Annotated in this window: 125 protein-coding genes, 1 pseudogene, 2 riboswitches and 1 other annotated feature (1 of these 129 running past the window's edge); of the genes and pseudogenes, 109 read left to right on the forward strand and 17 right to left on the reverse strand. The window is 32.2% G+C overall.

All coding sequences use genetic code 11. From position 1 onward, the window contains the following. The first annotated feature begins 182 nt into the window (after positions 1-182). The 7 genes from map to COI44_RS21370 all read left to right on the forward strand — a co-directional run bounded on the left by map (position 183) and on the right by COI44_RS21370 (position 8,890). A complete protein-coding gene (gene map, locus COI44_RS21340) occupies positions 183-929 on the forward strand; it encodes a type I methionyl aminopeptidase (RefSeq protein ID WP_098429701.1) in 747 nt (248 codons plus the stop codon). 353 nt (positions 930-1,282) lie between these two features. After that, the gene (locus COI44_RS21345) at positions 1,283-1,984 is read left to right on the forward strand and encodes a TerC family protein (protein WP_098429702.1); all 702 of its coding nucleotides are present in this window, start codon (positions 1,283-1,285) and stop codon (positions 1,982-1,984) included. Between the two features lie 285 nt (positions 1,985-2,269). Further along, positions 2,270-3,451: a phosphopentomutase gene (gene deoB, locus COI44_RS21350; protein WP_098429703.1), complete on the forward strand. Its 1,182-nt coding sequence runs from the start codon at positions 2,270-2,272 to the stop codon at positions 3,449-3,451. Positions 3,452-3,464: 13 nt separating this feature from the next. Continuing rightward, a complete protein-coding gene (locus COI44_RS21355; RefSeq protein ID WP_098429704.1) occupies positions 3,465-4,283 on the forward strand; it encodes a purine-nucleoside phosphorylase in 819 nt (272 codons plus the stop codon). A gap of 96 nt (positions 4,284-4,379) precedes the next feature. Further along, on the forward strand, positions 4,380-5,687 hold the full coding sequence (locus tag COI44_RS21360) for a pyrimidine-nucleoside phosphorylase (protein WP_098429705.1): 1,308 nt from the start codon (positions 4,380-4,382) through the stop codon (positions 5,685-5,687). 197 nt (positions 5,688-5,884) lie between these two features. Next, positions 5,885-6,829 carry a nucleoside hydrolase gene (locus COI44_RS21365; RefSeq protein ID WP_098429706.1) on the forward strand — a complete coding sequence of 315 codons (945 nt, stop codon included), beginning with the start codon at positions 5,885-5,887 and terminating at the stop codon, positions 6,827-6,829. Positions 6,830-7,591: 762 nt separating this feature from the next. Further along, the gene (locus tag COI44_RS21370) at positions 7,592-8,890 is read left to right on the forward strand and encodes an NCS2 family permease (RefSeq protein ID WP_098429707.1); all 1,299 of its coding nucleotides are present in this window, start codon (positions 7,592-7,594) and stop codon (positions 8,888-8,890) included. Between the two features lie 76 nt (positions 8,891-8,966). Here COI44_RS21370 and COI44_RS21375 read toward each other — a convergent pair whose 3' ends face one another. The 3 genes from COI44_RS21375 to COI44_RS21385 are packed head-to-tail and all read right to left on the reverse strand — an operon-like array spanning position 8,967 to position 11,224. Further along, positions 8,967-9,968: an ABC transporter permease subunit gene (locus COI44_RS21375; RefSeq protein ID WP_179887213.1), complete on the reverse strand. Its 1,002-nt coding sequence runs from the start codon at positions 9,966-9,968 to the stop codon at positions 8,967-8,969. Then, a complete protein-coding gene (locus tag COI44_RS21380; RefSeq protein WP_179887214.1) occupies positions 9,961-10,839 on the reverse strand; it encodes an ABC transporter ATP-binding protein in 879 nt (292 codons plus the stop codon). Before COI44_RS21380 ends, COI44_RS21375 begins: the two co-directional genes overlap by 8 nt. 1 nt (position 10,840) lies before the next feature. After that, positions 10,841-11,224 carry a GntR family transcriptional regulator gene (locus tag COI44_RS21385; RefSeq protein WP_098429710.1) on the reverse strand — a complete coding sequence of 128 codons (384 nt, stop codon included), beginning with the start codon at positions 11,222-11,224 and terminating at the stop codon, positions 10,841-10,843. Between the two features lie 192 nt (positions 11,225-11,416). Here COI44_RS21385 and COI44_RS21390 point away from each other — a divergent pair, with 192 nt between their 5' ends. From COI44_RS21390 to COI44_RS21440, 11 genes are all read left to right on the forward strand, one after another. Further along, the gene (locus tag COI44_RS21390) at positions 11,417-12,580 is read left to right on the forward strand and encodes a D-alanyl-D-alanine carboxypeptidase family protein (protein ID WP_098429711.1); all 1,164 of its coding nucleotides are present in this window, start codon (positions 11,417-11,419) and stop codon (positions 12,578-12,580) included. Between the two features lie 128 nt (positions 12,581-12,708). Continuing rightward, positions 12,709-13,059 (forward strand): anti-sigma F factor antagonist, encoded by a 351-nt coding sequence (gene spoIIAA, locus COI44_RS21395; protein ID WP_069031806.1) that lies wholly within the window; start codon positions 12,709-12,711, stop codon positions 13,057-13,059. Continuing rightward, positions 13,059-13,499: an anti-sigma F factor gene (gene spoIIAB, locus COI44_RS21400; protein WP_025672021.1), complete on the forward strand. Its 441-nt coding sequence runs from the start codon at positions 13,059-13,061 to the stop codon at positions 13,497-13,499. The genes spoIIAA and spoIIAB overlap by 1 nt, the downstream gene beginning before the upstream one ends. Positions 13,500-13,511: 12 nt before the next feature. Continuing rightward, entirely contained in the window at positions 13,512-14,267 is a 756-nt protein-coding gene (sigF, locus tag COI44_RS21405) for an RNA polymerase sporulation sigma factor SigF (protein WP_056466881.1), read from the forward strand. A 286-nt stretch (positions 14,268-14,553) separates the two neighbouring features. Then, entirely contained in the window at positions 14,554-15,177 is a 624-nt protein-coding gene (locus tag COI44_RS21410; protein WP_098429712.1) for a stage V sporulation protein AA, read from the forward strand. Continuing rightward, positions 15,170-15,586: a stage V sporulation protein AB gene (locus COI44_RS21415; protein ID WP_098429713.1), complete on the forward strand. Its 417-nt coding sequence runs from the start codon at positions 15,170-15,172 to the stop codon at positions 15,584-15,586. Before COI44_RS21410 ends, COI44_RS21415 begins: the two co-directional genes overlap by 8 nt. 12 nt (positions 15,587-15,598) lie before the next feature. Beyond that, positions 15,599-16,051 (forward strand): stage V sporulation protein AC, encoded by a 453-nt coding sequence (gene spoVAC / locus COI44_RS21420; protein ID WP_069031810.1) that lies wholly within the window; start codon positions 15,599-15,601, stop codon positions 16,049-16,051. Between the two features lie 13 nt (positions 16,052-16,064). Further along, the gene (spoVAD, locus tag COI44_RS21425) at positions 16,065-17,072 is read left to right on the forward strand and encodes a stage V sporulation protein AD (protein WP_097979051.1); all 1,008 of its coding nucleotides are present in this window, start codon (positions 16,065-16,067) and stop codon (positions 17,070-17,072) included. An 11-nt stretch (positions 17,073-17,083) separates the two neighbouring features. Further along, a complete protein-coding gene (spoVAE, locus tag COI44_RS21430; RefSeq protein WP_098429714.1) occupies positions 17,084-17,434 on the forward strand; it encodes a stage V sporulation protein AE in 351 nt (116 codons plus the stop codon). 3 nt (positions 17,435-17,437) lie between these two features. Next, positions 17,438-18,001 carry a stage V sporulation protein SpoVABEA gene (spoVAEA, locus tag COI44_RS21435; RefSeq protein WP_049819788.1) on the forward strand — a complete coding sequence of 188 codons (564 nt, stop codon included), beginning with the start codon at positions 17,438-17,440 and terminating at the stop codon, positions 17,999-18,001. Next, the gene (locus COI44_RS21440; RefSeq protein ID WP_098429715.1) at positions 17,998-19,458 is read left to right on the forward strand and encodes a spore germination protein; all 1,461 of its coding nucleotides are present in this window, start codon (positions 17,998-18,000) and stop codon (positions 19,456-19,458) included. The genes spoVAEA and COI44_RS21440 overlap by 4 nt, the downstream gene beginning before the upstream one ends. A 101-nt stretch (positions 19,459-19,559) precedes the next feature. Here COI44_RS21440 and COI44_RS21445 read toward each other — a convergent pair whose 3' ends face one another. Beyond that, on the reverse strand, positions 19,560-20,393 hold the full coding sequence (locus COI44_RS21445; RefSeq protein WP_286164043.1) for a DUF1002 domain-containing protein: 834 nt from the start codon (positions 20,391-20,393) through the stop codon (positions 19,560-19,562). Positions 20,394-20,615: 222 nt separating this feature from the next. Here COI44_RS21445 and COI44_RS21450 point away from each other — a divergent pair, with 222 nt between their 5' ends. Beyond that, complete coding sequence (locus tag COI44_RS21450) at positions 20,616-21,053, forward strand: peptidylprolyl isomerase (protein WP_056466860.1); 438 nt, start codon at positions 20,616-20,618, stop codon at positions 21,051-21,053. 418 nt (positions 21,054-21,471) lie between these two features. Here the strand turns inward: COI44_RS21450 and COI44_RS21455 are convergent, their stop codons facing one another. Next, entirely contained in the window at positions 21,472-22,098 is a 627-nt protein-coding gene (locus COI44_RS21455) for a cupin domain-containing protein (RefSeq protein WP_098429716.1), read from the reverse strand. Between the two features lie 329 nt (positions 22,099-22,427). Between COI44_RS21455 and COI44_RS21460 the strand changes: the two genes are divergently transcribed. After that, on the forward strand, positions 22,428-22,787 hold the full coding sequence (locus COI44_RS21460; RefSeq protein ID WP_025672354.1) for a GNAT family N-acetyltransferase: 360 nt from the start codon (positions 22,428-22,430) through the stop codon (positions 22,785-22,787). Between the two features lie 304 nt (positions 22,788-23,091). On the opposite strand, the gene COI44_RS21465 is transcribed toward COI44_RS21460, so the two are convergent. Both COI44_RS21465 and COI44_RS21470 read right to left on the reverse strand, forming a co-directional pair. Beyond that, a complete protein-coding gene (locus tag COI44_RS21465) occupies positions 23,092-23,595 on the reverse strand; it encodes a DUF309 domain-containing protein (protein ID WP_179887216.1) in 504 nt (167 codons plus the stop codon). A gap of 110 nt (positions 23,596-23,705) precedes the next feature. Continuing rightward, the gene (locus tag COI44_RS21470) at positions 23,706-23,822 is read right to left on the reverse strand and encodes a YjcZ family sporulation protein (protein ID WP_084006686.1); all 117 of its coding nucleotides are present in this window, start codon (positions 23,820-23,822) and stop codon (positions 23,706-23,708) included. Between the two features lie 208 nt (positions 23,823-24,030). Here COI44_RS21470 and COI44_RS21475 point away from each other — a divergent pair, with 208 nt between their 5' ends. From COI44_RS21475 to COI44_RS21535, 13 genes are all read left to right on the forward strand, one after another. Further along, positions 24,031-24,801 (forward strand): segregation/condensation protein A, encoded by a 771-nt coding sequence (locus tag COI44_RS21475; RefSeq protein WP_098429718.1) that lies wholly within the window; start codon positions 24,031-24,033, stop codon positions 24,799-24,801. Next, a complete protein-coding gene (scpB, locus tag COI44_RS21480; protein WP_098429719.1) occupies positions 24,801-25,382 on the forward strand; it encodes an SMC-Scp complex subunit ScpB in 582 nt (193 codons plus the stop codon). The genes COI44_RS21475 and scpB overlap by 1 nt, the downstream gene beginning before the upstream one ends. A gap of 72 nt (positions 25,383-25,454) precedes the next feature. Continuing rightward, positions 25,455-25,850, forward strand: a complete 396-nt coding sequence (locus tag COI44_RS21485) for a hypothetical protein (protein WP_098429720.1) — start codon at positions 25,455-25,457, stop codon at positions 25,848-25,850. An 18-nt stretch (positions 25,851-25,868) separates the two neighbouring features. Further along, positions 25,869-26,363, forward strand: a complete 495-nt coding sequence (locus COI44_RS21490) for a DUF3907 family protein (protein WP_098429721.1) — start codon at positions 25,869-25,871, stop codon at positions 26,361-26,363. A 167-nt stretch (positions 26,364-26,530) separates the two neighbouring features. Continuing rightward, entirely contained in the window at positions 26,531-27,517 is a 987-nt protein-coding gene (locus COI44_RS21495) for an aromatic acid exporter family protein (RefSeq protein WP_098429722.1), read from the forward strand. A gap of 150 nt (positions 27,518-27,667) precedes the next feature. After that, positions 27,668-28,591 carry a superoxide dismutase gene (locus tag COI44_RS21500; RefSeq protein WP_098429723.1) on the forward strand — a complete coding sequence of 308 codons (924 nt, stop codon included), beginning with the start codon at positions 27,668-27,670 and terminating at the stop codon, positions 28,589-28,591. Positions 28,592-28,727: 136 nt separating this feature from the next. After that, positions 28,728-29,882: a D-alanyl-D-alanine carboxypeptidase family protein gene (locus tag COI44_RS21505; protein WP_098429724.1), complete on the forward strand. Its 1,155-nt coding sequence runs from the start codon at positions 28,728-28,730 to the stop codon at positions 29,880-29,882. Further along, a complete protein-coding gene (locus COI44_RS21510; RefSeq protein ID WP_098429725.1) occupies positions 29,875-30,468 on the forward strand; it encodes a nucleoside recognition domain-containing protein in 594 nt (197 codons plus the stop codon). The genes COI44_RS21505 and COI44_RS21510 overlap by 8 nt, the downstream gene beginning before the upstream one ends. Beyond that, positions 30,469-30,999 carry a spore maturation protein gene (locus COI44_RS21515; RefSeq protein WP_056466828.1) on the forward strand — a complete coding sequence of 177 codons (531 nt, stop codon included), beginning with the start codon at positions 30,469-30,471 and terminating at the stop codon, positions 30,997-30,999. A gap of 639 nt (positions 31,000-31,638) precedes the next feature. Further along, on the forward strand, positions 31,639-32,559 hold the full coding sequence (locus COI44_RS21520) for a PLP-dependent cysteine synthase family protein (RefSeq protein ID WP_098429726.1): 921 nt from the start codon (positions 31,639-31,641) through the stop codon (positions 32,557-32,559). 3 nt (positions 32,560-32,562) lie between these two features. Then, positions 32,563-33,717 carry a bifunctional cystathionine gamma-lyase/homocysteine desulfhydrase gene (locus tag COI44_RS21525; RefSeq protein WP_098429727.1) on the forward strand — a complete coding sequence of 385 codons (1,155 nt, stop codon included), beginning with the start codon at positions 32,563-32,565 and terminating at the stop codon, positions 33,715-33,717. Continuing rightward, positions 33,718-34,359: a class I SAM-dependent DNA methyltransferase gene (locus tag COI44_RS21530; protein ID WP_098429728.1), complete on the forward strand. Its 642-nt coding sequence runs from the start codon at positions 33,718-33,720 to the stop codon at positions 34,357-34,359. Positions 34,360-34,387: 28 nt separating this feature from the next. Continuing rightward, entirely contained in the window at positions 34,388-34,861 is a 474-nt protein-coding gene (locus tag COI44_RS21535) for an S-ribosylhomocysteine lyase (RefSeq protein ID WP_069031830.1), read from the forward strand. A gap of 397 nt (positions 34,862-35,258) precedes the next feature. Here COI44_RS21535 and COI44_RS21540 read toward each other — a convergent pair whose 3' ends face one another. Beyond that, the gene (locus COI44_RS21540; RefSeq protein ID WP_088010721.1) at positions 35,259-35,531 is read right to left on the reverse strand and encodes a hypothetical protein; all 273 of its coding nucleotides are present in this window, start codon (positions 35,529-35,531) and stop codon (positions 35,259-35,261) included. A 68-nt stretch (positions 35,532-35,599) separates the two neighbouring features. After that, positions 35,600-35,878, reverse strand: a complete 279-nt coding sequence (locus tag COI44_RS21545; RefSeq protein ID WP_098231587.1) for a hypothetical protein — start codon at positions 35,876-35,878, stop codon at positions 35,600-35,602. Positions 35,879-36,112: 234 nt separating this feature from the next. Here COI44_RS21545 and rluB point away from each other — a divergent pair, with 234 nt between their 5' ends. From rluB to COI44_RS21605, 13 genes are all read left to right on the forward strand, one after another. Then, complete coding sequence (rluB, locus tag COI44_RS21550) at positions 36,113-36,841, forward strand: 23S rRNA pseudouridine(2605) synthase RluB (protein WP_098429729.1); 729 nt, start codon at positions 36,113-36,115, stop codon at positions 36,839-36,841. 279 nt (positions 36,842-37,120) lie between these two features. Continuing rightward, complete coding sequence (gene resA, locus COI44_RS21555; protein ID WP_098429730.1) at positions 37,121-37,648, forward strand: thiol-disulfide oxidoreductase ResA; 528 nt, start codon at positions 37,121-37,123, stop codon at positions 37,646-37,648. Between the two features lie 28 nt (positions 37,649-37,676). Then, on the forward strand, positions 37,677-39,293 hold the full coding sequence (gene resB / locus COI44_RS21560) for a cytochrome c biogenesis protein ResB (RefSeq protein WP_098429731.1): 1,617 nt from the start codon (positions 37,677-37,679) through the stop codon (positions 39,291-39,293). A 20-nt stretch (positions 39,294-39,313) separates the two neighbouring features. Next, the gene (gene ccsB, locus COI44_RS21565) at positions 39,314-40,480 is read left to right on the forward strand and encodes a c-type cytochrome biogenesis protein CcsB (protein ID WP_098429732.1); all 1,167 of its coding nucleotides are present in this window, start codon (positions 39,314-39,316) and stop codon (positions 40,478-40,480) included. A gap of 230 nt (positions 40,481-40,710) precedes the next feature. After that, positions 40,711-41,430, forward strand: a complete 720-nt coding sequence (locus tag COI44_RS21570) for a response regulator transcription factor (protein ID WP_025672290.1) — start codon at positions 40,711-40,713, stop codon at positions 41,428-41,430. Beyond that, a complete protein-coding gene (locus tag COI44_RS21575) occupies positions 41,430-43,214 on the forward strand; it encodes an ATP-binding protein (protein ID WP_098429733.1) in 1,785 nt (594 codons plus the stop codon). Before COI44_RS21570 ends, COI44_RS21575 begins: the two co-directional genes overlap by 1 nt. A gap of 147 nt (positions 43,215-43,361) precedes the next feature. Then, positions 43,362-43,534, forward strand: a riboswitch (cobalamin riboswitch). Between the two features lie 125 nt (positions 43,535-43,659). Next, entirely contained in the window at positions 43,660-44,619 is a 960-nt protein-coding gene (locus tag COI44_RS21580) for an ABC transporter substrate-binding protein (RefSeq protein WP_098429734.1), read from the forward strand. Further along, on the forward strand, positions 44,585-45,637 hold the full coding sequence (locus COI44_RS21585) for a FecCD family ABC transporter permease (RefSeq protein ID WP_098429735.1): 1,053 nt from the start codon (positions 44,585-44,587) through the stop codon (positions 45,635-45,637). The genes COI44_RS21580 and COI44_RS21585 overlap by 35 nt, the downstream gene beginning before the upstream one ends. Continuing rightward, on the forward strand, positions 45,634-46,419 hold the full coding sequence (locus COI44_RS21590) for an ABC transporter ATP-binding protein (protein WP_098429736.1): 786 nt from the start codon (positions 45,634-45,636) through the stop codon (positions 46,417-46,419). Before COI44_RS21585 ends, COI44_RS21590 begins: the two co-directional genes overlap by 4 nt. Before the next feature lie 29 nt (positions 46,420-46,448). Beyond that, positions 46,449-47,018, forward strand: a complete 570-nt coding sequence (locus COI44_RS21595) for a cob(I)yrinic acid a,c-diamide adenosyltransferase (RefSeq protein WP_097977985.1) — start codon at positions 46,449-46,451, stop codon at positions 47,016-47,018. A gap of 293 nt (positions 47,019-47,311) precedes the next feature. Beyond that, positions 47,312-47,458: a hypothetical protein gene (locus tag COI44_RS24330; protein WP_156339602.1), complete on the forward strand. Its 147-nt coding sequence runs from the start codon at positions 47,312-47,314 to the stop codon at positions 47,456-47,458. A 144-nt stretch (positions 47,459-47,602) separates the two neighbouring features. Continuing rightward, positions 47,603-48,511, forward strand: coding sequence for a phosphotransferase (locus tag COI44_RS21600; protein WP_098429737.1), 909 nt, complete (start codon positions 47,603-47,605; stop codon positions 48,509-48,511). A 63-nt stretch (positions 48,512-48,574) separates the two neighbouring features. Then, a riboswitch (FMN riboswitch) is annotated at positions 48,575-48,711 on the forward strand. 221 nt (positions 48,712-48,932) lie between these two features. After that, positions 48,933-49,502 carry an ECF transporter S component gene (locus COI44_RS21605; RefSeq protein WP_098429738.1) on the forward strand — a complete coding sequence of 190 codons (570 nt, stop codon included), beginning with the start codon at positions 48,933-48,935 and terminating at the stop codon, positions 49,500-49,502. Between the two features lie 183 nt (positions 49,503-49,685). Here the strand turns inward: COI44_RS21605 and COI44_RS21610 are convergent, their stop codons facing one another. Both COI44_RS21610 and COI44_RS21615 read right to left on the reverse strand, forming a co-directional pair. After that, the gene (locus COI44_RS21610; RefSeq protein ID WP_179887217.1) at positions 49,686-50,219 is read right to left on the reverse strand and encodes a YpiB family protein; all 534 of its coding nucleotides are present in this window, start codon (positions 50,217-50,219) and stop codon (positions 49,686-49,688) included. 306 nt (positions 50,220-50,525) lie between these two features. Beyond that, the gene (locus COI44_RS21615) at positions 50,526-50,774 is read right to left on the reverse strand and encodes a ferredoxin (protein ID WP_056466764.1); all 249 of its coding nucleotides are present in this window, start codon (positions 50,772-50,774) and stop codon (positions 50,526-50,528) included. 320 nt (positions 50,775-51,094) lie between these two features. Between COI44_RS21615 and COI44_RS21620 the strand changes: the two genes are divergently transcribed. The 15 genes and pseudogenes from COI44_RS21620 to rpsA all read left to right on the forward strand — a co-directional run bounded on the left by COI44_RS21620 (position 51,095) and on the right by rpsA (position 64,957). Next, complete coding sequence (locus COI44_RS21620; protein WP_179887219.1) at positions 51,095-52,168, forward strand: YpbB family protein; 1,074 nt, start codon at positions 51,095-51,097, stop codon at positions 52,166-52,168. Then, positions 52,155-53,672, forward strand: coding sequence for a RecQ family ATP-dependent DNA helicase (locus COI44_RS21625; protein WP_098429740.1), 1,518 nt, complete (start codon positions 52,155-52,157; stop codon positions 53,670-53,672). Before COI44_RS21620 ends, COI44_RS21625 begins: the two co-directional genes overlap by 14 nt. Before the next feature lie 9 nt (positions 53,673-53,681). Then, the gene (locus COI44_RS21630; RefSeq protein ID WP_098429741.1) at positions 53,682-54,266 is read left to right on the forward strand and encodes a CPBP family intramembrane glutamic endopeptidase; all 585 of its coding nucleotides are present in this window, start codon (positions 53,682-53,684) and stop codon (positions 54,264-54,266) included. Further along, a complete protein-coding gene (locus COI44_RS21635) occupies positions 54,263-54,880 on the forward strand; it encodes a LysM peptidoglycan-binding domain-containing protein (protein WP_098429742.1) in 618 nt (205 codons plus the stop codon). Before COI44_RS21630 ends, COI44_RS21635 begins: the two co-directional genes overlap by 4 nt. 98 nt (positions 54,881-54,978) lie before the next feature. Further along, a complete protein-coding gene (locus tag COI44_RS21640) occupies positions 54,979-55,194 on the forward strand; it encodes a CBS domain-containing protein (RefSeq protein ID WP_098429743.1) in 216 nt (71 codons plus the stop codon). A 55-nt stretch (positions 55,195-55,249) separates the two neighbouring features. Continuing rightward, positions 55,250-55,633, forward strand: a pseudogene (locus COI44_RS21645) (CBS domain-containing protein); the annotation flags it as partial. 317 nt (positions 55,634-55,950) lie between these two features. After that, positions 55,951-56,637 carry a hypothetical protein gene (locus COI44_RS21650; RefSeq protein WP_098429745.1) on the forward strand — a complete coding sequence of 229 codons (687 nt, stop codon included), beginning with the start codon at positions 55,951-55,953 and terminating at the stop codon, positions 56,635-56,637. A 33-nt stretch (positions 56,638-56,670) separates the two neighbouring features. Next, positions 56,671-57,579: a MerR family transcriptional regulator gene (locus tag COI44_RS21655; RefSeq protein ID WP_098429746.1), complete on the forward strand. Its 909-nt coding sequence runs from the start codon at positions 56,671-56,673 to the stop codon at positions 57,577-57,579. A gap of 76 nt (positions 57,580-57,655) precedes the next feature. Beyond that, positions 57,656-58,264, forward strand: a complete 609-nt coding sequence (locus COI44_RS21660) for a genetic competence negative regulator (RefSeq protein ID WP_025672362.1) — start codon at positions 57,656-57,658, stop codon at positions 58,262-58,264. Positions 58,265-58,505: 241 nt separating this feature from the next. After that, entirely contained in the window at positions 58,506-59,786 is a 1,281-nt protein-coding gene (locus COI44_RS21665; RefSeq protein WP_098429747.1) for a Glu/Leu/Phe/Val family dehydrogenase, read from the forward strand. 141 nt (positions 59,787-59,927) lie between these two features. Continuing rightward, entirely contained in the window at positions 59,928-60,899 is a 972-nt protein-coding gene (locus tag COI44_RS21670) for a YpdA family putative bacillithiol disulfide reductase (RefSeq protein ID WP_098429748.1), read from the forward strand. 710 nt (positions 60,900-61,609) lie between these two features. Then, a complete protein-coding gene (locus COI44_RS21675; protein WP_098429749.1) occupies positions 61,610-62,578 on the forward strand; it encodes an asparaginase in 969 nt (322 codons plus the stop codon). Positions 62,579-62,725: 147 nt separating this feature from the next. Then, on the forward strand, positions 62,726-62,911 hold the full coding sequence (locus COI44_RS21680; RefSeq protein ID WP_098429750.1) for a DUF5359 family protein: 186 nt from the start codon (positions 62,726-62,728) through the stop codon (positions 62,909-62,911). 138 nt (positions 62,912-63,049) lie between these two features. After that, positions 63,050-63,730: a (d)CMP kinase gene (cmk, locus tag COI44_RS21685; protein WP_098429751.1), complete on the forward strand. Its 681-nt coding sequence runs from the start codon at positions 63,050-63,052 to the stop codon at positions 63,728-63,730. Between the two features lie 108 nt (positions 63,731-63,838). Further along, positions 63,839-64,957: a 30S ribosomal protein S1 gene (gene rpsA / locus COI44_RS21690; protein WP_098429752.1), complete on the forward strand. Its 1,119-nt coding sequence runs from the start codon at positions 63,839-63,841 to the stop codon at positions 64,955-64,957. A 47-nt stretch (positions 64,958-65,004) separates the two neighbouring features. Here rpsA and COI44_RS21695 read toward each other — a convergent pair whose 3' ends face one another. After that, positions 65,005-65,142, reverse strand: a complete 138-nt coding sequence (locus COI44_RS21695; RefSeq protein WP_069031858.1) for a YpzI family protein — start codon at positions 65,140-65,142, stop codon at positions 65,005-65,007. A 128-nt stretch (positions 65,143-65,270) separates the two neighbouring features. Between COI44_RS21695 and COI44_RS21700 the strand changes: the two genes are divergently transcribed. The 26 genes from COI44_RS21700 to COI44_RS21825 all read left to right on the forward strand — a co-directional run bounded on the left by COI44_RS21700 (position 65,271) and on the right by COI44_RS21825 (position 89,868). Continuing rightward, entirely contained in the window at positions 65,271-65,861 is a 591-nt protein-coding gene (locus tag COI44_RS21700) for a YphA family membrane protein (RefSeq protein WP_098429753.1), read from the forward strand. Positions 65,862-65,993: 132 nt separating this feature from the next. Continuing rightward, a complete protein-coding gene (gene der / locus COI44_RS21705) occupies positions 65,994-67,304 on the forward strand; it encodes a ribosome biogenesis GTPase Der (RefSeq protein ID WP_098429754.1) in 1,311 nt (436 codons plus the stop codon). A gap of 23 nt (positions 67,305-67,327) precedes the next feature. Further along, positions 67,328-68,383: an NAD(P)H-dependent glycerol-3-phosphate dehydrogenase gene (locus COI44_RS21710; protein ID WP_098429755.1), complete on the forward strand. Its 1,056-nt coding sequence runs from the start codon at positions 67,328-67,330 to the stop codon at positions 68,381-68,383. Between the two features lie 162 nt (positions 68,384-68,545). Then, positions 68,546-68,815 carry a stage VI sporulation protein F gene (locus COI44_RS21715; RefSeq protein ID WP_056466710.1) on the forward strand — a complete coding sequence of 90 codons (270 nt, stop codon included), beginning with the start codon at positions 68,546-68,548 and terminating at the stop codon, positions 68,813-68,815. A 441-nt stretch (positions 68,816-69,256) separates the two neighbouring features. Further along, positions 69,257-69,454, forward strand: a complete 198-nt coding sequence (locus tag COI44_RS21720; RefSeq protein WP_056466707.1) for a DUF2768 domain-containing protein — start codon at positions 69,257-69,259, stop codon at positions 69,452-69,454. Positions 69,455-69,474: 20 nt separating this feature from the next. Further along, entirely contained in the window at positions 69,475-70,191 is a 717-nt protein-coding gene (locus tag COI44_RS21725) for a hypothetical protein (RefSeq protein ID WP_098429756.1), read from the forward strand. A 196-nt stretch (positions 70,192-70,387) separates the two neighbouring features. Next, positions 70,388-71,866, forward strand: a complete 1,479-nt coding sequence (spoIVA, locus tag COI44_RS21730) for a stage IV sporulation protein A (RefSeq protein WP_098429757.1) — start codon at positions 70,388-70,390, stop codon at positions 71,864-71,866. A 461-nt stretch (positions 71,867-72,327) separates the two neighbouring features. After that, on the forward strand, positions 72,328-72,600 hold the full coding sequence (locus tag COI44_RS21735) for an HU family DNA-binding protein (protein ID WP_056466694.1): 273 nt from the start codon (positions 72,328-72,330) through the stop codon (positions 72,598-72,600). Positions 72,601-72,852: 252 nt separating this feature from the next. Continuing rightward, positions 72,853-73,425, forward strand: coding sequence for a GTP cyclohydrolase I FolE (gene folE, locus COI44_RS21740; protein WP_056466689.1), 573 nt, complete (start codon positions 72,853-72,855; stop codon positions 73,423-73,425). Between the two features lie 175 nt (positions 73,426-73,600). Then, entirely contained in the window at positions 73,601-74,272 is a 672-nt protein-coding gene (locus tag COI44_RS21745; protein ID WP_179887220.1) for a heptaprenyl diphosphate synthase component 1, read from the forward strand. Positions 74,273-74,313: 41 nt separating this feature from the next. Continuing rightward, complete coding sequence (locus COI44_RS21750; RefSeq protein ID WP_098429759.1) at positions 74,314-75,024, forward strand: demethylmenaquinone methyltransferase; 711 nt, start codon at positions 74,314-74,316, stop codon at positions 75,022-75,024. Between the two features lie 44 nt (positions 75,025-75,068). Then, entirely contained in the window at positions 75,069-76,031 is a 963-nt protein-coding gene (gene hepT, locus COI44_RS21755) for a heptaprenyl diphosphate synthase component II (RefSeq protein ID WP_098429760.1), read from the forward strand. Between the two features lie 224 nt (positions 76,032-76,255). After that, complete coding sequence (gene ndk / locus COI44_RS21760; RefSeq protein ID WP_098429761.1) at positions 76,256-76,702, forward strand: nucleoside-diphosphate kinase; 447 nt, start codon at positions 76,256-76,258, stop codon at positions 76,700-76,702. Positions 76,703-76,933: 231 nt separating this feature from the next. Then, positions 76,934-77,160 (forward strand) — a binding site (T-box leader). Positions 77,161-77,267: 107 nt separating this feature from the next. Then, complete coding sequence (locus COI44_RS21765; protein ID WP_098429762.1) at positions 77,268-78,350, forward strand: bifunctional 3-deoxy-7-phosphoheptulonate synthase/chorismate mutase; 1,083 nt, start codon at positions 77,268-77,270, stop codon at positions 78,348-78,350. 387 nt (positions 78,351-78,737) lie between these two features. After that, complete coding sequence (aroC, locus tag COI44_RS21770) at positions 78,738-79,907, forward strand: chorismate synthase (RefSeq protein WP_098429763.1); 1,170 nt, start codon at positions 78,738-78,740, stop codon at positions 79,905-79,907. Further along, the gene (aroB, locus tag COI44_RS21775) at positions 79,907-80,992 is read left to right on the forward strand and encodes a 3-dehydroquinate synthase (protein WP_098429764.1); all 1,086 of its coding nucleotides are present in this window, start codon (positions 79,907-79,909) and stop codon (positions 80,990-80,992) included. The genes aroC and aroB overlap by 1 nt, the downstream gene beginning before the upstream one ends. A 196-nt stretch (positions 80,993-81,188) precedes the next feature. Then, complete coding sequence (gene aroA, locus COI44_RS21780; protein WP_179887221.1) at positions 81,189-82,472, forward strand: 3-phosphoshikimate 1-carboxyvinyltransferase; 1,284 nt, start codon at positions 81,189-81,191, stop codon at positions 82,470-82,472. 17 nt (positions 82,473-82,489) lie between these two features. Beyond that, on the forward strand, positions 82,490-83,749 hold the full coding sequence (locus COI44_RS21785; protein WP_098429766.1) for a tetratricopeptide repeat protein: 1,260 nt from the start codon (positions 82,490-82,492) through the stop codon (positions 83,747-83,749). 54 nt (positions 83,750-83,803) lie between these two features. Continuing rightward, on the forward strand, positions 83,804-84,343 hold the full coding sequence (locus COI44_RS21790; RefSeq protein WP_069031873.1) for a ReoY family proteolytic degradation factor: 540 nt from the start codon (positions 83,804-83,806) through the stop codon (positions 84,341-84,343). A 593-nt stretch (positions 84,344-84,936) separates the two neighbouring features. Then, entirely contained in the window at positions 84,937-85,386 is a 450-nt protein-coding gene (locus COI44_RS21795) for a DUF2487 family protein (RefSeq protein ID WP_098429767.1), read from the forward strand. 143 nt (positions 85,387-85,529) lie between these two features. Next, positions 85,530-86,033, forward strand: coding sequence for a QcrA and Rieske domain-containing protein (locus COI44_RS21800; RefSeq protein ID WP_097978883.1), 504 nt, complete (start codon positions 85,530-85,532; stop codon positions 86,031-86,033). Positions 86,034-86,035: 2 nt separating this feature from the next. Next, positions 86,036-86,710: a menaquinol-cytochrome c reductase cytochrome b subunit gene (gene qcrB, locus COI44_RS21805; RefSeq protein WP_056466653.1), complete on the forward strand. Its 675-nt coding sequence runs from the start codon at positions 86,036-86,038 to the stop codon at positions 86,708-86,710. 63 nt (positions 86,711-86,773) lie between these two features. Then, entirely contained in the window at positions 86,774-87,550 is a 777-nt protein-coding gene (locus COI44_RS21810) for a menaquinol-cytochrome c reductase cytochrome b/c subunit (protein ID WP_056466650.1), read from the forward strand. A gap of 152 nt (positions 87,551-87,702) precedes the next feature. Next, positions 87,703-88,287 (forward strand): DUF1405 domain-containing protein, encoded by a 585-nt coding sequence (locus COI44_RS21815; protein ID WP_098429768.1) that lies wholly within the window; start codon positions 87,703-87,705, stop codon positions 88,285-88,287. Positions 88,288-88,346: 59 nt separating this feature from the next. Further along, positions 88,347-89,129: a sporulation protein YpjB gene (locus COI44_RS21820; RefSeq protein ID WP_098429769.1), complete on the forward strand. Its 783-nt coding sequence runs from the start codon at positions 88,347-88,349 to the stop codon at positions 89,127-89,129. A gap of 58 nt (positions 89,130-89,187) precedes the next feature. Continuing rightward, entirely contained in the window at positions 89,188-89,868 is a 681-nt protein-coding gene (locus COI44_RS21825; protein WP_097978880.1) for a zinc metallopeptidase, read from the forward strand. Between the two features lie 67 nt (positions 89,869-89,935). Here the strand turns inward: COI44_RS21825 and COI44_RS21830 are convergent, their stop codons facing one another. After that, positions 89,936-90,808, reverse strand: coding sequence for a YitT family protein (locus COI44_RS21830; protein WP_097978879.1), 873 nt, complete (start codon positions 90,806-90,808; stop codon positions 89,936-89,938). Between the two features lie 136 nt (positions 90,809-90,944). Here COI44_RS21830 and COI44_RS21835 point away from each other — a divergent pair, with 136 nt between their 5' ends. From COI44_RS21835 to COI44_RS21915, 17 genes are all read left to right on the forward strand, one after another. Next, the gene (locus COI44_RS21835) at positions 90,945-91,274 is read left to right on the forward strand and encodes a nucleotide pyrophosphohydrolase (RefSeq protein WP_098429770.1); all 330 of its coding nucleotides are present in this window, start codon (positions 90,945-90,947) and stop codon (positions 91,272-91,274) included. 1 nt (position 91,275) lies between these two features. Then, on the forward strand, positions 91,276-92,079 hold the full coding sequence (gene dapB / locus COI44_RS21840; RefSeq protein WP_098429771.1) for a 4-hydroxy-tetrahydrodipicolinate reductase: 804 nt from the start codon (positions 91,276-91,278) through the stop codon (positions 92,077-92,079). Between the two features lie 15 nt (positions 92,080-92,094). After that, a complete protein-coding gene (gene mgsA / locus COI44_RS21845; protein ID WP_098429772.1) occupies positions 92,095-92,457 on the forward strand; it encodes a methylglyoxal synthase in 363 nt (120 codons plus the stop codon). Positions 92,458-92,477: 20 nt separating this feature from the next. Further along, positions 92,478-93,179, forward strand: coding sequence for a bacillithiol biosynthesis deacetylase BshB1 (gene bshB1, locus COI44_RS21850; protein ID WP_142329296.1), 702 nt, complete (start codon positions 92,478-92,480; stop codon positions 93,177-93,179). A gap of 30 nt (positions 93,180-93,209) precedes the next feature. Further along, positions 93,210-94,340: an N-acetyl-alpha-D-glucosaminyl L-malate synthase BshA gene (gene bshA / locus COI44_RS21855; protein WP_098429773.1), complete on the forward strand. Its 1,131-nt coding sequence runs from the start codon at positions 93,210-93,212 to the stop codon at positions 94,338-94,340. Position 94,341: 1 nt separating this feature from the next. Next, the gene (locus COI44_RS21860) at positions 94,342-95,535 is read left to right on the forward strand and encodes a CCA tRNA nucleotidyltransferase (protein WP_098429774.1); all 1,194 of its coding nucleotides are present in this window, start codon (positions 94,342-94,344) and stop codon (positions 95,533-95,535) included. Continuing rightward, the gene (locus COI44_RS21865; RefSeq protein ID WP_098429775.1) at positions 95,520-96,503 is read left to right on the forward strand and encodes a biotin--[acetyl-CoA-carboxylase] ligase; all 984 of its coding nucleotides are present in this window, start codon (positions 95,520-95,522) and stop codon (positions 96,501-96,503) included. The genes COI44_RS21860 and COI44_RS21865 overlap by 16 nt, the downstream gene beginning before the upstream one ends. 379 nt (positions 96,504-96,882) lie before the next feature. Beyond that, positions 96,883-97,725, forward strand: coding sequence for a 3-methyl-2-oxobutanoate hydroxymethyltransferase (gene panB, locus COI44_RS21870; RefSeq protein ID WP_097978873.1), 843 nt, complete (start codon positions 96,883-96,885; stop codon positions 97,723-97,725). Beyond that, a complete protein-coding gene (panC, locus tag COI44_RS21875; protein ID WP_098429776.1) occupies positions 97,722-98,567 on the forward strand; it encodes a pantoate--beta-alanine ligase in 846 nt (281 codons plus the stop codon). Before panB ends, panC begins: the two co-directional genes overlap by 4 nt. Before the next feature lie 26 nt (positions 98,568-98,593). Continuing rightward, on the forward strand, positions 98,594-98,977 hold the full coding sequence (gene panD, locus COI44_RS21880; RefSeq protein WP_098429777.1) for an aspartate 1-decarboxylase: 384 nt from the start codon (positions 98,594-98,596) through the stop codon (positions 98,975-98,977). Between the two features lie 198 nt (positions 98,978-99,175). Then, entirely contained in the window at positions 99,176-101,965 is a 2,790-nt protein-coding gene (gene dinG / locus COI44_RS21885; protein WP_098429778.1) for an ATP-dependent DNA helicase DinG, read from the forward strand. A 107-nt stretch (positions 101,966-102,072) separates the two neighbouring features. Beyond that, a complete protein-coding gene (locus COI44_RS21890) occupies positions 102,073-102,243 on the forward strand; it encodes a YpmA family protein (RefSeq protein ID WP_082459338.1) in 171 nt (56 codons plus the stop codon). Positions 102,244-102,254: 11 nt separating this feature from the next. Next, complete coding sequence (locus COI44_RS21895) at positions 102,255-102,719, forward strand: cell wall elongation regulator TseB-like domain-containing protein (RefSeq protein WP_098234769.1); 465 nt, start codon at positions 102,255-102,257, stop codon at positions 102,717-102,719. A 15-nt stretch (positions 102,720-102,734) separates the two neighbouring features. Then, positions 102,735-103,922 (forward strand): pyridoxal phosphate-dependent aminotransferase, encoded by a 1,188-nt coding sequence (locus COI44_RS21900; protein WP_098429779.1) that lies wholly within the window; start codon positions 102,735-102,737, stop codon positions 103,920-103,922. A 270-nt stretch (positions 103,923-104,192) separates the two neighbouring features. Then, positions 104,193-104,921, forward strand: coding sequence for a DnaD domain-containing protein (locus COI44_RS21905; RefSeq protein ID WP_098429780.1), 729 nt, complete (start codon positions 104,193-104,195; stop codon positions 104,919-104,921). A gap of 227 nt (positions 104,922-105,148) precedes the next feature. Next, complete coding sequence (gene nth / locus COI44_RS21910; RefSeq protein WP_098429781.1) at positions 105,149-105,811, forward strand: endonuclease III; 663 nt, start codon at positions 105,149-105,151, stop codon at positions 105,809-105,811. Then, positions 105,801-106,304: a YpoC family protein gene (locus COI44_RS21915; RefSeq protein ID WP_098429782.1), complete on the forward strand. Its 504-nt coding sequence runs from the start codon at positions 105,801-105,803 to the stop codon at positions 106,302-106,304. Before nth ends, COI44_RS21915 begins: the two co-directional genes overlap by 11 nt. Before the next feature lie 94 nt (positions 106,305-106,398). On the opposite strand, the gene COI44_RS21920 is transcribed toward COI44_RS21915, so the two are convergent. Together COI44_RS21920 and recU are read right to left on the reverse strand one after the other, a co-directional pair. Then, positions 106,399-109,155: a transglycosylase domain-containing protein gene (locus COI44_RS21920; RefSeq protein WP_098429783.1), complete on the reverse strand. Its 2,757-nt coding sequence runs from the start codon at positions 109,153-109,155 to the stop codon at positions 106,399-106,401. 50 nt (positions 109,156-109,205) lie between these two features. Then, the gene (recU, locus tag COI44_RS21925; protein WP_098429784.1) at positions 109,206-109,817 is read right to left on the reverse strand and encodes a Holliday junction resolvase RecU; all 612 of its coding nucleotides are present in this window, start codon (positions 109,815-109,817) and stop codon (positions 109,206-109,208) included. Between the two features lie 94 nt (positions 109,818-109,911). On the opposite strand from recU, the gene COI44_RS21930 reads away from it, so the two are divergent. Both COI44_RS21930 and COI44_RS21935 read left to right on the forward strand, forming a co-directional pair. Further along, positions 109,912-110,919 carry a DUF2515 family protein gene (locus COI44_RS21930; RefSeq protein WP_098429785.1) on the forward strand — a complete coding sequence of 336 codons (1,008 nt, stop codon included), beginning with the start codon at positions 109,912-109,914 and terminating at the stop codon, positions 110,917-110,919. A gap of 704 nt (positions 110,920-111,623) precedes the next feature. Continuing rightward, positions 111,624-111,875 carry a hypothetical protein gene (locus tag COI44_RS21935; protein ID WP_098234187.1) on the forward strand — a complete coding sequence of 84 codons (252 nt, stop codon included), beginning with the start codon at positions 111,624-111,626 and terminating at the stop codon, positions 111,873-111,875. 136 nt (positions 111,876-112,011) lie between these two features. Here COI44_RS21935 and yppF read toward each other — a convergent pair whose 3' ends face one another. Then, positions 112,012-112,188, reverse strand: coding sequence for a YppF family protein (yppF, locus tag COI44_RS21940; protein ID WP_084006691.1), 177 nt, complete (start codon positions 112,186-112,188; stop codon positions 112,012-112,014). A 200-nt stretch (positions 112,189-112,388) separates the two neighbouring features. Here yppF and COI44_RS24980 point away from each other — a divergent pair, with 200 nt between their 5' ends. Then, a complete protein-coding gene (locus tag COI44_RS24980) occupies positions 112,389-113,204 on the forward strand; it encodes a YppG family protein (protein ID WP_483295497.1) in 816 nt (271 codons plus the stop codon). 58 nt (positions 113,205-113,262) lie between these two features. Here COI44_RS24980 and COI44_RS21950 read toward each other — a convergent pair whose 3' ends face one another. After that, complete coding sequence (locus tag COI44_RS21950) at positions 113,263-113,991, reverse strand: GntR family transcriptional regulator (RefSeq protein ID WP_098234189.1); 729 nt, start codon at positions 113,989-113,991, stop codon at positions 113,263-113,265. A 665-nt stretch (positions 113,992-114,656) separates the two neighbouring features. Between COI44_RS21950 and COI44_RS21955 the strand changes: the two genes are divergently transcribed. Together COI44_RS21955 and gpsB are read left to right on the forward strand one after the other, a co-directional pair. Then, complete coding sequence (locus COI44_RS21955) at positions 114,657-115,223, forward strand: SLOG family protein (RefSeq protein ID WP_098429786.1); 567 nt, start codon at positions 114,657-114,659, stop codon at positions 115,221-115,223. 76 nt (positions 115,224-115,299) lie between these two features. Continuing rightward, on the forward strand, positions 115,300-115,343 hold the 5' end (the start) of the coding sequence (gene gpsB / locus COI44_RS21960) for a cell division regulator GpsB (RefSeq protein WP_098429787.1). The gene runs 262 nt beyond the window's last position; 44 of the gene's 306 nt are visible here — the first part of the coding sequence; it begins with the start codon at positions 115,300-115,302; the stop codon falls past the right edge of the window.

The following is a 115,343-nucleotide window of genomic DNA, read 5'->3' on the forward strand; positions in this document are numbered from 1 at the left end:
GCGCCTCGAAAGACAAGCGCTTGCAATCAGTCTGAAACTCAAATTTTTAAAATTTTGTTTACACATTAAGAGCTTAAATTAAGCTCTTTTTCTTGTGAAATGATTGTTATAATGTGAAAAGCATAATATATTAAATTAATCATGTATGAACTGAAACTAAGTGACTTGAAAGGATGAAATAAATGATTACGATTAAGACTGAACGTGAAATAAACTTAATGAATGAAGCAGGTACTTTATTGGCTGCTACACATAAGGAAATTGCTAAAATGATTAAACCAGGGATTACAACTTGGGAAATCGATCAATTTGTAGAAAAGTTTTTAGCTGAAAATGGTGCGAAACCGGAACAAAAAGGTTACCGAGGATATAAATATGCAACTTGTGCATCAATTAATGATGAGATTTGCCACGGATTCCCTCGTAAAAAATCATTAAAAGATGGAGATATTGTAACGATTGATATGGTTGTAAATTTAAATGGTGCGCTTGCTGATTCGGCTTGGACATATGGTGTAGGAAATATAGCTAAAGAAAACAAGGACTTATTAAAAGTTACGCAAGAATGCTTATATAAAGGCATAGAGCAAGCTGTAGTAGGAAACCGTATTGGTGATATTGGTTTTGCGATTCAATCTTATGCTGAGTCATTAGGTTATTCTGTTGTGCGTGATTTTACTGGACATGGCATAGGACCAACTCTTCATGAAGAGCCATATGTTCCTCATTTCGGTATAGCTGGTAAAGGTTTAAGACTACGTGAAGGGATGGTCATTACGATTGAACCAATGATTAATTTAGGGTCATGGCAATCAACAATGGATTCAAATGGCTGGACAGCAAGAACAAGAGATGGAAAAAATTCAGCACAATTTGAACATACTTTAGCGATAACAAGTAATGGACCAAAAATATTGACAAAGCAATAAGGTAATTATTTACATTGATAATGAAAGCATAAAAAAATATAATTAGATCATAAAAGATAAAACTTATAATTAAAAACCAATTAAAAATCTATTGACATAATGGACTAGCTAGAATACTATTATATTATTAATAAACAATCGAATACTCCAAAGGGGAGTAGCGTCAGGAGAGATCCTGAAACAAAGTCGTCATTACATGAGAAGAAATTCTCATCGGCTTTGTTGGCATACATATGTATGCTCAGCAAGACCTTTGCCGTAGTACTACAACTATAGGCAGAGGTCTTTTTATTTTGTAGTCACGGGTACAGGTTGTTTAATTAAAAATAGTAGTTTCATAAGGGGGAAGAGTCATGGATTTATTTGACGGATTAAGTATTGGCGTACTATTGAATGTAATTTTTATCGACCTGTTATTAAGTGGTGACAATGCTATTCTAATCGCATTAGCAGCGAAAAACTTACCAGCAGAACAAAAGAAAAAAGCAGTATTATTTGGTACATTAGGTGCAATTGGACTACGTATAGTATTTGCAGCAGTAATCGTGTATTTATTAAAAATTCCGTTTATTTATGCAATCGGTGGTTTAATGTTATTATGGATTGCTTTTAAATTATTAGTCGATGACTCTGGACACGGCGAAGTTAAAAGTGGTGCAACATTATGGGGAGCAGTTCGAACAATCATCATTGCAGATGCGTTAATGAGTCTTGATAATGTTTTAGCTTTAGCTGGTGTATCACATGGTAGCTTAGTTGCAATCGTAATTGGGATTTTAATTTCTATTCCAATTATTGTTGGCGGAAGCTCATTATTAATGAAAATTATGAACAAATACCCAATTATTACAACAATTGGTTCAGGTATCTTAGCTTGGACTGCAGCTGGTATGATTACGCATGAAAAAATGATAAATGATGTTTTTGAAAGTAATACAATTACTTTAGCGTTCAAAATTGTCATGACTGCAATCGTAATTGGAGCTGGTACAATTGTTGCTAGAAGAAAAGCACAAAAACATCAAGTTGCAAATTCACAAAATCAAACAGCATAATACACTAAAAGGCCCAGCTTATAAAGCTTGGGCTTTTTATTTTTGCAATACAGTATGTAAGAGGAAATTTTAGCATATCATTTTTATTGGCGACTTAAAAAAGAATATAATTATGAAATATTTATGTCAAATTAACAGTATTCTGGGGAATTATAGTATCAATAGACACAAATTGGAAAATATAATTCTTGAAAAGAATTAGGACAATAAGTATACTTTAGTTGTCAGACATCTGACGCTATCATTTAAGTTTCAGTTTGTTTCGATGAGTTAGGAGGAAAACAAATGAATAGAAAATTTAATAGAGTGTTCCTCGTTGTTATGGATTCTGTAGGGATCGGAGAAGCTCCTGATGCAGAAAAATTTAATGATGTTGGATCAGATACACTAGGCCATATTGCTGAAGAAATGAATGGTTTACATATGCCGAATATGGCAAAACTAGGTTTAAGTAATATTAGAGAATTGAAAGGGGTTCCAAAGGCCGATAAGCCACTTGCATATTACACAAAAATGGAAGAGTCATCAGTTGGAAAAGATACAATGACAGGACATTGGGAAATCATGGGTCTTCACATTGATAAGCCATTTAAAGTTTTTGCTGATGGATTCCCTAAAGAATTAATAAGCGAATTAGAAACCCATTTTGATCGTAAAATAATCGGAAATAAACCTGCTTCAGGAACTGAGATATTAGTTGAACTTGGTGAACAGCATATGAAGACAGGCGATTTAATCGTTTATACATCTGCTGATTCTGTTTTACAAATTGCAGCTCATGAAGAAGTTGTTCCTTTAGAAGATTTATATCGTTATTGTGAAATTGCACGTAAATTAACATTAGATGATCCATACATGATTGGTCGTGTAATCGCGAGACCATTTGTAGGTGAGCCTGGAAACTTCAAACGTACACCAAATCGCCATGACTATGCATTAAAACCATTTGGACGTACTGTTATGAATGAGTTAAAAGATGCAAATTTTGATGTAATTTCTATCGGTAAAATTGCTGATATCTTCGATGGTGAAGGAATTACGAAAGCATTACGTACTGTTTCAAATATGGACGGTATGGATAAATTAGTTGAAACATTAAAAATGGACTTCACTGGTTTAAGCTTCCTAAATTTAGTTGATTTTGATGCAGTATACGGTCATAGAAGAGATCCACTAGGTTACGGTAAAGCATTAGAAGAATACGATGCAAGATTACCTGAAGTATTTAATTTATTAAAAGAAGATGATTTATTAATGATTACTGCCGATCATGGAAATGATCCGACATATACTGGTACAGACCATACAAGAGAATATGTGCCTTTACTAGTTTATAGTAAACAGTTTTCAGAAGGTAAAGAATTAGAAATTCCAAAAACTTTTGCTGATATTGGAGCAACCATTGCAGAAAACTTTAAAGTTGCAATGCCATCACATGGATCAAGTTTTTTTGAAAAATTGAGATAAGGTGGAGTTACATATGAATAAAGAAAATATCGATAAAGCCGCTGAGTTTATTAAAAGTAAAGTTGACAGACAGCCTAAAATTGGATTGATTTTAGGATCAGGTTTAGGCGTTCTTGTTGATGAAATAGAAAACCAAGAAAAAATACCGTATCATACGATTCCTGAATACCCAACATCAACAGTAGAAGGGCATGAAGGACAACTAGTTTTTGGAACGATACACGGTATTGAAGTAGTAGCAATGCAAGGAAGAGTTCACTACTACGAAGGATATAGCATGGAAAAAGTTACATTCCCTGTACGTATCATGAAAGAATTAGGTGTAGAAAAATTAATCGTAACGAATGCAGCAGGTGGAGTTAATACGTCATACGAACCTGGTGATTTAATGTTAATTACAGACCATATTAATTTTACTGGTACTAGTCCACTAATTGGACCAAATAACCCAGAGCTAGGCGTTCGTTTTGTAGATATGTCTTATCCATATGACCGTGAATTAAGAGAACTTGCAAAAAATGCTGCTAGTGAAGTAGATGTAAAACTTCAAGAAGGAGTTTACGCTGCACTGACAGGACCATCTTATGAAACTCCAGCTGAAATTCGCATGTTTAGAACATTAGGTGCTGATGCTGTTGGAATGTCAACTGTATCTGAAGTAATTGTGGCACGTCATGCTGAATTAAGAGTACTTGGTATTTCATGTATTTCAAACATGGCAGCAGGCATTTTAGATCAACCACTAAACCATGAAGAAGTTATTGAAACAACACAAAGAGTAAGAGCATCATTTTTATCATTAGTAAAAGAGATTATTCGTAAAATCGGTTAATTCAAAAGTTAACGATTATAAAAGGACTTCTACATTATGTGGAAGTCACTTTTCATTAGAAGTAATATACACCAATTAGAAAGAGGCGTTTCAAAAATGAGAATGGTAGATTTAATCGAAAAAAAACGTGATGGAAAAACATTAACAACGGAAGAAGTTAATTTTGTAGTCAAAGGTTTCACAGATGGTAGTGTACCTGATTATCAAATGAGTGCTTTTGCAATGGCAGTTTTCTTAAAGGGTATGACTGAAAAAGAATATAGTGATTTAACAATGGCGATGGTACATTCTGGTGATACAATTGACCTTTCTAACATTGAAGGAATCAAAGTTGATAAACATTCAACTGGTGGAGTAGGTGATACAACTACACTTGTATTAGGTCCATTAGTAGCTTCTTTAGATATTCCAGTTGCCAAAATGAGTGGACGTGGTTTAGGTCACACTGGTGGTACAATCGATAAATTAGAAGCTGTAGAAGGCTTCCATGTTGAATTAACAGAAGAAGAATTTACTAAACAAGTAAATGATATTAAATTAGCTGTTATCGGGCAAACAGGAGATTTAACACCTGCTGACAAAAAGTTATATGCACTACGTGATGTAACAGCAACTGTTAACTCAATCCCATTAATTTCAAGTTCAATTATGAGTAAAAAAATCGCTGCTGGTGCAGACGCAATTGTTTTAGATGTTAAAACTGGTGCAGGTGCATTTATGAAAGATATTGATGATGCACGCGATTTAGCTAAAGCGATGGTTAAGATTGGTAACAACGTTGGAAGACAAACAGTTGCAGTTATTTCTGATATGAGCCAACCATTAGGATTTGCGATTGGTAATGCATTAGAAGTGAAAGAAGCAATTGACACTCTTAAAGGTGAAGGTCCAAAAGATTTAGAAGAATTATGCTTAGTATTAGGTAGCCAAATGGTTGTATTAGCTAAAAAAGCTGAAACAATAGAAGAAGCAAGAGCTAAACTTCTAGAAAATATGAAAAACGGAAAAGCTTTAGAAGTATTTAAAGCATTTTTAGTAGCTCAAGGTGGAGACGGTTCAGTAGTAGATGATCCATCAAAACTACCTCAAGCTAAATATGTACAAGAAGTAGTAGCGAAGCAAGATGGTTATGTTTCACAAATCGTCGCTGATGCAGTTGGAACAGCAGCTATGAAATTAGGCGCAGGACGTGCAACAAAAGAATCAGTAATTGACTTAGCTGTTGGTTTAATGCTAAACAAAAAAGTAGGCGAAGCAGTTAAAAAAGGCGAATCATTAGTTACTGTCTATTCAAGCACAGAAGATATTAGTGAAGTTGAAAAAGACTTACTAGAAAACATTAAAATTTCTACAGAAAAAGTAGAAGAACCTACATTAGTTTACGATTTAATTATGGAAGCTTAAAAACTTTTAAAAGCTATTCTCTGGAGATGAGAATAGCTTTTTTTTGTTCTTCTTATTCAATAAAATGGCAGGTTACTTTTCAAGTTAATAATATAGGTCTTTTTTTATACTTTTCAAAAAGATAAGAACATACCTTTATATCAAAGGAATAAATAATAAAAAATGTTCAAAGTTTTGATTTAAAGGGAGTTAAGCTAATGGGAAAGAAAGTGTTATTCTTCGGTGATGTAGGAATTGATGATGCGATCGCTTTGGTTTATGCACGGTTAACAGAAGATATCGAAATAATTGGGATTGTAGCTGATTATGGGAATGTATCTAAAAAAGAAACGACAAGGAATGTTCGTTTTTTACTTAAAAGGTCAGGAAAAGAATATATTAAAGTCTATGGGGGTGCTGAGAAACCAATGACGGGCGAAATCCCGACCTATTACCTTGATATACATGGTCCGTTCGGCTTAGGTCCAATCGATCCAGGATTAAAGTTAGAGAACTTAGAGAACTTTTGTGAAGTGATCAATTTGATTGAGCAGCATAAGGATGAACTAGTAATAGTGAATACTGGGAGGTTAACCTCGCTAGCGACCTTATTTATCTTATACGAAGATTTGATGAAAAGTGTGAATTCTTACTATATCATGGGCGGGGCCTTTCTTTATCCTGGAAATGTTACACCAGTAGCTGAAGCGAATTTTCACGGTGATCCGTTAGCAGCTAATATCGTTATGAAGTATGTAAATGGTGCATATATTTTCCCCTTAAATGTAACGCAAAATGCCATCGTAACTCCTTCAATGGCCAATTATATTCATTCTAAAGGAAAAACTGATCTTGTAAAACCATTATTAGATTACTATTATTTCAACTTCTATCAAAAGAAGGTACCCGGGATAAAGGGGAGTCCAGTTCATGATGCGGTAACTCTCATGGCAGTCATACGTAGCGATTTATTTAAATTCTATCAATCGGCTGTTGTAATTGATTCAACCGATGTGGCTAGGGGTCAAAGTATTGCAGATTTTAGAGTAACTGATACTCCTGAGAAATTTGATGGAAGACCGCAACAACATATCGCAGTAGGCCTAGACTATGAAGGATTTTATAAGGATTTTATGTCAGTTATGACCGGGGAGAAATTTTAGATTGATTCGAACTTTAGCGCTTTATACTTTTGGTCAAACCCTTGCCATATTATGCAAGGGTTTGTTTCTTTATTGTTAAATTATTATTTTTTTAAATACTTAAGCTTAAGCTTCCTAATAACATAAGTGCAAAAATGATATATGGAAAGATGACCAAAAACCATACAAAAGGCTTTTTCCATGTATCAAGTTTATGATAGATAGCTAAAGTGATTAATAAAATCACCACTATTGGAATGAATAGAAATCCATACATTTAAGTGTGTGAAAATTTCTGTAAAATAAAGGGTAAAAACAACAAAACAGTACAGCTAATAAGGTTTTAATACAATACTTTTATTGATTAACAATTTAGTAATAATAGAAGTGATCAGTATGATAGCAATAAAAAATACAAACAAGTACATCGTAAAGTAAAAGGATCCTGATAATTCCCCACCAGCCCCAGTACCATCGGCGTCAGTAGACATTCCAAATAAAAAAAACAACATGATTTATTCTTGGTGCGTGAAGGCTAAAGACCCATAAGGCTTGCCGAGTAGGCTAAAAGAATCTCGCCCTATGGAAAGCGAGCAACCTGTAATGGAAATCAACCTCACTTTACTCCTTTTACGAATAATTGATCATTAATTACCAAGATTATTTTTTAACAGTGTGAAGAAAATTATTTTCTTGTTTAATTATTTGATTAAATTTAGTATAATTGTAATCGTGCCTTGTTGCATGGGTGGGAGAGGGAGACACTAAAAGAGAGGAATTTCTTTGAAAAATTTATTGAACAAACAATTTAATCTTGAAGGTAGCGGTACGACCATTAAAACGGAGTTGATTGCAGGTGCAGTTTCATTTTTAACACTTGTCTATATTTTGTCCGTTAATAGTACAATTTTGCATGATGCAGGTATACCGTTCCAAGGTGCAATGATTGCCACAATTTTGTCAGCTTTCTTTGGAAGCGTTATGATGGGATTATGGAGTAATTCACCTTTAGTATTAGTTCCGGGAATGGGCATCAACGCATTGTTTACTTATACAATGGTTGGAGAAATGGGAATGAATTGGAAAGAAGCACTTGCTGTTGTATTTGTAAGTGGAATCTTATTATCAATTTTATCATTCACAAAATTAATTAAGAAATTAACAACTGCGATTCCATTATCACTAAAAAGTGCAATTACAGTTGGAATTGGATTTTTCTTAACGTTTATCGGTCTTCAAGCTGGTGGGATTGTTGTAAAAAATGAAAGTACGTTTGTATCGATAGCAAATTTTACAAACGTGGATGTTTTAGCAACAGTTATTACACTAGGTATTGCAATTTATCTTTTTATTAAAAATGTACCTGCAAACTTTTTAATTACGGTTATTTTAGGTACAATCATTTCATTCATTTTACATGGTGGAATTGAAAAAGCACATGATACAACAAAAATTACAATGAAATCTGCTAGTGAAGTTGTCGGACAACTGACCTTTACTCATCTGTTGAGTTTTCCATTTTGGATTGCAGTATTTTCGTTAACGATGGTTGTATTATTCGAATCAATCGGTATTATTCATGGTCAATTAAGCATGATGAACCAAGAGCATAAGCAGCAAAAGGTTGTACAAGGAACTGCGTTTGGTATTATTTTATCCGGTATACTTGGGACTAGTCCAACAGTTATTGCTGTTGAAGGTAGTGCAGGTATCAGTTCTGGTGGTAGAACAGGTCTTACTTCTATTGTAACTGGATTTTTATTTTTAGGATGTTTACTCTTTATGCCATTAATAGCATATATTCCAACATCTGCGATTGCACCAATCTTAATCATAATCGGTTCATTAATGGTTAAACATATTACAGATATTCAATTGGATGATCCTACTGAGGCAATACCAGCCTTCTTAATTTTAGCATTCATCCCTTTAACATATAGTATTATTGACGGAATTGCATTCGGTTTTATTGCTTATCCATTAGTAAAAATGGCAGCAGGTAAGAAAACTGAAATTACACCATATATGGTTGCAATTTCAGCACTATTCTTTGTACGATTTGCATTGAACTTTATTTCATAAAAAAAAGCGCTGATTCTTTTACCGAGAACCAGCGCTTTTTAATTTGTTGTTTTTAAAATTTAGATTTTGCAAAACATTAATCAAAAAATTTATTTAAACGTTTATAAAAGAAATAGCCAACAACGGTACCAATTATTAATCCAATCACGTAAATAAACGTGTTATTTCCATTTGCAATGGTAGATGTTAATAAAGCGATTAATGTCGCTGAAAGATATACAAATAAGACGTTTACGAATAAACCGAATTTTTTATAAACGAATAATTTGCCATTATTGACATTTGCATATCTGTTATAACATAATAAACCGATTATTAGAAATGCAACGATATAAAGGATAATGATCGTTAAATTTCCGTAGTCTATAGTTGGATAATGAACGATTTTTTCATTAAAATCTTTTGAAATATATAGTGGGCCTGATTGATATGGAATAGACCAACTAGTAATCGTTTTTTCAAAGCTATTGCCAGATAATTTATAGTTAAAGATACCATTTAAGTTTGAATAAATACTAAAATAGATAATACTAGGTGAGAAAATCGTAAAAATAGTGAAAAGTGTTTGAGAAAAATAATGACCTGTAATTGTTCCAATCGATAGACCAATTGTAAAAAAAGCAATCGTAAATAGGAATATGACAGTAAAAATAGTTACAAATGATGAAGCATCAATATATTTGTGTAGATTAGTATTGTAATGGATTAATAGAGTTAAAATAATTAATCCAACAGTCGCCATAAAAATATGAGCAATTCCAAATACCCATTTTGATAAATAAAGTTGTCTAGGTGAGTAAGGAAGCGAAAACTGGAAATCAATTCCTCCTGTATTTCGTCCAATTCCTATCAATAAAATACTTAATATTAATACGATGATTGGTGAAATAATTGCTAGCATACTAAAGTCAGATATATAAAGGTACGGATTACTAGGATTAGTTAGTAATGCTCGATTTAATTCATCAGTGTTATTGTAATAGCTAAATGGAAGAATAATAAGATAGACAAGATATAATAAAATAAGTGCAAGTCTAGATTGTTTGGAATTTATTAGCCACAATGCTTTACTAAACATATAAGTCCCCTCCATCATTTATGAAAAATAAATCCTCTAATGTTAATGGAAGTTCTTCTAAAAGAAGCGGATTCTCATTTTCCATTCGTTTTATATATTCGTTCTTATTTCCATTAATAATGATAATTGCTACTTTTCCGGTTTTTGAGAATACAGATATAGATGGGTCATCTTCAAATATTTTAGGTAAGCCATCTTCAAATGCTACTTGTAATTTATAAAATTGACTTGTACTTTCTTCCATTGTAGAGATTGAATTAATTCTTCCATCCTTAATAAATAAATATTGATCAATTATTTTCTCTAGCTCAGCGAGATGATGTGATGAAATAATCACTCCGACAGAGTTTGTGCTTGCATATTCAATGATTAATTGCAAAACAGTCCGTTTAACGACTGGATCTAAACCATTAGTTGGTTCGTCTAAAATGACATATTTGGCATCTGTTGAAAAGGTTAATAATAAATAGATAAGTGTTTTCATCCCTTTTGAGTATTTACGTAGAGATGTATTAGGTAATTTATATTTATTTAATGCTTCTAGAAATTTGTGTTTATTGAAATTTGGATATGAATTTTCATAGATCGTAATAAGCTCTTTCACACTATATTGATTAATGAAATTTGTAGAATCACTCATATATGCAATTTGTCTTCTTGTGATAGGTGATTCGTTAATCTCTTCATCGTCAATACTAATTGAGCCTTCGTCTGGAGATAGAATGCCAACGATTGTCCTTAATAGCGTCGTTTTACCAGCTCCATTTCTACCGATTAAGCCTGTGATTTTACCTTTTTCTATTTGGAAGTTTAGATTTTTTAACACTTCATTTTCATCGAGTTTTTTACTTAAATGATGGATTTTCAACAAACTATTCAGCTCCTTTATTAGAATAAAACTCTTTTACCCAATTCATTATTTCTTCCTCTTTTACGCCATCTGTTAAACAATCAATTAATAAATTGGAAAGTTTATTTTTATATTTTAAAAGGGTATCTGTTGAAACAGTCTCTTTTGTTAAACCAATCACAAATGTTCCTTTGCCCCTTATCGTTTCGATGACTCCAGTGCGCTCTAGTTCTTGATAGGCTCTACTAACAGTATTTGGATTGATCACCAATGTAGTTGCTAATTCACGTACGGAAGGAAGTTTATCACCATTTACCAAAATCTTTCTTAGCATTTGTTCTTTTGTTTGTAGAACAATTTGCTCCCAAAGGGGTAAATGGCTTCTTGGGTCTAAAATAATAATCAAGAGATCACCACCTCAAATGTTTTCTTAAGTGTATGGAGTGTATTAAGTGTATGGGTGTATTTAATACACTTTACTTATATCATATGTTTTCATGTATGTAAATAGTTCCATTCTTTCTAATATTTTCTTCTGTGGTTGATTAAACTACTTTTATTTGGAAAAAATATGTATGAAAAGAATGGAGGGTTATAGATGAAAAGGGTATTACTAACTCTTTTAAGTAGTGTTATGATCTTTTCTTTATCACTACCTAAAGTAAATGCAAGAGAGACACAAAATAATGATGTAAGTTTGGCAAAAAGTGCATTATCTTCCGTAATTATTGAACAAGATACTGGGAAAATCTTATATGAAAAAGACGCTAGAAAAGAGCTTCCACCAGCAAGTATGACTAAGATTATGACAATGCTTATTATTATGGAAGAAATCAATAAAGGAAAACTCAGGTTAGATGATAAAGTTATGACAAGTGAACATGCTGCGTCAATGGGCGGATCACAAATCTTTTTAGAACCTGGCGAAGAGATGACAGTAAAAGAAATGTTAAAAGGGATTGCAATCGCATCAGGAAATGATGCATCGGTCGCAATGGCAGAGAAAATTGCAGGTACAGAAGAGGCGTTTGTCGCTCTAATGAATAAAAAAGTAAAACAGTTAGGATTAAAAAATACACATTTTGAAAACCCAACTGGGCTACCTGCACCTGGTCATTATTCATCTGCGTATGATATGGCAATCATGGGAAGAGAGCTTTTAAAATATCCATTAATTACAAAGTTTACTGGTACTTATGAAGATTACTTGAGAAAAGATACTGAAAAACAATTTTGGTTAGTTAATACGAATAAACTAGTACGTTTTTATCCAGGAGCGGATGGATTGAAAACTGGATTTACTGCAGAAGCAAAATATTGTTTAACAGCAACTGCTAAGAAGAACAACATGCGAGTAGTTAGCGTGATTATGGGTGCACCAACTTCTAAAGAAAGAAATGCACAAATGACAAATTTGCTTGATTATGCATTTAATCAATATCAAGTAAAACAGTTAATTAAACAAGGTGATAATATCGAAAGGCTTAGTATTAGCAAAGGTAAGTCTAAAGGTGTAAATGTTATCACTAAAAGCCCAGTTTCAGTTGTATTGAAGAAGGGTGAAGCGATGAATAAAATTACGAAAGATATTCAGCTGAATAAAAATATTCAAGCCCCAATTAAAAAAGGGCAAGTTGTCGGTGTTTTAATATTAAAACAAGGTAGCAAAGTATTATCTAAAACAGATTTGGTTGCTAATAAATCGGTAAGTAAAGCTAATTGGTACGATTTATTTAAGCGTACTGTTGGAGGATTCAACTGATTTTTTCCGACTAATTTCGAGTATTACTAAAAGATTTGGCGTTTTGCCACTAGTTTTGTCATACGTGAAGGAATTCGGTTTAGTTTTAAAGAACTCTAAAATAACCGTCAAATAAGGAGGTTATTGTAGTGAGTCTTAATATTGAACTTGAAGTGAAAAATGCAATCCTTTGTGTAAGACTTGCAGGGGAACTAGATCATCACACTGCTGAGGATTTACGTTTACAAGTAAATGAGGTATTAGAGTCACAGACTATCAAACATATTTTATTAAATCTTGAGCATTTAACGTTTATGGATAGTTCTGGTTTAGGTGTCATTTTAGGTAGATATAAAGTTATTCGAAATAAAGGTGGAGAAATGGTTGTATGTTCAATTTCTCCATCAATTAAACGGTTGTTTGATATGTCTGGTTTATTTAAGATTGTTCATTTAGCTGATGATGAGTCAAATGGACTTAATGTATTGGGGGTGGCATAATGCGAAATGAAATGAACCTTCAATTTTCCGCATTAAGTCAAAATGAATCATTTGCTCGTGTAACTGTAGCTGCATTTATTACCCAACTAGATCCTACTTTAGATGAATTAACAGAAATTAAAACTGTCGTATCTGAGGCTGTTACAAATGCGATTATTCATGGTTATGAAAATAATCCTGAAGGCATCGTATTCATTTCAGTTCTACTTGAAGATCAGACAGTAACTTTAACAATTCGAGATGAAGGTATTGGCATTGCTGATTTAGATGAAGCAATGCAACCTTTATACACTTCAAAACCAGATTTAGAAAGATCCGGCATGGGATTTACGATTATGGAGAATTTCATGGATCAATGTGAAGTTGTGTCCACTATTAATGTTGGTACAACGATTACGGTTAAAAAGTACTTATCAAATAGCAATGTTTTAAGTAATTAAGGAGAATCGCCTATGGACGTAGAAGTCAAGCAAGATCAACCCCGTGCGCAGTTAAAGGATCATGAATTAAAAGAGTTAATTAAGCGTAGTCAGGCTGGAGATCAATTGGCTAGAGACAGCATCGTCGGGCACAACATGAGACTTGTATGGTCAGTTGTTCAGCGCTTTATTAACCGCGGATATGAACCAGATGATTTATTTCAGATTGGTTGTATCGGATTATTGAAATCGGTAGATAAATTTGATTTATCTTATGATGTACGATTTTCTACATATGCTGTTCCGATGATTATTGGAGAAATCCAACGATTTATTCGAGACGACGGAACGGTTAAAGTGAGTCGTTCATTAAAGGAAACGAATAATAAGATTCGAAAAGCAAAAGAAGAATTAAGTAAAACGCTTGGAAGAATGCCTACAATTAACGAGATTGCTACTCATATGGAAATTACACCAGAGGATGTTGTACTTGCACAAGAGGCTAGTAGAGCTCCTTCATCAATACATGAAACGGTGTATGAAAATGATGGTGATCCGATTACATTGTTAGATCAAATTGCTGATAACCATGAAACAAATTGGTTTGAAAAATTTGCATTAAAAGAAGCGATAAAACAACTAGATGATCGAGAGCGATTAATTGTCTATTTACGATATTATAAAGATCAAACTCAATCAGAAGTTGCTGAACGATTAGGAATTTCTCAAGTGCAAGTTTCAAGACTAGAGAAAAAGATTCTCCAACAAATGAAAGACAAAATTAAATAAAATCTTAAGCTAAAAAGCTGAAGAATCGTAAGAAATACAATACGATTTTTCAGCTTTTTTATTTTGTCTTTATTTTAGTGTTTTTACTGTAACTCTAGTTTCAAATAAAGATGAACATCTTCAAGTTCCACTATCAGATGCTTTTTTTTGATAGGACTGACGACAATCTTTTCCTATTTTTACTTACCTAACTACTCAGATCAATCTTACTGGACTTATATTTTTGGGAAGTTTTCACATACTAGTTGTAATTGAATTCATAAAGCTTTGAAACTGAGGGGAAAGTATGAATAAGGTGTTATATATTAAATTACTCAATCGAATCGTTGTACAAGTAGGTAAACGTGTACATCTAGGCGAGATTGCACGATTACAAGGGATTAATGTTGATTTAACCCGAATTCAAAACATCATTGTACATGAATCAAAAAAGGAGGATGGTACACATACAGTTATTGATATTCTAGAGCTTTTACCATTAATTCTTGAAATTGAACCTGATATTTCGTTCGAGCTAGTTGGAGTGACAATGTGCATAATAGAACTTAAAAATGAAGTTTCAAAGGACCGTTTTTTACTGTTTTGTTTCGTTTGGATCTTGTTATTTACAGGTTCTTCATTAGCAATTATTTATTTCCACGAAGATGTAAGCATGCAACAGGTTCAACAACGAATTTACTATATGATTACAGGAGAACATAATCATAAACCTTTATTACTTCAAGTACCATATTCTTTTGGACTAGGAATTGGGATGATTTTATTTTTTAATCAATGGTTTAAGACTAGATTAAACGAAGAACCGAGTCCTCTTGAAGTAGAAATGTTTCAGTACCAACGCTCAATGGATGAATATGTGTTAGTAAACGAAAATAAAAAGCCAAACAAAAGTGTAAATACCGATGATTAGAGAATTGTTTATAGTGCTTGTAGGTTTTTCAGGAGGTATTGCTGTTGGTACGGGCTTTGTAGCATTTTTATCGGTTATTGGAATTATTCCAAGACTTACACAGTTAACAAAAACGATTAATAAAATTCGAGCTTATGAGTTTGCAGTTATTTTAGGAGCAATCTTTGGTTGCTGGATTAGTTTGCGAAATACCGTTTTTAATTTGCCGAATATCTTTTCAGTATTTATTGGGCTGTTAGCAGGTATTTTTATTGGAATGTTAGCTGCAGCGTTAACCGAAGTATTAAACGTTTTTCCAATCTTAGCGAAACGGATTGGCATTCAAAAGAAAATTGTGTACTTATTAATGGCAATTGCACTAGGTAAAGTTTTTGGGTCGTTATTTCATTGGATTTATTTTATAGAGTAAAGGATGGATGAAATGAGTGGGAAATTAAAAGCTAATTATAAAGAGAATATAAAACCATACCAACCGAAAAAGCCGGTATTAAAAAATTGTATTAAAGCGTTTTTAGTTGGTGGATTTATCTGCCTTTTAGGTGAATGTATTACGAAAATCTATATTAACTATTTTAACTTTACTGAAAAAAATGTGGGTGATCCAACAGTAGCTACACTTGTATTAATTTCGAGCTTACTTACAGGGTTTGGTATATATGACAAAATTGGACAATTTGCAGGTGCAGGATCTGCTGTTCCTGTAACAGGCTTTGCCAACTCTATGACGAGTGCTGCTATGGAACATAGAAGTGAAGGTCTCGTTCTAGGGGTTGCAACAAATATGTTTAAACTAGCTGGTTGTGTAATTGTTTATGGAGTTGTTTCAGCATACGTCGTTGGAATGATACGATACGCATTTAAAGTATTTCTTTAGGAGGTGAGTACATATGGCTTTAGTCGGTAAACAAACTTGGGAGTTTCAAAATGGTGTTTATGTCCAAGCATCTGGAACCGCTGTTGGACCAAGAGAAAACTTGGGACTGTTAGGTGGCAAATTTGATTATGCTTATGAAGATCTTCATTGTAATGAAGATAATTGGGAATTAGCAGAAAGAGCATTAATGAGAAATGCAATTTCAGTTGCTCTTAAAAAAGCAAATAAAACCGTAGAAGATATCGATGTATTTTTAGCAGGTGATTTACTAAATCAAAATGTTACTGCGAACTTTATGGCAAGGGAATTGCAACTTCCTTTTTTATGTATGTTTGGTGCATGCTCAACTTCTATGGAAACGGCTGCACTTGGTGCGCAGTTAATCGATAGTGGCTACGCAAAAATGGCATTGGCAGCAACAAGTAGCCATAATGCTACTGCTGAAAGGCAATATAGATATCCTACTGAATACGGTGGACAAAAACCAGATTCTGCAACTTTTACAGTAACTGGAGCAGGAAGTGTTCTCCTTTCAAATAAAAAAAGCAAAATTAAAGTGAAATGCGCCACAATTGGTACAGTTCAGGATTTAGGTTTGACAGATCCATTCGACATGGGTTCTGCGATGGCACCAGCAGCAGCCTATACAATTGTACAACACTTTAAAGACACAAATACGACGCCTGATGATTATGATTTTATCGTAACTGGAGATCTTTCGGCTGTAGGCGCACCTATTTGCGAACAACTTGTTAGAGAAGAAGGATATGATATGGCTGGAAAATACAATGATTGTGGATTGCTAATCTATGATCGAGAAAATCAGGAAGTTTTTGCTGGGGGAAGTGGATGTGCTTGTTCAGCAGTTGTAACATATGGTCATTTATTTCAAGAATTAAATAAAGGTACTTATAAACGAATTTTAGTAGCGGCAACCGGAGCTCTTTTAAGTCCAACAATGATTCAACAGAAAGAATCAATTCCAACTATTTCACATGCTGTCGTTTTCGAAAGCTGTTAGGAGGTGTTCAGATGGATTTTGTTAATGCTTTTATAGTAGGAGGTCTAATTTGTGTAGTTGGCCAGTTACTTTTTGATTTCACAAAATTAACACCAGGGCATGTGATGTGCATATTTGTAGTAATTGGATCAATTTTAGATGGGTTTGGTATTTACGATAAGCTAATAAAATTTGCTGGTGCAGGTGCAACCGTTCCAATTACTAGTTTTGGCCATTCTTTATTACATGGAGCGATGGCAGAAGCAAGTGATCACGGATTTATTGGTATTGGAATGGGGATTTTTTCCCTAACTTCATCTGGAATTTCAGCAGCAATTTTATTCTCATTTATAATTGCACTTATTTTTAAGCCAAAAGGTTAACTTATGAAAAAGAAAAGGATCATTATCGTAACCGACGGAGATGTTTATGCACATCGGAGTATTGAGTATTTGGCAAAACAATTTGGCGGATGCACAATATCACAATCGAAAGGTAATCCCACTAAGTTCTCTGGAAAGAGAATGGTTGAAATCATAATGCAAGCACAAAAGGAACCAGTATTTGTATTGTTTGATGACAGTGGCTTTATGGGAGAAGGTCCTGGAGAAAAAGCTTTAAAATATGTTGCAAGTGATAAACATATTGAAGTTATTGCTGCACTAGCAGTAGCATCAAATACTCATCATCAAGAATGGACAAAAGTAGATGTAAGTATTGATAACGAAGGAAATTTAACGGAATATGGTGTCGATAAGTATGGAGTACCTGATATTGAAATCGGAAGAATAAATGGAGACACCGTTTATAATTTAGATCAACTAAATATTCCCTTCATTTTAGGAATCGGCGATATTGGAAAAATGGGTGGAAGAGATGATATAGAAATCGGTTCACCCATTACAAGAAAAGCAATTGAATATATCCTCGAGAGGAGTGAACTCCAATGACTACGAAAAAAGAGCCGACAAAACTTACAAATAAACTAGTTACAAATGCTCATACAATAAGTGATCGGATCGGTTATGGAGTAAGTTTTGATGTCGGAAAACGTGTGATTTTTGTAAATAAAGTTGAAGTTAATCTATATTATGTTAACGGATTAACGGATACAAGCTTTATTCAAAGATTCTTAGATGACTTAATTGGGTTAGAAAAAGTCGAGAAAAATAAATCAATGTTTAAAAATATTGAGGATACGATTGTCCATCAATCAGTAGAAATCGTTTTAACATTTGAAGATGTTATTAAGAAGGTATTATCTGGTTTAATCGTAGTATTAGTTGATGGAGAAGATAAAGGACTTGCAGTCGATGTTAGGAGTTATCCTGGACGTGGTCCAACTGAACCAGATACCGAGCGAGTAGTACGTGGATCACGAGATGGTTTTACTGAAAACATTATTAATAATACTGGCCTTATTAGAAGACGTATTCGCGATGAAAATTTAAGAAATGAAATTCTTCAGGTTGGTGAAAGCTCTAAGACAGATATTTGTTTATCCTATATAGAAGGCTTAGCGCACGCGGAACTTGTTAAAGAAGTTCGGGATCGCATTACAGGTATCCACGTTGATGGTCTTACAATGACAGATAAGAAATTAGAGGAATTTATTTTAAAACAAGGATATAATCCTTTTCCTTTAGTTAGATATTCGGAAAGACCTGATGTTGTTGCAAACCACATTCTCGAAGGACATGTATGTATTATCGTGGATACATCTCCGAGTGTAATCATTACGCCTGCAACGTATTACCACCATATGCAACATGCTGAAGAATTCAGACAAACTCCTACAGTCGGAACATTCCTTCGATGGTGTCGTTATATAGGAATTTTTATGTCAATCTTTTTATTACCATTTTGGTTACTATTATGTAATTATCCAGAGGTATTACCAAAATCATTAAGTTATATTGGTCCAAAAGAAACAAGTAATATTCCAATTTATTTACAATTAATTATTGCCGATATGGGGATTGAATTCCTGAGAATGGCAAGTATACATACACCAAATGCAGTTTCCACTTCAATGGGGATTATTGCAGCAGTATTGATTGGGCAAGTCGCAATTGATGTAGGCCTTTTCCAACCGGAAGTAGTACTATATACAGCCGTGTCGATGATTGGATCATATGCGACGCCTAGTTATGAGCTAGCACTTGCAAATAAATTGGCCAAATTCTTTATATTAATTTTAACTGCAATATTAGGTGTTAAAGGCTTTATGATTGGTTCAACACTATTTATACTGTTTTTAGCAAGCCTCAACACTTTAAATACACCTTATTTTTGGCCATTTATCCCATTTGATGGCAGAGCCTTCTGGCATTTAGTTATCCGTACTAAAGCTAGTGAAAATCAACATCAAAAAGGTGGAAAAACAATCGGTGATGCTACCATTTAATTTGCTTATATTTGCTCAGTCTGAGCCTTTATTTGCAGTGCAGCACGCTTTTAACACAATAAACCCGGTTACTTTTTTAAGTAACCGGGTTTGTTTCATTATTATTTAAAGAATGAAAGAATCGCATCAAATAATGCAGAGAAGAAATCTTTAAGTTTTTGAATAAAAGACTGACCTTCTTTAGAATTTAGATAATCTGAAATTTTATTTTTAGCTTTTGTTAATTGGTTCCCTACTTGATCCCAATTAATATTTAAATCTTTCATTTTTTCAAATAAAGACATCAAACTAGCCTTTTGATCCGCAGTTAATGTGATACCAAGATCCTTTGCTATTCGATCAATTAATAATTTTAATTCATCGGTTGACATGTTTGGATTTTTAGCAAGCTCTTCTTTCACTTTAGTGACAAGTTGTACAGCTTTTTCATTACCTACTGAATCACCAAGTTTGGCAGTTTTAACCATTTCTTCATTTGCTACTTTTTTAACATCATCAGGTATAACTTCACCTGAACTTAGCTCATAAGCCTTCATAATCCCAGTTAAAGCAGCTGTACCAGAGACTTCAAATGGTGCAGTAATGACAATATTTGCATCTTTTAATCCAGCTGTGATTAAAGCATTTGTATACATTGAGTTAGTAACCCATGAAATGTTATTTGATTGAACGACAATACCTGTATTTTTTTCACCGATTGTAATCATAGCAGATGAAAGAGCTCGAGTACCGATTTGAGCACTAGGTACAGTACCATCTAAATATTTATGCTCCTCTTGATTCGAAACAGTCACAATTCTAGCATCGGATGGTGCACCCATTTCAGCTAATAATGATTTCTTTTGCGTTTCAGACAAATTTTGTCCAAGAGTAACAATCGTATCACCAGGAACAGAATCAGCAAATACCGATAAAGGCATAGCTAATAATCCCATTGAAATGGTGAACGCTAATAACTTTCGTTTTAACAAAGAGACACTCCCTTTACAATAATCCAAATTTTACATCTTACAACACTATTATAGTACTTTTAGAAAACTTGTCATTACTTTTTGTTTTTTGTATGATTATATAAGCGTTACTAGTTTATTCAGTAATGAAAAATATAGGACATTTAAGTCTTATGAAATTGTACATACATAAGGAGGATTTTTATTATGAAAAAAGCAAGTATAACATTTGAAAATGGTGAACAAATTTTAATCGAATTATTCCCAGAGCATGCACCAGGTACAGTTGAAAACTTTGAAAAATTAATCCGTGAAGGTTTCTACAATGGATTAACTTTCCACCGTGTAATTCCTGGATTTGTATCTCAAGGTGGAGATCCAAACGGTAATGGAACAGGTGGCCCAGGATACAAAATTAAATGTGAAACTGTTGGTAACCCATTAAAACACAAAGCTGGATCTTTATCAATGGCACATGCTGGAAAAGATACTGGTGGTAGCCAATTCTTTATCGTTCACGAGCCACAACCACATTTAGATGGCGTACATACAGTTTTCGGTCAAGTAATCGAAGGCATGGATACAGTTTTAAGAATGCGTAATGGCGATGTTATGCAAGAAGTTAAGGTTTGGGACGAAGAATAGTCAAACCAATATTCTAAAAAGACTTCAAATGAAGAAAACCACAAGGGGAAAATTTTTCCTTGTGGTTTTTTAACATGTTCATGATTGGTTAAACGGTGGAATATTTCATAGTAGTTCGGACGACTTATTGAACATTAAATTAGGAGATTAATTTTTGTATTTTTTGAAAAATGTTTAGTTTTTAGTGTTTCACATTCTAATTTTCATGTTATTTCTTCACTATTCTTGATTCCTATCATCTAATTCAACATGATTCATCGGCTTATTTGCAGTTTTCTTATTTTTAATTGCAGATATGATTTTTTAAATTGCAGATTTCCAAAATTTAATTGCAGATTTGGCTTTTTTTATTGCACATACTCCGATTTAATTGCAGTTCACTTGAATTTAATTGCACTAACTGGTCTCACCTTGATCTTCAACGCTGTTGATAATAATGCTGGTTGTAATATGAATTTTGATAATAATTTTGGTTCTGCTGATTTGCAAATTCATGCTGATTTTGAACTTGTCGATTACAGTTTTTTGGTGGTCCTATAAATATAGAAGGTTGTAAATTTGCTGTTGCATTTTTCCATTGGTTTTCATCAAGGCAGTAAGTATGTGAGACGATATTTGAAGGTGTAAATTTCATTAAATCAGAGAATAAAATTACATCAGGGGAAGGTGCATTAAATATGGCTAATAAATGAGTATTGTCAACAGTTGCGATTTCATAATGCCACCAACCTTGTGGTACGTTTGCAACTTGACCAGGGGTAATTGGGAAATTTAATAGTTGCTTTGTATAAGGATTCAAAATCGATACAACTGCGGCGCCAGAAATACAATATACTAATTCTGATGAATTTTGATGATAATGTGGCTCTACAACATTATTTACACTTAAATATATATCTAATAAAGACAAATTATCCAAAGTATTCAAATCATTAACACTTAATTGATTGATAAAGTTTTGATTATCCTTCACAAAGGCATGGTTTTTATTTATATCATAAGTATATTGAATATTTGGCGATGTATAATCTAAATCCAACCTCATAATGATCACCCTTTTATAGATTTCTAACTAAAATTTACTTTATTCAAATTTAGCTAATTGGTGACAAAAGCCTATAAGGTTGGAATGGCAAGAAGTATACATGGCTAGAACACTAAATCATTCTAAATTCCACCTATACCATATATCCCGTTTTTCCTTCTCTCTGGTTTTCTGACTTGACAGAAAAATGTGAGAATTATATATTTGAAATATTGATATATTTGGAACGAATTTTTATATTTACCGTAATATAGAGGGATAATCAATCATATAATATGTATTGGTTTAGAAGCTAATTAGAGTTTTAATAATTTTTAAGAGGGGTTAACATGTTAATTAGGTATAAGAAAACATATGAGAAAATTGCAATGGGCCTGCTTTCGTTTATGCCGAATGAAAAGAATGTGAAGAGCTTAGTAAATACGATTAAAGATTATGAAACTAAAGATGATAATCATTTGTTCCTTTGGAAATTAGACGATATTGTTGGGATTATTGGAATACAACTACTACCAGATAAGGTTATTATGATTAAACATTTAAGTGTAAACCCTTCATTCCGAAATCAAGGTATTGCAACTTCACTTTACGATGCTATTAGATCTCAGTATACAGACTATACAATCGTAACAACGCAAGAAGTAGCTTCATTTATTGAACATTGCCATGTTAGTTTGAAAGTATTATAGAAAAAGGTGCTCATTTTTTTTGAGCACCTTTTTTTTGCGTTGTAATAAAAATGCTTCTATGAACCATTCATGAGTAAGAATTTTTAAACTTCATGCTTTTTTTACATACTCATGAACCAGTTATGAGTAAGTACGAACCAAGAAAATGCTATTTAGATTACTCATAAACCATTCATGGGAAAGTACGAACCAAGAAATTACTATTTTGCTTACTCATAAACCAGTCATGACTAGGTATGATTCAACTTCCATTTCGAAACAGTAAAAAAGATGCCCATTTATTTGAGCACCTTTTCCTATAACTCTATATTTTTCTTCGTAATTCTAATTGCTTTAATCTTTCCGAAATGACATCTGTTCGATCTCTTGTAGAATGTTTATTAATTAAATCTTCGGTAAAAGTCGAGTATTTTTCTTCTTGATTTTGATATCTTTCAATCAATTCTTGGTCATTTATCGGGAGATTGAAAGGGTGAAATTCCGTTTCGTTTTGAAGGTTTAGCTGTAAATCTGATATGATTTGTTGAAAGCGTAATTGATCAATTCCAGCCATTTCCAATAAATTAGAATCATTTGAAAAGATAATAACGTGTCGAAATAATTTTTTTGCACCAGTAAAGTTTCTTCTTCTATAATGATATAACACTACTGATAATCTTATTAAACCTAACCAGACCTTTTTATATTGATGATTTAATTCAAGTTTCCATTGTTCCTCAAGAATTTCATGACATTCAAAAAAATCTTGATCAAAATGGAAATGACATAAATATTTTATGTATCGTTCGTTTTTATTGTAATGGACCAAGTTTTTCACCTCTTTATTACTAAAATTTTATCAGAAATGGAATTATTTAAAAAGAAGAAAGCCTAAACTAATGTCTAGACTTTCACGTTTTGTTTATTCACGGGGTTAAATTAACAGACGAAAGCACATCCTACGATGATTAATAAAATAAATAATACTACGATTAAAGCAAAGCCTCTGCCGTGGCCGAAACCGCCGAACTCTGGAGAAACAGCACCTTTACTCATGAAATAACCTCCTTACCAAAAAAATAATTCTTCTTGCACTGATATCTTATGAAAAATTTTAGAAATTGGTATAGGCGTAAAACTAAAAATTTAGGAACAAAGTAACTTCATCGATGAAAAAACCTTTTCTGTTATATAGTTTTATGAAATAATACTTTATACTGTTATAGAGTATATTTTTATTTTAAAGTAAGTTGGTGAGTAGTTTGTGAAACAATATGAAGTTAAAATTGATGCATTTGAAGGGCCATTAGATTTATTACTTCATTTAATTCAACGTTTTGAAATTGATATTTATGATATACCTGTATCTGAAATAACAGATCAATATGTTTCATATATTCATACAATGAAAGAATTAGAATTGGATATTGCAAGTGAATATTTAGTGATGGCAGCTGAATTACTTGCGATGAAAAGTAAAAGTATTTTACCTAATCATGAAGAACAAGCTGATTGGGATGCTGTACTTGAAGAAGACCCTAGAGAAGAACTAATGAATCGATTAATTATATATAAGCAATTTAAAGAAGCGGCAATCGTATTTCAGGAAAAAGAATCCGAACGTGCGATGATTTTTACCCGAAATCCGGTTGATTTGTCCGAATATGGACCAAGACCAGAAGATATTGTCATGCCGACTGATGTTACGATTTACGATATGTTTGGTGCACTTCAAAAGCTATTTAAACGTAAAAAGCTACAAGAACCGCTTCAAACTAAAATTGTTCGTGAAGAAATATCGATCGAAAAAAGAATGAATGAAATTATTACTTACTTAAAAAGTTTAAAAAAGAGAACAAATTTCATCAGTTTATTTCCATATAATGATAAAGAAAGTATTGTAGTTACTTTTTTAGCGATTTTGGAGTTAATGAAAACAAAAGACATTGTAGTAGAACAGGAACAAAACTTTTCAGAAATATTTCTAACATCACGAGAGGTTTTTGAAGATAAGCAAGCTGAGGTGTACTTGTAATGGAACTGGAAAAAAATTTAGTAGGAGTTCTTGAAGGACTTTTATTTGTAGCTGGCGATGAAGGAATATCGATTGTCGAGCTATCCGAGACTTTAGAATTAAGTCAGACAGATGTTCTAGAATTAATTGAGAGTCTAAAAAAAGAATATGAAAATCCTAACAGAGGATTACAACTTAGAATATTAGCTAACAGATATAAACTAACTTCAAAGAGGGAACATGGTGAGTTTTTTAAAAAATTAGTTGAAAGTCCATCGAACTCTTCGTTGTCACAAGCAGCATTAGAAACTTTAGCGATTGTTGCATATCAACAACCTATCACGAGGACAGAAATTGAAGATATTCGTGGAGTTAAGACTGAAAAACCAATTCAAACTCTTGTCTCGAAATATTTAATTAAAGAAGTTGGACGTGCTGAAGGTACTGGACGTGCAATTTTATATGGAACCACTTCTGAGTTTTTAGATTATTTTGGTCTAAAAAATATTAAAGAATTACCTCCACTACCACAAGATTTAAAAATGGAAGAGGTTGAAGAAGAAGCAGATTTATTTTTTAGCAAATTTGAAAAACAAGATTAGTTAAAAAATTCTGCAAATCTTTATGTATCCTATGTTAAACTAATACTATGGAAATCTTGGAGGGTGAAAGAATTGTTAATTTATAATTGTCATGGGTATGAATTAGTAAAGGCTCAACCAAATACTTCGGAAGATTTTTTTAATCGTTCTGAAGTTGAATATGAATATAATGGTCAAAAAATTGTTACTTCTGTCTTATATGTTCGCTTTTTTGAAGAACAACTTTCTGAAGAAAGTGATTTAAAAACAACTAGATTATATGAAAATGGTGATCAATCAGTAGATTTCCGTGATATAGTGGCACTTGCGCTAATTATTAAAAATCCTGATTATCGTGGAAGAAAGCGAATATATATTAATGAATTAGATCAATTTGTTAAAGAGCTACAAGGTGCTGATTTTGATAAGTTGGTAGGATATGTGAGAAGTATTAAACAAAATTCAAATAAAATTGAAATATCGATCTAATTTAACGGAGGGAAAAAAATGTCGAATAAGATGGTAGAGCATCAATTAAAAATTGTTGGTAATCAATTAGGGATTGTTGGTCTAGAGTGTAATTTGTTTTTAAATAAGAATTCTTTACCGTCATTTCAACATGAAAACCAAGCAGTGGATCCTAACTACTTAGAAAAAATACTTTCTTCATTACGTAGAATTACAGTATATTGTGAGGATGCTAAAGAAGTTTGTGAGAAAATTTTAAATGGACAGTTCCATAAAGCAACTGCTGAAGATACTTTACATAAAATTTACCACAGATGTATCGCAGAATTCTTCTCTCCTAAAAACGATGCATGGTATGAAAATAGTCGTGCAGCATACACTGGTAATCAAGCAATTACATTCTATAAAGCTGTGCCAGGTACAGTCCAAGACCTATTTTCGTCATTAGAAAAAGTTTTTCAACAAATGCGAGAAGAACTTGAGTATTATGAAACAGATTATTCAACAAAACTTATGCAACAATATAAACAGTAATTAGAAAATAGCTAAATGTAAATAGTAATGTTAAGAGACAAAGACTAGAAATTTTCTAGTCTTTTCTTTTTGTAAAAAAATCAAAAAAATTGGATATATCTAGTAATATTTATCTAAGATACGTTACAATACTATAGAAATTTCTTTGTAAGAGAAGAGGATTAAAAATGAAACAAATGTATTCAATTGGACAAAGGACAATCAAAACAGCAATCGGAAGTGGCATATCCCTATTAATTGCAGAAGCTCTACATTTACAAAATTACAGTACTGCAGCTGTCGTTACATTATTAAGTATTCAAAATACAAAACGCAGATCATTTATTGTTGCAATTCAAAGATTTGTTGCATCAGTCATTGCAATGTTAATTGGATGGATGATGTTTGAATTTTTAAGCTATACGCCATTAACAGTTGTCATTTATTTTCTTTTAACTATACCCTTGTTAGTCACATTAAGATTACAGGAGGGAATCATTCCAAGCTCAGTGATCGTTTTGCAAATCTATGTGAGTAACAATAAATCAATATCTTTCTTAGTTAATCAAGTTGAAATTTTAGCAGTTGGGATCTTAATTGCTTTAATAATGAATACATATATGCCGAGTATTGAGAAGAAGATGATTGAATCTCAAAAGAAAATCGAGCAAAATTTTAAAATGTTACTGCTAGGTATTGCATTAAAAATGAAGGGTAAGGATGAAGATTCACAAAATGATTTAATTTATGAAACAAAAATACTTTTACAAACGGCGAAAACATTAGCTTATAGGCAAGTTGAAAATAGTTTTATAAAATCAAACTTATATTATATTAATTATTTTGAAATGAGAGAACGTCAATTTGAAATCATATCGAACCAAATCATTCCTTTATTAAAAAAGGTTGCGTTAAATTATCCGCATTCAAAAATTATCGCTGAATTTTTTGAGGACACAGGTGTTTACTTAAAAGAAAACTCTACGGGGATTGAATTATTAGGGGAATTCAGTCATATGATGAATGACTTTAGAAAGATGCCATTACCTGAATCAAGGGATGAGTTTGAGACTAGAGCTAGTTTAATGATGATTGTTTATGAATTGGAAAAAGTGATTTCATTAAAAATGGAGTTTTACTCAGAAAATCAGACTGTCTTAGAGAAGCAAAACTAATCATTTTTAGAAGAACATGTGGAATTAATATCTTATTTATACGAATTTCATTTATCGCGTGAAACACGTGAATACCGGTAATAGCTATAAATTTAATATCATACAATGGAAAGTAGAAGAGAAATTTATTTTCTCTGATGGAGGTGTATGATGTTAAATCAATCTGAACTCGTCACTTACTTTCAGGAGGTAGAAATCTGGTGTGCGAATGTATTACAGTTGCTGTCTGAAAGATTTGACCATATTCAAGAAAAAGAACTATTAGAATATAAAGTAAAACTCTTGTTAAACAGAATGGGGACAAAAGGTCATTATGTAGATCAAAATTCCTTTTTAGATGAAATTAGTATGGATGTGGACGACATTCAAGAACGATTAATTTCAATTTTAAATGAAGAGGAATATGATGATAGCTATGCGTATCGGGTAATAGAAGTCGAAGAGAGAGTAGGGATTGGTAAACATGAGCTTCCACCTTTACCATATCCATATAATGCACTCGAGCCATATATATCAAAAGAGATCATGATGCTGCATCATGATAAGCACCATAAAAGTTATGTAGATGGTTTAAATAAAGCTGAGCTTGAATTAGAAAAGGCAAGAAAAAATAAGGAATACGATTTATTAAAGCATTGGGAAAGAGAACTTGCATTTCATGGGTCGGGTCATTATTTGCATACTATATTTTGGAATAATTTAAGTAAATCAGGTGGAGGGCAACCTCATGGAGTTCTTTTAAAACAAATTGAAGATGACTTCGGAAGTTATGAAGACTTTAAAGAACATTTTACACAAGCTGCTAAAAAAGTGGAAGGTGTCGGTTGGGCGATTTTAGCTTGGGTTCCAAGAGCGAATCGATTGGAGATCCTTCAAACAGAAAAACATCAATTCTTTACTCAATGGGATACAATTCCATTGCTAGTTTTGGATGTTTGGGAGCACGCTTATTATTTACAGTATAAATTTGATAAAGACGCATACATTACAAATTTTTGGAACATAGTTAATTGGCCGGATGTAAATTATCGATATGATTATGCTAGTCAATTAAAATGGCAACCCTTTTATTAATTGGAGAAAAATAGTAGGTGCTGGAATTGCTCATGTTATATATCTGAACAAGTTCAGCACTTTTTTTCTTAAAAAAAGTCATTTTTTTATAATGTAATTCGTAAACTTGTACTAATTAGGACTAACTGTGGAGTTGATGCGAAAGATGAAAAAATGGCTTGTAGTAGGAATCATAGGCTTATTTTTAATCGGGATTATTATTCCGACGAATAATGTTGAAGCATTTGGAGGAGTTAGTGCTAGAAATGCTGTTTTGATGGATCAAAAAACTGGACGAATCTTGTATGGTAAAGCAATGCATGACCCTGAAAGAATCGCCAGCATTACAAAAATAATGACTGCAATACTTGCTGTAGAGTCCGGTAAAATGCAAAACACGATAACAATTAGTTCAAGAGCAGTTCAAACAGAAGGATCATCCATTTATTTAAAACCTGGACAAAAAATTAAGCTGGAAGATTTAGTTTATGGTTTAATGCTTAGGTCTGGTAATGACGCGGCTAATGCAATTGCCGAAGCTGTAGGAGGTAGCATCGAAGGCTTTGTTTATATGATGAACGAGAAAGCAAAAGAAATCGGAATGAGTAATACATATTTTAGCAATCCATCAGGTCTAGATCAACAAGGAAAAGAGCATTACTCATCTGCTTATGATATGGCGTTATTAACGAGATACGCTATGGAAAATCCTAAATATGCAAAAATTGCAGGTACAAAAGTACACCGTGCACCAAATACGGCAGAATCTTGGGATTATGTTTGGAAGAATAAAAACAAATTGCTTACTTTTATGTACAAGTATAGTACTGGAGGAAAAACCGGATTTACTAAAAAAGCAAGAAGAACTCTTGTTTCAACTGCTTCAAAAAATGGAATGGATTTAATTGTTGTAACACTAAATGATGGCCAAGATTGGCAAGATCATATGTCACTTTTCGAATATGGTTTCAATAACTATCCTTTAACGAAAGTATTAAGTAAAGGTGGAATTAAAGAGGTCACAAATAAAAAATATAAAGGACATGTTTATATGAAAAATGACTTCTCTTATCCATTAGATAAAAAAGAGCGGGATCAAGTAAGAATCACAATTGAAATGCAAAAGCCGACTAAGAAAAAAATCGCTAATGATGCAATTGTTGGTAAAGCGATTATCGAATTAGAAGGTGAACAAATTGGATTTAGAAATATTTTTTATAGTGATAGTAAGGTCATAGTATTTACGAAAGAAATCATCCAAAATGGAAAACAAGTTTTATTAAACTTAATGGGAGAGCACTCTGATGGTTAATATTATTTGGGTCGCTCTTACAATAATTGGTTTTATTTTTGCGATGATTAATGGCACTATGGACGAAGTAAATAAAGCAGTATTTGACGGAGGAAAGCAAGCAATTACCATTATTATTGGACTAGTTAGTGTTCTTGTTTTTTGGTTAGGTCTAATGCGAATAGCAGAAGAATCAGGATTATTAAAAATTCTTTCGAAATTATTTCAACCATTTCTAGCATTCTTATTTCCGAGAATCCCTAAAGACCATCCAGCGCTTGGTTATATAATGTCAAATATGGTGGCCAATTTATTCGGTTTAGGAAATGCTGCAACACCATTAGGTATAAAGGCGATGGAGCAACTAAAAGTATTAAATAGAAGTAGTATTGAAGCAAGTGATGACATGATTACATTTTTAACGTTAAATACAAGTGCGATCACTTTAATTCCTACAACAGTCATAGGAGTTAGAATGTCTTATCATTCTTCAAATCCGACTGAAATAGTAGGTGTTACAATACTTGCACAGGTCGTTTCATTTATTGGGGGACTCGCAGTAAATAGTTTTTTTGCAAGTAGGCGAAATCGAAAGGGGAGAAAATAAATGGGATATATGAATACGATCTCACTTTATATCATTCCATTTATTATCGCTGTCATTTTAATACATGGAACTTGGAAAAAGGTGCCGACGTATGAATCTTTTGTAGAAGGTGGAAAAGAGGGTGTGACAATTGCTGTGCAATTAATTCCATTTTTAGTAGGTATGCTAGTATCCATCTCGATCTTTAGAGCCTCAGGTGCTCTAGAGTTTTGTGTAGAACTTATGCGCCCGTTATTAAGTTCACTTGGTATACCTGCAGAAGTTTTTCCGCTGGCAATTATTCGACCTATTTCTGGTTCAGCTGCTTTAGGTATTACGTCGGATTTAATTAAAACATATGGACCGGATTCATTTATCGGAAGACTAGCTTCAACTATGCAAGGTAGTACAGATACAACCCTATATGTTCTAACAGTGTATTTTGGAGCGGTAGGTATTCGTAAAATGGGTGATGCATTAAAAGTAGGATTAATTGCAGATGCAATCAGTATTATCTTTTCCATTATTTTTGTAACGATGTTCTTTTCTTAATTCAACCTTAAGTGAAACTAATAATTATTTTTTGATGATTTAATAATGTTAATATTTCGATCAGTTTTATATTATCAACAAACTCCGGGTAATTGTTTATTCTTGAGAATTAAAGATATTTAAGGGCAAATTTTTAGAAAAAAAGGTCAAATGATTATTATAATATCTTGATATTCGATCTTAATTGACCTACTAAACAGATTAAAAAGCTAATATGTACTCTAAGTAAAGGATATTAAATTAGGTTTTTAGTGTAACCATTTTTTGATGAATAAGTTGATTGTAGCGGAGGGATGATTGACTCCTATGGGATAAGCGGGAAGGCTAAAGACCCCGCACAGGCTTGCCGAGGAGGCTCAGCTCTCGCCCCATGGAAAGCGAGCATCCTGTAATGGATATCAACATCACTATATTCCTTTACGAAAAAATTTGCTAATTAATTGACAAGATTGTTTTTCAGCAACGTGAAAAAGTACTTTTATTTTAGGATAAAAGTACTTTTTTATTGCGCATTTAAAATTAATAACTTATAATACCAATAAGAATAGTTGGTATTAAGACAACATTCAATTTTACCCATGTTGCATATAATGGATTGGAAGAAACTAACCTTTTTGTGACATAAAGGAGCTTGAAATTATGAAAGTTGTAAAATCAGTACACGAGCTGATCGGATCAACACCATTGCTTGAAATTACAACATTCCCTTTACCAAAAGGAACAAGACTATTTGCAAAGCTAGAATTCTGTAACCCAGGTGGAAGTGTAAAAGATCGACTTGGAATGGAATTATTAGAAAGTGCACTTAATGAAGGTAAATTAGAAAAAGGTGGTACAGTAATTGAACCAACCGCTGGAAATACAGGAATTGGTTTAGCATTAGCAGCTATAAAATTTGGCGTAAATGTGATATTTGTTGTTCCTGAAAAATTCAGTATTGAAAAACAAACATTGATGAAAGCACTTGGAGCAAAAATTGTGAACACACCTACAGAAGATGGAATGACAGGTGCAATTAAAAAAGCGAATGAACTTTCAAAAGAAATACCGAATTCATTTGTACCTTCACAATTTAGTAATGAAGCGAATCCAAGAACCTATTACAAAACATTAGGTCCCGAGTTAGTTGACCAACTCGATGGAAAAATAGATGTATTTGTTGCTGGAGCTGGTAGTGGGGGAACCTTTACTGGAACAGCTCAGTATTTAAAAGATAAATTACAAAATGTAAAAACAGTTATTGTTGAACCAGAAGGATCAATATTAAATGGCGGAAAGCCAGGTTCACATGATACAGAAGGAATTGGAATGGAATTCATTCCTGCCTTTGTAGATACAAACTTATTTGATGAAATTCATACAGTACTTGATTCTGACGCATTTCGTTTAGTAAAAGAACTAGCAACGAAAGAAGGACTTTTAGTTGGAAGTTCATCAGGAGCTGCGTTATATGCAAGTTTATTAGAAGCAAAAAAAGCAAAACCAGGGAGTACAATCGTAACGATTTTCCCAGATAGTAGTGAAAGATACTTAAGTAAAAACATATATAGTGAGGGATAAAATATGAAGAAAAAGACGGCGTTAATACACGGGGGAATTAGTAGAGATGAAACAACTGGTGCGGTTAGTGTTCCAATTTATCAAACTAGTACGTATAAACAAGATGCTGTTGGCAAACATAGGGGATTTGAATATTCCAGAACAGGCAATCCGACACGACATGCTCTTGAAGAGTTAATGAAAGATATTGAACACGGTGTTGCAGGGTTTGCATTTGCATCTGGAATGGCAGCTATTCATACTGTGTTTAGTTTATTCAAGACTGGTGACCATATCGTAGTTGGCGATGATGTTTATGGTGGTACTTACCGTTTACTTACAAGAGTGTTATCAAATTTAGGCATAACAGCTACATTTGTTGATACAAGTAATATTACTTTAGTTGAAAATGTTATTTCACCAAATACAAAAGCAATTTTTATTGAATCACCTAGTAATCCATTATTAAAAATCACTGATATTAAAGCAATTGCAAAACTTGCAAATGAATATGACTTATTAACGGTTGTTGATAATACTTTTGCTACTCCATACTGGCAACAACCTCTTACATTAGGTGCTGATATTGTTGTTCATAGTGGAACTAAGTACCTTGGAGGACATAGTGACGTAGTAGCTGGAATTGTAGTAACGAATAAAGAAGAGTTAGCTGAAGAATTAGCGTTTTATCAAAACTCGATTGGTGGAGTTTTAGGACCTAACGATAGCTGGTTATTACAACGTGGTATTAAAACACTTGGAATTAGAATGGAAGAGCATGAAAGAAATACGCATGAAATTGTGACGTTTTTATCGAATCACCCAAATGTAAATAAAGTTTTCTATCCTGGATTATCGACACATCCAAATCATGAATTAGCAAAACAACAAAGCAGTGGATTTGGTGGCATGTTATCTTTTGAATTAAAAGAAGGATTAGATCCAGAAGAATTTGTAGGTAAATTAAAGTGGTTTACATTAGCTGAAAGTTTAGGAGCAGTTGAAAGTCTTGTAGGTATCCCTTCAAAAATGACGCATGCTTCAATACCAAGGGAAAAACGAATTGCATCAGGAATTTCTGATGAATTAATTCGATTATCAGTTGGTCTAGAAGATTTAGAAGATTTAATTGAAGACCTAGAACAAGCATTAATATTTCAGACATCAAAGGTGAGATAAATGGGTAGAGAGTTTTTAGATGTTTTTACTGGTTGGGCAGAAAGTTACGATTCTTTTGTTCAAGGACATGACCCAGAATATAAAGAAGCATTTCGACGTTATGATGAAATACTGAATGAAATTGTTCATAGAAGTGGGAACAGCGTCCTTGAATTTGGTATTGGTACTGGGAATTTAACAAAGTTACTTCTTGATAAAGGAAAAACTGTATTTCCAATCGAACCATCTCCTGAGATGAGAATTATTGCCTCAAAGAAATTAGGCGAGAATATTACAATTCACGACGGAGATTTAATTGATTTTCCAAAACCACAGGCTGGGATCGATACAATTGTAAGTTCATACGTTTTTCATCATTTAACTGATCAAGAAAAATATGAAGCTATTAAAATATATAGCTCATTATTGAACTCAAATGGGAAAATCGTATTTGCGGATACAATGTTTTTAACAGAAAACGATTATAAGAATGAAATTACAAAAGCAGAAAATGCAAATTATATCAATCTAAGAGATGATTTAATTAGAGAATATTATCCATTAATTCCAGTTGTTCGTTCACATTTTGAAAAAAATGGGTTTGATGTGAAATTCGAACAATATAATGATTTTGTATGGATCGTTGAAGCCACAAAAAAATAGAGAGATGTAATTTAGGAGGAAATAAAATATGCCATCAGTTGAAAGTTTTGAATTAGATCACACAAAAGTTGTTGCTCCTTACGTTAGACACTGTGGTACTCATGCAGTTGGTACAGACGGAGTAGTTACAAAATATGATATTCGTTTTTGCCAACCTAATAAGCAAGCAATGAAGCCAGATACAATTCACACTTTAGAACACTTATTAGCTTTGAACGTTCGTGAAGCAGTACCTGCTGGTGATCCTTTTAAAATTATTGATTTATCACCAATGGGTTGCCAAACAGGATTTTATTTAATAATAGCTGGTACACCTTCAATTTCAGAAGTAATCACATTATTACGTAAAACAGCTGAACTTGGACTACAGGTTGAAGAAGTACCTGCTGCAAATGAGCTTCAATGCGGCCAAGCAAAACTTCATGACCTTGAAGGCGCAAAAAAATGGTTAAAATATTGGAGCGAACAAACGGACGAAACGTTGGAAAGTGTATTTGCTTAATAGTGAAAAACGTCATCTTAATGGATGACGTTTTTTATATTGTTGGAATATGAAAATTGTAGAGTGTAAATAAAAAAGGTGAAACTGCAATTAAAAATGCCGGATCAGCAAATTAAAAAGTTAAAACTGCAAATAAGATCACGAATCATACATAAATTTAAGTGAAATCTACAAGAATCTCGTGGGTTAATTGTCAAATGAATTGAAAAATGAACAATTAATTAAAGTATTAATTAAAAAAGATAAATTGGTATCTCGACCTAGCAAAGTGGTCATCTCATAGTAATAAAACTCATGCAGACTCCTTAGTTGAAAAAATCGTTTTTCAACAGAATGAAAAAAACGTCATCCTAATTTTGATGGCGTTTTTGATTAACTAATTTATGACGTTTTTTTATTAATTGATCACAAGAAGTAGTTTCTCTTTTGGAACAGTGAATTTAATTTCGCCAATATTTTCTTCAATATCTTCAATTGTTGGAATATCATCAAAGCTTTGAATTGAAATGGCATCATCTAAGCATAATAAAATATAAGGGAAGTTAGTTTCTGTAGAGTCATAGATTAATTTGTATGCTTTTGAAGGTTTATCGGAAGTGAAAAATACATCGCCTAATTTAAACGAACCAACTGAATTATATTTTACTGCTGGATTAAAAGAATAATTCATGATAGTAAGCTCCTTTTTCATTTTACTTATTATATTATTGACGGGATTCTAATAGATTAAACAGCAAACTAGTAATTTGCTTGAATTGTAATAGATAGTTTGTTTTTTTGAGTTACCATTGTGACTTCACCAATCCAATCTTCAATATCTCCTAGGGTTGGCATAATATCATAATTTTGGACTAGTCTTGCATCGGTTAATGAGACGAGTACATATGGAAAATCGTCTTCATTTTCTTCATAAACAAGCATATAGATTGTTTCATTCTTTTTTGTAATAAGCACACTACCTGGCGTAATAATTTTAGAACGGTCAAAGGCTGAGGAGTGTTTTAAAGTTAAATTCATATCTATTACCTCATTTCTGCAAATCTAGTAAATTATATGATAGATTTCCAGAAAATATGATATTGAGAGAAGGAATAAGGAACTGGGGAAGAATGACGATGGGGCACGACTTGAAAAATGGAATTATGGTTTAGATTTGGTGTTTAACGCACTTTATTCACAAAAAACCTTGAAGCTACCACTTGTTTTCAATTGTATAAATCTGTATGATGGTTGAAGAGGTGAAATGATCGAATGGAAAGATTACAGAAAGTTATTGCTAGAGCGGGAATTGCTTCTCGTCGCAAAGCAGAAGAGTTAATTAAAGAAGGAAAAGTGAAAGTAAATGGTCAGGTTGTTACTGAGTTAGGTGTAAAAGTAAGTGGTAACGATCGTGTTGAAGTGGAAGAGATTCCGATTGATAAAGAAGAACCAGTTTACTTCCTTTTATATAAACCATCAGGTGTAATATCAAGTGTTTCAGATGATAAAGGTAGAAAAGTTGTAACAGACTTTTTTCCAATGATTAAACAACGTATTTATCCAATTGGTAGATTGGATTTTGATACATCAGGTATTATTCTATTAACAAATGATGGAGAATTTTCAAATATACTTCAACATCCAAAATATGAAATAGATAAAGAATATATCGCTAAAGTAAAAGGGATTCCAACTAAAGAGCAGTTACGTAAATTAGAAAGAGGAATTGTACTTGAAGATGGGAAGACGGCTCCAGCTCAAGTTAAAATGATTTCACTTGATAAAAGCAAAGATACTGCAATTGTAAGACTGATCATTCATGAAGGAAGAAACCGTCAAGTCAAGAGAATGCTTGAGGCGATTGGCACACCAGTTTTGAAGTTAAAACGTGAACGATATGCGTTTTTAGATTTGACTGGATTAACTCCTGGTGATGCAAGAGAACTATCACCTCATGAAGTGAAAAAACTAAGAGCAATGGCTACAGCAAAGCCACGCTAATAATAAGTCAGACGATAGAGCACTGTATTCTTATTTGCTACTTACCAATTAACAGTACTTATTTATAATCTGGTTAACACTTTTAGAAACTATGTTTTATTTCAGTCTGATACACTATTTTTTCCACTACGACTCGGTAAATACCGAGTTTTTTCTTTGCTTGAAACAAGTATTATTTTTGGATAAAAGATTGAAAATTTAGTCTTTTTTGAAACGTATCAAATTTCTATTCAAGAATAGGAAATAATGATATTCTATCATATGGGAGGAACTGTATATATGATGAAAAATAGAACGTTAATACGAACAATTATCTTATTAGTTTTGGTTTGTGCAATTGGTTATACTTTTTACATAAATTTCTTTAAGAAAGATGAAGTTATTACTAAAGGAAGTAAAGCACCAAACTTTGCTATGACGGAGCTGAATACTGGTAAGAGATATACTCTTTCAGATGAAAAAGGAAAAGGCGTAATTGTTAATTTTTGGGGTACTTGGTGTGAGCCATGTAAGCGAGAAATGCCTTTTATGAATGAAATCTATTCGAAATATAAGGGAAAAGGAATCGAGTTACTTGCGATGAACGCAGATGAATCGAAATTTTCAGTACAAAGATTTGTAAGCGATTATAAACTTAATTTTCCAGTTGGAATAGATAAAGATCAAGAGGTTTTAAATATATATGGTGTTAACCCTTTACCAACTACGTTTTTTGTAAGTCCGGATGGGACAATAAAGAGAATCGTAACTGGTCAAATGACACCGAATTCTTTTGAAAGTTATATTAAAGAAATATTACCAAAATGATGAGTGTACATTAGTAAGGGGAAATAAAATGGAGACTTTTAAATGTGAATGTGGTCATCTTAATCATGTAGGTACTGTAATATGTGAGTCATGTGGTAAACCGCAAGATGAAAAAGCAACCGAAATACTTGATATGCGCTATGAAGGGACTGCTAGAAGATCAATCGTTAATAATCAAACTTATATAGATAAAATATGGACGTTTTTTTCATCTGTAAAAGTAGCTGTTATAATTATACTAATTACGCTAGTAGCATCAGCATTAGGTACTATTTTTCCGCAAAGAGATTTACTACCGCCGACTGCGAATCCTGCAACGTATTATCAAGATGAATATGGAATCTTTGGTAAAATATATGATGCTATTGGTTTGGATAATACGTTTAACTCTTGGTGGTTCATGTTACTTGTTGCCTCGATTGGGATATCACTAGTAATTTGTAGTTTAGATCGAATTTTACCACTCTATAAAGCTTTAAACAAACAAACTGTTACTAGACACCCAAACTTTTTAAAAAGACAAAAAATGTTTGGAATTAGTAGAGTTGATCATATTCCAGACGAAATAGAAAAAGCTAAAATTAATTTGCGTAAAAGAGGTTATAAAATTCGTGAAGAAAACGGCAATATCTTAGCAGAAAAAGGTCGTTTCTCTCGTTGGGGTCCATATGTAAACCATATAGGGTTAATTATCTTCCTTATTGGGGTAATGATGAGATATGTACCAGGAATGTATATGGATAAGGCACTTTGGGTTCAAGAAGGCGAATTAAAACCTGTCGTTGGTACAAACCAAAACTATTATATTAAATTAAATGATTTCCATATGGAAACGTATGATAAAGATAAAGAGGGTAAAGTTTATAAAAAAGCGATTGAGCGCTTTGGAAATGATAAAATTCCAAAAAACTATCAAGCCGATGTGACGTTGTATAAACGCGAAGGAAATTTAATACCAGGAGAAGATCCAAAACTTAAAAAAGTAAAAGATTATAGTATTAAAGTTAATGAACCTCTAAAGTTCCAAAACTTCGCTTTATATCAAGTAGATTATCGAATTGGCGAATTTAGTGCATTTTTATTTACATTACAAAATAAACAAACTGGTGAAAAATTAGGGCCAATAACAGTAGATTTACAAAATCCTAAAGAAGTATATGACTTGAAAAATGGATATAAAGTAGAACTTAAAAACTATTTTCCAGATTTCTATTTTAACTCTGATGGTCAACCTGATACAAAAACCAGAAAACCGAACAATCCAGCGTTTGTATTTAAAATGACTACTCCAAAAACACCAAAAGGTGAAGTAGCATTTGTTGCAATCAAACAAAATATTGAACCAAATGGTGAAAACAAGTATAAAATGTCATTTGCAGGTATTGAAACAAAAGATTCAACAGGTTTAACCGTACGTAAAGATTTAACTCTTTGGTTACTAGGACTTGGAGGAGCAATCTTTATGATTGGTGTAATTCAAGGTATGTATTGGTATCACCGACGCGTTTGGATCCAAAATCAAGATGGGGAAGTTTGGGTTGCGGCATTTACAAATAAAAACTATTATGGTTTAAAGATGGAATTAAAGAAAGTGTTTGGAGACACAAAAATAGAATTGCCGATTGATCAACAAGCTAATGAATAGTGTTTAACTAGGGGGAAAATATGTACGAGCTAAGTAGTAATTTTTTATTTATCGCGTTTATTTGTTATATTGTAGCTACTTTCTTTTTTGGCGGCTCGATGAAAACAAATGATAATGGTCCTAATAGATGGGGTACAATTGGTATTACGATTACATTAATTGGATTCTTATCGCAAATTACTTATTTTATTTTAAGATGGATTGCTGCTGGACATGCACCTGTAAGTAATCTATTTGAATTTATTACATTCTTTGGCATGATGTTAATTTTTGCGTTTATCATGATTTATTTTATGTATCGCTTAAATATAATTGGATTATTCGCATTACCGTTGTCAATCATCATCATTGCTTATGCATCAGTATTTCCACATGAAATCAAACCATTAGTCCCATCTTTAAAAAGCTATTGGTTACATATCCATGTAACGACAGCAGCTTTAGGGGAAGCTATTTTAGCAATTAGCTTTATTACAGGACTAATTTATTTAATTAAAAATATTGATCAAAAAGTATCAACAAAGAAAACATTTTGGCTAGAAGCAGTTTTATATTTCTTAGTAACTGTTGTTGGTTTCGTTATTATTTCAACAGCATTTAATGCATCTGGATACGAAGCAAAATATAATTGGATTAATAAAGATAAAGTACAAGAAGAAATGATCTATAATCTTCCATCAATTGTTGGTCCACATAAAGGTGAATTGACAACAAAAGATCGATTTGAAGCCCTTGCAGAAACGCCAGCGATGGTTAATGCTAAAAAATTGAACACTGTAATTTGGTCAATTTTTGCTGGAGTAGCATTATATGCAATCATTCGTTTAATTATAAGAAAACGAATTGGCGCATTTTTACAGCCTTTTGTACAAAAAGTCGATAGTGAATTATTAGACGAAATTGGATACCGTGCTGTAGCAATTGGTTTTCCGGTATTTACACTTGGTGGACTAATCTTTGCTATGATTTGGGCTCAAATTGCTTGGACAAAGTTCTGGAGTTGGGACCCAAAAGAAGATTGGGCATTAATAACTTGGTTATTCTATGCAGTGTTCTTACATCTTCGTTTCAAACGAAATTGGCAAGGTGAAAAATCTGCATGGTTAGCCGTACTAGGATTTGCAATTATTATGTTTAACTTAATTGCTGTTAACTTAATCATTGCAGGCTTACACTCTTATGCGTAATTAATTAAAAGCCCTGTAAAGGATCAACCTTCCTTTACAGGGCTTTTTTCTAATTTATATTTGTAATCCAAATATAAATTTGGTTCCCTAGAAATGGTACTCTTACTTCATAGTTTTTTTTCACTATTTTATGGAAATAATAAATTCTAAGAATTATGTAAAAATGTTCACAAATTATACTAGAATATACGATTTTTATTATGTAAAATTATGAAGAGGGGGTCGAAATTATGGATCAAAATATAAAAATATTAATAGCAGATGATGAAGATCGTATTAGACGATTATTAAAAATGTATTTGGAACGTGATGGTTATAGTATTGATGAAGCTGAAAACGGTGAGGATGCATTAAATTTAGCATTAAAGAATGAATATTCCTTAATCGTACTAGATTTGATGATGCCTAAAATTGATGGAATTGAAGTTTGTAGGGAATTACGAAAAACAAAAACAACTCCTGTGATCATGTTAACGGCAAAAGGTGAAGAAACAAACCGAGTTCAAGGTTTTGAAGTAGGGACAGATGATTATATCGTTAAACCATTTAGTCCGCGTGAAGTCGTTCTTCGAGTTAAAGCTCTATTAAGACGTTCTTCACCTGTACCAGTATTTACTTCAGACAATTCTTCAGCGAAGGATATCGTTGTGTTTCCGCATCTAACGATTGATAATGACGCGCATAAAGTAATTGTTGAAGGGGAAGAGATCAGTTTAACGCCAAAAGAATACGAACTACTGTTGTTTTTAGCTAAGGCACCTGACAAAGTATTTGATCGTGAAACATTATTAAAATCAGTTTGGCAATATGATTTTTTCGGTGATTTACGTACCGTAGACACACATGTAAAACGACTGCGAGAAAAATTAAGTAAAAGCTCTGAGGATGCTGCGAAAATGATTGTCACTGTTTGGGGAGTCGGTTATAAATTTGAAGTAGGTCAGGAGTAATGATCGTAAGAAGTTTAGTTGGGAAGCTTTGGCTGACAATTATCTTACTAGTCTCTCTTGTATTATCATTCTTGACCTTTGTCTTAATAGGGTTTTTTGAAAAATTTTATATTGACCTTCAAGTACAGAATATGAAAGATGATGCCACGAAAATTGCACAATTAATAGAAAATGGTCAGCCACTTTCCAATATTGAGTATTTGTCAAATAATATTGTTAGTAGATATTCAAGAGTAATCATTTCTATTGAAGGTCAAGAGCCATGGTATTCAAATAATACATATGGGATACAGGAGCTACCTTTTAAAGAAATAAAAAATGATGAAATCTTAAATAAAACGTTAACTGATAATAAAGAGGTCAGTAAAAGACTTGTTTATGGCGAAAATAGTGAGAGAGAAAAATTAGTAGTCGGTGTTCCGTTACATACTAACTCCAAAAATGGAGCTGTATTTATATACCAAACTTTACAACCTGTAAAAGTAATGATTCATCAAACGACTAATTTTGTCTTGCTCGCGGCATCGATTGGGATCGTGTTAACAACATTTTTCTCATTCTTTCTTTCTTCTAAAATTACAGCACCTCTTAGAAAGATGAAAGAAGTTGTAAGTAGTATGACTTCAGGGAATTTTAATGTAAAAGTACCAATCCATTCAAATGATGAAATTGGAGAACTTGCGTATTCATTTAATAAGATGAGTAAACAATTAAATTTTAATATGAATGCATTAAAACAAGAGAAGGAGAAAGTTTCTAATATTATTACAAGTATGGTAGATGGTGTAATTTCGATTGATAAAGAAGGTCAAATCGTGACAACAAATCCACCAGCTGAACGCTTTTTGAAAATGCTTAATGATGATCAATTTGAAGAACTCTCTTCTCTAGTTTTAACGAAGGAACTATTAGATTTATTTGTATTAGTAGTCGAAAGTGAGAAAAAGCAATTTATAGAATTAAATTTCGATCAAGGCAATTGGCAAGTTTTAATGTCACCCCTTTATAATCAAACAAATATAAGAGGCGTTGTAGCGGTGATACGGGATGTTACAGAACAAAGACGTTTAGAAAAGATGAGAAAAGATTTTATAGCTCATGTTTCTCATGAACTACGTACGCCTATTTCTTTATTACAAGGTTATAGTGAAGCGATTGTTGATGGTGTAGCAGAATCCAAGGAAGAAATGCAAGAATTGTCACAAATCATTTATGATGAGTCACTTAGAATGGGTCGATTAGTAAATGATTTGTTAGATTTAGCAAGAATGGAGAACGGCTTTACTGAATTAAATAGAGAGTACGTTCCTCTAGTACAATTTGTAGATCGAATTTTACGCAAGTTTAAAGGTTTAGCAAAGGAAAAAAATATTAAGCTCTTTGGAGAAATCGACAACATCTCACATTTAAATATCTACATAGATGAGGATCGAATGGAACAGGTTTTTACAAATTTAATTGATAATGCTATAAGACATACGAATGAAAATGGAAGAATAATTGTTTCTGTAAATCAAAATGAACGATCAACTACATTTAATTTTATTGATTCAGGTGCAGGCATTTCACATGAAGATTTACCATTTGTATTTGAACGTTTTTATAAAGCGGATAAAGCTCGTACAAGAGGTAGAAGTGGCACAGGTTTAGGTTTATCAATCGTTAAAAATATTGTAACAGCACATGGTGGATCGATTCAGGTCTATAGTGAAGTAGGACAGGGAACGACATTTAAAGTTAAAATACCACATAATTTACGAATGAACGAAAAAGATGTAGAGTAATCTTGTTTCATATAAAACATCTATCCATTAAATTTAGAGACAAAATCTCTGCTAAACACACAAAAAAATAAAAAAAGGCTAGTAAAATAATAAACATATAAATAAAATAATTGAATTCTTACCAAATTTATCTTACGATTGAATTAATGAAATAATGATGAGTTTAGTGCAAGTTTTTGCTTAAAAGGGAATCTGGTATAATCCAGAACTGTCCCCGCAACTGTAATGTGGACGAAACGAATAGCCACTGTTCGAAAGAATGGGAAGGTCGGAGTAGGTTGAAACAAAGTCAGTAGACCTGCTAAATTCATCCTTGTTCAATTCTTCGGGGAGTAAGAATTTGAAGCAGCAGTTGCAAGACTTCTTGTATATAAATGTTGTTTCAGCCCCGTTCAAAATGAATGGGGTTTTTTTTATGCTTTCCAAATATATTAGGAGGATTTAAATGAAGAAGTTTTTATCAAGTTTGATCATTATGTTATTGTGTTTAGGATTATTTGGTTGTAATAATGATACGACACAAAAAAAATCGAATGTAAGTAAGAGTGAACAAGCAACTTTTCCAATGACTGTAAAAGATGCAACGAACAAAGAAATTAGTTTTAAAGAGGCACCTAAAAGAATAGTATCACTAATTCCAAGTAATACTGAAATCTTGTTTTCTATTGGTGATGGCAAGGATGTAGTAGGGGTAACGGATTTTGACAATTACCCAAAAGAAGTAAAGTCAATTGATAAAGTTGGCGGAAATAATGCCGATATGACATATAATGTTGAAAAAATTATTTCATTAAAACCTGATTTAGTTTTAGCACATGAATCAAGTTTAGGAATTTCTGCTGACGGTTTAGAACAGATAAAACAAGCGGGGATTAATGTTTTTGTCGTGAAAAATGCTGCAACTATTAATGATGTGTATGATACAATTCAACAAGTTGGAGAAATCACGGGAAAAACTGAGCAATCGAAAAAAGTAGTTACTGGTATGAAAACAAAATTAGATGAAATTAGCAAAAAAACAGCTAAAGCAACTACAAATCCAAAGGTTTGGCTTGAGATATCAGGACCACCAGAAATATATACAGCAGGTAAAGGTACGTTCCTAGATGAAATGCTTTCGATTGTTCATGCTAAAAACGTAGCTGAAAGTGAAAAAGGTTGGGTTAAGTATAGTGAGGAATCAGCAATTAAAGCGAATCCTGATGTGATTTTAACAACTTATGGATATTATGTTCCAAATTTAGAAAAAACTGTAATGGCTAGAAAAAACTGGCAAACAGTAAACGCAATTAAAAATCACCGTGTATATGATGTAAATTCAGATACAACATCTAGACCTGGTCCAAGACTTGCAGAGGGAGTCGAAGCAATTGCAAAGGCGGTTTACCCAGAGCTTTATAAATAATACATATTCAATCTATTTAATTCCAATTATCTTATTAATTTTTTTATTTATTTTAGGGGTTTCGATCGGATCTACATCGATTCCCTTTTCTTCTATTATTTCTAGCTTTTCAGATGCTCTATTTAAAACAGATTATGTTCCAGCTGATATTCAAACAATTGTCATGAATATACGAGTGCCAAGGGTTATATTAGCTGGATTAGTCGGTGCGTGCCTTTCGTTGGCAGGTGTTGCATTTCAGGGAATACTTAAAAATCCATTAGCTGATCCTTTTACATTAGGTGTTTCTTCAGGCGCCTCTGTAGGAGCTGTTATAGTTTTGTTTTTCCAAATAAGCTTACCTTTTGTAACATATTTCACACTGCCAGTTGTTAGTATATTATTTGGGTTTGGCACACTCATCTTATTAATACTATTTGTTAGAAAACTAGATCGATCTCTTAGTGTAGAGACAATTATATTAGGTGGCATTATAATAAGTTCATTTTGTTCTGCATTATTATCATTATTTATAACTTTTTCAAATAATGAATTACGTGCAGTAATTGGATGGTTAATGGGTAATATTGGTGGGAGGGGCATTCAGTACTCTCTTAGTTTATTACCGTTTTTAATCATTTCTTTCTTAATTTTATTTAGTCAAAATAGGCAGTTAGATGCGATGACATTTGGAAGTACAAATGCAAAACATATCGGAATTGATGTGAAAAAATCCACTTATTTAATTTTGTTAACAGGAAGTATTTTATCTGGTGCAGCAGTAGCAGTATCGGGAACAATTGGATTTGTAGGATTAGTTGTTCCGCATTTTACTAGAACTATGGTAGGGCCATTACACAAAAAATTACTTCCATTATCGATGATCAATGGCGCAATATTTTTAATCGGGTCTGACATATTATCAAGAGTTGTATTAGCCCCAAGAGAGTTACCAATCGGGGTAATTACATCTTTAATTGGTGCTCCAATATTTGCTTTTATATTACTATCTTTGAAAAGAAATAGGGGAAAAGTATGATCAAATGTCAAGATATCTCATATTCATATGATGGAATTCATACTAATTTGGATGAACTGTCTTATTCTATTAATCAAGGAGAATGGCTTGGAATTATTGGTCCAAATGGGAGTGGAAAGTCAACGTTTTTAAATATTCTTTGTGGACTTTTTAAGCCGTCTAAAGGAAATGTAATGTTGGATGGAGAATTTGTTACTAGTATGTCTAATAAACAAATAGCAAAAAAGATTGCTGTTTTATCACAACAAAATTCCTATACATATTCTTATGAGGTAAAAGAAACAGTTAAACTTGGACGTCTTGCTCATTCGTCTTCCTTTTTTCCTAGCTGGTCCACAATCGATGAGACTGCTGTCAATAATGCAATGATGATGACTGGTACTAAGAAGATGGAAAAAAGCTTATTAAATGAAATTAGTGGTGGTGAGCGTCAAAGAGTATTTCTTGCTCAATGCTTCGCTCAGGAAACACCATATATCTTTTTAGACGAACCAAGTAACCATTTAGATTTAATGCATACAATTAAAATTTTAGACGTTTTAAAGGAATTACAAAAACAAGAGAATAAAACGATTGTAACGGTTTTTCATGACTTAAATTTAGCAAGTCTTTACTGTGATCGATTATTAGGATTAAAGGACGGAAAAATTTATATCGAAGGAAAAACAGACTCAGTATTAAGTGAAAATTTATTAAAAGGTTTATATGACACATCTTTTCAAATTTTAGATAATCCCGAAACAAATAAAAAGGTCATTATTTATAAAAGTAATGTATTGTAAATTAAAATTGAAAAAAGGAGAGGTTTTTCATGAAAATTTATACAAAAACTGGGGATAAAGGTCAGACTAGCTTAGTAGGCAAACGAGTTGATAAAGATGATTTAAGGGTAGAGTCTTACGGGACAATTGACGAAGTAAATACAATCGTTGGGTACGCAATGACATATTTAGATCATGAAGATACGAGAGATATTTACAATTCACTTCAAAAGATCCAACATGAACTATTTGATTGCGGTGGAGATTTGGCAGTAGTAAAGGATAGTATTCCTTTTAAAACGACAGAGAAAATGGTTGAAGAGCTTGAAACATTAATTGATGAATATATGGAAGCAACTCCTCCATTACAGCGTTTTATTTTACCAGGTGGGTCAAAACCTGCTGCAATCATTCATCAAGCAAGAGCGGTAACGAGACGTGCCGAAAGAACGGTCGTAACATTAATGAAGCAAGAAAATATTCATCTTCCAGTATTTTTATATTTGAATCGATTATCTGATTATTTCTTTGCACTTGCAAGGCTAATTAATACACGTTTAAATATTAAGGATGTTGAATACGAACGAGGAGCAATCGTATTTAGAACTGATAAAAAATAAATAAGGAAATAGCGATTGAATAGTTAAATTTTTCTAATCAATCGCTATTTTTTTTGTATAAATATGTTTTTTCTATCATAGAATGTTTGAGTGTATGTTTTAGTAAAAAGTACTTCTTGGTGTTTACATTTTCGATTTGCTCAATACTTCTTAAGTAATATACATAAAAAAGAGTTAAAGATTTGAAATGATTATGCGCTTAGTCCAATTTTTTTCTGTTTTAGTAGTGTCAGTCCACGAGTCATTTGACTGACTAAACACTTTCCACATTTATCAGAGGTAGGAGGCAAATAATGTTAGATTTTCTTAGAAGATGTTTGTTGATTGTTGTGTTCGTTTTAACGATTGGCCTTTTATTTATCGGAGGAAATCGAGAGAAATTAAAGGATATAATATTAGATAAAAATTTTCATGAATTAAAAATTGTTTCAAATCCTTAGCCGCTATTTTGGACTTAAAAGTTTAATAATTAGTATTGAAAGCACCGATGGGTTTTAGAACTTCATTATAAATGTAATTTACTAATAAATTTGGTAAAGTACATTTATATGTGAAGTTCTATTTTTGATTTTAAGGAGAAAAAAATGACTAATATATGGGATCCAGCAATTGTAATGGGAGATGAATTAGCGAAAGAAATTGTAAATATTCAATTCCCAGAAATAAAAATAAACGCTATAAAAAAAATTGGCGAAGGATTTGATAATACTGTTTTTTGTTTAAATGATGAAATTTTATTAAGATTTCCGCGAAGAGAAATAGCGGTAGCAATTTTAAATGTTGAAAGACAATTACTCCCAATTATATTTAATCATTTTGAATTGAAAACAACGGTACCGATACTCGATGGAAAACCATCTGAATTATTTCCTTGGCCATTTTTAGGATATAATTTTATTGCAGGAAAGCCTCCAATTAATTTAAACAGAACAGAAAGAATTTTTATGATTGAACCAATCGCGAAATTCTTGAAAAATTTGCATTCAATTAATTTCGATGAGTTAACGGATATTGATTTACCGTATGATGAGTTGAAGAGATTAGATATAAACTTTCGGAAACCTCAGGCTAAAAAATATATACAACAGGCAATACAGAAGAAACTAATTCAAGATGAACAGAAAATTAATCATTATATTGAAAGCCTAGTTGAAATTAAAAGTGAGACACCATTAGTTCTTGTTCATGGTGATTTACATTTTAAGAATATGATTGTTAATGAACAAAACCAACTTAAAGGAATTATTGATTGGGGTGATGCTCATATTGGTCATCGTGAATTAGATTTATCAATTATTTATAGTCTAATTCCGAGCGATATGAGAGGGAAGTTTTTTGAGATTTATGGTAATGTATCGGAAGCATCAAAAAAACTAGCACAGTTTAGAGCTGTCTTTACAACAGTTGTGCTGTTGTTATATGCGAACGATCAAAATGATGATTCGTTGGTAAATTTTTGTCAAGAAAACCTAATTAATGCTTTAAATGATTAGTAGGAGATTTTTATTTACAAACTGTATTTATTTTAGTAACATTAAACTGTAATTTAATAAACGATCTATCTTCGGGGCGGGGCGAAATTCCCCACCGGCGGTAATTAAGCATTGCTTATAAGCCCGCGAGCCTGATTTTTTGGGCAGGATCTAGTGTGATTCTAGAGCCGACAGTATAGTCTGGATGGGAGAAGATGGAGGTTCGCAAGTTCAAAAATTTCTTCTTTTTGAACGCTTATTTGGCGTACTGAAAATTCTCCCCTATTTTGAAAATTAAAATAGGGGATTTTATTTTATTTGCATAATTTTATACTATTTTTCTTTTTTATTTCGGTCTTATGATAATATGTGCAAATAATAACGTAACGTAAGCGAACCTTTCATTTTTCTTGATATGATCGGGAAAAAGGAGAGAGGTAATATGCAACAACGCAACAAAGTAAATAAAATGGTGATAGTGGCAATGCTTAGCAGTATTTCTTATGTACTCATGATGCTGTACTTTCCACTTCCTGCATTTCCAGTATGGCTTACAATTGATTTTAGTGACGTACCAGCATTAATCGGAGCAATTGTTTTTGGTCCTGTAGCAGGAATAGGAATAGAGTTAATAAAAAACATCCTACATTATGTTATTAATGGTAGTATGACTGGTGTACCAATTGGAGAATTTGCTAATTTTAGTGCGGGTGTATTATACATTTTACCTGCGTCGTATTTCTTTAGAAAATACCGTTCAGTAAAAGGGTTAACTCTTGGATTAATCGTCGGTACAGTAGTGATGACTGGAATATTAAGTCTTTTAAATTATTTTGTGTTATTACCTGCATATGCACATTTCATGAATTTTAAGCTACCAAATGAAGTAATTGTTGCATCAATTATGCCATTTAATGCAATTAAAGGTTTATTAATCATGATCTTATTCTTAGTGATCTACCCTAAATTAAAGGTTTGGTTAACTCAAAGAATAAATGTCCATAACATATAAATAAATGAAAGTGTCTACTAAATTTTGGTAGACACTTTTTTGTTTTATGTACCTCTATTCGAACGAAAAGCAGTAAAAGAAGATATCGGTTCGAATCTTGTATACCATATTTATTTTGTTTAGGAGAAAAAAACTATATCGTAAAAAAGAGAACCATCTATCGAATGATAGATGGTTTATTTGTTAATTTTTTAGCTGAGAAGTTAGCAAAAGAAACAGTTGTTCATTGCGTTCATCAAGTGCTTTGTCGATTTGGCTAAGCAGAAGTTTATGTGATGTTTGTGCTACAAGCGATGAAAGAAACGCATCGATTTCTGCTTGCACTTCTTCGCTTGGTTCATTGGAAGTTATCGAAAACGGATTAGTATCTAAGATCAAAGCGTACTCGATCGGCATCACATCAAATATCAACTCAAGATAAAACGGTGTTTCCTTTCCATGTAATCGAAGTTTATGGTAAATCGATTCCGACGACAGATCAAACCTCTTACTATTTTCGTAATACGAAACCTGAGGGGGTGAGTAGTCATCCTTTCGAAAATTTATTACAATGCCATTTGGTGTACTCTTTGCATCATCTACAAACGAGATGTTTGTTAGTACATCATCAACAGCGAGGAGAAATTGTAAAATCAATTCGATGTCTTTTTTTACCTGTTTTTTTTCTAAGAATTTGTTTAAAAACGTCTTTTTCTCGGTAACTGTCATCTGTTCCATGCTGTTCATCCTCTCTTGATGTTTTATTTATTATAGCAAGTTATTAGATAATTCTGAATATGTAAATTAAGGAAATAATTAGCTTCATCATAATACCTTGGCACACTGTCCTATGTATATTTTGATCTAATTCAAAAATATTGAGGATCAAAGCAGAATACAAAATAGGATGTTTCTATGACATATTTTTCTTTCTTAATGAAGTAATCAAGGCGCCTATTAAAGAACACGAGCGTTAAGGATAGCTCGTGTTTTTTTATTTGAAAAAATAAAAAAAGCGACGAAATATCTTCGCCGCAGTTTTTACTATTCGAATTTTAAAGCGTCGCCATCGAATGATTCGTCAGCAACTTTGATTGAGTCTGTTGGGCATCCTTCAAATGCATCCATCATGTCATCAACTAAAACGTCTGGAATTTCAACGATTCCTTGGTTATCATCTAGAGTAACGTATGCGATCCCTTCATCATCATAGTCATAGATATCAGGTGCAGCTGCGCCACAAGCGCCACATGCGATACAAGTGTCTTTATCAACGATTGTATATTTTGCCATTGTATTGACCTCCCAAATTATTCCCTGTTTTTGTTACAGATACTATTTTTGTAATGTACCTGTAAACATTTTAAAACGGTTTCCAAAACTTTTCAATATAATTGTACAAGGTTTTGAAAAAAACGAGAAATGATGAAATCCCAAATAAAATAAATAATGATTTTTATATGTTTAAAATGGTTTGGTTATTGATACATATGATAAGCTAGAAGAAATAAAAACTATTTAGAAAAAATGCACAAATATTTTTGTACTACTAATTATTATTCGGAAAAATATTTAAATATATTAATGGAATAATTTTATTTGAGAGGTTTATGATGTTTAAGCTATCTACATTGGAAGAAATCATCCTTTTTTTACTTAATCGATATAATGGTGAACGAACGATCCAAGGTATAATGTATTTATTAAAAGGTAAACAAAGTGCTCAAATTATTCAAGATTCTCATTTTTATCAAGTCACATCATTTTTCGGACTTTTTCATTTCCTTACTCATCAGAATATGCAAGAAATTATAAATGGGTTAGAGGTTAAGGGGTATATAGGTCAGTCTGAAAATAAGAACATCTATTTGTTAAATAAAAATGGTCAAGTTTATCTAGCAAAACAAAAATTACAGTTTATGGAATTTACATATATAAACGGACTAAGGTTTTCTAGTATTCAAAAGATATTTTGGAAAAGATTTTCTTTGTTTTTTCAAACGGTTTCCAATCTGAATATGAATTTAAAATATTTTAGGGCAGTTATTCAAGACCAAGAAATACAAGAATGGGTAAAAAATGAGATTCTACATTATAATGGGAATAAAAACGAACTAGTTAATCAATTTTACAAAGAATTGCATACTATTTTAGAAAATATAAGTGACGAAGACGCATTACTATTTGTGAAACGATTGTCTGGAGCAAATGCTTATGGCATGACTTTTGAACAAATTGCATTAGAACACAAAGTGAGTGTTGAAAAAATTTATCTCAATTCGATTAATACTTTGCATCATATTATCACTATTTTAGTTGAACCTAACAATAATTATCCTTTATTAAGTAAATTTATTAATGGAGATAAAAGTACTAATATTACGAATACCTCTATTGAAACAAAGCGATTATTTTCTGATGGTAAAACAATTCAAGAAATAGCGGTGATTCGTAATTTAAAGATTAGTACAATAGAGGATCATATAGTTGAGTGTGTATTAGGTGATAAATTATTTCCAATTAATCAATTTATTACAACAAAGCAATTTACTTTAATAAAAAATAAAATTATTGAACTAAATACAAGGAAATTAAAAAATATTAAAGAAGCTTTATTAAATGAGGTAACATATTTTCAAATTCGTATTACTCTAGCAAGAATGGGTGATTTACATGGACCTAAATAAAGTTCTATACGAAAAATTCGGTTATTCAAGTTTTCGAAATAACCAAAAAGAAATTATTAATGACTTGTTAAACTCGAATGATGTTTTAGCAATGCTCCCCACAGGTGGGGGGAAATCATTATTATATCAATTAACAGGACTACTATTGCCAGGCGTTGTAGTAATCGTTTCACCATTACTTTCCCTTATGGAGGATCAAGTAGAGCAGATTAAAGCATTTGGAGATAAACGAGTAATTGCACTAAATAGCTTTAGAAGTTTTGAGCAAAAAAAATATTTATTTAATAATATTAGCAGCTATAAGTTTATTTTTGTATCGCCTGAAATGTTACAAAATCAATTTTTGATTCAAAAGCTTTCTGCGTCTAAGATCTCGTTATTTGTTGTTGATGAAGCACATTGTATATCACAGTGGGGGCATGATTTTAGACCAGAATATAAAACTTTAGGGGAAATCAAGCGGAAGTTAAATAATCCGACGGTTTTAGCTTTAACCGCTACAGCTAGCAAAAATGTACGGGAAGAAATAATCGAAACTTTACAGTTAAAACATGTTCAAAAATATATCAATTCAGTTAATAGAGAGAACATAGCTATTCAAGTCGAAAAAGTAGATTCGGAAACAGGAAAGCTCAGGTCATTAACCGACCATCTTTCTAAATTAACAGGTCCAGGCATCGTTTATTGTGGTACAAGAGCTGCTTGCGAGAAAGTTTCACATACCATAAGTGAAAAATTAAAATGCAAAGTCGCTTATTATCATGGTGGAATGGAACATGAACAAAGAATTTTAATTCAACAACAATTTATTCAAAATCAAATAGATATCATAGTTTGTACAAGTGCTTTTGGTATGGGGATAAATAAGCCAAATGTAAGGTTTGTAGTTCATTATCAGTATCCTTCAAATATCGAGAATTATCTTCAAGAAATTGGACGAGCCGGCCGAGATGGTGAGCCAAGTATAGCAATACTAATAGTTTGTGAAGAAGATCATGAATTACCACTCAGGTTAATTGATGACGAAATCCTTTCTGTAAATCAAGTTGAGTCTTTTCTAGCCTATTTAAAAAGATTAGAAGAAAATCCGATCAAATTGACTGAAACGCTCGTGTCTAATTGGAAAGCAGTTTTTCAATTTAGTGAAATACAGTGGACAACGCTTCATTCTGAAATGGTTAAATTTAATGTAATCGTAGATGAAAACTTGCAGATAGAAAAAATAAATAATGACTTATTAAAATCGATTAAAGTGTTAATTTCGGAGCGGAAAAAAGTAAAATATTTAAAACTTAAAGAGATGATCGATTTTCTATCTTCATCCACTTGTTATCGAGAAAAATATCTTTTACTTTTTGATGAAATGTTAGGACAGAGACCAATAAATTGCTGTAACATTTGTGGTATATCGTTTGAAGAGTATTGTTCAAATGATCACGAGAAATATGAAAATTCTAACGTACTTTCATGGGAACAAGAATTAAGAAATAAATTGGGGCTGTGAGGAATCTATATGGAAAGCGAATTAAACCGTCAAGAAATTCCAGTTAACTATTTGAAGAAAAGCGTATATGGTACGCAGTTAATCATTTTAGTAATCGCTATTTTATGTATTGCTTTTTTTATTGGTACAGAAAAATTTATAGATGATTTACATTTATTTAAAAGTTATAAAACATATTTATATGGATTCGGTGCTGGATTTTCACTCGTCCTATTTAATATTTTATTAAATTATACGATTCCGGAGCGTTTCTTGGATGATGGTGGATTTAATAAAAGATTCTTTACGTCACTTTCAGTTCCTGAAATGACAATACTTTGTATTTTAATCGCATTATCAGAAGAATTATTTTTCAGAGGTTTTATTCAAGCTAAATTTGGACTAATTATTGCATCAGTTGTATTCGCTTTAGTTCATTTTCGATATGTGAAAAAACCGATTTTACTTACAATCGTATTAATTGAAAGTTTTTTCTTAGGTTACTTATATTTGAAAACAAATAATATAGTTATTGTATTTATCGCACATTTTATCTTAGATTATGTTTTAGGGATGTATATGAAATTAAGTTTGGAAAGTGAAGACAAAGAATGAAAAATGAGCTTCAGACTAATAGTATAGCTGACTTAAGTCGAAAGAAAAAAAGTAAGAAATTTAAAAATAAGAAAATAAATGATCAAAATAAAGCAGTTGATTTGTTAAATCTACCACCAAGAAGTGAAACAATGAAAATAAAAGAGGATCAACGAAGACCTTGGTGGAAAATAAAATATCCTTTAATCACTGCTTTGGTCATAATCTTTATCATGCTACCATTTGGAGTAGTGAAGTTTGTACATAGTAAATACGATAAAATTTTTACTGAAAAAGGAAGTTTAATCATACCTTCAAATAAATTTGAAAAAGTTGAATTAACTGCTACCAATCACTTGAAAAAACAAAAAAAGAATGAAACTCAGAAAAAAGCTCCAATCAATAATGAGATAAAAAAGGTAGTAAAACCCCAAACAGATTCAAGTGAAACTGTCGGAGTGGAAGAGATTAATCACGAAGTTCAAAAAGGAGAAACATTATTTACTATTTCAATGAAATATTATGGTAATCGTGATGGCGAAGAAATTATTCAAGATGCAAATCATTTAAATGGGATCGAAGTAACGCCCGGCCAGATATTAAAAATCCCATTAAATGTTGATGTGGATAAATAATGTTAAGTAGGGAATTGAAATTCGAAATCTAGACAAATTCGCTTTGATCGAATCCTTCCTATCTATGTTATAAATAGAGGGAAAAGGAGTGTTAAAGGATGTTAGCAAAACATCGAATGCTTCAAAACCACCAAGTTATTACGATCCAATCTAATGAAACTGTAGAGTGTGCAATTAATCTTTTATTGGAAAAGCAAATTGATAGTGTTCCTGTATTATCGGGAAATAAATATGTTGGAATGATTTCACAAGCAGAGATTTTTAAAAGATGCTTTTTAGTGAATTACGAAAAGAAGAATACGTTAAGAATCTAAAAGTAGGTGAAATTGCAACACATCAAACAATCTGTGTTAAACGGATGAGCCATATGAAGATACAATGAATTCGTTAAAAAAATATCCATCAATTGCGGTAGTTGATGATGAGAGAAATTTTGTTGGACTAGTTATAAGATATGATGTAATTGAGATTTTTCAAGAAGTACTAAGAAAGGACTGTCGAGGAATAAGAATTTCAATGACAAGTATGGAGAAGGAAGGGCAATTAGCAAGATTACTTGATTATCTTCACCATTTTAGGGTTAATATAATTTCGCTTGTAACTTTTGATTCAAAAGATCATTTATTAAGAAGAATTGTCTTAAAAATAGATGATAATAAAAATATCGATAAAATTTTACGTAAATTTGAAGAGCTTGGTCTAAGAATAGTATCTGTTACGAATGAAGTAGAAAATTCTATCGTTAAACACTAATATTGTTAATCCGTTTTTGCTATTTCTTATTACTAAATATTGATAAATGATATTATTTTGTGTATACGAAAATAGACTTTTTGGAACGATTAAAACCTAATTTCACCCAAATTAAAAAACTTATGCCCATTTTGTATCAATGGATATAAGTTTTTTTGTTGTTTAAAATTTTTCAATTTCTACTAGTTTTTGTATAATGAAAAAAAGAAATAGATAAATTGGTTTTTTAGAATGAAGTAAAATCAGAGAATTAAGCTGACATTTACTTTGTTAATGGGTTAAGTTACAAGGGGGAAATTAAAATAAAATTATTATTATTGATCGGATTCGTAGTAATTGTAGCAATTATTTTATTGATTATTCGAAAAAGTAAGCTAGAAATTATACATAAAAAAATTAAAATAAAACATTTAGATGATTCATTACAGTCAATTCAGCTTATATGGATTCCAAATATAGGCGATATTCCTTTTAAATTGAGTGAGATTGAAAAAATTTGCAATCATAATACATTAATACTTTTAAGTGGTTACTCAAAAAAGAAGTCAAAAAAATATAAAGATGAAAACATCCACTATTTATCTTCTATTGCTCCTGTCTATTTTTTGTGGAATGATTTTGACTATAGTGGCAACTATAGGGATCTAAATGCATTATTACTAGATTGTAAAGTTACAATTTTAGAAAATAAAAGTGCTTCATTTGAAACTGAAAATGGTACTAAGTTTTCGATTGTTGGATTAGATGATGTGAATACAAAGAGAGATCATTTAGACTTTGCACTTGAAGAGCGGTATGAAGATGATCTTAGTATTTTAACAAGCTATACTGAAGTCATGGATAGTAATAGTAGTAATTTTGAAAGTATTCAAGTTTATCTGTTTGAAAGAAGTCAATTAAATGTAAATCGAAATCAGAAAACGGTATATTTGGAGCTACATAACAATAAAGGAATTCGCAAACAAAAAACAATAACAGTTTTAAATTTTGAAGTTATGAAATAAGTGTTTGTTGTTTACATGCAGGAGGAAAGAAAATTGGCCCAAATAGGAAAGTACAATATTAAAGCAATTTCTAACATTGTTGGGATTTTACCAGGCACATTAAGAGCTTGGGAAAGAAGATATAATATCATAAGTCCTGTTCGAAATGATGCTGGCCATCGACTATATACAGAGGAACATGTTTATATTTTAAAATGGCTCGTTCAAAAAGTTAATGAAGGGTTTACAATTGGACAAGCAATTAATTTATACGAAGCAAAAGAGCATAAATCGTCTAATGACAGCTCTCTTACTGAAAATCTTCAATCAGATGCGCTAGTCAATCGAATTGTTTCTTCATTATTATCTTTTGAAGAAAGTGAAGCCCACAATTATGTGAATGACGCTTTTAGTCTTTTTTCTATAGATAAAGTATTATTTAAAATTATTTCTAAGGTTTTCATATTAATAGGTGATAAAAGTCGTAATGGTGAAATTACAAGTGCCCATGAACATTTTGCAACATCTTTTTTGAGAACGAGATTAGGGATGATTTATCAAAATTTACCTAACAATAAACATTTGCCAAAGCTAATCGCAGTTTGTGGACCAGAAGAAAAGCACGAATTAGGTTTATTAATTTTTACGATTTATTTAAGAAGAATCGGTTTTCAAGTTATTTATTTAGGAGCATCCATTGATTCAGATGATATTGAACAAGTAATAAATGAAGTGAATCCAGCTGGATTTATTATGACTTGTACTTTAAGAGAAAATTTAAAGAAAACAATTGATCTAGCCATCATAATCAAAAAAATTAAACCTGATATCATTATTGGAATTGGTGGACACGCAGTTTCAACTTGTGAGAGCCCAATTATGGATTCCATACAGGAATTTTATATTGGTAACCAACAAGCGAACTGGGATGAATGGTTAAAGCAGAATTTTAATTATAAATGAATTTTGACTTTAGAATCACCAAAATTATATAAAAACATAAACTGTACTATGGTAAATGCAGCAAGGAGGCTAGTTCATGAGGTTGGAACGGTTGAACTACAATAAAATAAAAGTTTTTCTTACATCTGATGATTTATCTGAACGTGGTCTGACAAAAGAAGACTTATGGTACAATGCACCAAAAGTTCAACAGCTTTTTCAAGATATGATGCATGAAGCTAGCGTAGAACTAGGTTTCGAAGTAGATGGAAAAGTATCCGTTGAAGTTTTCTCTCTTCAAGCTCAAGGAATGGTTGTAATTGTAACAAAATCCGATGAAATTGAGGAAGAGGAAGATGAATTTCAAGACGATTTTATCTCGATGGAAGTAATCCTAGATGAAAGTGAACATATATTGTACGAGTTTTCTACTTTAGATGATCTAATCCTACTTTCTGAAAAATTGGTTTCATGTGATGCTTTAGGTGGTAGATTATTCTCTTTTGAAAATACGTTTTACTTAAAGTTCGAGGAGAATGAAATAGGAAGACTAGATCGTGAAACATTTTATGCGATTTTAGCTGAATATGGTAATCCTTCCACAAGAACAATTTACCGTATTATTGAATATGGTAAAGAACTTATCTCAGAAAATGCTATTGAACAACTGCATTTTTATTTCGTTAAAAATAAAGCCTCTCAGTAATTTATTACGAGAGGTTTTACTTTTGTAAATTTTTTATTAATAGATTGTATTTCTTCATATTCTTTCCTTTTCAAATTTTGGAAATAGGAGTATAATGACCTTAGAAAACGCTTACATTAAACGAATATTATATTTTGTTTTCTATGTGTTTATAACTTTCAAAAAGGGATGGAAAGTTGTATACTAATTTCAGAATGAATGAATGAATCTTTTCATAGTTCAAATTTCTAGGGGGTTTACAATGGTTGCCGAGAAATCTACAGAGAAAAACAGCAACACTGAAGAACAATTAGATGTACTAGCGCCTACACAAGTAGTTATTAAAGAAGCGTTAGAAAAATTAGGATATTCAAATGAAATGTATGAACTTTTAAAAGAGCCAGTTCGTATGATGACTGTAAAAATTCCAGTTCGCATGGATGATGGACAAGTGAAAATTTTCACTGGTTACAGAGCTCAACATAATGATGCGGTAGGACCAACAAAAGGTGGTATCCGTTTCCATCCAAATGTAACAGAAAATGAAGTTAAAGCCCTTTCAATCTGGATGAGCTTAAAATGTGGAATTGTAGATTTACCATATGGTGGAGGTAAAGGTGGAATCGTTTGTGATCCACGTGATATGTCATTCCGTGAGCTAGAAAGACTTAGTCGCGGTTATGTTCGTGCAATTAGCCAAATCGTAGGGCCAACTAAAGATATTCCAGCTCCAGACGTATTTACAAACTCACAAATTATGGCTTGGATGATGGATGAATATTCTAGAATAGATGAATTTAACTCACCTGGTTTTATTACTGGTAAACCATTAGTATTAGGTGGATCTCACGGTCGTGAAACTGCTACTGCTAAAGGTGTAACGATTGTAATTCGTGAAGCAGCAAAGCGTAGAGGTATTAACTTAGAAGGTGCACGAGTTGTTATCCAAGGATTTGGTAATGCAGGTAGCTTCTTAGCGAAATTTATGCATGATGCTGGCGCAAAAGTTATTGGGATTTCTGATGCTTATGGTGCACTTCATGATCCAAACGGCTTAGACATTGATTATTTATTAGATCGTAGAGATAGCTTTGGTACAATTACTAAACTATTTAATAATACAATTTCAAATAAAGAATTATTAGAATTAGATTGTGATATCTTAGTTCCAGCAGCGATTGAAAATCAAATTACAAAAGAAAATGCTCATAATATTAAAGCAAATATTGTAGTTGAAGCTGCTAACGGACCGACAACACTTGAAGCTACTAAGATTTTAACAGAGCGCGGTATTTTATTAGTTCCAGACGTATTAGCTAGTGCTGGTGGAGTAACTGTTTCTTACTTTGAATGGGTACAGAATAACCAAGGTTACTACTGGACTGAAGAAGAAGTAGAAGATCGATTAGAAAAAGTTATGGTACGTTCATTTAATAATATTTATGAAACAAGTGTAAATAGAAAAGTAAATATGCGATTAGCTGCTTATATGGTTGGCGCGCGTAAAATGGCTGAAGCTAGCCGATTCAGAGGCTGGGTATAAGATTATATTTGATGATAAAAACAAGGTGGAGAATATCCATCTTGTTTTTTTTGATTAGCTATTATTAGACAAATTGAATATTTTACGTAAAATAGTAATAGTAAATATAACTAAGACTCTAGTTTATTGGAGATGTTTCAAATGGAAAAAGTTGAAGTTCTAATCATTGGTGGAGGACCCTGTGGTATTGCAGCTTATCTTGCATTAAAAAATAAGGGGATATCTGCATTAATAATTGAAAAAGGAAATATCGTTCATACCCTCAGTCGTTTTCCAACGCATCAAACATTTTTTAGTACAAGTGAAAAATTAGAAGTGGGAAATATTCCATTTATTATTGAAGGTAGAAAACCAAAAAAACACCAAGCTCTAGCATATTACCGTGATGTTGTTAAACGAAATAGAATAAAAATTAATGCCTATGAAGAGGTAAAAACAGTTAGTAAGAAAAGTGATTTTATCATCGAGTCAGTTACAATAAACGGTGAAGAAAAACGTTATGAAGCGAAAGCTGTTATTGTAGCAACTGGATATTATGACCAACCAAACTACTTATCAACACCTGGAGAACAGCTTAATAAAGTTTCTCATTACTTTTTTGAAGGTCATAAACATTTTAATCAGAAGGTTGTCGTTATTGGTGGTAAAAACTCAAGTGTTGACGCAGCACTAGAACTAGAAAAGTGTGGAGCGGATGTAACTGTACTTTATAGAGGCAGTTCTTATTCACCTAGTATTAAACCATGGGTTCTACCAGAATTCGAGGCACTTGTCCGTTCTGAAACAATTAAAATGGAATTTAACGCAAATCTACTTGAAATAAAAGAATCATCAGTAGTATACGAAAAAGAAGGACAAATAGTTGCGATTGAGAACGACTTTGTCTATGCCATGACAGGTTACCATCCTGATCATACATTAATTAAAAGTATGGGCGTAAAAGTAGACGATCTAACAGGAAGACCATTATTCAATCCAGAAACGATGGAAACAAATATTGAAGGCATTTATATTGCAGGGGTAATTGCTGCCGGAAACAATGCAAACGAAATATTCATAGAAAATGGTCGTTTTCACGGTGACTTAATAGTTTCTCACTTAGCTAGTAAATAATAATGATAAAAATACTGAAACGTAGCTATGCTACGTTTCAGACTGTTGACAAACGCACGCTTTCTTCGTTGCTTCGCCTGTCTAGGGTGCTCATTACCGTCTAGGGTAACTCCGCTCCTCACCAGCCTTCGCGCCTCGAAATACAAGCGTTTGCAATCAGTCTGAAAATCAAGTTTATAGTATTTTGTCTACACAATGGAACGTAGCTATACTACGTTCCATTGTGTTGAAATATAAAATGGTCAATAGGGAAAACAGACATTAAATGAACATTTATTAATGATGAATTTATCGTTTTTTGAAGATCTATTAATGGTTTTAAATGTTAAAATGTTTGAACTATTTTATGATTCTAATAACACTAGTAATTTTTTTTAGAAGTTAAAAATATTATGAGCTAATTTTTAGAAAAACAAATTCAATTGATTAGTTTAATTAATGTTCGATATTAATTGACCTACAAACTGATTAATAAACAACTGTTAGGTTACTCTAAGTAAAGGATATTTGATTAGGATTTATTGTAGACTTTTTTTGATGAATAAGTTGNNCCTTTTACGAAAATTTGGTAATTTAATTGACAAGGTTGTTTTTCAACAGCGTGAAACGTAGCTATGCTACGTTTTTTTTATTAAATATTTTCAAGCCGTTTTCTGTTTACTTAAAGAATTTTAAAATGTTATAATTTCTTGTGAAATGAGGTGCTGAAAATGAAAAAAGTAGTATTAATAACAACGGGTGGAACGATTGCTAGTAAACCAAATGCAGAATCAGGTAAATTAGATTCTGGGGCATTGTCAGGTCAAGAAATTGCAGAAATGCTCAATTTACCAAAAGATATAAATGTTATAGTTGATTCTTTTTTCCAAGTTCCAAGTATGCACATAGGCTTCGAACATTGGATGTTGTTAAAGAATAAAATTGAAGAATATTACCAAGATGAAACAATTGATGGGGTTGTCGTTACCCATGGAACTGATACGTTAGAAGAAACGGCTTATTTTTTAGATTTAACAATTGATGATGATCGTCCAGTTGTTATTACTGGCTCTCAAAGATCACCAGGTGAATTAGGTACCGATGCTTTTATCAATTTAAGACATGCAATTTATACTGCATCTGACGAATCTACTCGAAATGTTGGTTCAGTTGTTGTCTTTAATGAACGTATTTTTACTGCAAAATATGTTAAAAAAGAACATGCATCTAATCTTCAAGGGTTTAACGTATTTGGATTCGGATACCTAGGTATAATCGATAACGATAAAGTACATATCTATCAAAAACCGGTATTAAAGGATAAATACAAAATCACAAGTGAGTTACCTCAAGTTGATATAATTAAATGTTATATTGAAGCAAAAGGATATTTAATTAAAGCAGCCGTTGAAAATGGTGCTAAAGGAATTGTCCTTGAAGGCGTTGGAAGAGGACAAGTATCTCCACATATGACTGAAGAAATTGAAAAAGCAGTTAAAGATGGTATTAAAGTAGTCATTACAACAAGTTCTGAAGAAGGCGAAGTTTATCCTACTTATGATTATTACGGAAGTGCCTATGATCTAGTAAATAAAGGTGTTATCTTAGGGAAAGATTACGATAGTAAAAAGGCAAGAATTAAATTAACTGTTATGTTAGCATCCGAAGTGAATGATATTCTTGAAGGATTTTCTAAATAATTTTTAATTGTTTATACATTTGTCAAAAACGTGCTTAGCACGTTTTTTTTGCTAAGTTTAATACTATGAATAAAAAATTAAATTCAAAATTGTGTATAAAATTAATTGAAACTAATCATACTGGTAATAAAAAAGGTATGATTTTAAATGAAAAGAATCGAACGAATACTATTTAAATTAATTATTATTCAATTATTTTGTTTAGTCATAAGTCAATACGTCTTATCATTCCCTAGTCTTTCTGTCTATTTAACGAAAATTGAATTATATGAAGGTGTTTCGCAAAAAGCAAAGGACGTAACAAGAGAAGTATATAATCATATTGGTAAATAGATGAATTCGTCGGAATCATATGGTAATATAAATTAAAGCAGGCTTGCCTGCTTTATTTTTATTTGTTTTTATTTTTTTAGGACATGATAAGATTAAAGGTTGCTATTAAAGTAGCACTTTTTTTATGTAGGAGGACTTATGAGTAAAAAAATTAGTATAGCGATAGATGGACCTGCAGCTGCAGGTAAAAGTACAGTTGCAAAAATTGTTGCAAAAAAATTAGGATATGTATATATAGACACTGGTGCGATGTACCGTGCGCTAACCTTTAAAGCGATCCAAAACAATCTTGATGTAAATAACGAGATGGATTTAAGTAACTTACTTTCAAATATAACGATTAAGTTAATACCGGAAGAAGGTACTCAAAAAGTTTTCATCGATGATGTTGATGTTTCAGAGCCAATAAGAACACCAGAAGTAACTAGAAATGTATCATTTGTTGCAAAACATAGTTTAGTTCGTGAAAAAATGGTCGATTTACAACGTGAATATGCCGTAAATGGTGGGGTTGTAATGGATGGAAGAGATATTGGGACTCATGTATTAGTTGGTGCAGAAGTTAAGATCTTCATGATTGCTTCTGTGGATGAACGAGCTCAAAGAAGACATATCGAAAATGTCAAAAACGGTTTCGAAAGTGATTTAGAGCAATTGAAAATAGAAATAGCAACAAGAGACCGAATTGACTCGGAAAGAGAAGTTTCACCATTGAAAAAAGCTGATGATGCAATCTCATTAGATACTACTTCTAAAAACATTGATGATGTTGTAAATGAAATATTAACGATTGTTGAAGGTAAAATAAAAAATATTTAGAAGAATTAGTCATCAGATTTCTTGACTTTTCTGCTTATTTATTAGAAGGTAAAAGAGGATAATACATAATTGGTCTATCCATTTTTAAATCATAAGGAGGAATATGACATGGTTGAAAAAGTAATGCCAGAAGTTGGGGAAATTATCTCATGTGTAGTAGAACAAATTGAAGATAAGCAAGCAATCGTAGGTTTCGGTGGAAAAACAGATGGTATTCTTCCAATAAAAGAAATTTCAAACGTACATATTGAAAATGTAAGTGACGCGCTAACTGTTGGACAAGAAATTGAATTAAAGGTTATTAAAGTTGAGGAAGACACAGTTGTTTTTTCTAAACGTGCCGTAGATTCAGTTAAAGCTTGGGAACAATTAGAAGGAAAATTAGCTAGTAAAGAAGTTTTTGAAGTGATCGTAACAGAGCAAGTAAATGGTGGACTCATTGCAGACGTAGGCGTTCGTGGATTTATTCCGGCTTCACTTGTTTCAAAAAAATTCGTTGAAGATTTAGGAAGCTATGTTGGTCAATCGCTTGAAGTAGTGATTGAAGAACTAGATCGCGAAAAAAATCGAGTAATCCTATCTCATAAAGCTGTTGAGCAATTAAATGAAGTTGAAAATCGCCGTCAAGCATTCTCTTCTATTAAAGTTGGGCAAATCGTTGAAGGTAAAGTAGAAAGATTAACAAATTTCGGTGCTTTTGTAAATATTGGTGGAGTCGATGGATTAGTCCATGTGTCTCAAATGTCTCATAAACGAGTTACAAAGCCTGAAGAGATTGTAGCGGTAGGAGATACTGTAAAAGTTCAAGTTCTTTCAATTGACACAGATACTAACCGTATTGCTTTATCAATGAAAGCAATTCAGCCAGGACCATGGGATCAATTAAATCCAAGCATTAAAGCAGAAGCAGTAGTTGAAGGGACCGTAAAACGTCTTACAAACTTTGGTGCTTTTGTAGAAGTTCAAAATGGAATTGAAGGATTAGTTCATGTTTCTCAAATTGCTGATAAACATATTAAAAATCCAAACGAAGTCCTAACAGTTGGTCAAGAAGTAAAAGTTAAAGTTTTAGATATTAACCCTACTGAAAAACGCTTATCATTAAGCATTAAAGAAGCTGGTGAAGCTGAACTTCAAGAGGATATTGCTAAATACGTACAACCAAGTGAAAGTGGTTTCCAATTAAGCGAACTACTTGGTGATAAATTAAATAAATTTAAAAAATAATAAAAAATCCTTCAGCCATTTGCTGAAGGATTTTTAATTGGCACACTTTAGTTATGTTGATTTTCTGCTCTTGCTTCTTCAGGTGTGTCTAAACGCGTAGCACCTTTGTTATGAATGCTTTGATCTCGATCAGATTCAACTCTTCTAGATTGCTTAAGTTTCTTTTCTTGACGATCTTTTCCCACTCGTTTCACCTCCAAAAAAATCTCTTTTATAGATTCGTGTTAAATGCAACTTCTTATACACTTTCTTTTCTATTTGATTATTTTTGAAATATGAATTGTTCATACTAGTACTATTAGGAGGTATTCGTGTGCAGGGTAGTCTATTTATCATTACTTCTTGGATTATTGTTTTATTTCTTTTGCTTTATCGGGATCGAACTAAGAAGAGTTTCTTGTATTTAGCGGGAGTGCTTATATTAATCAGCTGTTCAGCTTACACAATTGATCTATTTTCAATTGAAATAAATTTTTCATATATCATTATAATTTTTATCATAAGCTACTTTATTAGCTTATTAAAATTAATTGAACAAATCGTTCATTTCTTTAAAGGCCTGATTATAGGCATGACATATAGTGTAGTTACACTGCTTTCGATTTATGATCCTGCAAGCTTTTTTATTAATGAGATGATAATTAGTTCATTTTTAGTAATACTACTTTCTTTCTTTTTAAGTAAATCCTATTATGACAAAATACGTTATATAACAATTGGTTTAGTTCAGGGAGACATTTTTAATTATATTACGTTTAAGTCGATTAATTTTAAATATATAATTGGAGATTTAAATTGGTTTGATACTTTATTTATGTCCATTTTATTATTGTCAGCTATTCAATTCATCGTAATTTACGTATCAAAAATAAGCCTCAAAAATAGAAAATTACTAAAAAGTTGAAGTGTATTGGTCTTTTCTCATATTTTTTGTTAAAATAGATAAGTTATTTAAATAAATTAATTTTTAAAACTAAACTAAAACTCATTTAGATGATTTAAATGGTACATAGTTATGCTAGGAAGGATGAATTAAATGTCTAAACCGACAGTTGCAATAGTTGGGCGACCAAATGTAGGGAAATCAACTATTTTTAATAGGATAGTGGGAGAAAGAATTTCAATTGTAGAAGATATTCCAGGGGTTACTCGTGATCGTATTTACAGTTCAGGAGAGTGGTTAAATCAAGAATTTAGTTTAATCGATACAGGTGGAATTGACATTGGTGATGAGCCATTTTTAGAGCAAATTCGTCAACAAGCTGAAATCGCAATTGATGAAGCGGATGTTATTATTTTTCTAACAAATGGCCGCGAGGGTGTTACAGCAGCAGATGAGGAAGTTGCTAAAATCCTTTATAAAACAAAAAAACCGGTAGTATTAGCCGTTAATAAAGTCGATAATCCTGAAATGAGAAGCGATATTTACGACTTTTATGCATTAGGATTCGGAGAAGTATTTCCAATTTCAGGTTCACATGGTTTAGGACTAGGAGATTTACTTGATGAAGTAGTAAAACATTTCCCTGAACAAGAAGATGATAATTATGATGAAGAGACAATTAAATTTAGTTTAATTGGTCGACCAAACGTAGGTAAGTCTTCTTTAGTAAATGCATTATTAGGTCAAGAACGTGTAATTGTAAGTAATGTTGCTGGAACTACACGTGATGCTGTCGATACACCTTATTCAAAAGATGGCCAAGACTATGTCATTATCGATACAGCTGGTATGAGAAAAAAAGGTAAAGTATATGAAAGTACGGAAAAATACAGCGTATTACGTGCTTTACGTGCAATCGAGAGATCAGATGTCGTCTTAGTCGTATTAGATGGTGAAGAAGGTATTATCGAACAAGATAAGAAAATAGCTGGATATGCACATCAAGCAGGTAGATCAGTTGTTATTGTTGTAAATAAATGGGATGCAGTAGAAAAAGATGAAAAAACGATGAATGAATTCATTGAAAACATTCGAGCACATTTCCAATTCTTAGACTATGCGCCAATTGTATTCCTATCAGCTAAAACGAAGAAAAGAACTCAAACTTTATTACCAATGATTAATAAAGCATGTGAAAGCCATAGTTTACGTGTTCCAACAAATGTATTAAATGATGTTATTATGGATGCAATTGCGGTGAATCCAACACCAACACATAATGGACAAAGATTAAGAGTGTATTATGCAACTCAAGTAGCAATTAAACCACCTACATTTGTTGTTTTTGTAAATGATCCTGAATTACTTCACTTTAGTTATGAGCGTTTCTTAGAAAATCGTATTAGAGATGCTTTTGATTTTGAGGGATCTCCAATTAAGATCATCGGTCGCGCACGAGCGTAATTCGAGTAAAATATGGATTCTTTATGAAGGGGAGTGTTGATTTGGAAAAAATCGCTGTTTTAGGTGCAGGCAGTTGGGGAACTGCTTTAGCCATGGTTTTATCAGATAATGGGCATGCGGTTACTTTATGGGGAAACAAATCCGAACAAATAAATGAAATAAATGAACAGCATACTAATAAAAGATACTTGCCAGAAATTAATTTACCCCAAAATTTAAAGGCATCAGTCAATTTAAAGGAAGCTATTAATGGAGCTAACTATATTTTGCTTGTTGTTCCAACTAAAGCAATAAGAGAAGTTTGCCAACAATTAAATAATGAATTAACGAACGAGGTTACAATAATCCATGCAAGTAAAGGGATTGAGCCAGACACATCTAAGCGTGTTTCAGAAATGATCTCTGAAGAAATTGATTCGAAATTCTTAAAATCAGTAGTTGTATTATCAGGTCCAAGTCATGCTGAAGAAGTTGCTTTAAGACACCCAACGACTGTAACATCGGCATCTAAAAATATGGAAGATGCGGAAATTGTTCAAGAATTATTCTCAAATGGTTATTTCCGTGTATACACAAACGAAGATGTAATTGGTGTAGAAATTGGTGGAGCATTAAAGAATATTATCGCACTTGCCGCTGGAATTACTGACGGACTTGGATATGGCGACAACGCGAAGGCTGCGTTAATGACACGAGGACTTGCAGAAATAATTCGTTTAGGTAAGGCTATGGGAGCTAATACTCAAACTTTTGCTGGTTTAACTGGAATGGGCGACTTAATCGTAACTTGTACGAGTGTTCATAGCCGTAACTGGAGAGCTGGTAATTTATTAGGGGAAGGCAAATCTTTAGACGAAGTATTAGATAATATGGGTATGGTCGTTGAAGGAGTTCGCACGACAAAGGCTGCATATCAATTAGCAAAACAAGTAAATGTAGAAATGCCGATTGTTAATGAATTACACGCAGTATTATTTGAAAATAAAAATCCAAAATTAGCAGTTGATGCACTTATGTCTCGTGTAAAAAAACATGAGGGTGAAAGTACTTCAAATTATATAAGCGATCTTACTGAGTAATTAATTTTATTTAAATAGATACAAATTATAAAAACTTGATTTTTCAGACTGAAAGCATTAAAACTTAGTTTTAGTGCTTTTTCTTTTTTGGACTAAAATAGGCGTTTCACCATTTCTCTTTTTTTGCATAGCATATGTTGTATAGAAAAGAAGGAGGTTTGAATGGTGACTAATAATAATCCAAATGGTTTCTTCGATAAAATTGAAAAGAAAGCTAATGTAAGCAAATCAGATATTTTTAAAGTCGCTGATTCAGTAAAAGATGCAAACTTTAAAGATGAAGCAACTGTTAGAAAACTAGTTCGTCAAATTGCATTGATGACAGGTCGTCAAGTTTCTAAGGAAAAAGAAGACAAAATCGTTCAAGCAATTGTTACAAATAATATGCCATTAGATTTTCAATCATTAACAAATATGTTTAAACAAAAATAATTGGGCTTATTCTTCAGCGATGTATTTAGTGCATAATCATACATTTTCGCATACTATAGAATGACTTATACCGGATGTATTCTGGTGGGTGTTAGTCGAGGATGATTACGAAGCAATTGCCCCAGTTTGCTTCGAAGAAAGAAGGAGTATATTTTTACTTTTTCTTTCTTTTTATTTTGTTCTTTTAAATATGTGAATGGCCCCGAATCCTCCTTGGTTGGATTTTATCAAGGAGGCATTTTGATGGTGTTTGTTAAGGTTGTAACTAGTGAATATGTTCTAATGTTTTTTTATGAAGTAGGAAATAAATTTATAGCAGACAAGTATACGTAGGCATTAAATAAGTCGATAATGTCTTAATAGGATTAAAAAGATTTTAATTCAAATCATGTGATTATTTTGATACTATAATAATGGTAGAAAATACATAGGGGGAACATAATGAACGCGGCACATATTAATGAAATTATTTCTTTTGTAGGAATCGGATTAATGCTTTTATCATTATTTTTAATTTTCTTGAGTAGAAACAAAATAAAAATAAAATTTTTAAAAATGATTACAGCCTTCATTGCATATATGTCTTTAATTATTTCGGGGATTTTAATTACATATATCGTATTAAGCTGGCCTAGTTAATGAGAATAAAGGGGACTAACATGAAAAAGCTATTTCTTTCCATTCTAATGTGCTTTGTTATAAGTCTATTAAGTGGCTGTTTATATCCACAAGATAAACTTGCACAAAATCAAGTACCATATGATGATCAATTGCAATCTGTTCAAACTGCAGTTAATAAATTTAAGGAAAACAATTCAGGAATGTTACCTATAAAAAACAAGGATATGAATACACCTATTTATATTAAATATCCAATTGATTTTACAAAACTAACACCTGGCTATTTAAGTGATGCACCTGGTAATTCTTATGAAAATGGTGGTATCTTTCAGTACGTATTAGTAGATGCAGAGAAGAATCCGACTGTTAAATTAGTCGATCTTAGAATTGTAGAAAAACTAAGAGATGTTTCATTAAGAGTACAAGTTTATAAAGATAAACATACTTACCCACCAATCAAGAAAACATTGGCTAATGGTGTTTTTCTATTAAACTATAAAAAGATGGGTTTCAAGGAAGAACCTTTTGTAGTCAGTCCTTATAGCAATAAGAACTTACCAATCATCATGGGGAATGATGGGGAGTTTTATGTTGACTATTCAACTGATTTATATGCAAAAATCAAAGAAGCGAAAAATTATAAGTTCGGTGAAGATATTCGTTCTATCTTAGTAAAAGACTCACCAATCGTGCCTGCATACTCACTTCCATATACGATTAAAGATGGACAACCTGTGTTTTTAGAACAAAAATAAATAATATAAATCATAATCCTTTGATAAAAGAATACATTTTATCGAAGGATTCTTTTATTTGATCCCAAGTGAATAAAAAGAAAAAATAAAAAATCTTGTCATAACTCACTAGGACAACATCATAGAATGATATTGTCATAGGTATACTACTTCAAGTCAATTATTCCCATGTATTGATAAATCGGGAGGGGAACACATGGAAAAGATAGATATTTTTAAAGACATTGCCGAGCGCACAGGAGGAGATATCTACTTAGGTGTTGTAGGTGCTGTGCGTACTGGTAAATCAACATTTATTAAACGCTTTATGGAAGCTGTTGTAATCCCTAATATTCAAAATGAAGCTGATCGTGCTAGAGCACATGATGAATTACCTCAAAGCGCTGCAGGTAAAACAATAATGACTACTGAACCAAAATTCGTTCCGAATCAAGGAGTAAAAATTCATGTAGCGGATGGGTTAGATGTAAATATTCGATTAGTAGATTGCGTTGGTTATAGTGTGCCAGGGGCTAAAGGATATGAGGATGAAAATGGTCCTAGAATGATTAGCACTCCTTGGTATGAAGAACCGATTCCATTTAATGAAGCAGCAGAAATCGGTACAAGAAAAGTTATTCAAGAGCATTCAACAATTGGAGTTGTTGTAACAACTGATGGTACAATTGGAGAAATTGCTAGATACGATTATATCGAAGCAGAGGAACGAGTAGTTGCTGAATTAAAAGAAGTTGGAAAGCCTTTCATTATGGTGATCAACTCTTCTCAGCCATATCATCCTAATACAGAGGCACTTAGACAAGAACTATCTGAAAAGTACGATATTCCTGTCATCGCATTAAGTGTTGAAGCAATGCGCGAAGGAGATGTAATGAACGTACTTCGCGAAGCTTTATACGAATTCCCAGTCCTTGAAGTGAACGTAAACCTACCTAGCTGGGTATTAGTTTTAAAAGAAAATCACTGGCTACGCCAAAGCTACCAAGAAGCAATTCAAGAAACAGTTAAAGATATAAAGCGATTAAGAGATGTAGATTATGTAGTTGGCCAATTTAGTGATTATGAATTTATTGAACATGCACAACTTGCTGGAATAGATATGGGGCAAGGGGTTGCAGAAATTGATTTATCTGCACCAGATGAGTTATATGATCAAGTCTTAAAAGAAGTAGTGGGAGTAGAAATTCGTGGTAAAGATCATCTATTAGAATTAATGCAAGATTTCGCTCATGCAAAACAAGAGTATGATCAAGTAGCAGATGCCTTAAAAATGGTGAAACAAACAGGATACGGGGTTGCTGCACCTTCACTTTTAGATATGAGCTTAGATGAGCCAGAAATTATACGCCATGGTTCAAGATTTGGTGTCAAATTAAAAGCAGTAGCACCTTCTATCCATATGATTAAAGTTGATGTTGAGTCAACGTTTGAACCAATCATCGGAACTGAAAAACAAAGTGAAGAACTTGTTAAATACTTAATGCAAGATTTTGAAGATAATCCATTATCAATTTGGAACTCAGATATATTTGGACGTTCATTAAGTTCAATCGTACGTGAAGGCATCCAAGCGAAACTTTCTTTAATGCCTGAAAATGCAAGATATAAACTAAAGGAAACTTTAGAAAGAATTATTAACGAAGGAAGTGGCGGCTTAATTGCAATTATCCTTTAATCAATAATTAATCAGGTGGTAAAAACCATCTGATTTTTTTTGTGTTAAGATTAATTTTTTAAAATCTAAAAGTCATATTTTATCTGGTGAAATGAAATTTTAAAAAAAATCACAGAAAATTAGTAAGAGAAAATAAATATCATTCGACAAAAATCAACAAAAATAAATTTATTAAAAATCATCAAAAAAATTAAAAAAATGCTGATTAATTCAGTAATCATCGTACTTTTAGAAGTACTTATAAGAAAATTGAAGTCGAAAAATGAACTTTTCAGAAAAATCACCACCTGTTTTCGAGTAATTCCAACATTTTCTTATAAAACATATTGAAAAAAGCCGTAGAATCGTATAATATAAGGCATGACAAAGAAATTAATTGGAATTTGTTGTATAAAATTTAAAATTTTGGTCACAAATGAAATTAAGAAACATTTCTAAAATTTTGGGAGGAGGTGAAAGACATGAACAAAACAGATTTAATCAATGCAGTTGCTGAAGCTGGTGAATTAACTAAAAAACAAGCTACTTTAGCAGTAGACGCTGTATTCGAATCAATTCTTGGTGCGTTACAAAACGGGGATAAAGTACAATTAATCGGATTTGGTAACTTTGAAGTTCGTGAGCGTGCAGCTCGTAAAGGACGTAATCCACAAACTGGCGAGGAAATCGAAATCGCAGCTAGTAAAGTTCCAGCTTTCAAACCTGGTAAAGCGCTTAAGGATGCAGTAAAATAATTACATAATTTAAGCGAAAAAGAAGGATGCTAAAAAAGCATCCTTCTTTTTTTGCTAAAAAAGTCCAAAAAGTCTTATATTTTTGGGATCAATAATTAATTTTGGACAATGAAAGCGTTCAGTTAAGGTGGTCTAAAAGTAAGGAAAAAGAAAGTATCCTTCTTTTTTTTGCCTATAAAAAAAGAATTATGTTAAAATAAAACGAATCTGATAGTGAATATTAGAATTTTTTTTAGCATGGGGGATCAATTAATGAATGAAGTTAATTTAGAAAAAATTGAACAAGCGGTTCGTCTAATTCTTGAAGCTATCGGTGATGATCCAAATAGAGAAGGAATTTACGAAACGCCAAAACGAGTTGCGAAAATGTATGCTGAAGTATTCTCTGGTATGCGCCAAGATGAAAAAGCTCATTTACATAAAGTATTTGGTGAAGATCATGAAGAATTAGTACTTGTAAAAGATATTCCATTCCATTCAATGTGCGAGCATCATCTATTACCTTTTTACGGAGTTGCTCATGTAGCCTACATACCTAGAAATGGTAGGGTAACTGGTTTAAGTAAATTAGCACGTACTGTAGAAACAGTAGCTAAAAGACCGCAGTTGCAAGAGCGTATTACTGCCTCAGTAGTTGATGCAATCATGGAAGTACTACAACCACACGGAGCAATGGTAGTTGTAGAAGCAGAACATATGTGTATGTCTATGCGTGGAGTAAGAAAACCAGGCTCAAAAACTGTTACGACTGCTGTGCGTGGCTCACTTAAAGAGGATGTGCAAGGAAGAAATGAAATTCTTGCAATGATTCATTCAACTAAATAGAATCAAATAATCAAAAAGCAGGGCGTTTGATAGGCAGTCTAAAAAGCCGGAAGTCCTGCTTTTTTTAAAATATTCATTTATAAATAATGCAGGTTGATTGAGCAATCAACTTATACCATCTAAAGTACTTATGGTATAATGAAAAAATCAGTTATAAATGGAATGGATGGAAATAATGAATAGTATTCACGAGTTAAAAAATGAAGTAATCACTCAAATCTTACATACGATTAGACACCCATATTTAAATCAACATCTTCAAGCACCGAGCATTGATGATGTAAAGGTTACTTTATTAATAAATTTATTAAAAGAACACAATTTTACGAGTGATAAAATTGTACATTACTGTAAAGCCTTGATGATTCATCAAATTGCATTAGATACACACGAAAAGGTTTCCACGTTTGAAAGTACACCAATGGATCGTGAAAAGAAACAATTAACCGTTTTAGAAGGGGACTTATATAGTGGACTATATTACAATGCTCTATCTAAAACTGGGGAAATTGGATTAATACGAGAACTTTCATTTGCTGTTAAAGAAATGAATGAAGAGAAGATCAATCTAGTTCACGAACAATTTAGTTCTTTAGAAGACCTTTTCAACTGTATAACTGTAATCGAATCAACTATACTAGTACATTTTGCAAAATTTATAACAGCTGAAGAATCAATAAAGCATATTGAGCAAGAATGTTTAATGTCAAGACTGAAAAAAGAATTCGAACAATTATCAGTTGAAAACTGCTCTGATTTTATTTCGCAATTTCAAAGAATTATGGGGAGTGTTGATTTAGCTAAAACAAAAGAAGAATTATCAAAAATAATACAATTACAAAATTAATCTACATAGAAGTAATCGTAATTAGTTTAGTGGGGGTTTATATGACTCAATCAAAAGAAGAACGCGTACATGACGTGTTTGAAAAGATTTACAATAAATATGATACAATGAATGGTATTATTAGTTTTAGACGACATATTGCTTGGCGCAAACAAACTATGAAAATTATGAATGTTCAAAAAGGTATGAAAGCGCTTGATGTATGCTGTGGTACTGGTGAATGGACAATTGCACTAGCAAATACAGTTGGAAAAGATGGAGAAGTAGTAGGATTAGACTTTAGTAAAAATATGCTATCAATCGGTGAAGAAAAAGTTAAAAATATGCATTTAGACCAAGTAAAATTAATTCATGGAAATGCAATGGAGTTACCATTTGAGGACAACTATTTTGATGTTGTTACAATTGGATTTGGTTTAAGAAATGTTCCAGATTATTATCAAGTGTTGAAGGAAATGACAAGAGTCGTAAAGCCTGGAGGTATTGTTGTGTGTTTAGAAACATCACAACCGACTGCATTTGGTATTAGACATGTGTATAAAGCGTATTTTAAATATATCATGCCGATATTTGGGAAATTATTTGCTAAAAGCTTTAAAGAATATTCTTGGTTACAAGAAAGTGCAAGCACGTTTCCAGGAATGAATGAACTTGCAAATCTTTTCAAAAAAGCAGGGTTAGAAAAAATAAAAATTAAACCTTATACTTTTGGTGTAGCAGCAATGCATTTAGGTGTTAAACCAAAAAACTAGTTACAAAAAAGCGAGAAAATGGGATGAATAGTAAGGTGAACGGAATGAAGGTTAAATGGAAATATTCTTATTTAAAGAAGGACATTAATGAGATTGAAAGCACGCTTCATAAAGTAGTCAATTCTACACAGCCAATTTTGAAAAATGCATCTGTACAGTTGCTTGAATCTGGTGGTAAAAGAATTAGACCTGTTTTTGTACTGCTTAGTGCTAAATTTGGACAATATAACCTTCAATCGATTAAAAATGTAGCAGCTACTTTGGAAATCATACATATGGCATCATTAGTTCATGATGATGTAATTGATGAAGCTAGTTTACGAAGAGGTAAACCGACAATCAATTCAACTTACAATGATCGTGTTGCTATGTATGCAGGGGATTTTTTATTTGCAAAAGCATTGGAATGTATGTCAGAAATCGAAATCCCATTGGCCCATCAAAAATTATCTGAGACTATTTTAGAGATTTGTTTAGGTGAGATTGAACAAATAAAAGATAAATATAATTTTGACCAAAATTTAAAATGTTATTTAAGAAGAATTAAACGAAAAACTGCACTTTTAATTTCAGCGAGTTGTGAAATTGGTGCAATTGCATCAGGAGCCTCTCCAGCTTTTCAAAAGTGTTTAAAAGATTACGGATACTATTTAGGTATGTCCTTTCAAATTATGGACGATATTCTTGATTTTACGGCTTCTGAAAAGGAATTAGGGAAACCATCAGGTAGCGACTTAATTCAAGGGAATATTACATTACCTGTTTTGTTTGCGATGAATGATTTAGCTTTGAAGGAGAAAATTGAATCCGTTTATGAAGGAGTCGATCCGGAATCTGTTAAACCTCTTATAAATCAAATTCGTAAAAGTACATATATTAAAGCAGCAAGAAAAGTTAGTGAAGCATATTTACAAAAATCTATAAACAGTATTAATAGCCTTCCTAATAGTGAAGCAAAGGAAATGTTAATATTAATTGCTAAAAATATTGGAAATCGAAAAAACTAGAGGCGGGGAAAATGCTAGTGCATTTACAACTGCCTCTTTTGGCTTTTAGGTACGTATAGAATTCCTGTTATTCAGTTATATTGATAAAAATTAATCAATTATCTGGAAGCGATTTCAATTTTTATAATATAACAAGATTTTAAACTATTGATAATTTTATAAATTGATGTTACTATTCTACTGTGTTGTTTATACATAATTGAGATCAAGTGAGGTAGAGCATAATGGAAAGAACTTATTTAATGGTAAAACCTGATGGTGTACAACGTAACTTAATTGGTGAAATCGTTTCACGTTTCGAAAAAAAAGGTTTCCAATTAGTTGGAGCTAAATTAATGCAAGTGAGTAAAGAACAAGCTGAAACTCACTATGCTGAGCACAAAGAACGTCCTTTCTTTGGTGAATTAGTAGAATTCATCACTTCAAGCCCAGTATTCGCTATGGTTTGGGAAGGCGAAAATGTAATCGCTACCGCTCGTCAAATGATGGGAGCAACAAACCCAAAAGATTCAGCACCAGGAACAATCCGTGGTGAGTATGCTGCAACTGTAGGTAAAAACATTATTCATGGTTCAGATTCACCTGCTAGTGCGGAACGTGAAATCGGAATTTTCTTCAATCAAAATGAATTAGTTGAATACTCTAAGCTTATTAAAGAGTGGGTATACTAATAAAATAGTTTTACACAAAGAAGTCAGCATAATTGCTGGCTTTTTTTATTTTAGAAATTATTTAAAATCAAGACCTGTGTATAAATGTTTATAAACTTAAGTAGAATCGTTATGAGTAAGTAAAATAGTGAAAAAGTTACAAATTGTAAAAAAATAATACATTGACAGCCTCTTTTAATCTGCTTTATAATCATCAATAATAAGTTTTTAATGAATCTTTTGAAAATTAAATAGATTGCGTTGATAAGGACACAGTAAGCATAACTTCCCTGTTTAAGAGAGCTGACGAAAGCTGCGAGTCAGTACATAAAATATGCCGAAATTTCATTCTTGGAGCAATTTCTATTTCATTTAATGAAATAGAAACGGTCATTTTGATCGTTAACAAATTGAAGGTGGTGAACAGTGTTTTTGTTCACAACTAGGGTGGTACCGCGATTAAATAATTCGTCCCTACTGTTTATTCAGTAGGGACTTTTTGTTTTTATTTTTTACATGACTACTTCTTGATGAAAAGAAGAGGTGTTGGATAATTGAATTTTTAAATTTTAAGGAGGAAAAGGAAATGAGTACAAATAATGAGTTAATAAATTTACGTGATAAGGTTGATGAGATTAATTTAAAAATCGTTGAATTATTAAACGAGCGCGGAAAAGTTGTTCAAGAAATAGGTCAACAAAAGATTAAACATGGTATTAAGCGTTTCGATCCAGTTCGTGAGCGTGAAGTTTTAGATATGATTGCAAATGTAAATGAAGGTCCATTTGAAACTTCAACTTTACAACATATTTTCAAAACGATCTTCCAAGCAAGCTTAGAGTTACAAGAGGATGATCACAGAAAAGCTCTTTTAGTTTCAAGAAAGAAAAAACCTGATAACACGATTGTTAAAGTAAAAAATGAAATACTTGGTGACGGCTCTCAATCATTTATTATGGGCCCATGCGCGGTCGAAAGCTACGAACAAGTACGTGCAGTAGCACAAGCTATGAAGCAACAAGGTTTAACTATGATGCGAGGCGGTGCATTTAAACCAAGAACATCTCCATATGATTTCCAAGGACTTGGATACGAAGGACTACAAATTTTAAGAGAAGTGGCAAATGAATTTGATTTAGCAGTAATTAGTGAAATACTAAATCCGAATGATGTTGAAAGAGCTTTAGAATATGTTGATGTTATTCAAGTCGGTGCACGCAATATGCAAAACTTTGATTTACTTAGAACAGTTGGTCAAATAAATAAACCTGTATTATTAAAACGTGGACTTTCAGCAACAATTGAAGAATTTATAAATGCAGCAGAATACATTATTTCGCAAGGCAATGACCAAATTATTTTATGTGAAAGAGGTATTCGTACGTATGAGAAAGCTACACGAAATACATTAGATATCTCAGCTGTACCGATTCTAAAGAAAGAAACACATTTACCAGTTGTTGTCGATGTAACACATTCTACAGGTCGCAAAGACTTACTATTACCGGCAGCAAAAGCAGCATTAGCAATTGGAGCAGATGCAGTAATGGCAGAAGTACACCCTGATCCAGCAGTTGCTTTATCAGATTCAGCTCAACAAATGAATATACCACAATTTGAAGAATTCATGTTTGAGTTAAAAGACTTCCGTGCAAAGCTTCAATCATAAGTAAAATTATCATTAATGGTACAGGTTTAATCGGAGACTCAAATGCCTTAGCAGTGAGAATAGTTCATGACGAAAAATAATTGGAAATGATAAAAACTAATAACAACTTAAAATAAGAAAAGAATTCAAGTTTTGGATGAAATCTCGGGGCAGTAAAGCTGTCCTGAGGAGGCTCATCTAATCATTTATTCTTGTTTTGAAATATTGATAAAATGATTGCACAATCAAATGCTAAAAAATTAAGTTTTTCTACTGAATAATTCATTTTTTTGCAAAAAAATCAAAAAAGTGCCCGGATATGGCTCTCTTTTTATATTAAATTCAGAATAGGTTGTGCTATAGTAGTAACTAAATAATTTTAAACTTACATAAAGAGAAGGTGTTGACATGCGTTATTTAACAGCTGGTGAATCACATGGTCCACAATTAACTACAATTATTGAAGGCGTTCCAGCAGGCTTACCAATTTTAGCAGAAGAAATAAATGTTGAACTTCGTAGACGTCAAGGTGGATATGGAAGAGGGCGAAGAATGCAAATAGAAAAGGATACTGCTCAAATTACTAGCGGTGTTCGACATGGTTATACATTAGGCTCTCCTATCGCATTAGTTGTTGAAAATAACGACTTTAAACATTGGACTAATATTATGGGGCCTGAACCTTTGGACAATCTAGAATACGAAGGAAAAAGAAGCATTACAAAGCCACGACCAGGGCATGCCGATTTAAATGGAGCTATAAAATATGGTTTTAGAGATGTACGGAATGTTTTAGAGCGATCTTCAGCTCGTGAAACGACTGTACGTGTTGCAGCTGGAGCTGTGGCAAAAAAATTGTTGAGTGAGCTAGGAATCACAATTGCAAGCCATGTTATTGAAATTGGTGGAGTTAAAGCAAAAAGTCTAGACTTTAAAAATGTAGAAGACTTACATAATAGAGCTGAAAACTCAGAAGTAAGATGTATAGACGCTGAAGCTACAGAAAATATGAAATCATTAATTGATGATGCAAAACAAAAAGGAGATTCAGTTGGTGGGATTGTAGAAGTTGTTGTTGAAGGTATGCCAGCTGGTGTTGGTAGCTACGTTCATTATGACAGAAAGCTAGATTCAAAAATTGCAGGTGCAATCGTAAGCATTAATGCCTTTAAAGGTGTAGAATTCGGCATCGGGTTTGAAGCTGGCTCCTTACCAGGGAGTGAAGTTCATGATGAGATTGCCTATTCAGAAGAACAAGGCTACTACCGATTATCGAACCGTGCTGGCGGTTTTGAGGGCGGTATGACAACTGGTATGCCAATTGTTGTTCGAGCAGTAATGAAGCCTATCCCAACGCTTTACAAGCCGTTAAAGAGCGTTGATATTGAAACAAAGGAAGTTTATGAAGCAAGTATCGAACGTTCTGATAGCTGTGCTGTTCCTGCAGCAAGTGTCGTAGCAGAGCATATTGTTGCTTGGGAAGTTGCAAAAGCAATTATTGAACAATTTGAATCCGATCAACTTGAGCGTTTAAAACGTAATATTGAAGATTTCCGTGAGTATGCGAGGAATTTCTAATGAATTTGATAACTGTAAATACAAGCTCTAAACAATACGATGTTTGTATAGGGTTTGGAGTATTGAGTGAACTGCAGTCAAAGTTGGACAGCTTAGTGCCTAAAGTTTCCAAAATACTAATCATTACAGATGATCAAGTTGCTCCACTTTATTTAGAAAAAGTACTACTAAATTGTAGTAAAACAAATAAAGTTGAACACTTTATCATTCCACATGGCGAAAAAAGTAAGAGTTTTGCAATATACGAAAATTGTTTAACCTATTGTTTTGATGTCCAATTAGATCGTAATAGTTTAATAATTGCTTTAGGTGGGGGAGTAGTTGGTGATTTAGCAGGATTTGTTGCTGCTACTTATATGCGTGGTATTCGTTTTATCCAATTACCTACTACTTTACTAGCCCACGATAGTTCAATAGGTGGTAAAGTAGCTATAAACCTACCAAAAGCTAAAAATATAGTTGGTGCATTTTATCAACCGGAATTAGTATTGTATGAATTAAGCTTTTTAACTACTTTGCCAATAGAGGAATGGAGATCAGGTTTTGCTGAAATTAGTAAGGAAGCTATGATTTCTTCTAACGACAATTTGAATTGGTTAATGGATCATATTCTTTCACTTGAAGAGTTAGATGATGAGTTAGTTGAAAAATGTGTGACAATGGGAATAAGTGTAAAAAATGAAATTGTATCCAAGGACGAAAGAGAAACTGGCGAAAGAGCATTTTTAAACTTAGGCCATACACTTGGGCATGCAATCGAAGCTTATTTAGGTTATGCTAAGACAACTCATGGTGAGGCAATTGCATTTGGAACACTATTTTCAATCTATTTAAGTGAACAATTCTTTCAGGTTGACTTAAAATTTAATGAGATATTAAATTGGTATAATCGATTGAATTATCCTGTTTATTTAAACTTAGAATTAGAACCAATTATCAATCTAATGAAACAAGATAAGAAAAATATCGATTTGAAAATAAAATATATTATTTTAAAAAGTTTTGGAAATCCAGTGATTTGTGAATTAGAGGAAGACTTTATAAAAGAAAATTTAGATCGTTTTTTAAAACAAATAATTTCATAATACTTACCTGAAAATGGTGTTTTGATCAAATGTTAAATCAAAATATCATTTTCTTTTTCTAAATTAGGCTAACTTAATCATTGGAAATGAAAAACATAGGACAATTCGTCGAATAGAATTTCGGAGAAAAAAAAGGTTTGATTTAATAAAAAATGGAATGTAAATACATATAGAAAGGTTAGATAAGGTGACTATGATGAGAAATTCCCAGTTAGAAAAAATCCGATTAGTTGGTGATGTGACAATTCCAGGAGATAAATCAATATCTCATAGAGCAATTATGTTTGGATCATTAGCGAAAGGGACTACAAGGATTACTAACTTTCTATTAGGTGAAGATTGTTTAAGTACGATTGCGTGTTTTAGAAAATTAGGTGTACAAATCGAAGTATCAGAAGATGAAGTAGTTGTTTATGGTAAAGGAATTGAAGGACTAAAAGAGGCACATGAAGTACTTGATGTAGGAAATTCGGGAACAACAGCAAGATTAATGATGGGAATATTAAGTGGTTTACCTTTCCATTCAGTTATTATTGGTGATGAATCTATTGGTAAAAGACCAATGAAACGAGTGACAAAACCTTTAAAAATGATGGGAACTTCTATAGATGGACGTGAAGACGCTACATATACACCTATTTCTATTAGAGGAGGTTCACTGAATAGTATTTCTTATGCTTCTCCTGTTTCAAGTGCACAAGTTAAATCTTCAATTTTATTAGCTGGTTTATTCGCAAAAGGTACAACGACTGTGACTGAACCAGAAAAATCTCGTGACCATACTGAAAGAATGCTAAAGGCCTTTGGTTGTGAGTTAGTAGTAGATGGAAACAAAGTCTCGATTCATGGAAACCAAGAATTAACTGCAACAGATGTTATTGTACCAGGCGACATTTCATCAGCTGCATTTTTCTTAGTAGCAGGTTCGATTATTCCTAATAGCGAAATATTGTTAAAAAATGTAGGGGTAAACCCTACTAGAACAGGGATATTAACTGTTTTAGAAAGAATGGGCGCTAATATAACATTAGAGGATGAAAAAGTTGTCAACGGAGAACCAATTGCGAATATTCGAGTGAAATCATCCAATTTAAAATCAACTGTAATCGGTGGGGCTGAAATTCCTACATGTATCGATGAGTTACCAATCTTGGCCTTAGCAGCAGCTTTAGCAGATGGAGAGACCATTATTAAGGATGCTGAAGAGTTAAGAGTAAAGGAAACGGATCGTATCCAGACTGTTGTAACAGAACTTACAAATCTTGGTGTAAGCATTGAAGCAACAAAAGATGGTATGATTATACAAGGGAATAGTTCTTTAATAGGTGCTAATGTAAATTCACATGGAGATCATCGAATGGGAATGATGCTTTCAATTGCTGCATTACTTGCTAAAGGTGATACAATTATTGAAAATACAGAATGTATAGCTGTATCTTTTCCGAACTTTAAAGAGCAATTAAATGAATTAATTAAGTAGTCATATGAGGTGTAAGAATGAGTTTATACGAAGCTGTTCAGTTAATAGAGAACGGTCATACTGAAAAGGGATTAGATTTATTAAGAAAGAATTTAAAAACTGCTAACGATGAAGAAAAATACGAAGCAGCACTTCTTTTTCAATCATTAGGATTTGTGGAAGATGCGAAAAATATCATTGAAGATTTAGTTTACTTATATGATGACGACGATGATCTTAAAATAATGTATGCAGAAATATTGTTGGATCTTGATTTAGAAGACGACGCTTTAGAAATTTTACTTGCCATAAAGGATGATAGTGAAAGTCGAGTACAAGCACTTTTATTAATGGCTGATCTATATCAAGTTCAGGGTCTTGATGAAGTAGCTGAACAAAAATTATTTGAAGCAAAAAGAATTTTACCGAATGAACCTGTAGTAGATTTTGCATTAGGGGAGTATTATTTTAGTAAATATGATTATAAAAAAGCAATTCCATTTTACGAAAAACTTACTAATCAAGAAATTGAAGTGAGTGGAGTAAATAAAGATTTAAGACTTGCTGAATGTTTAAGTGCTGAAGGTGAATGGGAAGATGCAATTTCCTATTATGAAAAAGGAATTCAGAAAGTAAAGGACTTCCATACACTATTAGGATATGGTATTACGCTATTTCAAGCTGAACGTTATGCAGCCTCTATTCCAGTATTCGAAGAAGCAATCTTCTTTGATCCTGAATATTTGGTAGCACATTTATGGCTAAGTAAAGCACATGACCTTGAAGGCCAATTTGAAGAAGGTTATGATATATTACAAAAAGCTTTACTTGTTGATGAAACAAATGTAGAATGCCTTTTATCAGCAGCAAAATTAGCTCGTAAAATGAAGAATTTAGCTGCAAGTAAAAAACATTTACAGGAAGCATTAATTTATGATCCTTCGCTAATTGAGGCAGTTCAGTTACTAGTCGGAATTCTTTTCGAAGAGGAAGATTTCGATGACATAATTAGTATAATTGAACTAGCAATTGAGCATGGAGCTTCAGATCCTCATTTTAATTGGGACTTAGGCAAAGCATATTATGGAAATGAAAATTATGAATTGGCATTAAATCAATATCGTCTAGCATATAATGACTTTAACCAGGAAATTTCCTTCTTAAAGGAATACGGAGACCTATTGTTTGAAGAAGGCTTAGTACAAGAAGCAAAAGAGGTTTACAGTAAACTTGTAGACGATGAGTATCTACAGGAAGAGGTAAGAGAGCGTCTTGAAAGAATAAATGAAATTCTGTAGTTTTCTTTATTCAGAAAAGGGGACAAATTTTAAGGACAGAGGAGGGATTTAATAATGGCAACCCCTGTATCTGTGAATGAGAAGAAAGATTTTGTTAAGTGGTTTCTAAGTAATTTTCAGTTAAAGCAAAGAGAATGTGTTTGGATTTTAAATTACCTAATGAGCCATGATTATTTAATGAAAAAGGTTCATTTCGTAGAACAGTCTAAATATTGTCCACGCGGGTTAGTGATGTCGACAAACTGTGTTAAAGAAGTCCCATTTCATTTTTATAAACAAAATGTTATGACGACTGATGCAGAGAAATCTTTTCACGATATTCGACTAAATAGGGATGAGGATATTTATATCCAGCTCAATTTTAAATCTTCTTTTCAATATCCGATGTTTGTTTCAGTTTTAGAAGAGAACCCACACATACCAAAAAACTTAAATAGTAACGAAAAAGACCGCGTAATTGCTGAAAAGCTATTATCAGATTCTATTATTAATTTCCAAAAAGACAGATTGATGAAAATGATTGACGAGGCTCTAGATAAACAAGACAAAAAGCTTTTCCAAGAATTAACTAAGCAACTGAATTCATTAACTTAATGTAAAACTGAAAAAAGTCCTCATTTTGGGGGCTTTTTTACTGTTGAAAAGGTATTTGCTAATTGAACACAATTAAATTTTATTGTTAAATAAGATATGTGGGGTTAATTTCCATTTTAGTACCCTCTCTTTTAAGTATGGTCATTTTCATGAACTTATTTATCAAATGCATTCCTTGTAGGTTTTTAGACTTCCGTTGAATCCAACAGGTGTCGAGCGTTTCAATCAAGTTTTAAAAGTTAAAAATTTACGGTATATAAACTTAAGATTAGCAAATTACTCGTAAAAAAATACTTATATAAAAAAAATAGTAAAAAAGTCACTTAAAATAGAAAGATTCTTATTGATTAATCTCATAGAAATTAATGGATTGGAGTACAACTAATTTCACAATTATTTATTATTAACCAGTAAACTGTTTATGGGATTTTTTAATTGAATACAGATCACTTTCAGCTGACTGAAAAATCCTTTATTAGTGGGCTTTTTTTCTTTCTTAAAATAGTAATGTATGGTTAAATGGAAAATAGAAATTTGTTCACAAAAATTTCACAATTATAAATAAATTATTTTAATAGAAAGAGGTAATTTTGATGAAATGGACAACTAATGAATTAAATCAAGTTATTGAGTATTTGGAATACATCGATACAATCATTATTCCACTGTGTCCTGTTTCTTTGAAAAAAGAAAATATTGGTTTAGCTGAGCAAAGAGAGGACCTAATAATACTTACTTCGGAACTTGAACGTACATATAAAGGCAGAGTTGTAATCGCACCGGAATTTACTTATTTACCTGAAGAATCAAATAAAATAAGCCGATTAAAAGCTTGGAATGAAGAGTTTAAAGCTAGTGGGATTAAGCATGTTTTTTATTTAACATGTGATTTTGATTGGAGACAGTTAGAAGCTGAAATGGATGAATCATTAATTTGGTTACCTAATTTAAACATCAATAGCTTAGATGAATCATCACAACGCGTAATAGTAGATAAACAATTATCTCACATAAATGCATTATTTTCTAAAATATGGGGATAAAAATAAAAACAACATTATTACTATGATTATTATTAGGATATTATTGACCTTCTAAATTTGTTATTATATTATGAAAGTGTCCTAGTTTTATTATTATAGCTGTTGTCCGTACAGGAGTACTTGTGATAGAGGGGGGAATTTTCATGAGTGAAAAGGTTTCAAGACGCCAGTTTTTAAACTACACTTTAACAGGTGTAGGCGGCTTTATGGCGGCAGGAATGCTAATGCCATTGGCTCGTTTTGCCATTGACCCAGTTTTACAAAAAGAAGAAGCTGGAGCAATGGTGCAAGTTGGACTAGTTAAAGATCTAACGACTGACCCAAAACGCTTTGACTTTAAAGTTAAGCAGGTAGATGGTTGGGTTAAATCTGATGCGTCACACATTGCATGGGTGTACAAGAATTCAAATGGAGACATCGTTGCGTTATCACCTACTTGTAAGCATTTAGGCTGTACAGTTGGTTGGAACGACAATAAAGATTTTCCAAATCAATTCTTCTGTCCATGTCATGGCGGTCGTTACCATAAGGATGGTAAAAACATTAAAGGTACACCACCGCTTGGTCCACTAGACAACTATGCGGTAAAAGTGAAAGGTGATTCTTTCTATCTTGGTAAACTACAACCAAATACAGGAGGTAAATAATCGTGCTTAACAAAATTTACGACTGGGTAGATGAGCGATTAGAAATTACGCCTCTTTGGAGAGATATCGCTGATCATGAAGTACCAGAACACGTTAATCCAGCACACCATTTTTCAGCATTCGTATATTGCTTCGGTGGATTAACATTTTTCGTTACAGTAATTCAAATTTTATCTGGAATGTTCTTAACAATGTACTATGTTCCAGATATCAAAAATGCATGGGAATCAGTTTATTACTTACAAAACAACGTTGCATACGGACAAATCGTTCGTGGTATGCATCACTGGGGTGCAAGTTTAGTAATTGTTATGATGTTTTTACATACTTTACGTGTATTCTTCCAAGGCGCATATAAAAAGCCTCGTGAACTTAACTGGGTTGTAGGAGTTTTAATTTTCTTCGTAATGCTTGGATTAGGCTTTACAGGATATTTATTACCTTGGGATATGAAAGCGTTATTTGCGACTAAAGTAGGTCTGCAAATTGCTGAACAAACACCATTTATTGGTAAGCAAGTGAAAACGTTAATTGCAGGTAATCCGGAAATCATCGGTGCACAAACATTAACTCGTTTCTTCGCAATCCATGTATTCTTCTTACCTGGTGCTTTACTTGCTCTTATGGGTGCCCATTTCTTAATTATTCGTAAGCAAGGTATTTCAGGTCCACTATAAGATTTAGTGCATGGGGCTTTAGTAAAAAATGACTAAAGTGTGTCGAAATAAAGGAGGGAGAACATGCATCGCGGTAAAGGAATGAAATTTGTAGGTGACTCACGTGTACCTGCAATGGCAGGTCGTAAACCTAATGTACCAAAGGATTATTCAGAATATCCTGGTAAAACTGAAGCATTCTGGCCAAACTTCTTATTAAAAGAATGGATGGTAGGAGCAGTTTTCTTAATTGGATACTTAACATTAACAATTGCACACCCATCTCCACTTGAGAGGGTTGCAGACCCAACTGATACTGGCTATACGCCATTACCAGACTGGTATTTCTTATTCTTATATCAATTCTTAAAATATAGCTATGCTTCAGGTGACTATAACGTAATTGGTGCTTTCGTAATTCCTGGATTAGCATTTGGTGGCTTATTATTAGCGCCATTCTTAGATCGTAGTCCACATAGAAAACCAATTAAACGTCCATTAGCTACTGGATTTATGTTATTAGCTTTATCTGGTGTAATTTATTTAACATGGGAAGCTGCGGCTCACCATGACTGGAAAAAACAAAAAGAACAAGGTAAAATCCGTACTTTTGTTGAATTAAATAAAGAAGATCCAGCATATAAACTATTGCAAAAAAATACTTGTGTATCTTGTCATGGCGATAATCTTGAAGGTGGCGCAGCAGCTCCAAGTCTTCAAAATAATGGTTTAAAACCTGAAGAAATCGCTCATATCGCAAGAAACGGTCGAAAAGCGATGCCATCTGGCGTATTTAAAGGTACTGACGCAGAACTTAAAGTGCTAGCTGAATTCGTTTCAAAAGCAGGTAAAACAGAGTAATTAAAAGAGAGTCGAATTTTCGACTCTTTTTTTCATGTTGTATTGTATACTGAAATAATAACATGTAAAAAATGTGATGATACATATAAATTGTGAACTTTGTGTTATAAATTTATAAAATCTCCTCAGTGAAAGTGAGATGAAGTGAAATAGTGAACATACTCTACAGTATGCTACGGCTTAAACCTAACTTAATTGCTTTATTTATAATAAATGTACTTGGAACAATCTACGGATACTATTGGTATAAATCCCAACTTGATTTTACTCCTGGTTGGTTAAAAATATTTGTACCTGATAGTCCAACTGCATCATTATTTTTTTGTATTGTATTGCTACTGTTCATCCTAAATAAACGGAATGGATTAATAGAGGCACTAGCATATGTAAGCTTGATGAAATATGGAATATGGGCAGTTTTAATGAATGGAATGGTTCTTTATTTATCAGGTGGACTTGATGCGGTTGCATACTTATTAATTTTTTCGCATGGGGCTATGGCAATCCAGGCTGTTTTGTATGCACCGACATTTAAAGTTAAAAAATGGCACTTGACTGTTGCAAGTATTTGGATCTTACAAGATCTAATTTTAGACTATGTTTTTGGAACAATGCCAGAATACTATATGCTTTCTGATTACAGAATTTGGATTGCTTTAATTACATTTTGGTTAACAATATTTGTTATTTTAATCGCTTATTACCAGTTAATTTTAAAAAATAGAGCTCGTACTTGAACAAGTTCTAATCTTGTCCTTTCTCTCATAATTATTAGTAGTTATGAGGGAGGGGTTTGATGAAAAAATTAATTGCGGGGATAAGCGTTTTTTTTATTTTCTTTTCATTTAATACCGTTAAAGGGTACGCTAAAATAGATCAAGAAACTTCACTAATTGAACAATCGCTCTCTTTAGTACAAGACGGCGATTATGTTCATGGCGCAAATTTATTAGAACAATTAGAATCTAAGTATATGGCGTTAGCAAAAAAGAATAAGGATTTCACACCAAAGGAGTTAGAAACCATTTCAGTTACTTTTCAAAATGCGCTTGTATCTTTAACAAATGATGCAATTGATCCACAAGAAAAAGTTGCCGATGTACTTGGATTGAGATTATTGATTGATGCTGGAGAAACGACTATGCAGCCGATGTGGAAGGAAATGAAAAAGTCTGTTATGACCCCACTAGAGAATATGGAGTCAGCATATAAACGAGGTAATTCTGAAGCATATGAAACGCAATTAAATCAATTCTTACATCAATTTGAGATTATTTATCCAAGTCTTATCATGGACCTTCCATATGATGAAGTAAAAAAAATAAATTCACTTGTTTCGTTTTTAGATGATTATCGTATTAACCAAGAATCTATACCTGCTTTTCAACAAAAGTTGGATGAGACAAAAAGTGAAATATTATTCATTTTTGATCAAGGTAATTCTATTATTCCGCCTGTTTCTATTTGGACAATATTTACAACAGGGATCATTATTGTCGGTACATTAAGTTATGTTGGTTGGAGAAAATATATAGGTGATCGAAATAAGAACAAAAAAAGAAGAGAACATAATGATTGACAAATTTCTCTAAAAGTTATTACAATATCGTAAAATCACACTCCTTGGAGGAATTACAATGAGTTATCTAATTTACTTTTTAATTTTGTTGCTTGTACCTTTATATGCTCAAATGAAGGTTAAATCAACTTTTAAAAAGTATTCTCAAGTTGGTTCTACATCACATTTAACGGGTGCAGAAGTAGCGAGAAAAATTTTAAATGAAAATGGATTATACAATGTAGCAGTAGAGGAAACTCGAGGATATTTATCCGACCATTATGATCCACGTGCAAAAGTTGTAAGATTATCAACTGAAAATTATCATGGATATTCAGTAGCGGGTACTGCAGTTGCTGCCCATGAAGTAGGACATGCAATTCAAGATGCGAATGACTATAGCTTTTTAAGATTCCGTCATTCATTAGTACCTGTTGCCAATTTCAGTTCCAATTTTTCTTATATATTTATTTTAATTGGCATGTTTTCTCGCCTATCAGGTGCATTATTAATAGGGATTGTTTTATTAGCACTAGGTGTATTGTTCCAAGTTGTTACACTTCCTGTTGAATTTAATGCCTCAAGTAGAGCTTTAAAACAGATTACAACTTTAGGTATTATCAATTCGAATGAGCATGTTTATGCAAAACGTGTTTTAAATGCAGCTGCATTGACCTATGTTGCAGCGGCAGCGGTAGCCGTAGCAGAATTATTAAGATTAATTTTAATTTATACTGGTATGACACGTAGTGATGATTAATATCAATATAAAACAAAAAGAGGTTCTGGCAATCAATGCCAAGAACCTCTTTTTGTTTCAGTTAAAATTAAGGGTGAAGAGGGACTTTATTTTCATCTAATGTAAAGCCTTCACCTAGTACATCATGCACCTCTGTAACGGCAACAAAAGCGTGTGGATCGATATCCTGAATAATGTTTTTTAAATGAACTAATTCGTTTTTAGGAACGACACAAAATAATACGTCTTTGCTTTCTCCAGTAAATGTTCCTGTTGCTTTTAAATAAGTTGCGCCTCGTTCCATTTCTTTCATAATTCGAGCGGCAATTAAATCATTTTTCTCAGAAATAATATTTGCTCCACGAGCAGCGTATGCACCTTCTTGCATAAAATCAATAATTCTTGCTCCGACGAAAACTGCAACTAGCGTATACATTGCTTCATATGCTTTTAAGTAAGTTAAAAGTGAAAGTGTAATGACAACAAAGTCAAAAATAAACATCGTTTTACCCATATTAATACCTTTGTATTTATATGCTAAACGAGCAATGATATCGACACCACCAGTAGTTCCACCAAATCTAAAAATAATTCCTAAACCTACACCAATAAATACACCCGCAAATAATGAAGCTAACATTAAATCGCCATGAACATCTATATTGAAAGTAAATTTCTCAAATAATTTTAAGAAAAATGAGACTGCAACAGTACCAATGATTGTATAAAGCATTGTCACTGTACCAAGTAATCTCCAACCAATAAAAAATAAAGGGACGTTTAAGACTAAGTTTGAGATCCAAACGGGAATATTTAGTTCAGCTAAAAGAATTAAGTTAATTCCCGTAAAGCCACCTTCAGCTAGATTGTTTGGAATATTTATATTCATAATTCCAAAAGAAAAAATTGCAGAACCTAAAATAATAAATAAGATATTGCGTAACTTCAATTTAAAAATCATATACTTCCTCCATACTTTAAAAATTACCCTAAACTCTTATTTTTATCTTATCTTGTATTTTTTTCAAGTAAAATAATATATAATTTGTCAAAAAGTAGTCAATTCGATAAGATTTAATTGAGGAGTTGATATTAGTATGCACGAAAAAACGATGAATGAAATGCAAAAAGAAGTCGATACATATATAGGTCAATTTAAAGAAGGGTATTTTAGTCCTTTAGCAATGATGGCTAGGTTAACTGAAGAAATGGGTGAGTTAGCTAGAGAAATTAATCATACCTATGGTGAAAAGCCTAAGAAAAGCACTGAAGAAGAAAAGCTAATTGAAGAAGAATTAGGTGATGTATTATTTGTTATGATTTGTTTAGCAAATAGCCTAAATATAGACCTACAAGAAGCTCATGATATGGTAATGAAGAAGTTTAATACTCGAGATAAAGATCGTTGGACAAGGAAGGAAGTTTAAAATGGTAAAAGTAATTAGAGTCGTATTAGCAGGACCAAGAGGTAAAATGGGAATTGAAGCTTTACAATTAATTGATCGAACTGAGCATTTTCACCTGGTAGCTGCCGTAGATTATAAATTAGGTGGAGAACAAATCCAAAAGGTTAGTCCCGGCTTCAAAGGTGAAGCAAAAATATATGAAACATTAGAGCAATGTATTGAAAATGAAAGTTTTGATGTACTAGTTGATTTAACAACACCTGAAGTTGGAAAAAAACATGCATTTTTAGCATTAAAAAATGGTATTCGACCTGTAATTGGTACAACTGGTTTTACAAAAGAGGAGCTTGATGATTTAAAAGAGTTAGCTTCAAATAATGAGCTAGGTTGTATTATTGCGCCAAATTTTGCAATTGGTGCTATATTAATGATGAAGTTCTCTGCAATGGCAGCGAAATATTTTAAAGATATCGAAATCATTGAGCTACATCATGACCAAAAATTAGATGCGCCTTCAGGTACAGCTCTTAAAACAGTTCAAATGATTGAGGAAGTTCGTGAAGCTAAAGTACAAGGACATCCAAATGAAGTTGAAACAGAAGCTGGAGCTAGAGGTGCTGAACTAAATGGAATGAGAGTTCATAGCGTGAGATTACCTGGTTTAGTTGCACATCAACAAGTTTTATTCGGTGGAGATGGTCAACTATTAACAATTCGACATGATTCAATGAATCGAGCTTCTTTTATGTCTGGAGTTAAAGTAGCCGTTGAGGAAGTAATGAAGCTTACTGAGCTAGTCTACGGTTTAGAAAATATAATGGACTAAAGGTGGTGTTAGGTAGTGAAAATAGCTCTGATTGCTCACGATAAGAGAAAAGACGCATTAGTAACTTTCGTTCAAGAAAATGAATCTTTTTTTCAGCAGCATGAACTATTTTCAACAGGTACTACAGGACTTCGTGTAATGGAAAATACAACTTTAAAAGTTTTTCGTTTTCAATCTGGTCCACTCGGAGGAGATCAAGAAATTGGTGCATTAATTGCTAAAGGGAAAATGGACGCGATTTTCTTTTTTAGGGATCCATTAACTGCTCAACCACATGAACCAGATGTAAATGCTTTATTAAGGCTATGCGATGTTTTTCATGTCCCGGTGGCAACGAACATTCAAACCGCTAAGGCAGTTGTGAAATTTTTTAGTTAGTTTGAAAGAGAGTGAGATAAGTGGAATATTTTGATGTACTAGCATTTGGAGCGCATCCAGATGATGTTGAGATTGGAATGGCAGGCACGATTGCTAAGTTTACTAAGTTAGGCTATAAGGTTGCTATTTGTGATTTAACAGAAGCGGAGCTCTCATCAAATGGGGATACTTTTATTAGAAGAAAAGAAGCTGAAGAAGCAGATAAGATTTTAGGGGTTTCAAAGCGTTTTAATTTATCATTACCAGATAGGGGGCTATACTTATCTGAGGAAGCGATTAAACAAGTAGCTGCTTTAATTCGAATGACGAAGCCTAGTATTATTTTCTCGCCATATGAAGTGGATCGTCATCCTGATCATGGTAATTGTACAAAAATAGTAGAAGAAGCTGTATTTTCATCAGGGATTAGAAAATTTAGCGTAAATACAAATCATGATGCTCACAAGGTAAAACACGTTTTTCAATATATGATTAATGGGTTTCATCGACCTAATTTTATAGTTGATGTTTCAGAAACAATTGAAGTCAAAAGGGCAGCTTTAGAAGCATATGAAAGTCAATTTACTCCCGGTCCAGATGGTGTAGTTACGCCTTTAACAAACGATTATGTAAATAGCGTAATTGCAAGAGAGAAAATTTTCGGGAAAGAAGCTGGAGTGCCATATGGGGAAGGTTTTATGACAAAGAAACCACTCCTATTAAATGCAGATTGGTTAGTTTAAGAAGAAATGAAGAAGTTTAGGAGAGATAAAATGAAATTAAAAATTGGGATTACATGTTATCCTTCAGTAGGCGGTTCTGGTGTGATTGCGACTGAGCTAGGAAAGTTATTAGCAGAACTAGGACATGAAATTCATTTTATTTCATCAAGTATGCCGTTTCGTTTAAATAAAGTATATCCTAATATTTATTATCATGCAGTTGAAGTAAATCAATATTCAGTTTTCCAATATCCACCATATGATTTAGCATTGGCGAGTAAGATGGCTGAAATTGCAAACCGTGAAAAATTAGATATTTTACATGTACATTATGCGATTCCGCATGCGATATGTGCTGTTCTAGCAAAACAAATGATTCATCATGATATTAAAATTGTAACGACATTACATGGTACAGATATAACTGTTCTTGGTTTTGACTCATCTTTAACAGAGTTAATTAAGTTCGGGATTGAAAAATCAGATGTTGTAACTGCGGTCTCAAATGATTTAATACGTCAAACTGAGGAATTAGTTAACCCTGATAAAGAAATACAAACTGTGTATAATTTTATTGATGAAAGAGTGTATTACAAAAGAAATTGCCGGACATTAAAAGCAGAGTACGGGATTAGGGAGCATGAAAAAGTCATTATACATATTTCTAATTTCCGCCAAGTTAAACGAACAAAAGATGTAGTAGATGTATTTAACTTAGTAAGAAAAGAAATTCCATCCAAGTTACTATTAGTTGGTGATGGTCCGGAAATCTCAAGTTTATGTAAATTAGTAAGAGAGCTTGGTATTGAGGATGATGTTTTATTTTTAGGAAAGCAAGAGAATGTTGAAGAGTTACTTTCAATGAGCGATATAAAATTACTTCTTTCGTCAAAAGAAAGCTTTGGTTTAGTATTACTTGAGGCGATGGCTTGTGGAGTTCCATGTATCGGTACTAGAGTTGGTGGAATTCCAGAAGTAATCGAACATGGGGAAAACGGATTTATTTGTGAACTAGGAGATATTGAACAAATCGCTTATTATACACTCAACTTATTACAAGATGAAGAATTATATAAACGCATATCAAGTCGCGCGAACGAAATTGTTAAAGAAAGATTCCAATCAAATAAAATCGTTTCACAATATTTATCCATTTATAATGAGTTATTAGGAATGAAATAATATGGAAATTTTTGATAAAGCAAAGCCGATATTAGATAAATTATTAAAAAATGGTTTCGAGGCCTATTTTGTCGGCGGTTGTGTAAGAGATAAATTATTAAATAGAACAATTGGAGATATTGATATTGCAACTTCAGCTTTACCTGAAGAGGTTATGTCAATATTTCCAAAAACCGTTCCTACCGGATTACAGCATGGAACGGTTTTAGTTATACAAAATAGTCAGTCATATGAGATTACAACATTCCGAACTGAATCAACATATCAAGATTTCCGTAGACCATCGGAGGTTACATTCGTAAAATCAATCGAAGAAGATTTAAAACGAAGAGATTTTACAATGAATGCCATTGCTATGACGACCAACAATGAATTAATAGATCCTTTTAATGGTACAATTGATCTTTATGATGGGTTAATTAGATGTGTCGGTGAAGCTAAGGAAAGATTTCAAGAAGATGCTCTTAGAATGCTAAGAGGTATACGGTTTGTAAGCCAATTAGATTTTCGTTTACATGATGAGACGTTTAACGCAATTAAATCAAATAAACATTTAATTGAAAATATAGCAATCGAACGCATTTCGGTTGAAATAGAAAAAATGTTATTAGGAAAGTCACCTAAAAAAGGCATCGGACTATTAATACAAACAAATCTTATAAATCATCTTCCAAGCTTAAAAGAATATACAAATCAGTTTCATGATCTATTAGAACTTCCTATTCAATCATTAAAAACAATTGAAGAGATTTGGGCGTTAATATTATATAAATGTAATTTTGACAACCCAGAACAGATTTTAAGAAATTGGAAGATGTCGAATAATCGCATGAAACAAATATTAAAGGTTTATAATTTGTTAAATGAAACGAAAATTAAATGGAACAATACAAAGTTATATCAAGTTGGATTACCGGATGCAATAAAATATGAGCGTTTACAATGTGTCATTGATAATATCGATATAAATGAATTTAATGAGGATTTATTAAAGACTTTATATAATCAATTACCGATTTATTCAAAGTCAGATCTATGTATTACAGGTAATGATTTATTAGAATGGTCACAACTAAAAGGTGGTCCATGGTTGAAAGAAGTATTAAGTGAAATAGAATTTCAATTAGTAGAGAACCAACTTGAGAATAACCAACTTGCTATTAAGGAGTGGTTCATAAATTGGCTTCAAAAGTAAAAGAAAAAATTATACAATTGTTTACGGAAAATAGTAATGAATATTTATCAGGTCAATTTTTGAGTAATCAATTAGGAATTTCACGTACTGCAATTTGGAAATACATGAAAGAATTGCAAGATGAGGGAATTGAAGTTGAAGCAGTTAGGAAGGTTGGATATAAAATAACAGGCAAATCTGATCGTTTAACTCAAACGGATATTCAACTTGGTTTAGAAACGAAAAAATTTGGCAGAAATGTCGTATACCAAGAAGAAACTAATTCAACCCAAACAATTGCTAATGAATTAGTGCTAAATGATGCTCCTGAAGGTACAATCGTTTTGGCAGAGCGTCAATTATTAGGTCGAGGCAGATTACAAAGAAACTGGTTAACTTCAGATGGAAAAGCAATAGCAATGAGTGTTATCCTTAGACCAGCTATTTCGCCAAGAGTAGCACCTCAGCTAACATTATTAACAGCTGTAGTCATTGCTTCAGCCATTGAAAAAGTGACCGGGTTACATCCCAATATAAAATGGCCAAATGATATTTTAATCAATAATAAAAAAGTTTGTGGAATCTTAACTGAAATGCAAGGTGACGCTGATTGCATTAAAAGCGTTGTCATAGGTATTGGCATCAATGTAAATCAAGTAGAAGAAGATTACCCATTAGAACTGTCAGATATCGCTACATCATTACGTATTGAAAAAGGACAAACCTTTATGAGAGCTAATTTAATTCAAGCTATTTTAGTTGAATTTGAAAAGTTCTATGAAATTTTTTTAGAAAAAGGATTTAAACCGATAAAAATTTTATGGGAAAGCTATGCAATTTCGTTAGGGAAACAAATAAAAGCCACGACTTTAACCGAAGAAATTGTCGGTAATGCCATTGGGATTACTGATGAAGGGCAATTATTGATTGAAGATCACTTAGGTAATGTTCATACAATCTATTCAGCGGACATTTCGATAAATAAATAAGGTAAAACGAAATAAAACAACTCTCTTTTTATATTTGAAAGGGAGTTATTTCATTTGCAGTATTATTGTCACGTATATTTGTAAATAATGCCAAGTTTTTTCTTTACTTAATTGCTATTCTTACTATAAACTGTAGTGGAAGGGTCGCGACTTTCGCTGATGCTTCAAGGGTGGTATCTGAATAGGGTCAATCAAACTTTAGTATCCTAAGAAGAACTACACCAGGTTTTAAAAAATCAATTCTAAAAATGTGTCTGCCTTGATCCTATAGGGACTGGGACAGAGGAATGAGACGGTTTACAATTTTCCTTTGTTCTCTTTTGAGCAAAGTTTTTTTATTGTAGCCCCCATTTCCTCTCATTTAAAAGGAGGAAAAAAGATGAAAACAACAAAAGATTTTTTAAACATGAAACAAAACAATGACCCAATCGTCATGATTACTGCTTATGATTATCCTTCAGCACTATTAGCAGAAGCTAGTGAAGTTGATATGATTTTAGTCGGTGACTCTCTTGGGAATGTTGTCCTAGGATATGATTCTACAATTAAGGTTACTGTAGATGACATGATTCATCACTCAAAAGCTGTTAAACGCGGGGCAAAAAATACGTTTATTGTGACAGATATGCCATTCATGTCTTACCACTTTTCAAAAGAAGAGGCTTTACGTAGTGCATGTCGCATTATGCAAGAAGGTGATGCGCACGCTGTTAAGGTTGAAGGTGCGGATGAAAATGTTTTAGATGTAATTAAGGCATTAACAATCGCGGGAGTACCAGTTGTAGCTCATCTAGGATTGACTCCTCAATCAGTAGGTGTATTAGGTGGGTATAAAGTTCAAGCACGTGACTCTGAAAGTGCGATGAAATTGTTTAACGATGCAAAAAAATGTGAAGAAGCAGGAGCTTTTGCAATCGTACTTGAATGTGTACCAAAGCAAATTGCAAAGGATATTACTAAGGATCTTTCTATTCCAACAATAGGAATAGGTGCTGGTGTTGATACAGATGGTCAAGTACTTGTTTACCATGATTTAATAACATACGGTGTTGGTCGAGTAGCTAAGTTTGTTAAACAGTATGCAAATGTATCTACAACAATTGAAAATGCAATTGCTTCATATGTTCAAGAAGTTAAAACTAGACAATTTCCAGATACTAAACATTCGTTTACGATGAAAGAAGAACAGTTAAAGGCATTATACGGGGGAAGTTCGCAATGAAAGTGTTTCACACAATAAATGATTTAAGAAATGAATTAAAAATTCATAGAAAAAATGAAAAATCGATTGGATTTGTTCCAACGATGGGGTTTTTACATGAAGGTCATGCATCATTATTAGAAGAAGCTAGAAAAAATAATGAGATCGTCGTTTTAAGTATTTTTGTTAATCCGACTCAATTTGGCCCTAATGAAGATTTTGATCGATATCCAAGGGACTATGAAAGAGATGAAAAAGTTGCACTAAATGCTGGTGTAGATTACCTCTTTTATCCAACAGTTGAAGAAATGTATCCAAATGAATTAAAATCAACAATGAAAGTAACAAAACGAGTAGATGTCCTTTGTGGTGAAAAAAGACCTGGACATTTTGATGGTGTTGCATTAGTTGTATCAAAGTTATTTAATATTGTTCAACCAGACCAGGCTTATTTTGGATTAAAGGATGCTCAGCAAGTAGCTGTAATTGAAGGTTTAGTTGAAGACTTCAACATTCCTGTTAAAATTAATCCAGTTCCAACTATTAGAGAAGAAGATGGATTAGCTAAAAGTTCTAGAAATGTCTATTTAACAGACAAAGAAAGACAAGAAGCACCAGTTCTTTATAAAAGTTTACAAAAAGCAGTTGAAGATATAAATAATGGGAATTTAAATCCAGATCAACTGCAACAAAACATTATTTCTACAATACAAAGCGAAACATCTGGAACAGTAGACTACGTAAGTATTTATTCTTATCCAGAATTAGAGCCTTTAAATAAAATAAATGGAAAAGTAATTATTGCGTTAGCAGTAAAATTTTCTAATGCTCGCTTAATCGATAATATTTTAATTACTATTTAAGGATTGAACAACTAGGGGGAAATGACATGATTCGCACAATGATGAGAGCAAAACTTCATAGAGCTACAGTTACAGAAGCTAATTTAAATTATGTTGGAAGTATTACAATTGATCAAGATTTAATGGATGCTGTTGATGTACTTGAAAACGAAAAAGTTCAAATTGTAAATAATAATAATGGTGCACGACTTGAGACATATGTTATTCCAGGAAAACGTGGAAGTGGTGTAATTTGTCTTAATGGTGCAGCGGCTAGATTGGTGCAAGAAGGCGACAAAGTAATTATTATTGCATATGGTCAGGTAGAGGAAGAGAAACTGGATCTACATGAACCAAAGATTGCTATTTTAAATGATGCAAATGAAATTGTCGAAATGATTGGCAAAGAAATTGCAGGTACAGTTAAGTAATAATCAACTTTTGAATTTGAAGCATGAAGTTACTTTATGAGGATCAAAAGTATTTAACAAACAAGAGAAACAGCAAAGAAAACGAGCGTTTGAGGGCAATTTGAAATCCCCTTCTTTAGGGGATTTTTTTGTTGGTTGTATTGTTTAATCTGTTTATGCAAAATAATATCTATATAGAGAATTTGGAGGTGGCAAAATATGAATAAATTTGTGGTCGTTGACTTAGAAACAACCGGAAATAATAATAGAGGTCAAGATCGAATTATTCAAATTGCAGCCTTTTTATTGGAAAATGGAGAAGTTATTGAACAGTTTTCAAGTTTTATTAATCCTAACATGAATATTCCAACCTTTATTTCCGAACTAACAGGAATTTCAGATGAAATGGTTCAATATGCTCCTCAATTTGAACAAATAGTTGAAGAATTATACCCGATGTTTAATGACGCCTATTTTGTTGCACACAATGTGCATTTTGACTTAACATTTTTGCAAAAAGAATTTGAGCGGATTGGTTTACCAAAAATTTCACCGTTAGCTATTGATACAGTGGAGTTAACTAGAATTTTATATCCAACTTTAACTAGTTATAAATTATCTGATTTAGCAAAAGTATTCAATATACAACATGAAAACCCTCATCAAGCTGATAGTGATGCTGAAGTAACTGCCGAACTATTAACAATTTTATTAAAAAAACTTGAGAGCTTGCCATATGCATCATTAAAAATATTAGAAAAACTTAGCAATAGTTTTAAAAGTGACATTACATACTATATTTCGGATCTACTTCAAAAGCAATCTGAATCATTTTCAAATGAATCTGTTGATTATGAGGAATTTAGACGAATAGCTCTTAAAAAAAGAAGCTTTAGTTTACCTCAAGAGGAAGAAGATTTCGTAGAATTCGACGAGCATCTTAAACGTGAACTTGTAGATCAGATGGCTGTAGAAATTCCAAATTTTATAAAAAGAGATGAACAGTTTGCATATATGCACGATGTGTTCGATGCATTTAGCCAGAATAATATTCTCTTAGCTGAGGCTGGAACAGGTGTTGGCAAGACATTTGGTTATTTAATTCCATCAGCATTTTTCTCAAAACAATTTGGCAAACAAGTGGTCATTAGTACAAGTACCATTTCGTTACAAAAACAATTACTTAAAAAACATATAAAAACGATTGAAAAAATAGTTCCATTTCAGTTGAAAATAGCTTCTATACAAAGTAAAAGAAATTATCTATGTCTGCAAAAATTTGAATATATTGTTGGCGAACAATTTGATGATAATTACGATAGTATTTTATCGAAGGCTATGATAACTGTTTGGTTAACTGAAACTGAAAATGGAGAATTAGATGAATTATCACTTCCTTCAGGTGGCTTACATTTATGGGATCGTGTTTGTTGTAACGAAGAAAGTGAAAATAAAAGAACAAATCCTTGGTTTCATAAATGTTTTTATCAAAAGGCTAAAAATAAATTAATGTTAGCCGATATAATTATTACAAACCATGCATATTTAATGTCTACTTTAAAAAATAAAGATCACTTAATTAATTCTGTCAAAACGATTGTAATCGATGAGGCACATGCTCTTGAGGAGACAGCATCAAAAACTTTTGGAATCACTTTTTCTTGCTTAAAATATTATCAATATTTAAGTAGATTAAGTACTACTGATAGTAATGAACTAGTTCACCGATTATATAAATTTGATGAGGGAATACCAAATCGTGAAAAATGGTGGAAAAAAGTTGATCATTTAATAAAAGAAATAAAGTATGAATCAGAAGAGTTATTTAGGTTATTACGTGATTTTATTTTAAGTAAACAAAATGAACTTGATAAAGAAAACATTAGACAGTCAATTACACTAAATGATAAAAATACTTCTAGCCAAAATTGGAAGGCTATTCAAGAATGTGCAAATCGATTAATTCATGTGAATAATACTTTATTCTCGGGTTGCGAGCAATATTTGAATTTAATTGAAGATAAAAAGGGATCAGCGTTTCATCGTTCAATCGTTTCGGAGTTTAAAATGATTATTGAACAATTAAAAAGCATGAAAAATGGTCTTTATGAAATATTATTCGATAAAAATGATCATTATATTTGCTGGATGGAAACAGAAGCAAAAGGCTCATTTCATACAACGATGCTTTATTGTGAGAAAGTTGAAAATGCAGATTTAATACAAAATTATTTAATTAGTGAAAGGAATTCTATTGTACTAACATCCGCTACGATGTCGATTGATTCATCATTCTCATTTATAAAGTCATCATTAGGAATTAGTGAAAATATCAATGTTATTGAAAAAATATACCCCGTCCCAAAAGATTTTGCCCAAGGGATGAGAGTCTATATTCCTTCAGATTTAATGGGAATAAAAGAGATCACGCAAGAAGAGTATGCATTACAAACTTCAAATACGATTCGCAAAATTGTTACTAAAATAAAAGGTAGAACATTAGTTTTATTTACAGCTTTTGATTTATTAAAACAGACTTATGATCAATTAATACAAGATTTAGACTCACTGAATTCATCTGTATTAGCTCAAGGTGTTTCTCCTGGAGGAAAACAAAAGTTAATAAAACAGTTTTTACAATCTAAACAAACAATTTTATTAGGTACGAACACTTTTTGGGAAGGAATTGACCTACCTAATGAAGAATTAGATTGTTTAATCATTGTACGCTTACCGTTTACAAACCCTGAAAAGCCTATGTTTATTGCTAAATCAAATTTATTAAAAAAAGCTGGAGAAAATTCTTTCTCAAGTTTGGCTTTACCATTAGCTGTATTTAAGTTTAGACAAGGTTATGGTCGTCTAATTCGAAATGAAAAAGATCAAGGTTCATTATTTGTTTTAGATAATCGCATAATAAATACTAGTTATGGATCAGAATTTTTAAAGTTAATCCCGAAAAACAAAATAAATATTAATACAATTGATGAATTATTAAAAGATTTTTAGTAGTTTTTCAAAATTTAGCATGAGAATTGTAGGGGATTTAAGGTTAGACGTATGGTATAATGACATAAATTGTAATGTATTTATAATACATTTTTAGGAGGAGCAACATGAATTCAAATATTGAAGTATTATCAACAACAAAAATTGAATATACTAGAGATTTATACAAAATTGTTGATAGTTTAAATCGTACTTTAAAAGAAAAAGATTTAATGTTTGGACTAGCACTTGATAAAGAAGATCAAGAATATGCGGTATTTACAATTTATCGAACATAAATGAGGTATATATGAAAAAATGGTTAGTCATCCTTGGATTAAGCATCATTTTTCTTTCATTATTTTTAATCGCCACTTATCAATCATCAATTTCAAAGCTAAATGATGATAAAAAACACGCAGAAGAGCTTGTTTTACATCAAGGGTATTTAAAATCTGTGGAAACTTCTGATTATTTCCATGGAAAAGAACAAGCGATCGTTGTAAGTGGTAAAGATGATGCAAATAATGAAATGATCGCGTGGGTACAGGATGGAGAAGTTATTACACGAAAGAAAAGTGAAGGATTGACCCAAAAACAAATCATTGATAAAGTAGTCAGTGAGAGAAACCCAAAAAAAATACATAAAGTAAAGTTAGGAATAGAGAACAAAATACCACTTTGGGAAGTAGTATATATAGACCAAAACGGCCGATATAATTTTTACTACGCTGCTTTCGAAAATGGAGAGCTTTTAAAACGCTATAGTATTTAGGGGGAAATTAACAAGATGAAACTAGCAAAAAGAGTAAGTGCACTAACACCATCTACAACACTAGCTATTACAGCAAAAGCAAAAGAGATGAAAGATCAAGGTATTGATGTAATTGGATTAGGAGCAGGTGAACCTGATTTCAATACACCAGTTGAAATTATTGAAGAAGCTTATTCAGCAATGCTTAAAGGCCAAACTAAATATACTCCTTCAAACGGTTTACCAGCGTTAAGAAAAACTATTTGTGATAAGTTATTGAATGATCAAGGATTAACTTATTCTCCAGGAGAGGTTGTTGTAACAAATGGTGCAAAACATGCACTTTACACACTTTTCCAAGCGATTTTAGATCCTGGTCACGAAGTAATTATTCCGACACCTTACTGGGTAAGCTATCCTGAGCAAGTTATATTAGCAGAAGGTGTACCAGTATTTATTGAAGGTTATGAACATCAACAATTTAAAGTAACACCTGAACAAATCGAAGCAGCAATTACAGAGAATACAAAAGCGATCATTATTAATTCACCAAGTAATCCAACTGGTATGATTTATGATGAGCAAGAATTAAAAGCAATCGGTGAAATTTGTTTAAAACATGATATATTAATCGTTTCTGACGAAATCTATGAGAAATTAGTATATGATGGTGCAAAACATGTTTCAATTGCTTCATTAAGCCAAGAGCTTAAAGAGCAAACGATTATTATCAACGGTGTATCAAAATCTCATTCAATGACAGGATGGAGAATTGGTTATGCTGTTGGTAATAAAGAAATAATTAATGCCATGACAAATCTTGCTAGTCACTCTACTTCAAATCCTACTACAATGGCTCAAATCGCTACGATTAAAGCTTACGAGTTAGGCGATGCTCCTGTTGAAGAAATGAGAGTAGCGTTTGAAGATCGTTTAAATAAAACTTATGAGCGTTTAATTTCAATTCCAGGATTTAGCTGTGTTAAACCGAATGGTGCATTTTATTTATTCCCAAATGTGACTGAGGCAGCTAAAATGGCTGGATATCAAAATGTAGATGAATTCTCTACTGAATTACTTGAAAAAGCTAATGTAGCGGTAATCCCTGGTTCAGGATTTGGTTCACCTGATAATATCCGCCTATCATATGCAACATCTCAAGTACAGTTAGATAAAGCGTTAGATCGCATTGAGCAATTTATGAAAGCAAGTATCTTAAGTTAATTTCAATCAGTGGAAACACATATTTTTAAACACTAAAGCTAAGCATATGCTTAGCTTTTTTTTATACATTTTTTGTTTGAATTTTAAGCACAACTAAGCAAAAACCATTCCCACTTTATTAAACAGACATATCCTTAATTAAATAATTTATTAGTTGGTTTTTTAAATACTAAATAGATATACTAAAATAGAAGTGTGATTTACATGCCTCTATTTATTTTTATTTCACGAGTTTCTTTTACTGTATATTTTATGTAATCATGCTATACTATGCTAGAGGTGTTCGAAGTGAATAATAATAGCATTCTAAACTGGATTCAATTTGGGAATATTAGTATTCCAAATCTACTTCTCAGTCATTATTCTTCTTTAAACATAAATGAAGAAGAACTAGTCATGATTCTACAGCTTTACTCTTTTCAACAACAAGGTCATACGTTTCCAACACCTACTCAATTAGCAAAGATTATGTCAATAAATGAACAAAAATGTATGGAAGTTATTCGAGAACTTCTTAAAAAGGGTTTATTAGAAATTACGGAAGAAATTGACCATCATAATTTACGATGTGAGGCATATTCACTTTCTCCGTTATGGTTAAAATTAATTGATTTGACCCAGAATGGTCAACAATCAAATGAAAAACATACTATTCCTTCAATTATTGAACAAGAAGAGGAATCAATTTACTTAGTATTTGAAAAAGAATTTGGTAGATTATTGTCTCCTTTTGAAATTGAAACTTTAACAATGTGGATGGACCAAGATGATCATAATGAAAAACTAATAAAAACTGCACTTAAAGAAGCAGTCATAAGTGGGAAATTAAATTTTCGTTATATAGATCGTATTCTTTTTGAGTGGAAGAAAAATGGAATAAAGCAAGTAGACCAAGCAATGAATTATAGTAAGCATTTTAGAAAGAAAGAAACAAGAGAACCACAAAACGAAACAAAGTATACAGGATCAATTCCTTTTTATAATTGGCTTGAAAAATAAAGCGAGGACATGCTCCTCGCTTTATTGTGTAAACAATGTACAAAAAATTTGATCAGACTGTCTGAAAGCGTTTGTCTTTCGAGGCGTGAAGCCTGGTGAGGAGGGAGTTACCTTTAAACGGTAATGAGTACCACAGACATGCGAAACAACGAAGAAAGCGAGCGTTTGGCGGGCAGACTGAAGCGAGGACATACTCCTCGCTTTTGTTTAGTAAGGAGTGTTTTGAGATGTTAAATAAACAGCAAATAAATGAGGTTCTTAATATAATTGGTGACATGTTCCCCGATGCACATTGTGAATTAAACCATAAGAATCCGTTTGAATTAGTAGTAGCGGTCGCTTTATCCGCTCAATGTACTGATGTCTTAGTAAATAAAGTAACAAAAAATCTATTTGAAAAATATAAAGAACCTCAGGATTATTTAAATGTTTCTTTAGAGGAATTACAAAATGATATTCGCTCAATCGGACTTTTCAGAAACAAAGCAAAAAATATCCAAAAATTAAGTGAAATGATTATTAATGAATTTAATGGGGAAGTTCCACGGACTAGAGAAGAGCTTGTAAAATTGCCTGGAGTTGGTAGAAAGACAGCTAATGTAGTAATGTCAGTCGCATTTAATATTCCAGCAATCGCAGTAGATACTCATGTTGAGAGAGTTTCAAAAAGATTAGCTATATGCCGTTGGAAAGATTCTGTTTTAGAAGTAGAAGAGACATTAATGAAAAAAGTTCCGATCGAAGACTGGGGAGTAACTCATCATCGACTCATATTTTTTGGTAGATACCATTGCAAAGCTCAAAGGCCGAGTTGTGAAGTATGTCCTTTACTTGATATGTGTAGAGAAGGAAAAAAACGAATGAAAGTGAAGAAAGTAAATGACAAATAGTATTTATAAGGATTTTATTGTTACGCCATTTTATAAAGACAATGCTAATGAACAAATAATCAATGAAGAAATCAAAATTAAAAATAAACCGTTTTTTTATGAAAGCAATCAAATTCTAGTTAATAAGAGCTTTAACATCCCGAATGAAAGCGATGAAATTATTAAAGAGATGATTAATGAATGGAAAGAGGAATCTGAACACATTTCTAACTACTTTAAGCAACGGAATCGAAAACTTGCGTGTGAGCCGATGATAAGAGGCTTAGCTAATTTTATATCAATTCTTACATGGATAAATGGCCAAATGCTTCTTAATTTAAATAATTTATTACTTGAGTTAGATAAATTAAAGATTAAGCCAATCAATTTAGACGAGCGTATTAGTTTTGTATTAAATCAACCAGATCACTATCACTCTTTCATTCAACTTTCTGGCTTATATACAGAGTTAGAAAAGCTTTATTATAAGCAAAAAATTACCTCCTCAAGATGAGGAGGCTTTTTTTGAGTAAATTGGTTATTCTTAGGCTCAATGTTTAGATTAATTACATAGAAAAACCTCCTCAAAAAACGAGGAGGTTTTTAATTTATGCAATAATATTACGTTCCAACTTATTAAATCGATTATTAGTGTATGAATCTGAGTTATACGAAGTTGGATTCGTATTAGTTGGTTTTGATGGTTTAGTTGGATCTGGTGTAGTAGGAGGTGTAGTTGGATTTGTATTACCATCTCCAGTACCGCCACCATCACCTGTACCAGTGCCATCACCTGTACCAGTGCCATCACCGTTTCCAGTACCAGTACCGTCACCAGTGCCCGTGCCGTCACCATTTCCAGTACCAGTGCCGTTACCATTACCATTACCGTTACCATTACCATTACCGTTACCGTTACCGTTACCATTACCGTTACCGTTGCCATTACCGTTACCGTTACCGTTACCGTTGCCATTACCGTTACCGTTACCGTTACCAGTACCGTTGCCAGTACCGTTGCCAGTACCGTTACCATTACCATTATTATCAGCTGGTGGGGTAGTAGGCTCTTTGGTAGTAGTTAAATCAACTGTAACAGTAACCGCAGCACTCTTAGTTTCGCCATTAGTTGCCACGATTGTAATTTTTACTTTGTTTCCAGCTACGATGCCATTAATTTTTGCTGATGTTCCATTTACTTTTTGAGTTTGGCCTTTAACACCGTTAATATCATAGTTAACTTCAAAAGTAGTAGAACCAAGTAAATCAGAAGGATACTGCCAATTTAACGAAACACTGCTCGTTTTTTCATCATATTTCGCTGTAACACTTTTAGCTGGATCTAATGTATCAGGTGTAGGTAGATCATCCATTTTTTCACCTTTAATATATAATTCGTCTTGTATCTTTACAACTGAGCTTGGTTTATGAAACTCAGATGAACGATCAGCTGTTGCTGCTAACATATCTCTAGCAATATATTTAGCTAGATTTGTTGATGTCTTACTTAAATAATGACCTTCTTTATTTTTCTCATATCCAGTCCATACCGAAATAGTAACATCTGGAGTATAACCAACAAACCAACTATCTCGAGTTGCGTTTGAAGGGAAGCCATATTTGTCTTTTACTTCTTGTGGGTAGTTTGTAGTACCAGTTTTACCTGCCATATCTAGTCCAGGTACATTAGCTCTACCACCCGTACCGCCTGGAGCCTTAACAACGTCACGTAGCATATCTGTAATCATATATGCAGTGTAATCGCTCATTGCTTGTTTTGGTTCAGGAGCTAATACTTTTTCAGTTTTATCTTGATAAATAATTTTTGTAACAGCATGTGGTTTTATATAAACACCGCCATTACCAAAGGCTGCATATGCGCCTGCCATATCCATTGCAGATACACCTGTAAAACCACCGATTGCATGAGACTCATAAAAACTGTTCTTTTGGAAGTTAAATCCAAGTCCGTTACCAAATTCACGTGATTTATCTAATCCAACTTGCTGCATTGTTTTTAAAGCAGGAATATTTCTTGAACCGATTAACGCCTTACGAATTGATAATTTACCTTTATATGATTTATCAGCGTTTCGAATAGGTGTTCCATCAGAATATTGATATGGCTCATCAACAAGTTGATGATTAGTTGACCATTTTAAATATTGTATCGCAGGACCATAGTCTAAGATTGGTTTAATAGTTGAACCAGGTTGTCTTTTAATATCTGTTGCAAAATTTAAACCGCCAGTAGTTGTATTTCTTCCAGCACCTACAGCTTTAATTTCACCTGTTTTAGTGTCAGTTAATACAAAACCAGTTTGGAAATCATCACTTGGATAAAAATCAGATCCACGATTAATAATTTCATCTGCTTTATCTTGTGCTTTTGGATCTAAAGTTGTTTCAATTGTTAATCCATCTGTATTTATATCTGCATCACCGTATTTTTTAACCTCATCCATAACGACATCAATGAATGCTTGATATTTTGTTTGGCCACTTTCATGAACTTTAACTAATGATTTCTCTGGGATTGCTTTTGCTTTAGCATATTGATCATTCGTTATATAACCATATTTTTTCATCTGGCTTAATACAACATTTCTTCTAGCTTCTGATTCAGCCGGATGTTTTGCTGGATTGTAGTTATTTGGACTTTGTACCATACCAGCAAGTGTAGCTGCTTCAGGTAACGTAATTTTCGATAAATCTGTACTAAAATATGTTTCACTTGCTTTTGCTACACCATATACTCCTCGGCCTTTTAGACCATTAGAGAAGTAAACTTTATTTAAATACATTTCTAAAATTTGTTGTTTAGAATATTTTTGTTCAAGCTGGAATGATAAATACCATTCTTGTACTTTACGTTTAATTGTTTTTTGTGGAGACAAGAATGAGTTTTTGACAACTTGTTGAGTAATTGTACTACCACCTTGTGATCCAAATCCACCTGTAATATTAGCTAAAACTGCGCCAAGCACACGGCGGATATCAACACCTTTATGTTTATAAAAACGTACGTCCTCAGTAGCAATAAAAGCATCTTCTACTACTTTAGGAATCTCGTTATATGAAACTTTCGTTCTTTGTTCAGTTCCTAGCTCAGCAATAACATTCCCATTTTTATCTAGAATCGTAGACGATAAAGGTACTTTAAGCTTTGATTCATCAAGTTTAGGTGCATCACTTACTAAATAATAGAAAGTTCCAACTCCCCCGAGAATACAAAGTACCGCTAAAGTTAATATTGATAAAGTAATCTTTTTCCATAAACCTTCACGTTTTTTGGGTTTCACATCTGAAGGCTTTTCCATTTCCATTTGTTTTCGTTCCTGTCGTGAACTATACTCTTTTGCCATTTTTTTGTTTCTCCTGCCTTTCAAATGAACTTAATGAAATTATTAAAATATTAAATTACAAAAAGTTCATCGATACATTTTAAGTAAGGAACAATGATTGGATAACTTGGTTTAAGTAACGTTCCATACTCTTTGCATTCTTCTCTAGAAATTGATTTTCTTCCACCATCTGTTTGCCTTTTCCAAAAGGTAAGAATATCAGTTGCTTTCATAAAATAAATTTCATTATATAATGAAAATTTTAATATGACAAACGAAATTCCACCATGATTCAGTACATTTTCCATATGCTCTATTTGGTGTAAATGGAAATTTTGTAAAGGAAAACTAGTTTTATTATTGGTTTCCTTAGCTTCAAAATCAATATACTTCCCTTTATAGATGCCATTATAGTCGGTAGTTGATGGTTGCTTAAAATAGGCTTCTCTAATAACTGCAGCACTTCTTTTTGGATAGTCTACTTTTACGATTTGTACAGGTGTTGGTTTTTTATGTATGTTTGCGATGTTATTTGATAAATAATACGTATTAGTAGCATTTAAATCATCTTCAAGGGACATTCCGCGATTACTATAAGTATTATTTGATTTTACTTGTATTTCGTTATTTTTTTGATTTTTTTGAACTACATTATTTCTTCGATTTGGGTAACTTATTGTCATAAAACCAACTCCACCTTAATTTACATACAACTTGTATTATAGCACTAAAACAGATGTTCGTGTAAAAAAATACCAGATTGCTTGGGGTGAGTCAATGAATACAAACCATGAAAGCTGGAAAGGTTTTATAAAAAAAAGAAGAGAAGATCACATTTTATCACATGAAGAAGCAAAACTTATTGATTTAATAAAGAAAGAAACAGTTAAATATAATGCAGATAATATTTCCAGAACGATTGCATACCAAGAATATTTTTTAAGACAAAGTGAAATAGAGTGGTCTTTTCTTGCAAGTATGGTGTCACGTAATGCAGGCTATAACATGACTGATTTAGAAAACCAATTATTCGTTAATGGACTAAGTCTTAAACAAAGAAAACAGCTTTTTATGACGTATGAACGGGCAAATTGGATTATTTTTTTAGATGCATTTCCACAGTTACTTCTTTTTGAATATTCAAAAGTTAAAAATAGGCCATTATTTTATTTATTGAAATATTTTTCAATATCTAGTTTTATGGAAATTGAATGGGAGAAATATTGGACGGATCGTGATAAGAAAAGACTAGTTTATTCATTGATTATTAACGAACAAAATATGATTGAAAGACCAGTCATTCAAAATAAATTTTTTAAAAGTGAAGTTTTTAATTCTTTAGCATTTAAACTACAGGAACAATTAAAACTTAGTTATGTTATATTTCCATCAAGTAATGGTGAACTATATGGACTTGGTGTTTACCAATTTGAAGATTTAACGAAAAGGATTCAAATTGGTAAACAATTATATTCAATTTTATTTCACGAGGATTTACACAATGAATTTATCGTTTTTGCTATGCAAACTAATCACACAGGCAGTAGAAGTGATTATGAGGAGTTAGTTGGAATTACAAGTTCAACTAATCCGGAATTAAGAGATGTTTATCCAATAATTCCTCACACACGAACTGCTCTAGATGATTGGTATACAAATAGTAAAATTTTAAATGAATGGTATGAATATGAGGAAGTTATTAATGGAGATAGTTTTAAGCAATCTTTTTTAATAAAGCAAGAGCTGCTTGGTTCATTGTTAAAATTGAAATCGATTTTTCAATAAAAATGCTAGCTTTTTTTCACACTGTTGAAAAACAATCCTTGTCAATTAACAGTAGTTTATTAATCAGTTTGTAGGTCAATTAAGATTGAACATTAATTAATAAACTAGTCAATTGAATTTGATTTTCTAAAAATTACCATAATATTTTTAAATTCTAAAATAAACCATTACTAGTGTTATTGGAATCATAAAATTGCTCATTTAAAACCATTTAATAGATCATCAAAAAAAATGATAATTTCATCATTAATAAATGTTCTGGTTATGTCAGTTTTCTCTATTGACCATTTTATATTTCAACATTCTGAAAAAAGCTAGCACTAATATGCTAGCTTTTTTCTTTTTAATCGATTTTTCAATAGAAAGAATGTCGATTAAAATCGAGTGTTCCCTAATGTTTATGTAGCAGGGTTATTAGGACCATCTAATTTTGGATTACCAGTTTGTTGACTTTTACTTTTTTCTTGTTTTTTCTTTTTTTCATTTTTGTTTTTTGCCATTTGAAACACCTCCATGTAATATACCTTTCCCAATTCTGTTCAACGTTACAAGTTTTTTTGTCGAAATTATAGATGAAAATACCTTTATTCACTTTGTTTAGCGAAATAGTTCTAGTTTTGTCACTAGGGAAGGAGGTAGATGAATTGTTGTTGAATTTATTCTGTAAAGAAAATTTAGAAAATTAGGAAGAGGAGTTGAACTGTATGGAGTTAATTCAAAGAGATGATTTTTTTCGAGCAATTGATGAATTTTTAAATGAGGTTGAATTTATTGAGCACTCCTTAGCTTTAAGAATTGATCAAAAATGTGATGAAGAAAAGAATTTACTTTTAAATAAGATCCAGTCAACAACAGTGCATCTTCATCATTTTGAAAAGAAAGTAAGTCAAGCAAAAGAGGGTGGTAGTTGGATCTCAACACCATTTTTAGGAAGACAATTAGCATTTAATATTTAATAAATATATATAAAAGTAAACCATATTTGTTTTTAATGAAGGGGTAAAAGAATAATGGAATTAAATAAAGCGAAACACTTTTACTATTTAGTAAATGTGTATCGCTTTATTTCTTATAATATTATATTCCCGATTACTAAATGGGCTTACAAGCGCCAAATAGTTCAAGTTCTTTAACTAATTCTCTGTAATGTTGAATAGTAACCTCACCATTTAGGTAATTTTGTTGTAAAAAGTCCATTAATTGATTAAAGTCAGTTGGTTCGAAACTTTTTGATGAAATAAACTTGCTCTTTAATTCTTGTAAAGTCATTATTACCCCTCCAACATTAAAATATAATTAACAACTTGTATAACTAAATAAAATGTACCATAAATATTTAAAATTTAAATTTTTTTAAAAATTTAAACTTCCGACATATTATGACAAATAGCGCATAAGATAATAGAAGTAACAGAATAGGCATTTGTAACATATTTATAAATGAGAAAACTTATAATGGATGTGAGAATATGAAATCTCAAATGTTTCCTCCAAATCATTCAGATAACAGCTTTGAATGGTTTAGAAAGCAAAATCAAATGATTGATGAGAATTTTAATTTTCCAGAAATGAATCAAATATCTAATGAAAATCAGCGTTACTATGGAAATACAATCCAACCTTTTTCACAAAACCCTACTATGAATACACTACAACCGCCAGTTCAATCGCAACAGACACAACATGCACAATCGACTCAACTAATCCAACCAACTCAATCACCTCAATCAACCCAATCACCTCAATCAATCCAACAATCACAGATGATTGAGCCATCTCCTTATGGGGGAACATCAATACAAACAGGTAGTTATGATCAAAGTCAAATGCAGTATGCAGCACCACAACACTTTCCAATGCAGCATCCTACTGTTTCATATAACCAAGGGTATCAATACGATCCTAATTATTATGGAATGATGCAAAACCAATATCCATATATGCCAATGTATCCTTCACAATTCGGTAATCAAACGAACTATTTAAGCAGTCCTCAAAATCACCAGTATTCAATGCAACCTCAACATGCTCAAATGTTACAACAAGGTCCATTTACAACTCCACCAATGTTTGCGCCTAGTACACCTTATCCAACTCAACCCAAAAAATTAAACCAACAAAATAATAATGGTCAATCTTTTCAGTTTTCATCAATATTAAATCAATTTAAAAATGGTTCAGGTTCATACGATGTCCCAAAAATGATGTCTACTGCGGGTCAAATGATGAATACCATGAATCAAGTAGGTGGATTATTTAAACAAATAGGGGTTTTATTCAAATAAAAAAAGCCAGGATCTCCTGGCTTTTTTAAATCGTAAAAAGAATTTACTTTCTATACTATTAATCATTTCTAGATAAAGAATGTACAAGCTTGTAGCGGTCTGCTCTGTAAACAGTTAATTCGTACTCTAAAACTTTGCCACTTCTTAAATAAGTTGTACGATAAATTGCTAATACGGGACAATTCGGCGGAATTTCTAATAATTGCGCTTCTTCTTCAGAAGGCATTCTAGCTTGAATCGATTGATCAGCATATTGAATAGGATCTGGAATATTGGCATTTACATAATCAAAGAATGATTTTTCTAAAACACTTTGATTAAGGTTTGGAGCAATATCGCATGACACGTGGATACTTTCAATCGACATAGGAATTGAGTCTGCTAAACGGACCCGTTTTATAAAATAAATAGGATCGTTTTCTTTTATCTTTAGTATATTGGATAATGCTTTATCAGAATTTAAAATATCAAATTGAACTAATCTACTACTCGGTTTTAAACCTCTCTCAATCATTTCTTCAGTGTAACTATTTAATCTACTAATTTTTTTTTCAACTTTTTGACGACTAACAAATGTACCTTTACCTTTTTGTCTGTAAACAATTCCTTCTTGAACTAAATTATTTAATGCTTGTCGAACGGTCATACGAGATATTTGGAATTTCTCTGAAAACTCTCTTTCTGATGGAATCAATTCATCAGCAGGGTATTCACCTGAAGCGATTTTACATTTTATGTATTCTAATAATTGATGATAAATTGGTATTGGGGAATTTTTGTTAATCATTTTTTACTCCTTGAATTGCATTAATTATCTATATTTAAACGATTTCATAACTCATTTTAAAGGAATAAAATGCTTTCGGCAATCATTGTGTATACTCACAAAAATCAGAAAATTTAAACTTTTAATCTTTATTCATTTTATTGTTGTGAAATATGTTCAAACCTAATAAAATAAAAAAGTTGACATAAAAGTATATTTAGGATATTGGAGAGGAAAATTTTGAACAAAATACTTTTTTTATTTTTTTTCACAATTACATTAACATTAATTATTTTTACGAGTTTTAAACAAGCTTTATATGTAATTTTATCATAAAATATCGACGGAAAAATTTTAACAATAATATTCCTATCACAATAACTAATCTAAAGGGAATAAAATATCCTCTATTAGCAGCAATCAAATATTGAAATATTGATCTTAAATTGGTCTTAATAGTTGATTTCCACTAAGCTTATGACTACTATGTAAAGTTAAATATTAGATTCCCTCAATATAAATTTCTACATTTGAATATTATTTAAATAAATGATTTTTGCGAGATAAATATACTTACAATATTTATTTGTTATTAAATATTTGAAATAAAGCAGAGTATTTAATAAAATAAAATATAATTTGTGGAAGAACTTTTAGTTCTTCCTAATTTATTATTGTGAGGTAATATGAAGATACTACTTATATCTGGTTATAAATCATTTGAATTAGGAATTTTTTCGAATAAACACGATGCAGTTAAGTACATAAAAAAAGCAATAAAAAATAAAATACTTTTATTTATAGATGAATTAGAATGGATTATTATTTCAGGGCAAATGGGTACTGAATTATGGGCCGCAGAAGTAGTATTCGAACTTCAGCTTGATTATCCCGAATTAAAGTTGGGTATTTTTACACCCTACGAAGATCAAGAGAAAAATTGGAATGAAGCAAATAAAGAATATTATAATGAAATCTTAATTGGGGCGGATCACGTCGACTCAATTTCAAGAAAACCATACGAATCTCCAATACAGTTAAAAGCAAAAAATGAATTTTTAGTTAGTAAAAGTGATGGATGTATTTTATTTTACGATAATGAAAAAGAAGGTAGTCCTAAATATTTATATGATTTAGCATACAAGAAAAATGAACTATTTAATTATCCTGTAGAAATCATCACATTTGACGATTTACAAGTGATTGCAGAAGAGTCATTTGAGAATGATGACAATAAATATAGGGAATTATAGAATAGATAATTGACAATTTATGAAGAGTTTGAAAAAATAGAAGGTAAATATTTCTAAATGTTTTGGGGTGACACACATGGAATCAACAAAAGTAAAACTAAGTATAAAAGATATCCTAAA

This window comes from Bacillus sp. AFS088145, assembly GCF_002564465.1.
Taxonomy (GTDB): domain Bacteria; phylum Bacillota; class Bacilli; order Bacillales; family Bacillaceae_G; genus Gottfriedia.

Coding starts and splice junctions, on each gene's coding strand:
- map (WP_098429701.1), top strand. CDS start 183: ATGATTACGATTAAGACTGAACGTGAAATAAACTTAATGAATGAAGCA.
- COI44_RS21345 (WP_098429702.1), top strand. CDS start 1,283: ATGGATTTATTTGACGGATTAAGTATTGGCGTACTATTGAATGTAATT.
- deoB (WP_098429703.1), top strand. CDS start 2,270: ATGAATAGAAAATTTAATAGAGTGTTCCTCGTTGTTATGGATTCTGTA.
- COI44_RS21355 (WP_098429704.1), top strand. CDS start 3,465: ATGAATAAAGAAAATATCGATAAAGCCGCTGAGTTTATTAAAAGTAAA.
- COI44_RS21360 (WP_098429705.1), top strand. CDS start 4,380: ATGAGAATGGTAGATTTAATCGAAAAAAAACGTGATGGAAAAACATTA.
- COI44_RS21365 (WP_098429706.1), top strand. CDS start 5,885: ATGGGAAAGAAAGTGTTATTCTTCGGTGATGTAGGAATTGATGATGCG.
- COI44_RS21375 (WP_179887213.1), bottom strand. CDS start 9,968: ATGTTTAGTAAAGCATTGTGGCTAATAAATTCCAAACAATCTAGACTT.
- COI44_RS21390 (WP_098429711.1), top strand. CDS start 11,417: ATGAAAAGGGTATTACTAACTCTTTTAAGTAGTGTTATGATCTTTTCT.
- spoIIAB (WP_025672021.1), top strand. CDS start 13,059: ATGCGAAATGAAATGAACCTTCAATTTTCCGCATTAAGTCAAAATGAA.
- sigF (WP_056466881.1), top strand. CDS start 13,512: ATGGACGTAGAAGTCAAGCAAGATCAACCCCGTGCGCAGTTAAAGGAT.
- COI44_RS21410 (WP_098429712.1), top strand. CDS start 14,554: ATGAATAAGGTGTTATATATTAAATTACTCAATCGAATCGTTGTACAA.
- COI44_RS21415 (WP_098429713.1), top strand. CDS start 15,170: ATGATTAGAGAATTGTTTATAGTGCTTGTAGGTTTTTCAGGAGGTATT.
- spoVAC (WP_069031810.1), top strand. CDS start 15,599: ATGAGTGGGAAATTAAAAGCTAATTATAAAGAGAATATAAAACCATAC.
- spoVAD (WP_097979051.1), top strand. CDS start 16,065: ATGGCTTTAGTCGGTAAACAAACTTGGGAGTTTCAAAATGGTGTTTAT.
- spoVAE (WP_098429714.1), top strand. CDS start 17,084: ATGGATTTTGTTAATGCTTTTATAGTAGGAGGTCTAATTTGTGTAGTT.
- spoVAEA (WP_049819788.1), top strand. CDS start 17,438: ATGAAAAAGAAAAGGATCATTATCGTAACCGACGGAGATGTTTATGCA.
- COI44_RS21440 (WP_098429715.1), top strand. CDS start 17,998: ATGACTACGAAAAAAGAGCCGACAAAACTTACAAATAAACTAGTTACA.
- COI44_RS21445 (WP_286164043.1), bottom strand. CDS start 20,393: ATGGGATTATTAGCTATGCCTTTATCGGTATTTGCTGATTCTGTTCCT.
- COI44_RS21450 (WP_056466860.1), top strand. CDS start 20,616: ATGAAAAAAGCAAGTATAACATTTGAAAATGGTGAACAAATTTTAATC.
- COI44_RS21455 (WP_098429716.1), bottom strand. CDS start 22,098: ATGAGGTTGGATTTAGATTATACATCGCCAAATATTCAATATACTTAT.
- COI44_RS21460 (WP_025672354.1), top strand. CDS start 22,428: ATGTTAATTAGGTATAAGAAAACATATGAGAAAATTGCAATGGGCCTG.
- COI44_RS21470 (WP_084006686.1), bottom strand. CDS start 23,822: ATGAGTAAAGGTGCTGTTTCTCCAGAGTTCGGCGGTTTCGGCCACGGC.
- scpB (WP_098429719.1), top strand. CDS start 24,801: ATGGAACTGGAAAAAAATTTAGTAGGAGTTCTTGAAGGACTTTTATTT.
- COI44_RS21490 (WP_098429721.1), top strand. CDS start 25,869: ATGTCGAATAAGATGGTAGAGCATCAATTAAAAATTGTTGGTAATCAA.
- COI44_RS21495 (WP_098429722.1), top strand. CDS start 26,531: ATGAAACAAATGTATTCAATTGGACAAAGGACAATCAAAACAGCAATC.
- COI44_RS21500 (WP_098429723.1), top strand. CDS start 27,668: ATGTTAAATCAATCTGAACTCGTCACTTACTTTCAGGAGGTAGAAATC.
- COI44_RS21505 (WP_098429724.1), top strand. CDS start 28,728: ATGCGAAAGATGAAAAAATGGCTTGTAGTAGGAATCATAGGCTTATTT.
- COI44_RS21510 (WP_098429725.1), top strand. CDS start 29,875: ATGGTTAATATTATTTGGGTCGCTCTTACAATAATTGGTTTTATTTTT.
- COI44_RS21515 (WP_056466828.1), top strand. CDS start 30,469: ATGGGATATATGAATACGATCTCACTTTATATCATTCCATTTATTATC.
- COI44_RS21520 (WP_098429726.1), top strand. CDS start 31,639: ATGAAAGTTGTAAAATCAGTACACGAGCTGATCGGATCAACACCATTG.
- COI44_RS21525 (WP_098429727.1), top strand. CDS start 32,563: ATGAAGAAAAAGACGGCGTTAATACACGGGGGAATTAGTAGAGATGAA.
- COI44_RS21530 (WP_098429728.1), top strand. CDS start 33,718: ATGGGTAGAGAGTTTTTAGATGTTTTTACTGGTTGGGCAGAAAGTTAC.
- COI44_RS21535 (WP_069031830.1), top strand. CDS start 34,388: ATGCCATCAGTTGAAAGTTTTGAATTAGATCACACAAAAGTTGTTGCT.
- COI44_RS21540 (WP_088010721.1), bottom strand. CDS start 35,531: ATGAATTATTCTTTTAATCCAGCAGTAAAATATAATTCAGTTGGTTCG.
- COI44_RS21545 (WP_098231587.1), bottom strand. CDS start 35,878: ATGAATTTAACTTTAAAACACTCCTCAGCCTTTGACCGTTCTAAAATT.
- rluB (WP_098429729.1), top strand. CDS start 36,113: ATGGAAAGATTACAGAAAGTTATTGCTAGAGCGGGAATTGCTTCTCGT.
- resA (WP_098429730.1), top strand. CDS start 37,121: ATGATGAAAAATAGAACGTTAATACGAACAATTATCTTATTAGTTTTG.
- resB (WP_098429731.1), top strand. CDS start 37,677: ATGGAGACTTTTAAATGTGAATGTGGTCATCTTAATCATGTAGGTACT.
- ccsB (WP_098429732.1), top strand. CDS start 39,314: ATGTACGAGCTAAGTAGTAATTTTTTATTTATCGCGTTTATTTGTTAT.
- COI44_RS21570 (WP_025672290.1), top strand. CDS start 40,711: ATGGATCAAAATATAAAAATATTAATAGCAGATGATGAAGATCGTATT.
- COI44_RS21575 (WP_098429733.1), top strand. CDS start 41,430: ATGATCGTAAGAAGTTTAGTTGGGAAGCTTTGGCTGACAATTATCTTA.
- COI44_RS21580 (WP_098429734.1), top strand. CDS start 43,660: ATGAAGAAGTTTTTATCAAGTTTGATCATTATGTTATTGTGTTTAGGA.
- COI44_RS21590 (WP_098429736.1), top strand. CDS start 45,634: ATGATCAAATGTCAAGATATCTCATATTCATATGATGGAATTCATACT.
- COI44_RS21595 (WP_097977985.1), top strand. CDS start 46,449: ATGAAAATTTATACAAAAACTGGGGATAAAGGTCAGACTAGCTTAGTA.
- COI44_RS24330 (WP_156339602.1), top strand. CDS start 47,312: ATGTTAGATTTTCTTAGAAGATGTTTGTTGATTGTTGTGTTCGTTTTA.
- COI44_RS21600 (WP_098429737.1), top strand. CDS start 47,603: ATGACTAATATATGGGATCCAGCAATTGTAATGGGAGATGAATTAGCG.
- COI44_RS21605 (WP_098429738.1), top strand. CDS start 48,933: ATGCAACAACGCAACAAAGTAAATAAAATGGTGATAGTGGCAATGCTT.
- COI44_RS21610 (WP_179887217.1), bottom strand. CDS start 50,219: ATGGAACAGATGACAGTTACCGAGAAAAAGACGTTTTTAAACAAATTC.
- COI44_RS21615 (WP_056466764.1), bottom strand. CDS start 50,774: ATGGCAAAATATACAATCGTTGATAAAGACACTTGTATCGCATGTGGC.
- COI44_RS21620 (WP_179887219.1), top strand. CDS start 51,095: ATGTTTAAGCTATCTACATTGGAAGAAATCATCCTTTTTTTACTTAAT.
- COI44_RS21625 (WP_098429740.1), top strand. CDS start 52,155: ATGGACCTAAATAAAGTTCTATACGAAAAATTCGGTTATTCAAGTTTT.
- COI44_RS21630 (WP_098429741.1), top strand. CDS start 53,682: ATGGAAAGCGAATTAAACCGTCAAGAAATTCCAGTTAACTATTTGAAG.
- COI44_RS21635 (WP_098429742.1), top strand. CDS start 54,263: ATGAAAAATGAGCTTCAGACTAATAGTATAGCTGACTTAAGTCGAAAG.
- COI44_RS21640 (WP_098429743.1), top strand. CDS start 54,979: ATGTTAGCAAAACATCGAATGCTTCAAAACCACCAAGTTATTACGATC.
- COI44_RS21660 (WP_025672362.1), top strand. CDS start 57,656: ATGAGGTTGGAACGGTTGAACTACAATAAAATAAAAGTTTTTCTTACA.
- COI44_RS21665 (WP_098429747.1), top strand. CDS start 58,506: ATGGTTGCCGAGAAATCTACAGAGAAAAACAGCAACACTGAAGAACAA.
- COI44_RS21670 (WP_098429748.1), top strand. CDS start 59,928: ATGGAAAAAGTTGAAGTTCTAATCATTGGTGGAGGACCCTGTGGTATT.
- COI44_RS21675 (WP_098429749.1), top strand. CDS start 61,610: ATGAAAAAAGTAGTATTAATAACAACGGGTGGAACGATTGCTAGTAAA.
- COI44_RS21680 (WP_098429750.1), top strand. CDS start 62,726: ATGAAAAGAATCGAACGAATACTATTTAAATTAATTATTATTCAATTA.
- cmk (WP_098429751.1), top strand. CDS start 63,050: ATGAGTAAAAAAATTAGTATAGCGATAGATGGACCTGCAGCTGCAGGT.
- rpsA (WP_098429752.1), top strand. CDS start 63,839: ATGGTTGAAAAAGTAATGCCAGAAGTTGGGGAAATTATCTCATGTGTA.
- der (WP_098429754.1), top strand. CDS start 65,994: ATGTCTAAACCGACAGTTGCAATAGTTGGGCGACCAAATGTAGGGAAA.
- COI44_RS21710 (WP_098429755.1), top strand. CDS start 67,328: ATGAAGGGGAGTGTTGATTTGGAAAAAATCGCTGTTTTAGGTGCAGGC.
- COI44_RS21715 (WP_056466710.1), top strand. CDS start 68,546: ATGGTGACTAATAATAATCCAAATGGTTTCTTCGATAAAATTGAAAAG.
- COI44_RS21720 (WP_056466707.1), top strand. CDS start 69,257: ATGAACGCGGCACATATTAATGAAATTATTTCTTTTGTAGGAATCGGA.
- COI44_RS21725 (WP_098429756.1), top strand. CDS start 69,475: ATGAAAAAGCTATTTCTTTCCATTCTAATGTGCTTTGTTATAAGTCTA.
- spoIVA (WP_098429757.1), top strand. CDS start 70,388: ATGGAAAAGATAGATATTTTTAAAGACATTGCCGAGCGCACAGGAGGA.
- COI44_RS21735 (WP_056466694.1), top strand. CDS start 72,328: ATGAACAAAACAGATTTAATCAATGCAGTTGCTGAAGCTGGTGAATTA.
- folE (WP_056466689.1), top strand. CDS start 72,853: ATGAATGAAGTTAATTTAGAAAAAATTGAACAAGCGGTTCGTCTAATT.
- COI44_RS21745 (WP_179887220.1), top strand. CDS start 73,601: ATGAATAGTATTCACGAGTTAAAAAATGAAGTAATCACTCAAATCTTA.
- COI44_RS21750 (WP_098429759.1), top strand. CDS start 74,314: ATGACTCAATCAAAAGAAGAACGCGTACATGACGTGTTTGAAAAGATT.
- hepT (WP_098429760.1), top strand. CDS start 75,069: ATGAAGGTTAAATGGAAATATTCTTATTTAAAGAAGGACATTAATGAG.
- ndk (WP_098429761.1), top strand. CDS start 76,256: ATGGAAAGAACTTATTTAATGGTAAAACCTGATGGTGTACAACGTAAC.
- COI44_RS21765 (WP_098429762.1), top strand. CDS start 77,268: ATGAGTACAAATAATGAGTTAATAAATTTACGTGATAAGGTTGATGAG.
- aroC (WP_098429763.1), top strand. CDS start 78,738: ATGCGTTATTTAACAGCTGGTGAATCACATGGTCCACAATTAACTACA.
- aroB (WP_098429764.1), top strand. CDS start 79,907: ATGAATTTGATAACTGTAAATACAAGCTCTAAACAATACGATGTTTGT.
- aroA (WP_179887221.1), top strand. CDS start 81,189: ATGAGAAATTCCCAGTTAGAAAAAATCCGATTAGTTGGTGATGTGACA.
- COI44_RS21785 (WP_098429766.1), top strand. CDS start 82,490: ATGAGTTTATACGAAGCTGTTCAGTTAATAGAGAACGGTCATACTGAA.
- COI44_RS21790 (WP_069031873.1), top strand. CDS start 83,804: ATGGCAACCCCTGTATCTGTGAATGAGAAGAAAGATTTTGTTAAGTGG.
- COI44_RS21795 (WP_098429767.1), top strand. CDS start 84,937: ATGAAATGGACAACTAATGAATTAAATCAAGTTATTGAGTATTTGGAA.
- COI44_RS21800 (WP_097978883.1), top strand. CDS start 85,530: ATGAGTGAAAAGGTTTCAAGACGCCAGTTTTTAAACTACACTTTAACA.
- COI44_RS21810 (WP_056466650.1), top strand. CDS start 86,774: ATGCATCGCGGTAAAGGAATGAAATTTGTAGGTGACTCACGTGTACCT.
- COI44_RS21820 (WP_098429769.1), top strand. CDS start 88,347: ATGAAAAAATTAATTGCGGGGATAAGCGTTTTTTTTATTTTCTTTTCA.
- COI44_RS21825 (WP_097978880.1), top strand. CDS start 89,188: ATGAGTTATCTAATTTACTTTTTAATTTTGTTGCTTGTACCTTTATAT.
- COI44_RS21830 (WP_097978879.1), bottom strand. CDS start 90,808: ATGATTTTTAAATTGAAGTTACGCAATATCTTATTTATTATTTTAGGT.
- COI44_RS21835 (WP_098429770.1), top strand. CDS start 90,945: ATGCACGAAAAAACGATGAATGAAATGCAAAAAGAAGTCGATACATAT.
- dapB (WP_098429771.1), top strand. CDS start 91,276: ATGGTAAAAGTAATTAGAGTCGTATTAGCAGGACCAAGAGGTAAAATG.
- bshA (WP_098429773.1), top strand. CDS start 93,210: ATGAAATTAAAAATTGGGATTACATGTTATCCTTCAGTAGGCGGTTCT.
- COI44_RS21860 (WP_098429774.1), top strand. CDS start 94,342: ATGGAAATTTTTGATAAAGCAAAGCCGATATTAGATAAATTATTAAAA.
- panB (WP_097978873.1), top strand. CDS start 96,883: ATGAAAACAACAAAAGATTTTTTAAACATGAAACAAAACAATGACCCA.
- panC (WP_098429776.1), top strand. CDS start 97,722: ATGAAAGTGTTTCACACAATAAATGATTTAAGAAATGAATTAAAAATT.
- panD (WP_098429777.1), top strand. CDS start 98,594: ATGATTCGCACAATGATGAGAGCAAAACTTCATAGAGCTACAGTTACA.
- dinG (WP_098429778.1), top strand. CDS start 99,176: ATGAATAAATTTGTGGTCGTTGACTTAGAAACAACCGGAAATAATAAT.
- COI44_RS21890 (WP_082459338.1), top strand. CDS start 102,073: ATGAATTCAAATATTGAAGTATTATCAACAACAAAAATTGAATATACT.
- COI44_RS21895 (WP_098234769.1), top strand. CDS start 102,255: ATGAAAAAATGGTTAGTCATCCTTGGATTAAGCATCATTTTTCTTTCA.
- COI44_RS21900 (WP_098429779.1), top strand. CDS start 102,735: ATGAAACTAGCAAAAAGAGTAAGTGCACTAACACCATCTACAACACTA.
- COI44_RS21905 (WP_098429780.1), top strand. CDS start 104,193: ATGCTAGAGGTGTTCGAAGTGAATAATAATAGCATTCTAAACTGGATT.
- nth (WP_098429781.1), top strand. CDS start 105,149: ATGTTAAATAAACAGCAAATAAATGAGGTTCTTAATATAATTGGTGAC.
- COI44_RS21915 (WP_098429782.1), top strand. CDS start 105,801: ATGACAAATAGTATTTATAAGGATTTTATTGTTACGCCATTTTATAAA.
- COI44_RS21920 (WP_098429783.1), bottom strand. CDS start 109,155: ATGGCAAAAGAGTATAGTTCACGACAGGAACGAAAACAAATGGAAATG.
- recU (WP_098429784.1), bottom strand. CDS start 109,817: ATGACAATAAGTTACCCAAATCGAAGAAATAATGTAGTTCAAAAAAAT.
- COI44_RS21930 (WP_098429785.1), top strand. CDS start 109,912: ATGAATACAAACCATGAAAGCTGGAAAGGTTTTATAAAAAAAAGAAGA.
- COI44_RS21935 (WP_098234187.1), top strand. CDS start 111,624: ATGGAGTTAATTCAAAGAGATGATTTTTTTCGAGCAATTGATGAATTT.
- yppF (WP_084006691.1), bottom strand. CDS start 112,188: ATGACTTTACAAGAATTAAAGAGCAAGTTTATTTCATCAAAAAGTTTC.
- COI44_RS24980 (WP_483295497.1), top strand. CDS start 112,389: ATGAAATCTCAAATGTTTCCTCCAAATCATTCAGATAACAGCTTTGAA.
- COI44_RS21950 (WP_098234189.1), bottom strand. CDS start 113,991: ATGATTAACAAAAATTCCCCAATACCAATTTATCATCAATTATTAGAA.
- COI44_RS21955 (WP_098429786.1), top strand. CDS start 114,657: ATGAAGATACTACTTATATCTGGTTATAAATCATTTGAATTAGGAATT.